Annotated in this window: 97 protein-coding genes and 1 tRNA gene (1 of these 98 cut by a window edge); 37 read left to right on the top strand and 61 right to left on the bottom strand. The window is 57.7% G+C overall.

Features of this window, described 5'->3' with window-relative positions; genetic code table 11:
• Positions 1-174: 174 nt before the first annotated feature.
• From ACP0GE_RS04540 to ACP0GE_RS04530, 3 genes are read left to right on the top strand one after another with little or no spacing between them, the layout of a single operon-like run.
• The gene (locus ACP0GE_RS04540) at positions 175-1,191 is read left to right on the top strand and encodes a C4-dicarboxylate TRAP transporter substrate-binding protein (RefSeq protein WP_424830810.1); all 1,017 of its coding nucleotides are present in this window, start codon (positions 175-177) and stop codon (positions 1,189-1,191) included.
• A 60-nt stretch (positions 1,192-1,251) separates the two neighbouring features.
• Positions 1,252-1,881 carry a TRAP transporter small permease subunit gene (locus tag ACP0GE_RS04535; protein ID WP_424830809.1) on the top strand — a complete coding sequence of 210 codons (630 nt, stop codon included), beginning with the start codon at positions 1,252-1,254 and terminating at the stop codon, positions 1,879-1,881.
• A 3-nt stretch (positions 1,882-1,884) separates the two neighbouring features.
• A complete protein-coding gene (locus ACP0GE_RS04530; protein WP_424830808.1) occupies positions 1,885-3,288 on the top strand; it encodes a TRAP transporter large permease in 1,404 nt (467 codons plus the stop codon).
• A 258-nt stretch (positions 3,289-3,546) separates the two neighbouring features.
• On the opposite strand, the gene ACP0GE_RS04525 is transcribed toward ACP0GE_RS04530, so the two are convergent.
• Positions 3,547-4,590, bottom strand: coding sequence for an ornithine cyclodeaminase (locus ACP0GE_RS04525; protein WP_424830807.1), 1,044 nt, complete (start codon positions 4,588-4,590; stop codon positions 3,547-3,549).
• Complete coding sequence (gene rocF, locus ACP0GE_RS04520; protein ID WP_424830806.1) at positions 4,590-5,510, bottom strand: arginase; 921 nt, start codon at positions 5,508-5,510, stop codon at positions 4,590-4,592. The genes ACP0GE_RS04525 and rocF overlap by 1 nt, the downstream gene beginning before the upstream one ends.
• A gap of 86 nt (positions 5,511-5,596) precedes the next feature.
• On the opposite strand from rocF, the gene ACP0GE_RS04515 reads away from it, so the two are divergent.
• Both ACP0GE_RS04515 and mprF read left to right on the top strand, forming a co-directional pair.
• A complete protein-coding gene (locus ACP0GE_RS04515; protein ID WP_424830805.1) occupies positions 5,597-6,025 on the top strand; it encodes an Lrp/AsnC family transcriptional regulator in 429 nt (142 codons plus the stop codon).
• Between the two features lie 115 nt (positions 6,026-6,140).
• Positions 6,141-8,750 (top strand): bifunctional lysylphosphatidylglycerol flippase/synthetase MprF, encoded by a 2,610-nt coding sequence (gene mprF, locus ACP0GE_RS04510; RefSeq protein WP_424830804.1) that lies wholly within the window; start codon positions 6,141-6,143, stop codon positions 8,748-8,750.
• Positions 8,751-8,752: 2 nt separating this feature from the next.
• On the opposite strand, the gene ACP0GE_RS04505 is transcribed toward mprF, so the two are convergent.
• The 6 genes from ACP0GE_RS04505 to ACP0GE_RS04480 form a co-directional block, all read right to left on the bottom strand.
• Positions 8,753-10,303, bottom strand: coding sequence for an efflux transporter outer membrane subunit (locus tag ACP0GE_RS04505; RefSeq protein ID WP_424830803.1), 1,551 nt, complete (start codon positions 10,301-10,303; stop codon positions 8,753-8,755).
• 11 nt (positions 10,304-10,314) lie between these two features.
• A complete protein-coding gene (locus tag ACP0GE_RS04500; RefSeq protein ID WP_424830802.1) occupies positions 10,315-11,460 on the bottom strand; it encodes an HlyD family secretion protein in 1,146 nt (381 codons plus the stop codon).
• A gap of 21 nt (positions 11,461-11,481) precedes the next feature.
• Positions 11,482-11,838 (bottom strand): DUF3302 domain-containing protein, encoded by a 357-nt coding sequence (locus ACP0GE_RS04495; protein WP_424830801.1) that lies wholly within the window; start codon positions 11,836-11,838, stop codon positions 11,482-11,484.
• A 34-nt stretch (positions 11,839-11,872) separates the two neighbouring features.
• Positions 11,873-12,442 (bottom strand): disulfide bond formation protein B, encoded by a 570-nt coding sequence (locus tag ACP0GE_RS04490; protein ID WP_424830800.1) that lies wholly within the window; start codon positions 12,440-12,442, stop codon positions 11,873-11,875.
• Between the two features lie 10 nt (positions 12,443-12,452).
• Positions 12,453-12,608: a DUF5993 family protein gene (locus ACP0GE_RS04485; protein WP_424830799.1), complete on the bottom strand. Its 156-nt coding sequence runs from the start codon at positions 12,606-12,608 to the stop codon at positions 12,453-12,455.
• A gap of 110 nt (positions 12,609-12,718) precedes the next feature.
• On the bottom strand, positions 12,719-13,480 hold the full coding sequence (locus ACP0GE_RS04480; RefSeq protein ID WP_424830798.1) for a DeoR/GlpR family DNA-binding transcription regulator: 762 nt from the start codon (positions 13,478-13,480) through the stop codon (positions 12,719-12,721).
• Between the two features lie 187 nt (positions 13,481-13,667).
• Here ACP0GE_RS04480 and glpD point away from each other — a divergent pair, with 187 nt between their 5' ends.
• Together glpD and ACP0GE_RS04470 are read left to right on the top strand one after the other, a co-directional pair.
• A complete protein-coding gene (gene glpD / locus ACP0GE_RS04475; RefSeq protein ID WP_424830797.1) occupies positions 13,668-15,257 on the top strand; it encodes a glycerol-3-phosphate dehydrogenase in 1,590 nt (529 codons plus the stop codon).
• A 197-nt stretch (positions 15,258-15,454) separates the two neighbouring features.
• The gene (locus ACP0GE_RS04470; RefSeq protein ID WP_424830796.1) at positions 15,455-16,000 is read left to right on the top strand and encodes a DUF2087 domain-containing protein; all 546 of its coding nucleotides are present in this window, start codon (positions 15,455-15,457) and stop codon (positions 15,998-16,000) included.
• A gap of 38 nt (positions 16,001-16,038) precedes the next feature.
• On the opposite strand, the gene ACP0GE_RS04465 is transcribed toward ACP0GE_RS04470, so the two are convergent.
• The 3 genes from ACP0GE_RS04465 to metG form a co-directional block, all read right to left on the bottom strand.
• Positions 16,039-19,176 (bottom strand): efflux RND transporter permease subunit, encoded by a 3,138-nt coding sequence (locus tag ACP0GE_RS04465; protein ID WP_424830795.1) that lies wholly within the window; start codon positions 19,174-19,176, stop codon positions 16,039-16,041.
• Between the two features lie 3 nt (positions 19,177-19,179).
• Complete coding sequence (locus ACP0GE_RS04460) at positions 19,180-20,274, bottom strand: efflux RND transporter periplasmic adaptor subunit (RefSeq protein WP_424833808.1); 1,095 nt, start codon at positions 20,272-20,274, stop codon at positions 19,180-19,182.
• 362 nt (positions 20,275-20,636) lie between these two features.
• Positions 20,637-22,355 carry a methionine--tRNA ligase gene (metG, locus tag ACP0GE_RS04455; RefSeq protein ID WP_424830794.1) on the bottom strand — a complete coding sequence of 573 codons (1,719 nt, stop codon included), beginning with the start codon at positions 22,353-22,355 and terminating at the stop codon, positions 20,637-20,639.
• A 186-nt stretch (positions 22,356-22,541) separates the two neighbouring features.
• Between metG and ACP0GE_RS04450 the strand changes: the two genes are divergently transcribed.
• Positions 22,542-23,480 carry a hypothetical protein gene (locus tag ACP0GE_RS04450; RefSeq protein ID WP_424830793.1) on the top strand — a complete coding sequence of 313 codons (939 nt, stop codon included), beginning with the start codon at positions 22,542-22,544 and terminating at the stop codon, positions 23,478-23,480.
• Positions 23,481-23,523: 43 nt separating this feature from the next.
• Here ACP0GE_RS04450 and ACP0GE_RS04445 read toward each other — a convergent pair whose 3' ends face one another.
• From ACP0GE_RS04445 to ACP0GE_RS04415, 7 genes are all read right to left on the bottom strand, one after another.
• Complete coding sequence (locus ACP0GE_RS04445) at positions 23,524-24,747, bottom strand: MFS transporter (RefSeq protein ID WP_424830792.1); 1,224 nt, start codon at positions 24,745-24,747, stop codon at positions 23,524-23,526.
• A gap of 81 nt (positions 24,748-24,828) precedes the next feature.
• Positions 24,829-25,425, bottom strand: a complete 597-nt coding sequence (locus ACP0GE_RS04440) for a YceI family protein (protein ID WP_424830791.1) — start codon at positions 25,423-25,425, stop codon at positions 24,829-24,831.
• Positions 25,422-26,636, bottom strand: a complete 1,215-nt coding sequence (locus tag ACP0GE_RS04435; protein WP_424830790.1) for a CynX/NimT family MFS transporter — start codon at positions 26,634-26,636, stop codon at positions 25,422-25,424. Before ACP0GE_RS04435 ends, ACP0GE_RS04440 begins: the two co-directional genes overlap by 4 nt.
• A 63-nt stretch (positions 26,637-26,699) precedes the next feature.
• Positions 26,700-27,320 (bottom strand): ImuA family protein, encoded by a 621-nt coding sequence (locus tag ACP0GE_RS04430; protein ID WP_424830789.1) that lies wholly within the window; start codon positions 27,318-27,320, stop codon positions 26,700-26,702.
• Positions 27,321-27,379: 59 nt separating this feature from the next.
• Positions 27,380-27,961: a retropepsin-like aspartic protease family protein gene (locus ACP0GE_RS04425; RefSeq protein WP_424830788.1), complete on the bottom strand. Its 582-nt coding sequence runs from the start codon at positions 27,959-27,961 to the stop codon at positions 27,380-27,382.
• Between the two features lie 42 nt (positions 27,962-28,003).
• Positions 28,004-28,624 carry a MarC family protein gene (locus ACP0GE_RS04420; RefSeq protein WP_424830787.1) on the bottom strand — a complete coding sequence of 207 codons (621 nt, stop codon included), beginning with the start codon at positions 28,622-28,624 and terminating at the stop codon, positions 28,004-28,006.
• Positions 28,621-30,474, bottom strand: coding sequence for an ABC-F family ATP-binding cassette domain-containing protein (locus ACP0GE_RS04415; protein WP_424830786.1), 1,854 nt, complete (start codon positions 30,472-30,474; stop codon positions 28,621-28,623). Before ACP0GE_RS04415 ends, ACP0GE_RS04420 begins: the two co-directional genes overlap by 4 nt.
• Positions 30,475-30,582: 108 nt before the next feature.
• Here ACP0GE_RS04415 and ACP0GE_RS04410 point away from each other — a divergent pair, with 108 nt between their 5' ends.
• Together ACP0GE_RS04410 and ndk are read left to right on the top strand one after the other, a co-directional pair.
• Positions 30,583-31,785 carry a multidrug effflux MFS transporter gene (locus tag ACP0GE_RS04410; protein WP_424830785.1) on the top strand — a complete coding sequence of 401 codons (1,203 nt, stop codon included), beginning with the start codon at positions 30,583-30,585 and terminating at the stop codon, positions 31,783-31,785.
• A gap of 103 nt (positions 31,786-31,888) precedes the next feature.
• Entirely contained in the window at positions 31,889-32,311 is a 423-nt protein-coding gene (gene ndk, locus ACP0GE_RS04405) for a nucleoside-diphosphate kinase (RefSeq protein WP_008757405.1), read from the top strand.
• Between the two features lie 56 nt (positions 32,312-32,367).
• Here the strand turns inward: ndk and ACP0GE_RS04400 are convergent, their stop codons facing one another.
• Positions 32,368-32,715: a TfoX/Sxy family protein gene (locus ACP0GE_RS04400; RefSeq protein WP_424830784.1), complete on the bottom strand. Its 348-nt coding sequence runs from the start codon at positions 32,713-32,715 to the stop codon at positions 32,368-32,370.
• 123 nt (positions 32,716-32,838) lie between these two features.
• Here ACP0GE_RS04400 and ACP0GE_RS04395 point away from each other — a divergent pair, with 123 nt between their 5' ends.
• The 4 genes from ACP0GE_RS04395 to ACP0GE_RS04380 are packed head-to-tail and all read left to right on the top strand — an operon-like array spanning position 32,839 to position 35,764.
• Entirely contained in the window at positions 32,839-33,024 is a 186-nt protein-coding gene (locus ACP0GE_RS04395; protein WP_424830783.1) for a hypothetical protein, read from the top strand.
• Positions 33,021-34,541 carry a CHAD domain-containing protein gene (locus ACP0GE_RS04390; protein ID WP_424830782.1) on the top strand — a complete coding sequence of 507 codons (1,521 nt, stop codon included), beginning with the start codon at positions 33,021-33,023 and terminating at the stop codon, positions 34,539-34,541. The genes ACP0GE_RS04395 and ACP0GE_RS04390 overlap by 4 nt, the downstream gene beginning before the upstream one ends.
• A gap of 3 nt (positions 34,542-34,544) precedes the next feature.
• Positions 34,545-35,300 (top strand): ParA family protein, encoded by a 756-nt coding sequence (locus ACP0GE_RS04385; protein WP_424830781.1) that lies wholly within the window; start codon positions 34,545-34,547, stop codon positions 35,298-35,300.
• Positions 35,297-35,764, top strand: a complete 468-nt coding sequence (locus ACP0GE_RS04380; protein ID WP_424830780.1) for a CYTH domain-containing protein — start codon at positions 35,297-35,299, stop codon at positions 35,762-35,764. The genes ACP0GE_RS04385 and ACP0GE_RS04380 overlap by 4 nt, the downstream gene beginning before the upstream one ends.
• A gap of 2 nt (positions 35,765-35,766) precedes the next feature.
• Here ACP0GE_RS04380 and ACP0GE_RS04375 read toward each other — a convergent pair whose 3' ends face one another.
• From ACP0GE_RS04375 to ACP0GE_RS04350, 6 genes are all read right to left on the bottom strand, one after another.
• Entirely contained in the window at positions 35,767-37,131 is a 1,365-nt protein-coding gene (locus ACP0GE_RS04375; RefSeq protein ID WP_424830779.1) for a sensor histidine kinase, read from the bottom strand.
• Positions 37,124-37,804: a response regulator transcription factor gene (locus ACP0GE_RS04370; protein ID WP_424830778.1), complete on the bottom strand. Its 681-nt coding sequence runs from the start codon at positions 37,802-37,804 to the stop codon at positions 37,124-37,126. Before ACP0GE_RS04370 ends, ACP0GE_RS04375 begins: the two co-directional genes overlap by 8 nt.
• A gap of 159 nt (positions 37,805-37,963) precedes the next feature.
• On the bottom strand, positions 37,964-39,394 hold the full coding sequence (locus ACP0GE_RS04365; RefSeq protein WP_424830777.1) for a DegQ family serine endoprotease: 1,431 nt from the start codon (positions 39,392-39,394) through the stop codon (positions 37,964-37,966).
• Between the two features lie 278 nt (positions 39,395-39,672).
• On the bottom strand, positions 39,673-40,737 hold the full coding sequence (locus tag ACP0GE_RS04360) for an IS630 family transposase (RefSeq protein ID WP_424830776.1): 1,065 nt from the start codon (positions 40,735-40,737) through the stop codon (positions 39,673-39,675).
• Positions 40,738-41,350: 613 nt separating this feature from the next.
• The gene (locus tag ACP0GE_RS04355; protein WP_424833807.1) at positions 41,351-41,950 is read right to left on the bottom strand and encodes a nucleotidyltransferase family protein; all 600 of its coding nucleotides are present in this window, start codon (positions 41,948-41,950) and stop codon (positions 41,351-41,353) included.
• A 31-nt stretch (positions 41,951-41,981) separates the two neighbouring features.
• On the bottom strand, positions 41,982-44,399 hold the full coding sequence (locus ACP0GE_RS04350) for a GcvT family protein (protein ID WP_424830775.1): 2,418 nt from the start codon (positions 44,397-44,399) through the stop codon (positions 41,982-41,984).
• Positions 44,400-44,595: 196 nt separating this feature from the next.
• On the opposite strand from ACP0GE_RS04350, the gene ACP0GE_RS04345 reads away from it, so the two are divergent.
• Positions 44,596-46,164, top strand: a complete 1,569-nt coding sequence (locus tag ACP0GE_RS04345; RefSeq protein ID WP_424830774.1) for an ABC transporter substrate-binding protein — start codon at positions 44,596-44,598, stop codon at positions 46,162-46,164.
• 63 nt (positions 46,165-46,227) lie between these two features.
• On the opposite strand, the gene ACP0GE_RS04340 is transcribed toward ACP0GE_RS04345, so the two are convergent.
• The 4 genes from ACP0GE_RS04340 to ACP0GE_RS04325 form a co-directional block, all read right to left on the bottom strand.
• Positions 46,228-47,535 carry an HlyC/CorC family transporter gene (locus tag ACP0GE_RS04340; protein ID WP_424830773.1) on the bottom strand — a complete coding sequence of 436 codons (1,308 nt, stop codon included), beginning with the start codon at positions 47,533-47,535 and terminating at the stop codon, positions 46,228-46,230.
• A gap of 63 nt (positions 47,536-47,598) precedes the next feature.
• The gene (locus ACP0GE_RS04335; RefSeq protein ID WP_424830772.1) at positions 47,599-48,552 is read right to left on the bottom strand and encodes a site-specific tyrosine recombinase XerD; all 954 of its coding nucleotides are present in this window, start codon (positions 48,550-48,552) and stop codon (positions 47,599-47,601) included.
• Positions 48,553-48,555: 3 nt separating this feature from the next.
• Positions 48,556-50,082 (bottom strand): hypothetical protein, encoded by a 1,527-nt coding sequence (locus tag ACP0GE_RS04330; RefSeq protein ID WP_424830771.1) that lies wholly within the window; start codon positions 50,080-50,082, stop codon positions 48,556-48,558.
• Positions 50,072-50,221, bottom strand: a complete 150-nt coding sequence (locus tag ACP0GE_RS04325; protein WP_424830770.1) for a hypothetical protein — start codon at positions 50,219-50,221, stop codon at positions 50,072-50,074. The genes ACP0GE_RS04330 and ACP0GE_RS04325 overlap by 11 nt, the downstream gene beginning before the upstream one ends.
• A 79-nt stretch (positions 50,222-50,300) precedes the next feature.
• On the opposite strand from ACP0GE_RS04325, the gene ACP0GE_RS04320 reads away from it, so the two are divergent.
• Positions 50,301-50,888: a shikimate kinase gene (locus tag ACP0GE_RS04320; RefSeq protein ID WP_424830769.1), complete on the top strand. Its 588-nt coding sequence runs from the start codon at positions 50,301-50,303 to the stop codon at positions 50,886-50,888.
• The gene (aroB, locus tag ACP0GE_RS04315; RefSeq protein ID WP_424830768.1) at positions 50,889-52,001 is read left to right on the top strand and encodes a 3-dehydroquinate synthase; all 1,113 of its coding nucleotides are present in this window, start codon (positions 50,889-50,891) and stop codon (positions 51,999-52,001) included.
• Positions 52,002-52,008: 7 nt separating this feature from the next.
• Here aroB and ACP0GE_RS04310 read toward each other — a convergent pair whose 3' ends face one another.
• Positions 52,009-53,079: a site-2 protease family protein gene (locus ACP0GE_RS04310; RefSeq protein ID WP_424830767.1), complete on the bottom strand. Its 1,071-nt coding sequence runs from the start codon at positions 53,077-53,079 to the stop codon at positions 52,009-52,011.
• A gap of 18 nt (positions 53,080-53,097) precedes the next feature.
• Entirely contained in the window at positions 53,098-53,583 is a 486-nt protein-coding gene (gene ssb / locus ACP0GE_RS04305) for a single-stranded DNA-binding protein (protein ID WP_424830766.1), read from the bottom strand.
• A 205-nt stretch (positions 53,584-53,788) separates the two neighbouring features.
• Between ssb and ACP0GE_RS04300 the strand changes: the two genes are divergently transcribed.
• Positions 53,789-54,367, top strand: coding sequence for a lytic transglycosylase domain-containing protein (locus tag ACP0GE_RS04300; RefSeq protein WP_424830765.1), 579 nt, complete (start codon positions 53,789-53,791; stop codon positions 54,365-54,367).
• Positions 54,368-54,378: 11 nt separating this feature from the next.
• Here ACP0GE_RS04300 and ACP0GE_RS04295 read toward each other — a convergent pair whose 3' ends face one another.
• From ACP0GE_RS04295 to miaA, 6 genes are all read right to left on the bottom strand, one after another.
• Positions 54,379-55,488: an MFS transporter gene (locus ACP0GE_RS04295; protein WP_424830764.1), complete on the bottom strand. Its 1,110-nt coding sequence runs from the start codon at positions 55,486-55,488 to the stop codon at positions 54,379-54,381.
• 201 nt (positions 55,489-55,689) lie between these two features.
• Positions 55,690-57,777: a dipeptide ABC transporter ATP-binding protein gene (locus tag ACP0GE_RS04290; protein WP_424830763.1), complete on the bottom strand. Its 2,088-nt coding sequence runs from the start codon at positions 57,775-57,777 to the stop codon at positions 55,690-55,692.
• A gap of 128 nt (positions 57,778-57,905) precedes the next feature.
• Complete coding sequence (locus ACP0GE_RS04285) at positions 57,906-59,369, bottom strand: ABC transporter permease (protein ID WP_424830762.1); 1,464 nt, start codon at positions 59,367-59,369, stop codon at positions 57,906-57,908.
• Positions 59,370-59,382: 13 nt separating this feature from the next.
• Positions 59,383-60,429, bottom strand: a complete 1,047-nt coding sequence (locus ACP0GE_RS04280) for an ABC transporter permease (protein ID WP_424830761.1) — start codon at positions 60,427-60,429, stop codon at positions 59,383-59,385.
• 123 nt (positions 60,430-60,552) lie between these two features.
• The gene (locus ACP0GE_RS04275) at positions 60,553-62,223 is read right to left on the bottom strand and encodes an ABC transporter substrate-binding protein (protein ID WP_424830760.1); all 1,671 of its coding nucleotides are present in this window, start codon (positions 62,221-62,223) and stop codon (positions 60,553-60,555) included.
• A gap of 339 nt (positions 62,224-62,562) precedes the next feature.
• Positions 62,563-63,456: a tRNA (adenosine(37)-N6)-dimethylallyltransferase MiaA gene (gene miaA / locus ACP0GE_RS04270; RefSeq protein ID WP_424830759.1), complete on the bottom strand. Its 894-nt coding sequence runs from the start codon at positions 63,454-63,456 to the stop codon at positions 62,563-62,565.
• A gap of 96 nt (positions 63,457-63,552) precedes the next feature.
• On the opposite strand from miaA, the gene pyrH reads away from it, so the two are divergent.
• From pyrH to ACP0GE_RS04200, 14 genes are all read left to right on the top strand, one after another.
• Positions 63,553-64,305, top strand: coding sequence for a UMP kinase (gene pyrH / locus ACP0GE_RS04265; RefSeq protein ID WP_424830758.1), 753 nt, complete (start codon positions 63,553-63,555; stop codon positions 64,303-64,305).
• A 231-nt stretch (positions 64,306-64,536) separates the two neighbouring features.
• On the top strand, positions 64,537-65,763 hold the full coding sequence (locus ACP0GE_RS04260) for an aminotransferase class V-fold PLP-dependent enzyme (protein WP_424830757.1): 1,227 nt from the start codon (positions 64,537-64,539) through the stop codon (positions 65,761-65,763).
• A gap of 48 nt (positions 65,764-65,811) precedes the next feature.
• Entirely contained in the window at positions 65,812-67,236 is a 1,425-nt protein-coding gene (locus ACP0GE_RS04255; RefSeq protein ID WP_424830756.1) for a cryptochrome/photolyase family protein, read from the top strand.
• Between the two features lie 69 nt (positions 67,237-67,305).
• Positions 67,306-68,526, top strand: a complete 1,221-nt coding sequence (locus ACP0GE_RS04250) for a class I SAM-dependent methyltransferase (RefSeq protein ID WP_424830755.1) — start codon at positions 67,306-67,308, stop codon at positions 68,524-68,526.
• Positions 68,527-68,529: 3 nt separating this feature from the next.
• Positions 68,530-68,970 carry a TrgA family protein gene (locus ACP0GE_RS04245; RefSeq protein WP_424830754.1) on the top strand — a complete coding sequence of 147 codons (441 nt, stop codon included), beginning with the start codon at positions 68,530-68,532 and terminating at the stop codon, positions 68,968-68,970.
• A 31-nt stretch (positions 68,971-69,001) separates the two neighbouring features.
• The gene (locus ACP0GE_RS04240) at positions 69,002-70,117 is read left to right on the top strand and encodes an NUDIX domain-containing protein (RefSeq protein WP_424830753.1); all 1,116 of its coding nucleotides are present in this window, start codon (positions 69,002-69,004) and stop codon (positions 70,115-70,117) included.
• A gap of 68 nt (positions 70,118-70,185) precedes the next feature.
• On the top strand, positions 70,186-71,220 hold the full coding sequence (locus tag ACP0GE_RS04235; protein ID WP_424830752.1) for a cysteine synthase A: 1,035 nt from the start codon (positions 70,186-70,188) through the stop codon (positions 71,218-71,220).
• The gene (locus ACP0GE_RS04230; protein WP_424830751.1) at positions 71,220-73,646 is read left to right on the top strand and encodes a DUF3772 domain-containing protein; all 2,427 of its coding nucleotides are present in this window, start codon (positions 71,220-71,222) and stop codon (positions 73,644-73,646) included. The genes ACP0GE_RS04235 and ACP0GE_RS04230 overlap by 1 nt, the downstream gene beginning before the upstream one ends.
• A gap of 144 nt (positions 73,647-73,790) precedes the next feature.
• Positions 73,791-73,880 (top strand) — tRNA-Ser (locus ACP0GE_RS04225).
• A gap of 876 nt (positions 73,881-74,756) precedes the next feature.
• Positions 74,757-76,388 carry a hypothetical protein gene (locus ACP0GE_RS04220; protein ID WP_424830750.1) on the top strand — a complete coding sequence of 544 codons (1,632 nt, stop codon included), beginning with the start codon at positions 74,757-74,759 and terminating at the stop codon, positions 76,386-76,388.
• 77 nt (positions 76,389-76,465) lie between these two features.
• The gene (locus ACP0GE_RS04215) at positions 76,466-76,789 is read left to right on the top strand and encodes a hypothetical protein (protein ID WP_424830749.1); all 324 of its coding nucleotides are present in this window, start codon (positions 76,466-76,468) and stop codon (positions 76,787-76,789) included.
• Between the two features lie 11 nt (positions 76,790-76,800).
• On the top strand, positions 76,801-77,877 hold the full coding sequence (locus tag ACP0GE_RS04210) for a glycosyltransferase (protein ID WP_424830748.1): 1,077 nt from the start codon (positions 76,801-76,803) through the stop codon (positions 77,875-77,877).
• Entirely contained in the window at positions 77,874-79,937 is a 2,064-nt protein-coding gene (locus ACP0GE_RS04205) for a glycosyltransferase (RefSeq protein ID WP_424830747.1), read from the top strand. Before ACP0GE_RS04210 ends, ACP0GE_RS04205 begins: the two co-directional genes overlap by 4 nt.
• Positions 79,934-80,365, top strand: coding sequence for a hypothetical protein (locus ACP0GE_RS04200; protein ID WP_424830746.1), 432 nt, complete (start codon positions 79,934-79,936; stop codon positions 80,363-80,365). The genes ACP0GE_RS04205 and ACP0GE_RS04200 overlap by 4 nt, the downstream gene beginning before the upstream one ends.
• 30 nt (positions 80,366-80,395) lie before the next feature.
• Here ACP0GE_RS04200 and ACP0GE_RS04195 read toward each other — a convergent pair whose 3' ends face one another.
• From ACP0GE_RS04195 to ACP0GE_RS04100, 20 genes are all read right to left on the bottom strand, one after another.
• Positions 80,396-81,298, bottom strand: a complete 903-nt coding sequence (locus ACP0GE_RS04195) for an FAD:protein FMN transferase (RefSeq protein WP_424830745.1) — start codon at positions 81,296-81,298, stop codon at positions 80,396-80,398.
• Entirely contained in the window at positions 81,295-81,810 is a 516-nt protein-coding gene (locus tag ACP0GE_RS04190; RefSeq protein WP_424830744.1) for a nitrous oxide reductase accessory protein NosL, read from the bottom strand. Before ACP0GE_RS04190 ends, ACP0GE_RS04195 begins: the two co-directional genes overlap by 4 nt.
• Positions 81,807-82,628 carry an ABC transporter permease gene (locus tag ACP0GE_RS04185; RefSeq protein WP_424830743.1) on the bottom strand — a complete coding sequence of 274 codons (822 nt, stop codon included), beginning with the start codon at positions 82,626-82,628 and terminating at the stop codon, positions 81,807-81,809. The genes ACP0GE_RS04190 and ACP0GE_RS04185 overlap by 4 nt, the downstream gene beginning before the upstream one ends.
• The gene (locus ACP0GE_RS04180) at positions 82,625-83,518 is read right to left on the bottom strand and encodes an ABC transporter ATP-binding protein (RefSeq protein WP_424830742.1); all 894 of its coding nucleotides are present in this window, start codon (positions 83,516-83,518) and stop codon (positions 82,625-82,627) included. Before ACP0GE_RS04180 ends, ACP0GE_RS04185 begins: the two co-directional genes overlap by 4 nt.
• Positions 83,508-84,764, bottom strand: a complete 1,257-nt coding sequence (locus ACP0GE_RS04175) for a nitrous oxide reductase family maturation protein NosD (protein ID WP_424830741.1) — start codon at positions 84,762-84,764, stop codon at positions 83,508-83,510. The genes ACP0GE_RS04180 and ACP0GE_RS04175 overlap by 11 nt, the downstream gene beginning before the upstream one ends.
• Before the next feature lies 1 nt (position 84,765).
• A complete protein-coding gene (gene nosZ, locus ACP0GE_RS04170) occupies positions 84,766-86,673 on the bottom strand; it encodes a TAT-dependent nitrous-oxide reductase (RefSeq protein ID WP_424830740.1) in 1,908 nt (635 codons plus the stop codon).
• A 14-nt stretch (positions 86,674-86,687) separates the two neighbouring features.
• Positions 86,688-88,811, bottom strand: coding sequence for a 4Fe-4S binding protein (locus tag ACP0GE_RS04165; RefSeq protein ID WP_424833806.1), 2,124 nt, complete (start codon positions 88,809-88,811; stop codon positions 86,688-86,690).
• Between the two features lie 44 nt (positions 88,812-88,855).
• The gene (locus ACP0GE_RS04160) at positions 88,856-89,320 is read right to left on the bottom strand and encodes a DUF2946 family protein (protein ID WP_424830739.1); all 465 of its coding nucleotides are present in this window, start codon (positions 89,318-89,320) and stop codon (positions 88,856-88,858) included.
• Between the two features lie 89 nt (positions 89,321-89,409).
• On the bottom strand, positions 89,410-89,673 hold the full coding sequence (locus tag ACP0GE_RS04155; RefSeq protein WP_424830738.1) for a hypothetical protein: 264 nt from the start codon (positions 89,671-89,673) through the stop codon (positions 89,410-89,412).
• Positions 89,630-91,153: a cytochrome D1 domain-containing protein gene (locus tag ACP0GE_RS04150; RefSeq protein ID WP_424833805.1), complete on the bottom strand. Its 1,524-nt coding sequence runs from the start codon at positions 91,151-91,153 to the stop codon at positions 89,630-89,632. The genes ACP0GE_RS04155 and ACP0GE_RS04150 overlap by 44 nt, the downstream gene beginning before the upstream one ends.
• Before the next feature lie 76 nt (positions 91,154-91,229).
• Positions 91,230-92,444, bottom strand: a complete 1,215-nt coding sequence (gene nirJ / locus ACP0GE_RS04145; protein WP_424830737.1) for a heme d1 biosynthesis radical SAM protein NirJ — start codon at positions 92,442-92,444, stop codon at positions 91,230-91,232.
• Between the two features lie 4 nt (positions 92,445-92,448).
• Positions 92,449-92,931, bottom strand: a complete 483-nt coding sequence (locus ACP0GE_RS04140) for an Lrp/AsnC family transcriptional regulator (protein WP_424830736.1) — start codon at positions 92,929-92,931, stop codon at positions 92,449-92,451.
• On the bottom strand, positions 92,928-93,377 hold the full coding sequence (locus ACP0GE_RS04135) for an Lrp/AsnC family transcriptional regulator (protein ID WP_424830735.1): 450 nt from the start codon (positions 93,375-93,377) through the stop codon (positions 92,928-92,930). The genes ACP0GE_RS04140 and ACP0GE_RS04135 overlap by 4 nt, the downstream gene beginning before the upstream one ends.
• Complete coding sequence (locus ACP0GE_RS04130; protein ID WP_424830734.1) at positions 93,374-94,363, bottom strand: AsnC family transcriptional regulator; 990 nt, start codon at positions 94,361-94,363, stop codon at positions 93,374-93,376. The genes ACP0GE_RS04135 and ACP0GE_RS04130 overlap by 4 nt, the downstream gene beginning before the upstream one ends.
• Before the next feature lie 3 nt (positions 94,364-94,366).
• Positions 94,367-95,512 (bottom strand): cytochrome D1 domain-containing protein, encoded by a 1,146-nt coding sequence (locus tag ACP0GE_RS04125; RefSeq protein WP_424830733.1) that lies wholly within the window; start codon positions 95,510-95,512, stop codon positions 94,367-94,369.
• The gene (locus ACP0GE_RS04120) at positions 95,509-95,895 is read right to left on the bottom strand and encodes a c-type cytochrome (protein WP_424830732.1); all 387 of its coding nucleotides are present in this window, start codon (positions 95,893-95,895) and stop codon (positions 95,509-95,511) included. Before ACP0GE_RS04120 ends, ACP0GE_RS04125 begins: the two co-directional genes overlap by 4 nt.
• The gene (cobA, locus tag ACP0GE_RS04115; RefSeq protein WP_424830731.1) at positions 95,888-96,649 is read right to left on the bottom strand and encodes a uroporphyrinogen-III C-methyltransferase; all 762 of its coding nucleotides are present in this window, start codon (positions 96,647-96,649) and stop codon (positions 95,888-95,890) included. Before cobA ends, ACP0GE_RS04120 begins: the two co-directional genes overlap by 8 nt.
• 199 nt (positions 96,650-96,848) lie before the next feature.
• On the bottom strand, positions 96,849-97,250 hold the full coding sequence (locus ACP0GE_RS04110) for a cupredoxin domain-containing protein (RefSeq protein ID WP_424830730.1): 402 nt from the start codon (positions 97,248-97,250) through the stop codon (positions 96,849-96,851).
• A 55-nt stretch (positions 97,251-97,305) separates the two neighbouring features.
• The gene (locus ACP0GE_RS04105; protein ID WP_424830729.1) at positions 97,306-99,090 is read right to left on the bottom strand and encodes a NapC/NirT family cytochrome c; all 1,785 of its coding nucleotides are present in this window, start codon (positions 99,088-99,090) and stop codon (positions 97,306-97,308) included.
• A gap of 122 nt (positions 99,091-99,212) precedes the next feature.
• Positions 99,213-100,889 carry a cytochrome D1 domain-containing protein gene (locus ACP0GE_RS04100; RefSeq protein ID WP_424830728.1) on the bottom strand — a complete coding sequence of 559 codons (1,677 nt, stop codon included), beginning with the start codon at positions 100,887-100,889 and terminating at the stop codon, positions 99,213-99,215.
• 243 nt (positions 100,890-101,132) lie between these two features.
• On the opposite strand from ACP0GE_RS04100, the gene ACP0GE_RS04095 reads away from it, so the two are divergent.
• Positions 101,133-102,326, top strand: coding sequence for an NnrS family protein (locus tag ACP0GE_RS04095; protein WP_424830727.1), 1,194 nt, complete (start codon positions 101,133-101,135; stop codon positions 102,324-102,326).
• Between the two features lie 8 nt (positions 102,327-102,334).
• Here the strand turns inward: ACP0GE_RS04095 and ACP0GE_RS04090 are convergent, their stop codons facing one another.
• A complete protein-coding gene (locus ACP0GE_RS04090; RefSeq protein WP_424830726.1) occupies positions 102,335-102,787 on the bottom strand; it encodes a Hint domain-containing protein in 453 nt (150 codons plus the stop codon).
• Positions 102,788-102,855: 68 nt separating this feature from the next.
• Here ACP0GE_RS04090 and ACP0GE_RS04085 point away from each other — a divergent pair, with 68 nt between their 5' ends.
• Positions 102,856-103,956 carry a tyrosine-type recombinase/integrase gene (locus ACP0GE_RS04085; RefSeq protein WP_424830725.1) on the top strand — a complete coding sequence of 367 codons (1,101 nt, stop codon included), beginning with the start codon at positions 102,856-102,858 and terminating at the stop codon, positions 103,954-103,956.
• A complete protein-coding gene (locus tag ACP0GE_RS04080) occupies positions 103,953-105,068 on the top strand; it encodes a tyrosine-type recombinase/integrase (protein ID WP_424830724.1) in 1,116 nt (371 codons plus the stop codon). The genes ACP0GE_RS04085 and ACP0GE_RS04080 overlap by 4 nt, the downstream gene beginning before the upstream one ends.
• A gap of 244 nt (positions 105,069-105,312) precedes the next feature.
• On the opposite strand, the gene ACP0GE_RS04075 is transcribed toward ACP0GE_RS04080, so the two are convergent.
• Together ACP0GE_RS04075 and ACP0GE_RS04070 are read right to left on the bottom strand one after the other, a co-directional pair.
• Positions 105,313-109,125 carry an SIR2 family protein gene (locus ACP0GE_RS04075; RefSeq protein WP_424830723.1) on the bottom strand — a complete coding sequence of 1,271 codons (3,813 nt, stop codon included), beginning with the start codon at positions 109,123-109,125 and terminating at the stop codon, positions 105,313-105,315.
• Positions 109,126-109,218: 93 nt separating this feature from the next.
• Positions 109,219-110,366, bottom strand: a protein-coding gene (locus ACP0GE_RS04070) for an IS630 family transposase (RefSeq protein ID WP_424830722.1) whose coding sequence is annotated in 2 segments (ribosomal slippage) — positions 109,219-109,919 and positions 109,919-110,366 — 1,149 coding nt in all. Because the reading frame shifts where the segments join, the coding sequence is not laid out codon by codon here.
• Positions 110,367-110,712: 346 nt separating this feature from the next.
• Here ACP0GE_RS04070 and ACP0GE_RS04065 point away from each other — a divergent pair.
• Entirely contained in the window at positions 110,713-112,659 is a 1,947-nt protein-coding gene (locus ACP0GE_RS04065) for an ATP-binding protein (protein ID WP_424830721.1), read from the top strand.
• Between the two features lie 41 nt (positions 112,660-112,700).
• Entirely contained in the window at positions 112,701-114,962 is a 2,262-nt protein-coding gene (locus tag ACP0GE_RS04060; RefSeq protein WP_424830720.1) for a restriction endonuclease, read from the top strand.
• 139 nt (positions 114,963-115,101) lie between these two features.
• On the opposite strand, the gene ACP0GE_RS04055 is transcribed toward ACP0GE_RS04060, so the two are convergent.
• Positions 115,102-115,343, bottom strand: partial view of a DEAD/DEAH box helicase family protein gene (locus ACP0GE_RS04055; RefSeq protein ID WP_424830719.1) — the final stretch only. The gene runs 2,296 nt beyond the window's last position; the window shows 242 of its 2,538 coding nt (coding positions 2,297-2,538); its start codon lies off the right edge, out of view — the gene reads right to left on this strand; its stop codon occupies positions 115,102-115,104.

The raw sequence follows: 115,343 nt of genomic DNA, 5'->3' as shown, positions 1-115,343 counted from the left end.
TTCTTTTTCGGTAAAGGCAGGGAAGGGGTCTGCAGTTTGGGCAAATCCGTCAATTCCGCCTCGAAGTCTTGCGCTTTTCCCGGATTGGTTTGCGGGGGTTGGCACACCCTATGGTTGGCGCTAGCTTTACTGCCAAGCGCCCTAGCAAGGGGCGCATCAAAGGGAGAAATCATAATGAACAAGATGTTGAGCGGTGCTGCTGTCACCGTCCTGAGCCTGGCGTTCGTCACCGAGGCTGCCGCGACCGAGTGGAATGCTTCGGTCTGGGGCAAGCGCCGCGCCTTCACCGAACATGTAGAAAAACTGGCCGAGCTGGTGAGCGAGAAAACCAACGGCGAATTCACGATCAATGTCAGCTATGGCGGCCTGTCGAAACCGCGCGAAAACCTGGATGGGATTGAGATCGGCGCTTTTGAGATGGCGCAGTTCTGCGCGGGCTATCACCGGGACAAGAACCGTGCGATCACCGTTCTGGAACTGCCCTTTTTGGGCGTGAATACGCTGGACGAGGAGGTTGCGGTCAGCCACGCGGTTTATGATCATCCCGCAGTGAAGGATGAGATGGCGCAATGGAACGCGCGGATCATCATGACCTCACCCATGCCACAATACAACCTAGTCGGCACCGGTGATCCAAGGGATAAACTGGCCGATTTCGATGGAATGCGCGTGCGCGCCACTGGCGGTCTGGGCCAGGCGTTCGAGGCCGTAGGGGGTGTGCCGACCTCGGTTCCCGCCACCGAAGCCTTTAACGCGATGGAATCCGGTGTAGTGGATACTGTGGCCTTCGCCCAGCACGCGCATCTGTCCTTTGGCACGATCAATGAGGCCGACTGGTGGACGGCCAACCTGAACCCCGGCACTGTGAACTGCCCGGTGGTCGTGAATATCGACGCCTATGAGGCCCTGACGCCAGAGCACCGCGAAGCCCTCAATAGCTCGATTGACGAAGCTATCGATCACTATCTTGCCAACTATGGTGGCTTGCTAGAGCAATGGGACGGCGTTCTTGAGGAGAAAGGCGTCCAGAAAGTCATGATCGAAGATGCTGTAATCGAAGAGTTTCGCGCCAAGGCGGCTGACCCGATCCGCGAAAAATGGATCGAGGACATGACCGCGCAGGGCCTACCTGCGCAGGATCTTTACGATCTGGTTCAGGCAACGCTGCAACAACAACGCGGCGGAAACTGATAGCTCTGACCGGGCGTTCTCGGGCGCCCGGTTTATACTCACGGACAGGGGAACACCGGAATGGCAGGACACGCCACGGTGCTGGAGGACGGCAGCCTGATCAGCCGTCTGGACCGCCGCCTTTTGCAACTTGAGCAGTTTCTGGCCTTGATCAGCGGGTTCGCGGTGTTCGGGTTGATGGTGCTTGCCGTCGTCTCGGTCAGCGGGCGCAACGCGTTGAATGCACCTTTGCCGGGCTATGTGGACTGGATCGAGCAAGCGATGCCTCTGATCGCCTTTCTTGGTGTTTCATTCGTTCAGCGCAGCGGTGGCCACATCCGGATGGATATCGTCATCTCGCGTCTCAAAGGGCGGGCATTGTGGTTGTTCGAGTTTCTGTCCATCATTCTGATCCTCATCCTGATGCTGGCGCTGGTTTGGGGCAGTTGGGCGCATTTCGACCGGTCCTTTGATTTTGGAGCGCCGCTGTGGAGCCGTGACAGCTCGATCGATATCGGGATCCCAATTTGGCCTGCCAAGCTCTTGGCTCCGGTTGCCTTTTCAGTGCTGTGTGCACGACTGGTTTTGCAGGCCTGGGGGTATGGTCGCGCCTTTGTACTGGGTCTTGAGACTCCGCCAGCAGTTCCTCTGATTCAAGATGCCGCCGCTCAGGCTGCGGCCGAGGCCGAACAGTACGAAGGGCGCTCGTAACTCATGGATACGATTGATATCGGACTCTGGGTCACGGGCGGCCTGTTGGTCATGGTCGTGGCCGGAATGCGGGTGGCCTTTGCAGCTGGGCTTGCTGGCCTGATCGGGCTGGTTTGGATTTTCTGGGCAAAATTCGGCTATGACCCCGACCGGTTTGGGAAGGCCATCACGGTCGCGGTCAAAACCGCGGGGCAAGTGCCGCATTCCAAAGTCGCCTCACACACGCTGAGCCTGATTCCGACATTTATCCTTATTGGTTACCTCGCCTACTATGCGGGTCTGACCCGAGCCTTGTTCGAGGCCGCCAAGCGTTGGGTGGCGTGGGTGCCGGGCGGGTTGGCCGTCTCGACCGTGTTTGCCACTGCGGGGTTTGCGGCGGTGTCCGGTGCGTCGGTTGCCACATCGGCGGTCTTTGCCCGTATCGCCATCCCCGAGATGCTGGCCGTGGGCTACAATAAGCGCTTCGCCGCAGGCGTGGTGGCGGCGGGCGGAACGCTGGCTTCGCTGATCCCGCCCTCGGCGATCCTGGTGATCTACGCAATTATCGTCGAGCAGGATGTTGGCAAACTGCTGCTGGCGGGTTTCATCCCCGGTGCGTTTTCGGCAGTGGTCTATGGCCTGCTGATCGTCGGTATTGCCGTCGTGTTCAAATCTGTCGGCCCCCCGGTTACCGGCTTCACCTGGAAAGAGCGCATGATCGCGCTGCCGGGTGCTGTACCCATCCTTGCCGTCATTCTGATCATCATCTGTTTCGTCTATAACCCTTTCGGCGAAAAGGCGTGGGGCACCCCGACAGAAGGGGGCGCGATCGGAGCCTTTATCGTTTTCTGCTTCGCCTTGTTCCATGGCATGCGCTGGCCCGAGTTCAAGTCGGCTCTGTTGGAAACCGCCAAGTTGACGGCCATGATATTCGCAATCATTTGGGGCGTGCTCATCTATGTGCGTTTCCTTGGTTTTGCTGATCTGCCCGGCGTGTTCTCCGACTGGATAACTTCGCTAGAGATGTCGCCCATGCTGATCCTGATCTGTATCCTGCTGGCCTATGCGGTTCTTGGCATGTTCATGGATGCAATCGGTATGCTGCTGCTGACTTTGCCGGTCGTCTACCCGGCCGTCATGGCCTTGAATGGCGGTGAAACAGTGTCTGCGGCGGAAAGCACTTTTGGAATGTCCGGCCCGATGTGCGCAATTTGGTTTGGCATCCTGGTGGTCAAAATGGCCGAATTCTGCCTGATCACACCGCCGATTGGTTTGAACTGTTTTGTTGTCGCAGGGGTTCGCCCGGATCTGAGCGTTCAGGACGTTTTCAAAGGCGTGACACCGTTTTTTGTCGCCGACGCCCTGACCATCGCGCTGCTTGTGGCCTTCCCCGGAATCGTGTTGTACCTGCCGTCACTCGCTGGCTGACCAGGGTATTTTGCGAGGCTCTGCCTCGCGCTCCGGGATATTTTTGGCCAGATGAAGTAATGGATCCTTAACCAATCTGAGGCGATATTGCTTGGGCGGTACAGGCAGGGATGCCGATGACCGCGCCAGGTGAAGCTCTCCGGTTGTGGTCGGAGAGTGGATCCCTCGTTCATCTGGCCAGAAATATCCCGGGGGAGTCGCCCACAGGGCGGCGGGGGCAGAGCCCCCTAACATTCTGGGTTTATCGAATTCGCCTCGTTAGTTGGCGCGCATCAACATTCCGAACAGGTCCCGCGGGTTGTCCGGATCAGCCAGCATATCCAAAGGTTCAAAGAAATCGGTGCCTTCGATTGCGTTCTTGATAAAGCGAAGCGCCGAGAAATCTTCGATGGCGAAGCCGACGCTGTCAAACAGCGTAATTTGGCGATCATCCCTGCGCCCTTGCGCCTGACCTGTCATCACACGCCACATCTCGGTGACCGGGTGGTCAGCATCCAAAGCCTGAATTTCACCTTCTATACGGGTCTGTTCGGGATATTCCACGAAGATGTCCGAGCGAAGGAGGATATCTTTGTGCAATTCTGTTTTTCCTGGGCAATCCCCGCCAATCGCATTGATGTGTACACCGGGGCCGACCATGTTGTCCGTCAGGATCGTCGCGTATTTCTTGTCGGCCGTGCATGTGGTGATGATCTGCGCACCTTCGATCGCGTCTTCCGGCGTTGTGCAGGAAACGACCTTCAGGCCTTTGCCGTTCAGGTTCACCGCGCATTTGGCCGTTGCGTTGGCGTCGATGTCATAAAGGCGAACCGTATCGATCCCACACATCGCCTTGAACGCCAGGCACTGGAACTCGGACTGAGCACCGTTGCCGATCATGGCCATTGTTGTTGCGGATTTGGGTGCCAGGTAGCTGCCCACCAGCGCCGAGGTCGCGGCTGTTCGCAGCGCGGTCAGCATCGTCATTTCGGTCAGCAGCGTTGGATAGCCTGTGTAAACGTCTGCCAGAAGACCAAAAGCGGTCACCGTTTGCAGCCCCTCAGACGTGTTTTTGGGGTGGCCGTTGACGTATTTGAAGCCATAGGCCTCACCATCCGAAGTTGGCATCAGCTCGATCACGCCATGCGGTGAATGGGCCGGGATGCGGGGTGTTTTGTCGAAACTCTCCCACCGCTTGAAATCGGCCTCAATCTGGGCGGCGATCTGAGTGATCATCTGCTCCACCCCGATATGGTGGATCAGCCGCATCATGTTGTCGACGGATACGAAAGGCACCAGCGCCTTGTCAGAAGGTTGGGTCATCAGAAGCTCCGGGTCGGGCGGTCAAAGATACGGCGCCCCATCAGCGAGGCCGTCAGGTCGACCATCAGTTTGGCGGTACGACCGCGTTCGTCGAGGAATGGATTCAGCTCAACCAGATCCAGCGAGCTGACAAGGCCGCTTTCGTGCAGCAGTTCCATGGCCAAATGCGCCTCTCGTTCAGTCGCGCCGCCGGGTACAGTCGTGCCAACGGCGGGTGCGATGGCGGGATCCAGAAAATCGACATCCAGCGATACGTGCAGCAGGCCGTTTGCCGCGCGCACCTTTTCCAGGAACGCAATCAGGGGCGCTTTGATCCCGTGTTCGTCGATGCTGCGCATGTCGGCCAGCATGGCGTGGTCTTTTTCAAGGGCGGCGCGTTCAGCCGGATCGACTGAGCGCAGGCCAATCATGCCAACCCGGTTGGTGGGGACAACTTTGGTCAGCGCCGGAAAGGCGTCAAAGCCCGGCTGGCCGGTAAAATAGGCAACGGGCGTGCCGTGAAGGTTGCCGCTGCCGGTGCTGTCTGGCGTGTGAAAGTCACTGTGTGCGTCCAGCCACAGCACGAATAAAGGCCGTCCCATTTGATCCGCATGTGCAGCCATACCGGCCACAGTACCCAGTGATAGCGCATGATCGCCGCCCATGAAGATCGGAACCCCTTGGTGCGCGATCTCTTGTGCTGTGCGCTCCAGCGCGCGGGTCCATCCGATACATTCGGGCAAGGCAAACAAATGCGGATGCTCGGGCAGGTCCACCGGATCCGGTTGAATATCGCCGATATCGGTGACGGTGTGGCCCAGATCGCGCAGGGCTTGCTCCAGACCGGCCACACGGTAGGCATCCGGGCCCATCCGGCAACCTTGCCGCTGTTTTCCGGCATCCATTGGGACGCCTGTCAGAAGAAGAGTTTTATTGTCCATGTGCTTATCTAGCGAAGCAAGGTGGGTTGCGAAAAGGGGGCAAAATGTTCAAAATGAAAGTTAGAAACCCGAAATGAGAAGCCGATTTGGACGATTTGGATAACAGACTGCTGAATGCCCTGCATCGGGACGCCCGGGCCTCGCTGTCCGAACTGGCCGAGGCTTTGGGGGTCACGCGAACAACGGTGCGCAGCCGCCTACAGCGTCTCAAGCAATCCGGCGAGATTGTTGGCTTCACCGTCCTGACCCGTCAGGGCGTGGCCGAAAGCCCGGTGCGCGGTTTGATGATGCTTGAGATCGAGGGGCGCGGCACCGAACGGACCATGGCACGGATCGCGGCCATGCGGCAGGTCAGGGCGGTGCATTCGACCAATGGCAGCTGGGATCTGATCGCCGAGATCGGCACGGAAACCCTGGCGGAACTGGACGAAGTTCTGTTTCAGATCAGGCGCATGGAAGGCGTGACCCGGTCCGAGACGAACTTGCTGCTGTCTACCCGTAAGGGGCGGTATTGATTGCGTTTCATCACGCTTTGACCCGCGCCGAAACTGTGCCAAGGTCTCAGCGGGGCCCATTCTGACCGAGACAGGATGTGGGTCTTAACAAGCTTTAAGAGCAGGGGCGACCACAATGAGCACTCAGGAGACGGGCGAAGAACCGCGGGCCGTACGCTGGGCTGAAAACATCACCGGGTTGTTGGAAAAAACCTGGGTTCGGATCGCTGTCCCAATTGTGGTCACTCTGATCGCGCTGACGGTTCTGCATGATCTGTCTACTCATGTAAAATGGTCTGATGTACAGGCCGACATAGCCGCCACGCCGTGGAAGATCATGTTTTTTGCAGTGTGTTGGACGGCGTTCAGCTTTTTGTCCCTGTCGTTGTACGATGTCTTCGCAGTGCAGAGCGTGGCCGACGGTAAAGTGCCGTTACCCGTGGCTGGTATGGCCGGGGCCAGCGGCTATGCGGTGTCCAACTGCCTTGGTTTTTCCTACATCACCGGGACGGCGATCCGATACCGGATATATGCGTCTTTGGGGCTGGATTTGGGGCGGGTGGCCGGTGTCATTGCCACGTCATGGGTCGCGTTCTGGATGGGGTTGGTACTGATCCTTGGCATCCTTCTGACCTTCCACCCTGACGGCGTGGCAAAAGTGCTGCCTATCAGCGAAACGGTTGAAACGGCAATAGGCCTGTGTCTGCTGGCCGGGCTGGTCATCCTGTTTGTCTGGTTGTCCAGTGGCGGGCGGCGGCTTTCGGTTGCAGGCTTCGGCTTTAACTTGCCCGGCGGCAAGCTGGCCAGCCTGTTGACGCTTGCAGCGCTTGGCGACCTGTTCGGCGCATCGATGACGCTGTATGTGCTGATGCCCGACGATCTTGGTGTGGGTTTTCCTTATTTCTTCACGGTCTATGTGGCGGCCATCGCGGTTGGTATTCTCAGCCATGCCCCCGGTGGGATCGGCGTGTTCGAGGCGACTTTGATCGCCGGTCTCGGGGCCTCGGGTCGGTCAGATGTTATTGCGGCGCTGCTGCTCTACCGTGTGGTGTACACGTTCCTGCCATTTGGAATTGCCAGCCTGTCTATCGCAATCGCGTCGGCCCTGACGCAAAGGCATCGGATCGGAGGAGCCGCGACATGGGTCTATCGCGCCATCCGACCAATCGTTCCAATTGTTGCGGCCGGGGTGGCTGCGGTTGCAGGGGTTATCCTGTTGGTTTCGGGGGCGTTGCCCGCCAGCACTCAGAATCTGGGCGTGCTAAGAGAGGTTCTGCCCCTGTCATTTGTCGAGGCTTCGCATCTGGCTGGCAGCGCTGTTGGTGTGCTGCTGTTGTTAGTGTCGCGCGGGCTGTTCCGCAAACTGTACCGCGCCTGGGTCGTGGCCACGCTGTTGATGGTTGCGGGTTTCTTTGCGTCTCTGGCCAAGGGCCTGGACACGCATGAGGCCCTGTCCATGCTGGCGACGATCGGGATGCTGGCAATGTTTCGGGGGGCGTTTTACCGGGTGAGCGGTGCATCGATCTTTCGCCTTAATATCCCATGGTTGGTCAGCGTCATCGTATTGCTTGCGGTGATCTTTTGGGTCGGTTTGTTTGCCTACTCGCATGTTGAATACCAAAACGCCTTGTGGTGGGATTTCGCTTGGAATGCAGACGCCTCACGCTTTTTGCGATCCAGCGTCGTGGTTGCCGTGATCGTGGGTATTGTGGCCGTGAATTCTCTGTTCGGGCGCGAAATCCCGGCACCGAAACGCACCGAAATCCCCGAGGTGGTCGAACGTCTGGTGATGGAGAGTGAGGATACCGAATCCCAGATATCACTGACCGGGGACAAGCGGTTCCTGATATCCCCGGATGAAACAGCCTTTATCGCCTATGCTGACACGGGCAATGCGGTGATTTCCAAAGGCGAACCGGTCGGAGATGAAAAGGCAGGTCAGCAGCTGATCTGGCAGCTTCGTGAAATGGCGGACCGTGAGGGCAAGCTATGCGCCTTCTACAGTGTTTCGACCAAGTATCTGCCGACGTTTCTGGATCTCGGCCTGTCAATCCTGAAGATCGGCGAGGTCGCCCGGGTGCCGCTCAAGGATTTCTCGCTGGACGGCAAGTCGCGCAAACGGTTCCGGCAGGCCAAGAACCGGGCCGAGCGGGAAGGTTATGTATTCGAGATCATCCCGAAAGAGGAACTGGCCCCGGTCCTGCCTGAGTTGCGTAAGATTTCGGATGACTGGCTAGAGCGCAAAGCGGGGGAAGAGAAGGGATTTGCCCTGGGTGGGTTTGACGACCAATACCTGTCATATTTCGATCATGCGGTGTTGCGGGATGGAAAGACCGGCAAGATCATGGCCTTCGCCAACCTGTTTCAGGGCGGCCACAAGTCCGAGCTGTCGCTGGATCTGATGCGCTATGAACCTGACAGCCCCAGCTTTGTCATGGATGCGCTGTTCGCCGAGATGATGGTCTGGGGTTCGGAACAGGGGTTCCACTGGTTCTCGCTGGGCGCCGCGCCGTTTTCGGGGATCGAGAACCGGCAACTGGCCTCGCTCTGGAACCGTATCGGCGGGTTCGTCTATGAGCATGGTGAACAGTTCTATCACTTCGAAGGCCTGCGCGCCTTCAAGCAGAAGTTCGAACCGGAATGGAGCCCCAACTATCTGGCCAGCCCCGGTGGATTGGCGGCGCCGCGTATCCTGTACGAGGTCAATATCCTGATTTCGGGCGGCTTGCGGGGCCTTACGAAATAGCGTCAGTTCAGGCTGGCACCGGTCGGGTCCTGCTGTAGCAGGTCGCCCCAATCGGTGCGATAGGCCATCTCGGCCAGAACGGTATCCGGCAGGAATTCCTGATTTTGACGGATTTGCCAGCCGCCGCCCAGACCTTTGTAGACCGCCACCAGATTGCTTGAGACCTGCTGGCGCGCCTCGATCAGATTGGCCTGCGACTGCAACAGCGCCGTTTGCGTGTTCAGAATGCGTGAATAATCGGCGATGCCATCGCGATATTGATCAACCGCGATCTCGGCGGCCTTGCGCGAGGCATCGACGCTTTGCTGATAGAATGTGACCTGCTTGCGGGCCTGCGCATAGGCTACCATCGCGCTTTCGACTTCGGAATAGGCGGTCAGTACGGTGTTCTGGTAATTGGCGATCAGCGCCTGATAGGCCGCGTCCTGCGCACGTACGTTGTTCTGGATGCGCCCATAGTTCAGCACATTCCAGACCACGCCCGCGCTGGCCAGATTGGTGGCGCTGTTCGAGCTGAACAGATCACGCCCGCCCGATGCTTGCAGACCGATCGAGCCCGACAGGATGAACTGCGGATACAGGTCGGCCATTGCAATACCCACCTGCGCCGACTGCGTCGCAGCCGCCAGTTCGGCTGCGCGCACGTCTGGGCGGCGGCGCAGCAGTTCGGCCGGAACTCCTACAGCCACATTGGAACGGGCCGTCGGGATGCGCCCGGAATTACCCAACAGGTTGGTCATACGCGAAGGTGTTGCGCCCAGCAGCACAGCCAGAGTGTTCTTGGCCTGTTGCAGGTCGCTTTCCAACTCGGGCACCAGTGCTTTGGTGTTGTTCAACAGGGCGGTGGATTCCTGCACGTCCAACTCGGTCGTGACGCCATTGTTGAAGCGCAGTTGTGTTAGGTCGTTCGAGACCTGTTGAATCCGAATATTCTCCCTCGCGACGACCAGCGCCTCTTGCAGGGACCGGATATTGATATACAGCGCGGCCACATCCCCTGTCAGGGTAACTAGCGCGTCATCGTAATTCGCCACCTGCAGCGCCAGATTGGATCGCGCGGCTTGCACCCCGCGTCGTTGTGCACCCCAAAGGTCCAGTTCCCACTGGGCGTCGAACCCGACTTGCGACGTTGAGAATTCTGTGTCCAGCGGAACGATCCGGCGGATGTCCGAAATTGGCCCCAGATTATCGCTGATCTGGCGGCGTTGCAGCGATCCACCGATGGCTTGTGACTGCGGATAAAGCTCGCCAAAAGCGATCCCCAGTTGGGCACGGGCCTGCAAGACGCGTGCACCCGCAACCTGCAACGACAGGTTCTGCGCATAAGCCTCGGCGATCAGCTTGTTAAGGGTGGGGTCGTTGAACGTCTCCCACCACTTGACCACCGGCGCGCTGCGCGAGGTCAGGCCGCTTTGCCCGGCGCTGGGGCTGTTGACCTCGATCCATTCCTTCACGACCGGAGAATTGGGGCGCACGAAATCCGGCCCAACCGGCGCGCATGCGGCCAGCGTTCCCGCGCAAAGGGCCGTTCCCAGTAACCGGCGGAGTGTCATGGTGCGCATCCTCAGATATCCAGCGGACGGATGAAGTTGGCGAAAGAGTAGAGACGGATGTTGATACGTCTCAGGAATTCAAAGCTCTGACCCATGCCGGTATAGATGGCCACTGCGGCATGCCCACCAGCCGGGAAGGTATGGCCTTCGGGCACATCAACGGTGATTTGCACAGCAATCCGACCGGGCAGTTTCGGAAGCTCAAAACGGGGCAGGCGGCCCGACGGAATGTACTGGCCTTGCCGGGTGGCCCACCAGATCGCCTCGACCTTACCCTTGAGAATCTCACCGGGGTAAAGATCCAGCGCGACCTCGACCTCTTGCCCCGGTTCAACGAACTTCAGGTTCTGCTGGCGGAAAGTAGCAAGGATATAAGGGTTTTCCTCGGTTACGAAGCTGGCGATGGCGCCAAGGCGGATGTCGCCGACAACCAGACCGGGGCGCGCCTGTTGCGAGACGATCATGCCGTTCTCGGGCGCGTAGATCGTCGTGTTTTCAAGGAAATACTCGGCCTCGGCAAGCTGGGCCTGCGCCTGTAAAATGCCGGTGTTTACCCCGTCGATCTGCGAGGCCTGTGCCAGGTTGGCCTTTTCCAGATTGGCCTCGGCCTGTTTGACCTGCGCCTGATCCTCGGCCACTTGTTCGTTCCAGCGATCCAGTTCGTCCTGTCGTGCACCCCCGGCGGGAACCAGATTTTCGTACCGTGCCTGCTCGGTCAGGGCATAAGCCAACTGCGCATTGGCGCGTTCGACCGCCTCAGTCTTGGCAATAACATCCTGCTCCAGAATCTTGGCGTTCTGCTCGGCTGCGACCAACTGAGCCTGCGCGTTGTCCACCGCCAGTGCAAACACCGTGTCATCAAAACGGTAGAGAGGGTCGCCCTTGGTGACTTGCGTATTTGGCTCGACCAGAACCTCGGTCAGGATGGTGGGCTGGGTCAGCTTGGGTACGATCTGAATGGTCGACCGAATAACGTGGCTGTCGACCGAGAAGGGTTGAAAGAACCGCAGGGCGACCAGAAAGATCAGCAGCAAGTGTGCGCCAACCCAGAAGGTAACAATCCCCCAGGCGACGTTGAACTTCAGCCACTCCATCTTGAAGAAGACGAACCAGACGAAGATGATGTAGAAAAGCGTGATGCCAAGGGCGACGAACATAGTGCTTTGTTTCCTTCGGCCTTAGCCTTGCTGCGTCTTGTCGGACGCGTCTTGGTATTCTTCTTTCACAGTACCACCCAGGCGCTCAATCTCATCGCGGATGGCTTTTTTCTCTTCATCGGGGCCGCGGCGCATATCGACCGTTACACCGTCATGGAAGGCCCAGATGAAAGCATGAACCCATGGGACAATAGCCAAAAACCCCATCCACCCCATGATCTTGACGGCCTCGGCATGTGGGTGATTGCGTTTGATCGCGATCCGTCCGGGTAATCCCATGATGAACAGAAACAGGCCCATGACCGCCGCCAGCAGCAAGATCAGTGCCACGAATGTCAGATAATCATAATAGCCCAGTGGTTGGCCCAGTAGTCCCATGCTCGTGCCTCCGGTAGGGAAGGTCGCCCCATCCTCAGTTGTTGGTGCCCATCTCGTCAATCAGTTTGTAGCTGGTCGGAGGGTCGGCGCAAATACCCGGGCCACATTCTACAAGCGTTGTCCCGGCATTCAGTACAGCAAGACCCAGCATGAGGAAAAAGGCAAACTTGGCCAGCGCGCTGTCACCAAAGCGGGGGGACCGGCGCGAGCGGTCCTCGTACTGGCGGTCAAACAGCAGCATAAAGGCGGTGCCCAGCAGGATCAGGAAAAAGCAGATCGCTGCCCAGGTGTAATAATGCAGCCCCAGTACCGGCGAGCCATAGTGCCCTGTGCCAGGTACGATATGCAGCAGGATCTGGCGGACTGCGACACTGCCACCAAACAGGGCTGCCATCAGCATCAGCGCATAATGCTGCGGTCGCGCGCCATAAAGAAGGTTAAGGCCAAGGCCCACACCCACGGCCACAAATCCAACCCGCTGGAGCAGGCACAGGGGGCAGGGCAGTTCGTACAGCATCAACTGATACACATAGGCCAATGTCAGCACCACGCTGACCGCCAGCATTCCAAGCGCGTTCAGTGTTCTGGACAGTTCCGGTGTCATTTCACGCTCCTTACAGCTGTATGGTCAGTTGGCTGGTTGCGTGGAACTTCAGCCAGTAGACACTCATCGCCAGCGTGACGAAGAACAGAGCGTTTGCCGCTTTGGTCATGTTAAAGTAGTTCAAACCCATCGTTGCCGTAAGTAATGCAAATAAAAGCGCAATCATGGCCCGGTTCTCCCCTCCCGTGCTCAAGTTTCAATGGTTTGGATAGTGTCAGCCCTGTGCACGTCTGGCAAGCAGCGAGGTGTCTCAATCGCGTAAAAAGAGATTTGCAGCTAGTCGCATTGAACGACGCGCGTCTGCCAGTTCTGACACAGGCGTGGCAGATCGTCGGGCAGGGGTGCATCGGTATAGATTGTATCGATTTCTGACATTGAGGTGATGCGGCCGGGGGCGATGCGTTGAAATTTGGACTGGTCGGCCACGAGACAGGTATGACGTGCCTGAGCGATGATAGCCTGGCTTGCCTGTACCTCTTGCAGATCGAAATCCAAAAGGTCCCCGTCCAGATCCAGGGCCGAACAGCCGATGATTGCCCGGTCGAACTTGAACTGGCGGATCGTGGACGCGGTCAGATTGCCGACAAGCCCGCCATCCGTGCGGCGCAGAGCGCCTCCGGCGACCACAATCTCGCAGTCGGGGTTTTCGACCAGAATGTTGGCGACGTTCAGGTTGTTGGTGACGACCATCAGGTTTTTGTGGCCCAGTAGCTGTCGCGCGACGGCCTCGGTCGTGGTGCCGATATTCAGAAAGATGGAGCTGCCATCGGGGATATCTTCGGCGCACCGCATTGCAATGCGTATCTTGGCCTCGGCGTTCAGCGCCCGGCGGTCTTCGTACCCGATATTCGAGACACCGGATCGCAAGACCGCGCCCCCGTGCACACGGTCAAGTTTGCCCGCGTCGGACAGCTCGGACAAATCGCGCCGAATGGTCTGAACTGTCACGCCGAACCGTTCAGCCAGATCGTCGACGGCCACGCGCCCTTCGGTGCCAGCGATTTCAAGGATGTCGGATTGGCGAAAGGATAAAGACATGCTGGAGTCCTGCGCAATTGCTGTTTTCGTTTTTGTTCTTTTTGAAAAAAATGGCAAGGGAAAACACGGTAATCATGAAAAATCACTTATATTGTCAAAAAGCGAAAATAAACGAAGAATTGCATTGATCTTTAGAAAGTCATTCCGATAAATGCTCGTGACCATGCTCAGCAGGGAATCACCGTACATGCAGGCCCAACAGGATCAGATCACGGACCTTTTTATCATTGGGGGCGGTATCAATGGCTGCGGCATCGCACGGGATGCTGCGGGTCGGGGATTGACAGTGGTTTTGGCCGAAATGAACGACCTTGCTTCGGCAACGTCTTCCGCTTCGACCAAGCTGTTTCACGGCGGCCTTAGGTATCTTGAGTATTTTGAGTTCCGGCTGGTCCGTGAGGCGTTGATAGAACGGGAAACCTTGTTGCAGGCGATGCCACATATCAGTTGGCCCATGCGTTTTGTATTGCCGTATCACGCGGACATGCGGTTTGACGCGGAAACGCCGACCTCGCGGTTGCTAAGTACGGTGATGCCCTGGATGCGGGGGCGCCGCCCGGCCTGGCTGATCCGGCTGGGCCTGTTTCTGTACGACAACCTTGGGGGTCGCAAGATATTGCCCGGCACCGCCTCTCTGTCCCTGCGCGATGTACCCGAAGGCGCCCCGTTACAGAACAAGTTTGAAACCGCATACGAGTATTCCGACTGCTGGGTCGAAGACTCGCGGCTTGTTGTCCTGAACGCCCGCGATGCCGAGGCGCGCGGAGCAAGGATTATGGTCCAGACCGAGGTGCTCTCGGCCGAGCGTGACGGGGACCTGTGGCGCGTGACGACACGGGATCGATCCAGCGGCGAAACGCGTGTGATCAAAGCGAAAATGTTGGTCAACGCGGGCGGTCCTTGGGTTGGGGACATCATTCACACCAAAATCCGTTCGAACTCGCGCGAAGGGGTTCGGCTTGTGCGCGGCAGCCATATTGTCACGCGGAAACTGTTCGATCACGACAAGTGCTACTTCTTTCAGGGTGAAGATGGGCGGATCATTTTCGCCATTCCATACGAGCAGGATTTCACCCTGATCGGCACCACTGATCAGGATCATCCCGACCCGGATCAGCGACCGGAATGCACTGAAGCAGAGCAAGAGTATCTGTGTGCGTTTGCGTCAAGGTACTTTGAACGCCCTGTGACCCGCGAAGATATCGTCTGGACCTATTCCGGTGTGCGTCCGTTGTATGATGACGGTGCCAGCAGCGCGACGGCGGCAACGCGGGACTACACGCTGAAAGTTGACGCGGATGGCGGGGCGCCGGTGTTGAATGTCTTTGGTGGCAAGATCACGACCTATCGCCGCCTTGCCGAAAGTGCACTGGATAAGATAGCCAAGCATTTCCCGGATGTGCCGGGACCCTGGACCGCCGGTGTGGCATTACCCGGAGGAGATTTCCCTGTGGACGGTGTACAGGATCTTATCGACCGGTTGGTATCGGATTACGGGTTTTTGGATGCCGCTTGGGCCGGCCGTCTGGTTCGCGCCTACGGGACCGAGGCGCGCAACATTCTGGTCGATGCCAAAGAAACAGGCGATCTGGGCGAAGATTTTGGCGCGACACTGACCGAGGCCGAACTGACGTGGTTGGCGGACAAGGAATTCGCTCGCACGGCCCAAGACGTGATCTGGCGGCGCAACAAACTCGGGTTGCGATTAAATGAAGATCAGGTCGCTCGCATTGACCGTTGGATGGCGGATCATGCGCAACCGGAAAAGGTTGCCTGAGCGAATTTCATTTATCCGCTTGGCCGAAAGTCCTGACCGTGTTAGCCATCTCGCACGGTCGGCAGACACCGAGGCGTCGCTGCTCTTATCCAGAGTGCTAAACCTGCCATAGACACGAATGACATCGCAAACCACAGGGCGTTGTTTCGTCAAGCCAGCGACCAACGATCGAGCAATACGCCCGATATGGATATGTGATGACTAAAACGGCCCTTCCGCTGCATGCAGACGACCTGACCGGGTTTGTGCGTGCGTTGTCGCGACAACTTGGTGAAACCAGCCCGTCGCATCTGAAACTTATGAACATGGTTGCCCGCGCCGCAGGCTTTCAGAACGTGCAGCATATGCGCTCGGCTACTGCGGCCCTTCGACGGATCGAAGCCCGAACGGATCAAGCTGCGCCGGACATGCGCTCGGTCGAGCGCGCGCTACGCCTGTTCGATGCGCAGGGCAGGCTAGAGCAATGGCATTCAAAACGTGCCGTCCAGACGATATCGCTGTGGGTGCTTTGGTCTGCGCTGCCTGCCGGAGAAGTGTTGCAGGAACCAGAGCTGAACGCATTGTTGATCGCAGAGCATTGTTTCGACGATCCCGCGATTCTGCGCCGGACCATGATCTCTTGCGGGTTACTCACCCGGCAGCGGGACGGAACGGATTATCAACGGGTTGAGCGTGAACCGCCGCCCGAAGCCAAGTCGGCCATCCGCGTCATCGCGTCCAGACGGCGGGCACGTCTGATGTAACGAAAAAGCCCCGCGTCTTGCGGGGCCTTTTTTACTGGTCAGGCCGCCTTTTCGGATGGGTCGGGATCGCTCTTGGTGCCTTTGATCCATTCCCTAAGCCCCTGCATCAGGGCGTACAGAACCGGCACCACGATCACGCCAACCAGCGTTGCCGCCAGCATGCCGCCAAACACGGCCACACCGATGGCTTTCTGGCTGGCCGCGCCAGCCCCGTTGGCCGCAAGCAACGGAACAACACCCAGCAGGAAGGACAGGGCGGTCATCATTACAGCACGGAAACGCTGATGGGCGGCTTCGGCCGCAGCGTCCCGGATGGACAGCCCTTTGGCGCGTTGCTCCATCGCGAATTCAACGATTAGGATGCCGTTCTTCGAGGCCAGCCCCACAAGCATGATCATCCCGATCTGCGTATACAGGTTGATGTCACTGCCCACGATCGCCACAGCAGCCACCGCGCCGAACAGCGCCACGACCACCGACAGCAGGATCGAGACCGGCATCGACCAGCTTTCATATTGCCCCACAAGGAACAGATAGCCGAACAGGATCGCCAACCCCAGAATGATGATCACCAGACTGCCCGATGCCAGCTGTTGCTGCGCTGTCCCGGTCCATTCAAACGCATATCCGGGGGGTAGGGCGTTGGCTGATTCCTCGGTCATCACATTGATCGCGTCACCTGTGGACAGGCCCGGCGCGGGCACCGCCGTCACCGTGGCCGACCGGAACAGGTTGTGCCGTTTCAGCAGCACCGGTCCCAGCACGTTTTCGACATCGATCAGCGTACCTAGCGGCACCATCTCACCCTTTTCGGACCGCACATATAGGTTCGAGATATCTTCGACATTGTCGCGATACGTCCCATCCGCCTGAATCATCACGCGATACACACGTCCGAACAGGTTGAAGTCGTTAACGTAATATGACCCCAATTGCGCCTGCATGGTCTGGAAAATCTCGGCAACCGAGACCTGTAGTGTCTTGGCCTTTTCGCGGTCCAGATCGACAAAGAGCTGGGGAACATTGGCGCGGAAAGTCGTATAGGCCTGACCAATCTCAGGCCTCTGGTTTGCGGCATAGACAAACGATCCTACAGCCGAAGCCAGATCCTGCGGTGTGCCGCCGCCTGTCTGCTGCACCTCCATCTCAACCCCGGCAGACATGCCAAGGCCCTGAATGGGGGGCGGGTTGAAGGCCACGATCGAGGCGGCGGATTCACCATTCGCGATAGCCAGAACTTTCTTCAGGATTGCATCCGCGCTCAGATCATCGTCCTGCCGTTCTTCCCAGTTGATCAGATTGACAAAGATCGCCGCCCCGTTGGTTGTGGTGCCGTTCAACAGCGAGAAGCCGTTGACCAGAACGGTGTTGGCCACGCCCGGTATCTGGCGAATCTGATCGTCCACGCGAGCGCTGACGGTTTCTGTCCGCTCCAACGTTGCCGCATCCGGTAGCTGGATATCCACGAACAGATACCCGTTATCCTCAAGCGGGATGAACCCGGCCGATGTATTCGACATGATCGTACCGGTGCCCATGGCCAGCACAACAATGATACCAAGGGCCGTAACCGGCAGGATCAGCAGCTTGCGCACGATGGCCACATAGCCGCTGCGGACCGTTCCGATGAACCGCTCGAACATCGCCAGAATACCTTTCGGCGGCCCGGACCGTGCGCGCAGCACCAGCCCGCAGAGGGCAGGCGACAGCGTCAGCGCGTTGATCGACGAGATCACCACAGCGGTCGAGATCGTCACCGCGAACTGCGAGTAGAGCCGTCCTGAGATACCGGGCATGAAGGTGACTGGAACGAACACGGCCAGCAGAACCAGCGTCGTGGCAATCACCGGGCCGGTGATCTGACCCATCGCCTTGCGCGTCGCCTCGGCCGGCGGCAGCCCTTCTTCTGCGATGATGCGCTCGACATTTTCGACCACAACGATGGCGTCATCCACCACGATCCCGATGGCCAGCACCAGCGCGAACAGAGAGATCGTGTTTAGTGACATGCCAAAGGCCAGCAAAAAGGCAAAGGTCCCGATCAACGACACCGGAATGGCCACCGCCGGTATGATCGTCGCGCGCCAACTACCAAGGAACAGGAACACGACCGAGATCACCAGGATGAAGGTCAGGATCAGGGTCGAGACCACGTCGTTCAATGATTGCTCGACGAAATCCGTGGTGTTGAAAGGGACAGCGTATTCCACATCGGTGGGGAAGGATCGCGACAACCGGTCCAACTCGGCTTGCACCCGTTCCGAGACCGCCAAAGCGTTCGCTCCGGGGGCTTGGTAGATACCGATCACAGTGGCCGGTACCGCCTGGAAATAACCCGAGGCGGAATAGAACTGCGCACCCAGTTCGACCCGCGCGATGTCCTTGACCCGAACAATGGCACCGGCGTCCCCGGTGCGGATCACAATATCGCCGAATTCCGCAGCCGAGGTCAGGCGGCCCTTGGTCTTGATCGTGTACTGAAAGGTCTGCCCCTCTGGCACCGGGGGTGAGCCGATCGAGCCCGCGGACACCTCGATATTCTGTTCCCGGATGGCGTTGATCACGTCGCCGGGCGTGATCGAAAGCGCCGCCATTTTGTCCGGATCCATCCAGATCCGCATGGCGTATTCCAGATTGGTCAGAACATCCGCCTTACCCACGCCCTGAACACGCGCCAGAGCGTCTTTCAGGTTGATCGAGGCATAGTTGGACAGAAACACACTGTCATAAGTTCCGTTGGGCGAGGTCAGTGTGACCAGCAACAGCATGTTGGTCGATGCTTTCTGAGTCACCACACCCGACGATGTCACCTCGGTCGGCAGCGACGACATGGCCTGTGCCACGCGGTTTTGCACGTTTACCGAGGCAATATCCGGGTCGGTTCCGACTTCGAAGGTGATGTTCAGCGAATAAGACCCGTTATCCGACGAGGTTGACGTCATGTAGATCATGTCGTCCACGCCGTTGACCTGCGCCTCGATCGGGGCGGCGACAGTGTTTTCAACGGTTTCTGCGTTTGCGCCAGTATAGGTCGCGGTCACGCTGACCACGGGCGGCGTGATGTCCGGGAACTGGGCCACCGGCAGAACCATATATCCGATGCCACCAAGAATGGTCAGCACCAGCGAGATGACAAGCGCCAGCTTGGGCCGGCTGATGAACAGGGCTGAGAACATCAGTTACTCTCCCGGCTGTTCAGAGGCCACGACCGCATCCACGGCCACGCCGGGGCGAACCCTTTGCAAGCCCTCGACAATCACGCTTTCGCCCTCGCGCAGACCGTCCGACACGATGATCGCTGTGCCAACCGTGTCGCCAGTGGTGATGTAACGCTGTTCGACCATCTGCTTGTCATTCACCACCAGAACAAACTCGCCACGCTGATCGCGTTGCAAGGCGGCTTGCGGGATCAGAACCTGTAGCGTCGGCTCCAGCGCTTCGATTTGTACATTCACAAATGCACCATCGACGATCAGGCGGTCCGTGTTGTCAAACTGCGCCCTGACGGTGATCGCCCCTGTCAGTGGATCAATGCGGTTGTCGACAAAAACGATCTCGCCGGTTTCATCCAGTTCGGCCCCGTTGGGCAAGGTAACGTGCACGTTGGGGCTTTGGTTGCTTTCGGCTAAAGAGGCCGGGTTTTCACCAAACTGCTGCAGGACCGAGGTGAACATCTTTTCATTCAACGAAAAGTTGACGTAAATCGGTGCTTCGCTAACCAGATTGACCAACGGCGGGTTGTTCGGCCCGACAACATCGCCGACGCTGGTCGTGATCCGACCGATGCGCCCGTCAAATGGGGCAGGGATTTTCGTGTAACTCAGGTCCAGATCGGCCTGCTGGATGGCGGCATTGGCCGCTTTGACCTCGGCCTCGGCCACCAGTTCGTTGGCGCGGGCAATGTCACGTTCGGATTCCGGCGTAGCGTCGCGTTTATACAGCTCTTCCTTGCGGGCCAAATCCACCTTGGCCAGTTCCAGATTGGCTTCGGCCCGGTCCAGATCAGCCTTGCGGGCCTGAAGCGTGGCCTCATAAAGATCGGGCTCGATGGTGAACAGCAGGTCGCCTTCTTTGACCTGTGCCCCGTCTTCGACTTCTCGACTATCGAGGAAACCGCTGACGCGGGCTACGATATCGACCTTGTTGATCGCCTCGGCACGCCCGATGAACACCGCTTCGTCGGTAATTTCCTGAGTATAGGCAGCCGCGATGGAAACCTTTGGTGGCGGCGCTTCACTTTGGTCCTGAGCGGTTGCCGTGTGTACCGCACCCATCAGTGTCAGAGCCGTGAACCACAGCCCAACTTTCCTGAGTTGCCCGTAATTTGTAAGGTTGAAATTAAGGAAAGCTGGGGACATGGCGTATGCCTCGTTCAAACTATGGATTATGCGCCGGGGCGCAATCAGGCCGCAGCGAGTCGTAGGAATTCCCTCGCAGGATGGCCGTTTTGGCGGCATATCTCAAGCTTCTTGAATACGTGGCGGGCAGTTTGGGTTTGGGGATTTTCCCTAATTATTGGCTGACTTACGTGTCAGACCTGAATGCAAATCCCCGGATTCAAACGGCGCACGCCATGAAAAGTTGGAAAACGAGGGCCAATCCGACCCTCGCGTGTTGCGCCACGCTGATGGCGACTTCAGTCGCGTGTTCCGGCGAACCGTGTCTGCCAGTCTTCACGCTGTTCGTCGGTGATTTTGGCGAACAAAACGTCCGGTACAGTGAACTGATGGCCCGCGGGCAGGGCGGTCAGCGCGGTGGCCACATCTTCGGGCCAACTTGTGTCGAGCGTGTTCATCGCACTCAGCATCCGGGCCGAGGTGTCCGGGATAAACGGCGCGCTAAGCACAGCGTAGAGGCGGATCAGGTTCAGGCCAAGACGCACCTGAGCGGCAGCTTGCTCGGGGTCTTCCTTGAAAGTCGACCAAGGTGCTGCAGCTTGCAGATATTCGTTGCCGGCGACCCAGATCGCCCGCAGCTCCTGGGCGGATTTACGGACATCCATCGCTTCCATATGGGTTTCATAGGCCCGTACACGGTCGTTTAGTTCTTTAATCAGCGCCTGCTCGCGATTGCCATGGGTGCCCCCCTCGGGCACAACCTCACCAAATTTCGAACGGCAGAATTTAGTGATGCGGCTGACAAAGTTGCCCAGTACATCCGCAAGGTCCTTGTTCACCGATTGCTGGAAGTTCTCCCAGGTGAACTCGCTATCGCTGCTTTCGGGCGCATGGCTCAGCAACCACCAGCGCCAATAATCGGCGGGCAGAATCTCCAGCGCCTGATCCATGAACACGCCTCGGCCCTGGCTGGTCGAGAACTGGCCGCCATCATAGTTCAAATAGTTGAACGATTTCAGGTGGTCGACCATCTTCCATGGCTCGCCCGAACCCAGAATGGTGGCCGGGAAGCTGAGCGTGTGGAAGGGGACGTTATCCTTGCCCATGAACTGAACGTAACGCACGTCATCCGCGCCTTTGTCAGTCCGCCACCAGCGTTCCCAATCGGCATCGGTCTTACCGTTGGCCTCGGCCCATTCGCCCGCGCAGGCGATGTATTCAATCGGCGCGTCGAACCAGACATAGAAGACTTTGCCCTCCATCCCCGGCCAGTCCTGATCGCCTTTCTTGACCGGGACACCCCAGTCCAGATCGCGCGTGATGCCACGGTCTTGCAGCCCGTCACCGTCATGCAGCCATTTCTTGGCAATCGATGTGGTCAGGATCGGCCAATCCGTTTTGCTGTCGATCCAAGCATCGAGCTGACCCTTCATCGCCGACTGGCGCAGATACAGGTGCTTGGTCTCGCGCACCTCAAGGTCGGTCGAACCTGAAATGGCCGAGCGTGGTTCGATCAGATCGGTCGGGTCCAACTGTTTGGTGCAGTTCTCGCACTGGTCTCCACGCGCACGGTCATAGCCGCAATTGGGGCAGGTGCCTTCAATATAGCGATCCGGCAAAAACCGGCCATCGGCGTTGGAATATACCTGTTTCTCGGTGACTTCGCGGATCAACCCGGCCTCGTCCAGCTTGCCCGCAAAATGCTGAGTCAGTTTCTTGTTCTGCTCGCTGGATGAGCGGCCAAAGTGATCAAAGCTCAGGCCAAAGCGCTTGGCGATATCGGCCTGAATACTGTACATCTCGGCACAATATTCTGCCACCGGTTTGCCTGCCTTTGCAGCTGCTAGCTCGGCCGGGGTGCCGTGTTCATCCGTGGCGCACAGGAACATCACTTCATTCCCCCGGGCGCGCTGATAACGTGCATACAGATCGGCAGGCAATTGCGAGCCGATCAGGTTGCCGAGGTGCTTGATCCCGTTGATGTATGGGATCGCCGAGGTGATGAGAATCCGGGCCATTTTGCGTTTCCACGTAACTAACTGCGCGCCCGTCTACAGTATGTGGCGGCTTAGCAAAAGCCCGGTTTCGTGCGCTTGGGGTTTCCGGGGCTCAATAATCGGCGTCAAAGCGAAATCGTCCGATCATTCGCGCAATGGGCGAGGGTGCTGTATGATGCTTTCGGGGATCGTTCAGGAGGGGGCATTATGCGATTACCGTTGAGTTGGATCAGTCTGGTCGCAGTCTTGGCTATGTTTGTGGGCGCAGATCACGCAGCCGCCGAACAAAAGGATGCTGGCGACGTTATCAAAGACTTCGATCACGCTATGCTGTCGATTTTTCACAAAGGGCAGGACGCGCTGACGGCTGAAACCCGCCCGGTGATGGTTATCGCGCGTGATGTGACGGTGGTTTCAAAAGACGGAGAGGCCACATATTCCAGAAACGCGCCGCAGTATCAGCTATTCAAATCAACGTCGCATGTTCTTTTGGGGATAATCGGGGCCGTTACGCCATGGCCCGAAGGAACAGCAGAAGACGCGCGTTGGCGAAAGGACTTTTCGACGATTGAGGCTGAAATCGACAAGTTTCTTGCGGCGATTGACGAGCTTGGGTTGTCCGGCGACACGGTGGTCAGCCAGAAAGAAATGTTGGAAACGGCCCGCAGCTTTGTCCAAAAATCTCTAAGCGAGGGCGAATTGACACGTCAGGATGTCTCTGACGCTATCAACACCATGCGACCGATATGGGCTGCCAACATGCGTGCGTCTGCGCGGGCCGAGTTGACAGCGCTGCACTCGGCGGTGTCCCAGGCCCGTGCCGCTATGAATGACGACGACTGGGCCCGGATGTATGTCGTGCATCACGGTGGGTCCAGCGTGGAAGACGTGAATGTGGTGCTGTTGTATCTGCAACGTGTGATGCCCGAGAAAGTGACCGCCGGTCAGGTGCTGTTCGCAGAAAACGCGCACGGCAATGATGCGTTGGTGAAATACGCTGGCTACGTCCGGATGCAGCGGCTGGTTGGTGCCTGGGCGTTTGGAGATCCGGCACGTATGGAAGTTGATCTGCTGGGCTATGAGGCAGGAACGGTTTTGGACGAAATGATACCTGCGCCGCCGCCATCTGCCGATATTACCGACTGACAAAGCCCATGCCGGATTCCGTTCGGGTCAGAGCCGCTTTGTCTCAGGGGTTTTCTCTGGATCGTTTCAATAGACTCCCGATTGTGAAGGATGTCCGGGGTGCATAGACATAATTCGTGCGATCCTCGGGTGTTGGGCGGGACCGCATTCGGGCCAACCCGAAAACAATCAGGAATACATGACCCATTGCCACAAAAGCGAACAGAGCGCCGGGGCCGAATTGTTGGATCAATGTGGACGAGACGTAGGGCGACGCAATAGCGCCCAGCGCGTACCAGAACATCAGCGCAGCGGACAATTCCACCCGCTGCTCGGTTGTTGCAAAGTCATTTGCGTGTGCCGACGAGACCGAGAAGATGGGAAAGGTCGTAAAGCCAAATATGCCTGCGGCCAGCATAACACCCAAGGTGCCTGCACCACTGGCAGCCATTGTGATCCCGCAGCTTAGAACAGCGGCGCCTGATAGGCAGATGAGTACCCAGCGTCTGTCATATTTGTCAGCCAGCCACCCCATCGGGTATTGGGCCAGCGCGCCACCCAGCACGAAAGATGCCAGGAAGAAGGCGATTTGATCTACGCCAAGTCCGACTTCCTGCCCATAAACCGGACCAACCATGCGGAACGAAGCCGAACCGAGGGCCGAGACGATCACGCCCGCAACAGCCAGTGGCGAGCTGCGCCATGCAAGTTTAGGCCGAAGGCGCGGGGCGTCAGGTGTCTGTGGTTGGCTGGCCCGGGTTAGGGTCAGCGGCAAAAGCGACGCGCAGCAGAGGATGGCCAGAAGGTTGTACGAGACATATGAGGCAGGTGGCAGAACGGCGATAATCAACTGCGCGCCCAAAGAGGCACTCATGTCCGCAATGCGATAGGTGCCCATGGCGCGGCCCCGGGTCTCGTTCGTGACTTTGGCGTTCAGCCAGGCCTCGATCACGGTGTAACACCCCGCAACGCAAGTGCCCGACGCAATCCGAAGCGCGGCCCAGATGTAAGGATTGTCGGTCAAGGTATGCCCGATCAGACCCATCGCGCCCAGGGCAGTGCAAACTGCAAATGCGCGTGAGTGGCCAATGGTGCCCATCAGGCGGGGCGCCCACCAACACCCAATGAAAAACCCAAGGAAATGAGCGGATCCGAGCAAACCGATCTGCTCGGTCGAAAAGTCCAGCGTCAGGCCCGAGATTGCATCCAGCGGCCCAACGCCCCCGGTCGAGAGTTGCAAAAGAATGACGGAAAGAAACAGGGCGGCAAATGAAATGATCGTGCGCATGATGGGCCTACCATGACGGCCCGCTGAAACCATGCGCGCGCCTATTCGACCTTTGCGCGTCGTTTTTTTGCTTTTCTGGTGTCAGCGCTTGCGCAGAATCTCGGCCCGTATGTTCAACCCGACCTCATCCTGCACCAAATCGGGAAAACCGGATGCGCCAAAGTTGTGACGATTGAGCGCGCCGGTCAGGCGAATGGACAGGCGGTCTAACGCATCCGAAGAACTGCCGGGTGGGCGATAAAGCCCCGCTTCCAGCGTAATAGGGCGGGTAACGCCGCGTAGGGTTAGGTCGCCGGTGATGAAAGCGCCTTCCGAGATGCGACCGGCCGGGCCAAGCTGAATTCTGGTCGAGGTGAAGCGGATCGTCGGAAACCGGTCGGCGTCCAGTACGCTGGGGCTCAGCATCGGGCCGCGGGCGAAGGGCAGCTTGGTTCTGGCGCGGGCGACATTCAAAATGACGTCGACCCGGCTGTTTTGCAGGCGTTGCGTGTCGACCTGAACGTCAGCAGCCTGGATTGGCATTGTCCCGGTCTGGGCGACGCCCGAAAGCTGGAACGTAAAACCGACCGACGTTTCGTCGGGTGCCAATACATAAGGGATCAATGCGGCCTGCGCCGGGCGTAACGACGGCAGCGCAGCAAGACCGGCCAGCACAGTGCGGCGGGTGATCCCGGTCATGCCAGTGCCTCAACCTTGCGTGGTCGGGAGCGGCCGAGCAGAACCAGCAGGATCACGATGTTCAGCCCGTTCCACAAGATGCCGTTTACAAACGCCAACTGGTAACTGCCTGAAATATCGTAGACCCAACCGGTCATCCAGCCGCCAAGCGCCATTCCCATGATGGTCATCATCAGCACAAAACCAACTCGCGCACCTGCTTCTTGCGGGGGCATGTATTCGCGGACGACCAGCGCGTAACTGGGAACGATACCGCCCTGTGACAGGCCGAACAGCAAACTGATGACGTATAGGGAGACCATGCCGTCATAGGGCAGGAACAAAAACAGGGCCACACATTGAAGAACTGCGCCGATCAGCAGGGTGTACAGCCCGCCCAGCCGGTCTGCGACAAGGCCAGAAACAATGCGACTGACCACGCCGCCCAGCAACATCAACGACAGCATTTCGGCACCCACAGCAGGGCCATAGCCCAGACCCACGCAATAGGACACGATGTGAACCTGCGGCATCGACATCGCCACGCAGCACGCAATCCCGGCGATACCCAGGATATATTGCAGAGTGCGAGGGGACAGGCCGACACTGTTGGCCCGCAGCCGCGCGGCGGTTGCAGCAGTGTTATGAGCTTCAGCCGGAACCTGGCGACGCAACAGCAGGGACAAAGGGATGACGGTGGCCAAGGTCAGCAACGCGAGGGTCAGATAGACCTGTTGCCATCCCTCACGCTCCAGAATGCCGGACAGAAGCGTCGGCCATATCGCGCCCGACAGATAGTTGCCGCTGGCAACCAGGGCCACGGCAATCCCGCGCCGACGTAGAAACCAATGCGAGATATCGGCCATGAGCGGACCAAACCCAACCGACGTGCCAAGCCCCAGCAGAAGATGTGCCAATGATAACAAGACCATGTTCGGGGCGATGGTTGCCAGCAGATAACTGGCTGCGCTGACCACCGACGCGCCTATAAGGGCTTGGGTGACACCGAGGCGATCCACCAGTTGCCCAAGCCACATATTGCCCAGGGCAAAACCGATCATGGTAAGCGTATAGGGCATGGATGCTTCGGCGCGGCTTGCTCCGAATTGCGACTCGATGGCAGGCATGACGACGATTACAGCCCACATTCCAACGGTGACCACCGTGGCGATGACCAAAGTGATCAGCAGCCGCAGCCAGGAATAACGGGTGTCGTGGATTGCGTGCGTCATGCCGGAACGCTAGGGCGTGCCCCGGGGTTTGACCAGTCACAAGTTGCGTGATCGGTGATGTGGTCAGACCGGGATGTCTTCTGTTTTCATTCGCTGCAATTGCAGACCGGCCCGGGCAGCGGTCATTGTCGCACGCCAACTGACCGGGGGCAGGGCGCGGGCGCGGCGGCGGGTCAGGGTCCAGCGTCTTGCCTCATCCTGATGTTGTGCGGCCATGTGCCAGCGCGTCTCAACCCCCTGCGCGCCACCGTCGCCGGGTGTCAGCAGCAGCCCGAGCGGAGCTTGCCCCATGGTGCCACCTTGTTCTGCGGCCAGATGCATTCGCCGTATTGGCGTCAGCCCCGGCGCGCCGGGCAGGTCACCGATGATCAACGGGATGGCACCACTGCGCAGCGCCTCTTCTATGCACCACAACAAGTCCTCAGCCCGGGTGGGGTGGACAAATATGAACCGGGCGGGATCGGCAAAGGGCATCATGCCATCGGGGTTCAGTTGGCCGGGCTCCCAAGCGGGGGAAATCCACAGAACCGGCCCTTGTGCCTGACCGGCCAGCCACATGGCAAAGCTGCGCCGGGCAGGGCCGCAGGCCTCGTGTACGCGGCCCAGTTGCAGGGTGATTTGCGGATGAAGGTTTATCCCCGGCGCCTCGCGCGCGGGTTTGCGGCCCAGAAGCTGTGTAGACATGGGCCAAACCTAGCATGTTCCGCATTTGTTCTCAATCGAAAATCACCGCCGCCAATGGGTTACCGCGACAGAATCAGGCGGCCATCGGAAAATTGAACGTTCGAGAATCGCTGCAGATATTCCATGCCCAGCAAAGGCTGATCCAGATCGCCTTCGGTAACCGAGGCCCCGATGTTGCGATCCGTGATCGGCCCAAGCTCAAGGCTGTCCAAGCGCACCGGGGCCGTGCGCACGACGCCATTGGCGGTCGAGGCCCGACCGATGTAATTTAGCTGGCCCGGATCGATGCCGATCCGTCTGGCATCATCTGCGTTAAGTACAATCTGACTGGCACCGGTATCGACCATGAATGTAATCGGTTCGCCGTTCACCCGCATCGGCAGATAATAATGTCCGTCCACAGAGCGGGGCACCTCGATCTGATGGTCGGATACCGTCATCTGAGGCGCGGGGTTGACCGTTGAACGTATATCGTCCCAAAGGCCGATCACCGCGATAACGCCGATAAAGATAAACACCCAGGCCGCGGCCATCTGCACGGTCTTGCCCAAGGATAAACGGTTCTGAGTCACAAACCACATCACAATGGCCGCGCCCAGCAGGGCCAGATAACTCAATTGCGCGATTTGATCGCCATTCATGTGCTCACCCGAATAATGCTTTCATCTTCCCAATATGGGAATTCAGGCTGCGAATCCAAAGGCCTTGAGGCCATCAAGGATGAACTGAACCGACAAAGCAGCCAGCAGCATGCCTAGCAGACGCGTCAACACATTCAGCCCGGTTTTGCCAAGAAGGCGCGCAATACCGCCCGAGGACAGGTATACCACATACACCATGGCCAGCACGACCAGCATCATGCCAACAACCAGACCCAGACCCTGAAGGCCGGGTTGCTGGCCTGCCAGCAGGATCATCGTCGCAATCGAGCCTGGGCCCGCAATCAAAGGGATTGCCAGAGGAAAGATCGAAGGGTCCGGATGTTCCTCTTCTTCGGCACTGTTTGCCCGCCGCTTGGTGCGGCGCTCAAACAGCATGTCCAGAGCGGTCAGGAACAGCAGAACGCCACCCGCGACCCGGAACGCGGCCATCGAGATACCGATGAACCCCAGAAGGGCTTCGCCAAAAGCGGCGAACAAGGTCAGGATGCAGCCTGCGGTCAGACAGGCCCGGATCGCAATAGACCGGCGCGTGTGCGCGTCCATGCCTTGGGTCAACGCTACGAAAATCGGCGCCTGAGCCGGCGGGTCGAGGACCACGAAAAGAGTTGTGAATGCGGTAATCAGGAAAGCGGTGTCAATCATGCTGCTGTCTCTGCCTGCTCAAGCCGTTCGGCGGCGGCAACCCAAAGGGATTCGGCTTTTTGCATGGCTTCGGTCACTTCGGCGAATTTTCGGTTCCAGGTTTCAAGATCGTTAATCTTGTCGTCTTCATACAATGCGGGATCGGCCAGTTTGGCCGATAGCTTTTCATGCATATCCGTCAGCTTTTCAATCCGATCCTCGCATTTACGCAAATCAGAGCGCAGGGCCAGCATTGCTTCGCGCGAGGGGCGCTTGGGCTTTGCCGTCTGCAGCTTTGCCTTCACCGGCTTGTCGCGGGCAAGCAGCAAGGCGCGATAGGCTTCCAGATCATCCTCAAAAGGTTTCACCGTGCCATCGGAAACAAGCCACAAGCGATCCGCGACCAGAGACAACAGGTGCATATCGTGGCTGACCAGCACAACCGCGCCGGAATAGGCGGTCAGAGCCTCGACCAGAGCCTCGCGGCTTTCGATATCCAAATGGTTGGTCGGCTCGTCGAGGATCAGCATATGCGGCGCGTCGATGGTGGCGATCAGAAGCGACAGGCGCGCTTTCTGGCCACCCGACAGCCGCCCGACCTCGGTTTCCGCCTGGTCTGCGTTCAGGCCAAACCCAGCCAGACGTGAACGCCACTTGCCCGGAGCCTCATCAGGGCGCAGGCGGCGCAGGTGGTCCAGAGGGGTTTCGTCTACATACAGTTCATCGACTTGATGCTGCGCGAAGTAACCGATGCGTAGCTTGTTGCTGCGGGTCATCTTGCCTGCCATCAGGGGCAGGCGATCCGACAGCAGCTTGGACAGGGTCGATTTGCCCTGACCGTTCTTGCCCAGCAGGGCGATCCGGTCGTCCTGATCGATACGCAGGTTCAGGCGGCGCAGCACTTCAGTTTCGCCATATCCGGTGATTCCGCCTTCGATCTGGATGATCGGGGGCGACAGTTCCTCGGGTTCAGGAAACGAAAACGCGCGCAACGCGGCCTCTTGCGGGGTCGAGACCAGTTGGATGCGTTCGATCATTTTCAGACGCGACTGAGCCTGCACGGCCTTGGAGGCTTTGTAGCGGAAGCGGTCTACGAAGCTTTGCAAATGGGCGATGCGGGCCTTGGCCTTGGCGTTCTCGGATTCGGCCTGCGCCAGACGTTCCGCACGGCGCTCGGCGAACTTGTCGTAAGGCACCGCGTAATAGGTAAGTTTGCGGTCCTCCAGATGCAGGATCGATCCCACGGCACGGTTCAACAGCCCGCGGTCGTGGCTGATGATAATGACCGTGTGCGGATACTTCGCCAGATAGCTTTCCAGCCACAGCGCGCCTTCGAGGTCCAGATAGTTGGTCGGTTCATCCAGCAGCAGCAGATCGGGCTGAGAAAACAGCACCGCCGCTAGAGCCACGCGCATCCGCCAGCCGCCCGAGAAATCGGCGCACGGCTTCAACTGGTCCTCATCGTCGAACCCCAGCCCTTTGAGGATCGAGGCCGCACGCGCTTCAGCCGACCAGGCGTCGATGTCGGCCAGACGGGTCTGGATGTCGGCAATCCGCGCGGGATCTTCGGCATTTTCAGCCTCGGCCATCAACGCGCTGCGTTCCGTATCGGCGGCCAGCACGGTGTTGATCAGCGACACATCGGACGAGGGAACCTCTTGCGCCACCCCACCAATCCGGGCGCGCTTGGGGACCGAGATGTTGCCCGATTCCAGCGCCAGTTCGCCCCGGATCAGGCGGAAGAGGGTGGTCTTGCCGGTGCCATTCCGACCCACAAGGCCGACCTTGTGGCCATCGGGAATCGTCGCACTGGCCCCCTCGAACAGGGGGCGGCCTTCAACGGCATAAGTGATGTCTTCGATCCGTAACATGGACCGCTCTTAGCAGAGCCGAGATGCAGCCGCCAGCGGCTTGGCATGTTCAAGCGCCGGGCAATGTGTTAGCGCTGTGTCGTTTGCTTTTCTGAACCGGATTTCACCATGCGCGCGGCCCAAACGCCTCCATCTTTGATCACACTGATCTTTGCTACTGCGCTGTCGGTACTGTCGCTGAACATGTTCCTGCCGTCCCTGACACGTATGAGCGTGGATTTTCAGGTGGATTATGGCCTCGTGAATCTGTCGGTTGCCGGGTATCTGGCTGTCTCGGCAGTTTTGCAACTGATCATGGGGCCGCTGTCGGATCGGTTTGGGCGTCGACCGATCCTGTTGATCTGCATGGCAATATTCGTGGCCGCCTCGATCGGTTGCGTGCTGGCCGAGACGATCTGGGTTTTCCTGGGATTTCGAATGATACAAGCGGCGGTTGTTGCGGGGCCTGTGCTGTCCAGTGCCTCGATCCGTGATCAGTATCCACCCAACGAAGCGGCCAGCAAACTGGGATATGTCGCAATGGCCATGGCGCTGGCACCTATGCTGGGGCCGATGCTGGGCGGCGCGCTGGATATGCTGTTTGGCTGGCGTGCCGGATTTGTACTGTACTCGGTGCTTGGGGCAGGGCTGCTGATACTGCTCTGGGCTGACATGGGTGAGACCAATACCAACCGATCTTCGACCTTCGCGGCTCAACTTCGGGAATACCCGCATCTGTTCCGGTCCCGCCGTTTCTGGGGCTATGCCCTGTGCGCGGCCTTTTCCATCGGAGGGTTCTTCAGCTTTATAACAGGCGCACCCCTTGTAGCCGCTGCGTGGTTTGACCTGAGCCCGGCGATGTTAGGGCTGGGTATTGGCATCATCACCGGAGGCTTTATGGTCGGTAACTTCATTACCGGGCGCATCGCGGCGCATACGCGGCTGACGACGATGATCCTGATTGGCCGCATTATCGCGTCGACCGGGCCATTTCTTGGCTTGATACTGTTTATCGCCGGTCTGGGTTCGGTTTGGGTGTTCTTTGGTTCGGCCATCTGCGTCGGGTTTGGAAATGGGCTGACCAACGCCAATGCCTCCGCAGGCGTCATGTCGGTCCGCCCCAAGCTGGCAGGCAGCGCGGCAGGGTTGTCCGGGGCAATGATCGTTGCGCTGGGCGCGATACTGACCTCGATGACCGGTGCGTTTGTCAGCCCCGAGAACGGCCCCTTTCTGGTGCTCAGCATGATGTGCGGCAGCAGTTTCATTGGCCTGCTTGCTGTGCTTTACGTTCGCCGGGTGGATCGGCAAGAGCCACTGCCAGACACGATCTGAACGCTTAGGCATCATTCCACTTTTCTTGAAGCAAATACCATGTTAGGCGGCGCGCGATGGATTTCGGCGCGCATCTCGCGCCACATTGTAAGGAGAGGCCGACATGGCACTGGAACGCACATTCTCGATCATCAAACCCGATGCAACCCGCCGCAACCTGACTGGCAAAATCAACGCCAAGTTCGAAGAAGCTGGCCTGCGCATCGTGGCACAAAAGCGCATTCACATGACCAAAGCTCAGGCAGGCAAGTTCTATGACGTCCATGCCGAGCGTCCGTTCTATGACGAACTGTGCGAATTCATGTCGTCGGCACCGGTTGTTGTTCAGGTTCTGGAAGGCGAAGGCGCCATTGCCAAGAACCGTGAAGTCATGGGCGCAACCAACCCTGCAGACGCAGCCCCCGGCACCATCCGCGCCGAGTTTGCTGAATCGGTTGGCGAAAACTCGGTCCATGGTTCGGACGCACCCGAGACTGCCGCTGTCGAGATTGCCTACTTCTTCTCGGGCATCGAGCTGGTCGGCTAATTTGCCGTCCGTGAAGTGACTTAGGGCCGCTCCGGTTTCAGGGCGGCCTTTTTTGTTCAAAGCTGCTTCAAATCATCCTGTGTAACACGAACGCCCACGGCGTCCAGATCTGAGATCATCTGGGATTGCGGCGTCGCCCGCACCTGCGCTTTGAGAGTATCAAAGCGCTGACGCAAGGCCTTTTTCTCTTCGCCTTTGCAGTCATTCCAGGGGCGCCCCTGTAATCCCATGACCAGCACGTAATACCCGATGAAATGAGGTTTTGTCCCGGCTTGCAACAGCCGGGCGTAAGCTGCATCAGGCCCAAGATCGCGCAACTGTTGCGCCGAATGAATGCCCGCGCGGGTACAGGCCTGTTCGAAGGCTGGGCCAAGATTTCGGATGGATGAGACCGGATCGGACATGCTTTTGTCTTAACGCCGTTACCTTTCACTGTCACCTTCGGTTTCCGTTGGGTCAGCTTCCAAAGGGCTTGATATCGCAGCCAAAGCGCAATTTCATGACGTCATGCTGTCATGGAGGTGGGGATGTCCAAGGACAGGGAAGGTGGTGGCAAACCTGGCAAAGGCAAGACAAACACGTCTTTGCGTCTGGAAGGAAAAACCCTCAAAGCGTTGAAAATTCGTGCGATCGAAGAAGGGACCAGCGTCCAAAAGATTGTCGAAAGACTGGTGAATGAGTATCTGGGCGCGCCTCGAAAGGGCAAGTCATGACGCGCAAATTAAACGGTTTTCTTGTGCTCAACGGGGCTATCGATGCGCTTGATATCTCGCGCTTGCCCAAGGGGTTGACCGGGCAAGTTGAAGTGGAACGTACGTCAAAGGCTTTCCGAATTCTTGATTGCCACGATCAGTCTTTAAGCTCCTGTGGGCGCATATTGATCGAAAGTGGCGGCATGCTGCGTCTGTTTCAGGAGGACGGACAGGTTTGCGTGCAGCGCGCCGCGGGAAAAGGGCGCTTTGTGCAGGAATTGCCCGACGGTCCGGTTCGTGCGGCCCTTAGCGATTTTCCAAGATTGCGGGCGCTTATTGAAGTTGGCGCAGGTGTGTTTGAACAAAACGCGATTGTCATTCTGGATGATCTTCAGAAAACCGTGGTGCGGGGTGTGGCGATAACACTGACCTCTGATGCGAGGCAGGTGACACTGGTGCAGTTGGAACGTCTGCGGGGGTACGGCGGTGAATTTGAAAAATCCTGTGCTGCACTGAGCCTGAACTGCGTTAAGAATGCCGATTTAGGCGCTGTATTTACTTTACTCTTTCCTGACCAGAAAGTGTATCAGGCAAAGCCGAGCGTCCAACTGGGAAAGAACGAACCCGCCATTCAGGCCGCAACCGATATCATTCGCACCTTCCTTGATGTTGCACGTCAGAACGAAGCCGGAGTGGTCGCTGACATAGATACCGAGTTTCTGCACGACTACAGGATCTCGCTGCGTCGGGTTCGATCGGTCCTAAGCCTGTTCAAGGGTGTGTATTCCGATGACCTGACTGCGCGCCTTAAACGGATATTTTCAGACCATATGGCACCAACGGGACGCCTGCGTGATCTGGATGTCCACCTTCTTGAGAAAGATAATTATTTCAGCCTTGTACCGCAATCTCTTCATGCTGGTTTGGAGGAGATGTTTAGCCGCTTCGAAACGGAACGCCGCAAAGAACGGGCGAAACTGTCGCGCCGGTTTCGCAGCGCTTCCTACAAGCACGCTATGCAGGCTCTGAGCGAGGAGTTTCAGGATCATCGAAACCTTGAGGCGGGTCCGACTGCTGAAACAGGTGCCTATGACTATGCCCGGGCGCTGATCTGGAAACGGTATCGCAAGGTCTGCAAACTGGCCCGTAGTATTTCTCGGGAAACGCCGGATGATGTGGTGCACGAACTGCGCATCCATTGCAAGAAACTGCGCTATTTGATGGAATTCTTCGCGCCGTTGTTTGATAAAGCCGCTTTCAAAATCATCATCAAGCCATTGAAAAAGCTTCAGGATAACCTGGGCAATTTCAACGACTGCTCGGTCCAGCAAGAGGCGCTGCTGGACCTGATCAATCAGACAACCACCCGAGCAGGACAGACGAACGGACAGCTTGCCATGGCGGCCGGTGGACTGATCGCTGTGCTGAGCCAACGACAACAGGCAGAGCGTGACCGGGTTGTTGCGAATTTCGAGCATTTTGACAGCCCCAAAATCCGCCGCCTGTTCCAAAGCTTGTTTCACGCGTCGGAGGACTGAGGAATGAAGGTCATTGCCTGTTACAGCAACAAGGGCGGCGTCGGAAAAACGTCAACCTCGGTGAATTTGGCGCATGCCTACGCACTGGCGGGTAAACGGGTTTTGCTGTGTGATCTGGACCCTCAAGGTGCGTCTGGGTTTTACCTGCGAATAAAGCCATCAAAGAGACTGACCGAGGGCCGATTTTTTGAGGACGTCAAACGCTTCACCAAATCCATCCGCGCCAGTGATTTTGACGGCCTTGATGTTTTGCCCGCGAACCTGACCTACCGGGATTTCGACGTGTTCCTGTCCCGCATGCGTAACAAACGGTCGCGCTTGAAAAAGGCGTTGGCGTCGGTTGGCAGCGACTATGACGTGATCCTTCTGGACTGCCCGCCCAATTTTTCCACCCTGTCCGAAAACATCTTCAAGGCGGCGGATGTGATTGTAGTGCCCGTTATTCCCAGCACCTTGTCGGAACGGACGTTTGAACAGCTGGTTACTTTCTTCGATGACAGGAAGCTGCCCAAGAAAAAGCTGCGGGCTTTCTTTTCGATGGTGCAGAGGCGCAAAACATTGCATCGCGAGACGATGCGGACCATGCGCGAACAGTATCGCAAGCGCTTTCTGACGACGTTGATCCCCTTTGCTGCTGATATCGAGCGGATGGGTCTGCATCGTGCGCCGGTGCAGGTTTATGCCAAGAACAGCGCTGCAGGTGCCGCCTATAAGGCACTTTTCAATGAGTTGGAGAACAGAGTGGCCCCGACCAAATGACTACGGAAATCGAACGCAAATTCCTTGTAGCAGCTTTGCCGGATTTGACAGGCGCGGATCGGGCCGTTGTCCGACAGGGCTATCTGACCGCCCCGGATGATTCGACTGAACTGCGTCTGCGTCAGAAAAACGATACTTATTTCCTAACGCTAAAAGGCGGCGGCTCGCTGGTGCGGGTGGAGCGAGAGGCTGAGATCTCGGCTAAGCAGTTTGAAACCTTCTGGCCCGAGACTGAGGGGCGTAGGGTAGAGAAGGAAAGGTTCACCGGCAAGCTGGCCGACGGCCGGGTTTTTGAATTGGATGTGTTTCAGGGCGATCTGGCGCCGCTGCGCCTGGTCGAGGTCGAGTTTTCCTCTGAGAACGAAGCGCAGCAGTTCACGCCGCCGCCTTGGTTCGGTTCCGATGTGACCGAAGATAAACGTTATAAAAACAAGAATATGGCAATCAATGGTATTCCCGACTAGGGCTATTGGGCCAGTTGCAGTGTTGTTTCTAGCCCGGGCTGGCAATTGCGGGCCTTGAACGTGCCTCCGTGCATGTGCGAGATCGCGGCGACCAATGCCAGCCCAAGGCCTGCATTGCGCTGGGTGCGCGCCGGGTCCAGCGTAACGAAGGGCAACTCGAGGCGGGGAAGATCGGCTTCGGGCACTCCGGGCCCGCGATCCCGCACGCTGAGTAGGGCAAATGGCCCGTCCTCGGCAATGGCGATCGTGATTGTTGTGCCCGCAGGGGCGTAGCGCATGGCGTTTTCCAACAAGTTGGACAGGGCCTGCGACAAAAGCGGACGATGACCCTGAATAGGTTGGGCCGTGCCCGTCACCTCAAGCCGAATTCCCTGATCGGCGGCAACGGGTTCATATAGTTCGACCACATCGGCAACCAATTGCAGCAGGTTCACGGGTTCGAACTGTTCGCGGCCCAATCCTGCTTCGGCTCGTGAGATTTCGGTCAACTGGCTGAGGACGCGCAGCAGATGGTCGATCTCAACCGTTGCGCGGGCGGTATCGACTTCGCGCTCCTGATCGGTTTTCCCCGGCTCGGCCAGAGCCTCGATCCGCTGCCGCAGGCGCGATAAGGGAGAGCGCAGATCATGCGCGATGGAATTCGAGGTGGTGCGAAGGTTACTGATCAGCTCTTCTATCCGGTCCAGCATGTTGTTGAGCGTGCCGGCAACCTGATCGAACTCGTCACCGGTTCCCCTTATCGGCATCCGGTGGGACAGGTCGCCCGATACAATGTCGTCTGCAGTATCCGCGATGTCCCTAAGGCGTGAAAACACCAGACGCGTCAGCAGCCATCCGGTCAGAAGGCTTAAAGCAAAGGCGGCGATCAGGGCCAAACCGACCGATCGCAGAAGCACCCGATCGAATTGCAATCGGGCCAAAGCATCGCGTCCGACCAGCAGGCGTTCGCCGCCGGGCAAACGAACTGAGGCTGCGGAAATGGGCACCAGATCATCCGTGTCGACCTTTCGCAAACTCAGCTCGACCCATCCACTGCCAGCAGTAATTCCCTCGGGCCACCCGATCAGATTGCCAGCCAACCGATTGCCCAAGCGATCCGTCAGCAGATAGACAGCGTCCCGCTCGGGCGCGCTTGGCAGGCGCCGCTCGATTGCGGTCATCAATCCGATCAGGCCGCGCCGTTCGTATTCATCGGCCAACCCGGTCAGCTCCGCCGACACGACCGAGCGGGTTTCGCCCGAAATTGTCCGGTTCGCCGTAACATAAACCATGGCCAGCACGGTTGCCGTCAGCAATGTGCTGAGGACCATGCTGGCCAATACCAGCCGCGTGCGCGCGTTTCGAAGCGACAGGCGCAGTTTACCCATCCGAGACCATGTATCCTGCCCCTCGGACCGTCTCGATCAACGGTGCGGCTCCGTCTTCGTCCAACTGCCTGCGCAGTTTGGATATATGAACATCGACCACGTTGGTATTGGGGTCGAAATGATAATCCCACACGCCTTCCAGCAGCATGGTCCGCGAGATGACGCGGTTTTTGCGGCGCAGGAAGAATTCCAGAATCTGAAACTCGCGCGGGGTCAGGGTGATTTCCCGACCGCCGCGTGTGACTTTGCGGGTCAGCAGATCCATTTCCAGATCACGGCAGGTGAGGGTGGGGGTTTCCTCGGATTCCTGCGGGCGTCGCAGCAAGGCCTCGATCCGCGCATGCAGTTCCTGAAAGGAAAACGGCTTGACCAGATAATCATCCGCGCCCCCGCGCAGGCCTTTGACCCGTTCATCCACCGCGCTCATCGCGGTCAGCATCAAAACCGGTGTCTTCAGCCCGGCGGCCCGCATGGACTTTATCAGAGAAAGCCCGTCCAGCCCCGGCAACATCCGATCCAGCACGATAGCATCAAACCCACCGTCGGTCGCGTGGTACAATCCCTCACGCCCATCGGCGGCGGCTTCGACCACATAACCTTCCTCACTAAAGCCTTTGGCGATGAAGTCGCGGGTGTCGGCGTCATCCTCAACGATCAGCAGACGTCTACTCATGCACGGATTTCCTTTCATTGGGGATTTAACCACAGATGGTCGTTAAAAAAAACATGCCGGGTGCGATGCCGCACCCGGCCGTCCCGGCGGCATGTGGACAAACCATGCCAACCGGAAGGCACGTACCTTGTTTCCCCATCTAAGGTACGCGCTGGGGGTTTAGGCGAGCTCGACCGCGACGAAGATCTGGTTACCGCCGCGGTTGATCAGCACCAGCGCCGGGTCAGATTCGACACTGTCCAACGCGGACTGCAGGGCGTCAGGTGTTTCGACGTCCTGATTGCCCAGTCGGACGATCACGTCACCACGTTGCAGGCCCGCCTTTGCTGCGGGGCTTTCAGGCTGCAATTCGGTCACGACCACACCGTTCACGGTGTCATTCACGCCCATTTCTGCGCGCGCGGCCTCGGTCAAGGGTGCAACCGTGACACCCAGCGCGCTGTCGGCGAATTTATCCTCGACCACTGTGTCGGCCTCAGCAGCGGCAGATTGATGCTGACCAACGGTCAGTTCGATCTGCTGTTCTTTCCCGTCGCGCAGGATGGTCAGGGTGCTGTCGGTCCCGGCCTTGGTTGTTCCGACCAGAATGGGCAGATCGCCGCTAGACTCGACCGCTTCGTTATTGAACGAGAGGATCACGTCGCCCTGTTTCAGTACGCCATCAGCCGGGCTGTCGGCGATCACGTCCGAGACCAGCGCACCAGTTGCTGCGTCGATCCCCATGGCCGCAGCCAGTTGCGGGCTGACGGTCTGGATCGAAACGCCCAGCCAGCCGCGGCTGACCTGACCGTCATCGCGCAGATCGGCAGCGATATGTTCGACAATGTTCGACGTCACGGCAAAGCCAAGTCCAACAGACCCGCCGCTGGGAGAATAGATCGCCGAGTTCACGCCAATCACTTCGCCCTCCATATTGAACAGCGGGCCGCCCGAGTTGCCCTTGTTGATGGCCGCATCGGTTTGGATGAATTCAGCGTAGGGCCCCTCCGAGATATTGCGCCCCTTGGCAGAGACGATCCCGGTGGTCACGGTCGAGCTGAGGCCGAACGGGTTGCCGATGGCCACAACATCCTCACCCACGCGGATGACATCGCTGTCGCCCATATCGACCGCTTGCAGGTTTTCGCCCGCATCAATCTTGAGAACGGCGATATCCGTCAGCGGATCGGTTCCCACGATTTCCGCGTCAAAGGTGCGGTCGTCGCTCAGGCGGACGGTGACGGTGCTGGCGTTGTCGACCACGTGATGGTTGGTGACGATGTATCCGGCCTCATCAAGAACGAAGCCCGATCCCAGCCCCTGGCTCGGGCCACGCTGCGGCATGTTAAAACCTTCAGGACCACCAAAACGTTTGAAGAATTCTCCGAACGGGTGGCCTTCAAAATCGAACTCCTGTCCCTGGACGGGGGTCGCTGTCTGCTCGGCGATGATGGTGACAACCGACGGCGATACGGTTTCGACCAGATCGGCCAATGCTTCGTCCGCCATCGAGGGTAGGGCGGTGGTGGCCAGCATGGCGGCGCCCAAGGCTCCGACGCCGATCCAGTTCGACGTACGCGGGAAAAGCAAAGAGGATTTGCGGATGCTCATAATGACTCCTGTCTGTGTTTGGCGGTTTCACCCGCGCTTGTGCACAGGAGATGCCGCAACAGTCTTTGGAGTTTCTGAGGCGCGGATTAAGAAACCTTAATTTTGCCACTTTCTGTTCATGCAACTTCGCGGAAACAGGGCCGAATGCACAGAATCACGCTGATCTGCGTCACTCGAATCGGTGGATTGTTGCCGAGAATGCCTAAGATTTTGGAAAAGTGTTGAATTGAATCATTTTTGTTATACTCCCGCGACCGAATTGACCTGAATGTTGTTGCTCAGATCACCTTGTAGTTTTGGGTCGCTACGACGCGGAAATTGTCGGTAACGGTGTCTCGGAATTTGGTCCAGTTTTCGGGCAGCGTTTTTCGGAAGAACTCGAATATGGCGACGGTGAACGCGGCAAAGCTGGGGTAATGCTGATTGTGCGTGACCCATTTGTGCATGATGCCCCAAAGTCGTTCGATCGCGTTGAGATGTGGGGCGTATGAGGGCAAGAAGTGCAATTTCACGCGCCGCTCCGGGCTTTCCAGCCATGGTGTGAGTATCTTTGCATGATGGTAGCGCGCATTGTCGAGGATAACGTGAATTGCGGTCTTCGTGGGGTAGCTTTGTTCGATCTTTTCCAGCATTTGCCGGGTCGTTTCGGCATTGATCTTCTCGCCCTCCACGAAGGTGAACTGGAAGGTTTCAAGATTGAGCGCCCCCTGAATGTTGAGCCGCTTGCGACCTGATGTGGTTTTCACAGCGGTCTTTTGCCCTTTGGGAAACCAGCCATGCGCGGGGCGGCTCTGATATTCGGGGTGTACGGCGTCCGAAAACACAACCGCCTCATCCGGCGACAGGGCGGTCATCAGCGCCTCGTACCAGTCGATAAATGCCTGCTGCTGGTCTGGATCGGCTTGCGCGGAAAGCGCGAGAGGCTTTTTGTACTCGAATCCCAAACGTCGCATCAGCTTTGAGGCACCAGAACGACAGTAGCTCTGACCAAACTCGGCCAGAATATAAGCGCGGATTTCATCGACACAGCGGGCCGGATGCTCGCTGAAATGTTCTTTCACCGCCTCTTCCTGAGGGAATGACAGGTGCCCCTCGCGCGGGCTGTAATCCTTCAGGCCAAAGAATGCGAGACCGTCAGCTTTATAGGCAAAACGCCATTCCATCAGAACTGAAGGCCCGATGTCCAATATCTCGCAAACAATCTTGGGGTCATAACCTGCATCCAGCAGTATAAAAGCCCGCGCACGCTTCCAGACCAAGGCTTCAACCTTGCGACGACGACAGAGCATTTCAAGCGCGGCGCGCTCGTCATCTGTCAACGAAACGGTTGCGAAGTTTGACATGCACAGAGACAGACAGATCAAAACCCATCCGGCCATGTGACAATTTGAATCGCCCACTCAAAAACACTCAGGGCAATTCAGTCAAAGCAGTATAACAAAGAAATTGCCCCGTGCGCGATTGGAAATCTAATCATCTTTAGGTGGTGTGGATGTTTTTTCCCTTTGCGCGGAATTTCGCTTAGACCCTTTGGAACTCATGTTTTTAGGGAATTTCGATAAAAAAGCGGACATTTTACGGCTCTCTCAGTGCATGAGGTGCGCAACCATGAGTAGAGTATCAGAGTGATCGATGTTGCGAAAAAACAAGGCCGCCGTCGCTAAAATTAACCGTTTCTTCCAATTTTACATTGTTTGGACGCATCTAATGGGGGACGATGATCTTGCCCAATCGAGGGGGGCCCGAGACACTAGGGGGTGTCGGAGGCATATTTTGATTACCGACGCGTTGAGCTGCTTGTTAACGAGGGGGTCTTGTTTAGGTTCGGCGGTGAAATTTGGATAACCGATAAGGTGGTCTGACAGCGCGCTCGGGATTGGTGAAAGTGGTAGTCTTGATTTAGGGCACGCGGCCCGGTCTTAACCGACCGGGCCGCGTTCTTTTGGGCCGGTCCTGCTATTCGCTCTGCGCGGCCCTCCAACGTGCCCAATCGTCTGGCGTATCCAGATCAAGCAGGGCGTGTTGATTTGGAAGGCGTTCGAGATGCAGCCTATCCCGGTGCGCTCTGACGACGGACTGTGCCCCCCCATCGCCTGTCAGCTCTGACAGATGTGGAAACAGTGACCGGTCAAAGACAACCGGATGACCCGGCTTGCCGTCGCTTGTGGCACCACGCCAAATCAACTTGTCAGGATTGTCGTAAACTGACTGCCGCACGGTTATCAGATCACCTGCTGAAAGTTCCGGCAGATCCGCCAGCAAGACCATGGCGGCGCGCGCATCTGACGGCACGCAAAGCAATCCACACCGCAGGCTGGCATTCATGCCTTCATCGGCGTCTGGGACTTCTACAGCTTGGACATCCAAACCATCCAACGCAACGAACCGTGGATGAGGTGCCGGGGGCAGGGCGACAACAACCGGCCCGACGTCCATTGCACGCAAAGCCGAACGCCGCAGCAACGGAATGCCGTCGACGGATTCCATAAGCTTGTCGCGCCCTTCCATTCGGCGCGATTGGCCAGCGGCCAGAAGAATAACGGCAATACCTGACATGCCGTCACCATGCCGTGTTGGGGTGGTCAAGTCATCCCCGCATGCGCGCGCCATCCGCGTCAAACAATGGGGCCGATATCACGCGGGCAGGGCGCATCTGACCGAGGATTTCGATCTCGACCTGCAATCCGTCTGCCACCTTGTTTGCGGGCAGAAAGCCCATTGCGACGGATTTCCGCGCATGGTGCGAGTATCCGCCCGAAGTGCAGAAACCAACGACCTTGCCGTCCAGCCAAATGGGTTCATAGGCGTTGACGTCCGCATCATCGGCGTCAACCTCGAACGCGACCAGAGTGCGAGTTGCACCAGAGGCGCGCTCGGCCTCGGCTGCCGCCCGTCCAATGAAGTCAGCATTCTTGGAGAAGGAGATAAACCGGTCCAGTCCGGTTTCTGCAGCCGTGTAGTCGGGTGAAAATTCCCGCATCCACGAGCCAAAAAACTTATCAAGCCGCAGACTCATCATCGCGCGCATGCCAAAGGGTACCATTCCATGCGGTTGCCCGGCCTCCCATAAGGTCCACCATAGCTGCCGCTGGGCCATCGGATCGCAATAGATCTCATAGCCCAAATCGCCTGTATAGCTAACGCGCTGGACGATGCAGTCGGTCAGGCCAACGGTCATTCGGCGGACATCCAGGAATTTTAGGTCCGAGATATCGTCGCGAGTACAGGCCATGAGAACCTGCGCCGCCTTTGGACCGGCAATCTGGAACCCGTTCAAACGGTCACTGCTGTTTTCAACGCTTACACCGTCTTCGGTATTCTGTTGGAACCAGCGCATGTGAAAGGCTTGACTGCCGTACGAGGCGGTCAGCTGGAACTCGTCCTCACCCAGACAAGAGACCGTGAAGTCCCCGATCAGCTTGCCCTTGGGCGAGAGCATCGGGGTCAGGGACAAGCGACCCGGTTTCGGGATGCGACCGGCCATGATCCGATCCAACCAAGCCCGCGCGCTCGGGCCGGTGATGCGATACTTACCGAAATTGTGCACCTCATTGATGCCCACACTTTCGCGCACGGCACGCACCTCGCGCCCGGTAGCGTCGAACGCGTCCGAGCGGCGGAAGGACGGTGTCTCATAGCCCGGCTCATCACCCTGTGCGAAATAGTTCGGAACCTCCAACCCATATTGCTGCCCCCAAACCGCGCCGAGATCGGTGAAGATGTCGTACATCGGCGTCGTGCGGTTTGGGCGGGCGGCGGGCAGTTCCTCGTTCGGGTAGGCAACGCTGAACCGTTTTTGATAATTCTCGACCACCTTGGGGCGGGTGTAACCGGGGCTGATCCAGTCGCCGAATCGGGCCAGGTCCATGGCGAACACGTCGCGCTCGGGCTCGCCCTCGATCATCCATTGCGCCAAGGTCAGACCAACGCCGCCGCCCTGACTGAACCCGGCCATCACACCGCAGGCCGACCAATAGTTGCGCATCCCCGGCACCGGCCCGACCAGAGGGTTCCCATCTGGTGCAAAGGTAAACGGGCCATGGATCACGGATTTCACCCCGGCTTCGGCCAGAACCGGAAAGCGCTTGTAGGCAAATTCGATGCTGTCCGTGATTTTGTCATAGTCATCCGGCAGCAACTCGTGACCGAACTCCCACGGGGTGCCGTCCACTGCCCACGGTTTGCAGGGCTGCTCGTAGAACCCGATGCACAGGCCGCGCCCTTCCTGCCGCAGATAGCTTTCGCCCGCCGGGTCCATCACATGCGGGTGTTCACCACCAGCGTCGATGATCGCCTCGATCTGCGGGATCGAGTCCGTCACAAGATACTGATGCTCCATCGGATGCAGAGGGAAATAGACTCCGGCCATCGCACCGACCTCGCGCGCCCAGAGGCCACCGGCGTTGACAACATGCTCTGCGTGGATCGTGCCTTTGTCGGTGACCACGTCCCACGTCCCGTCGGGGCGCTGGTTGGTCTCGCGCACCATGCAATGGGTTTCAATTGTCGCGCCACCCATCCGCGCGGCCTTGGCATAGGCATGCGTTGTTCCTGAAGGGTCCAAATGCCCGTCCAGTGGATCATAGAGCGCGCCGATAATGCCATCGGTGTTGGTGATCGGCGCAATCTTCTTGATCTCATCCGGGCCAACGATCTCGGTCTCTAGCCCCATGAAACGGTGCTTGGCGCGTTCGGCCAGCAGCATATCAAACCGATCCTGATTGTCAGCCAGAGTCACCCCGCCGACATGGTGCAACCCGCAGGACATGCCGGTGATCTCTTCCAGCTCTTTATACAGCCGGATCGTATAGCCCTGCAGCGCCGCCATGTTGGTGTCGCCGTTCAGTGTGTGAAACCCGCCCGCCGCGTGCCAGGTCGAGCCGCTGGTCAGTTCGGACCGCTCCAGCAGCATCACATCCGGCCAGCCCAGCTTGGTCAGGTGATAGAGGACGGAGCAGCCGACAACACCTCCGCCAATGACGGCCACGCGGGTCTCAAGCTTCATGGAAATCTCCCTTGGGTGCTTTTTACCAGTCTGGTCAGGGGTACCCGTTATGCAACGCCAAATGCGACAAAGTATGTCGTAATGAAAAAACCTCAGTATCCGTCAAACTCGGGCAAAAACGGTCACACACTTGTTACAGAATCGAACTAACAGCCGCGGGAATTCGACCCGACAAACCACTTTGCAAGGAAGCAACATGAGCAAGTTTGACCTGACACCCAAGTCGCTGAGCCGCCGTGAATTCATGGCCAAGGCCGGTGCGCTGGGTTTGAGCGCCGCAGCGGCCAACCTGATCTGGGCGGAATCCGGCCTGGCGGATACTCCGAAGAAAGGTGGCCACTTCATTCTGGGCCTGAAAGGTGGCGAAAGCACAAATACGCTGGATCCAGCCCTGTCTGCGTCGCATGTTACCGCCAAAGCGCTGCGGGCCTTCGGCAATACCCTGACCGTTGTCACCGCAGATGGTGGTCTTGCGCCGAGCATTGCCGAAAGCTGGGAAGCGTCGGCAGATGGTAAAATCTGGCACTTCCGTATCCGTAAAGGTGTGGAATTCCACAACGGTAAAACCCTGACCCCCGAGGATGTGCAGCTAACACTGGCGCGCCACTCGAACGAAGAGTCGCAGTCCGGTGCCCTTGGCATCATGCGCGGGATCGAGGATGTGCGCGTAGACGGGGACGATGTTGTCGTCACGCTGGTCACTCCGAACGCTGACCTGCCGTATCTGCTGTCGGACTACCACCTGATCATGCAGCCAGGGGGCGGTATGGATAACCCCGCTGAGGGTATTTCAACCGGTGCTTACAAGGTTGTCGCGGACGAGCCCGGTATACGCTACGGGTTCGAGAAGTTTGCCAATCACTGGGATGACAGTGTTGGCCATTTCGACAGCCATGAGATTCTAGTGCTGAACGACGATACCGCACGTTCTGCCGCACTGCAGGCCGGTCAGGTGCACGCTATCAACATCGTTCCGCCACGCACCGCCAAACTGTTTAGCCGTGCACCGGGTGTCACTGTCAACGCAACTTCGGGCCGGGGGCATTACATCTTTGTCATGCATTGCGACACGGCGCCGTTCGACAACAAAGACCTGCGACTGGCTCTGAAATACGCGATCAACCGCGAAGAACTAGTGGACAAGGTGTTGCGCGGTTATGGCTCGGTCGGAAATGACATTCCGATCAACGAAGCCTATCCGCTGTTCGATGATACAATGGAGCAACGCCAGTTCGATCTGGCCAAAGCGGCCGAGCATTACAAGGCATCGGGACATGACGGATCGCCCATCGTTCTGCACGTCTCGGACGGTGCCTTTGCCGGGGCGGTCGATGCAGCGCAGCTGTTTCAGCTTTCGGCGCAAGAGGCTGACATTCCACTGGAAATTCAGCGCGAGCCCGCGGACGGCTACTGGTCGGAAGTATGGAATAATAAGCCGTTCTGCGCGTCCTACTGGGGCGGTCGCCCGGTACAGGATCAGATGTGGTCGGTTGGCTACCTGTCCACCGCGGACTGGAACGACACCCGCTTCAAGAATGAAGAGTTCGACGCCCTGCTGCTGAAAGCCCGGGCCGAACTGGACGAAACCAGGCGGAAAGAGATTTACGGCCAGATGGCCCGTATCGTTTGGGAAGAGGGCGGTCTGATCAATCCGATGTTCAACCAGTTCATCGACGGGTATTCGGACAAGGTGACTGGCTGGAGCGCACATGCGAACGGTGACCTGATGGATGGCTACGTTGCCAGCCACACCTGGTTTGCATAATCCCTGAAAACGGAACCGGCGCCCCATTTTGGGGGCGCCTTTTCCTTTGACTTGAAGGGCCAGTTACAAGGGGCGGATTTTAAGACCCGTAATCCTATTGCCTTCGCGCGATGTTACTTCAAATCGGAAGCCGTGGAACGAAAACACCTGACCCACGACCGGGATCATCTGAGCCTCGTGTATCACCAGCCCGGCCAGCGTGTTGGCCTCTTCATCAGGCAACGACCAGTCCATGGCGCGGTTCACGTCGCGAATGGTCATGGCCCCTTCGACCAGATACTGGCCGTCTTCCGTGCGCGTCACCGGGACTTCTTCCTCGATGTCGAATTCGTCGGCAATCTCGCCCACGATTTCCTCAAGAATATCCTCGAGCGTGATCAACCCGCGCAACGAGCCGTATTCGTCCACCACCAGCGCAAAGTGGCTGTGCATCCGTAGAAACTCGCGCATCTGGTCATCCAGAGTGGTAGTTTCCGGAACAAAATACGGATCGTTGGCCACCCTGGAGATGTCAAAGTTCTTCAGCCTTTCCGTATCTCCATCGCTGCTACCGACTTTTGCGTACATGGCGCGGAACAGGTCTTTGGCATGGACGACGCCCACAATGTTCTCCTGTTCATCCCGAAAAACGGGCAGGCGGGTATGGGGGCTTTCCAGACATTGTTTCAAAATCGCCTCGGGTGCCGCATCGGCATCGATCATTTCGATGTTCGAGCGGTGGAGCATGATCTCTTCCACCGCACGGTCACCCAGATCAAGCGCTCCCAGAATACGGTCCCGGTCTTCCTTTTCGACCACGCCTTCGGAATGCCCCAGTTGAAGCGCCCCGGCGATTTCTTCACGCACGGCAAGGATGTTGCTGTCCGGGTCGATCCTCACGCCAAAGATGCGCAACACGCCCCGCACCAGCAGGCGAACCGCAGCGACGATTGGCGAGAATACTGTCACAACCACACCGATCACCGGCGCGACGGCCGAGGCCGCTTTTTCAGCGTTGGTAATGGCGTAGGTCTTGGGCAAAACCTCGGCAAAGATCAGAACCAGCAGGGTCATCACCAGCGTCGCCAGCGCAACACCGCTTTCACCGAACAGGCGCGTGAACAGCGCGGTCGCCAACGATGCGGCCAGAATGTTGACCAGGTTATTGCCCAGCAGAACCGAGCCGATCAGACGTTCATTGTCATCGGTGATATCCAGCGCCTTTTGCGCCCCGCGGGACCCTTTGTCCGCCTGCGCCCGCAACTTCCCGCGAGAGGAGGCCGTCAACGCCGTTTCAGAACCCGAGAAAAAGCCCGACAGGACGAGCAATAGCAAAATGGCGCCTGTGGTAATCCAGAATGCGCCGTCGATCAGAGAAGGTGAGGGTTCCATCGGTCCTTAGTTGTTGGTGTAACTGCATTCGTTATGGGGGTGCGGCCCCGCCGGATCAAGGGGTTAGCCCTTTTCGACAGGGTCTTTCGCCAGCGGGTGATGCTCTAGCACCAGTTCTGACAGTCTTTCGTTCAGAACATGCGTGTAGATTTCCGTGGTCGCCACGTCGGCATGACCAAGCAACGTCTGGATCGACCGCAAATCGGCCCCATTGGCCAGAAGATGCGTTGCAAAGGCATGGCGCAGCGTGTGCGGTGTTACCTTTTCAGGTGAAACCCCACCTTGAACCGCAAGTTCCTTGATCAGGTGAAAAAACATGTGCCGCGTTAGGTGGCCGGATTTTCCCCGAGACGGGAACAGAAAGCGCGACCGCTGCCCGCCATTGGTGACATGCTGTTCCTCGGCCTCGTCCCTGAGGCTAAGCCAGGCGGCCAAGGCTTCACGAGCAGGCGGCGACAGCGGCACCATCCGTTCTTTGCCGCCTTTGCCAAGAACCAGCAACATGCGCGGATCACCCCGCGCTGATGAAACCGGCAGCGACACAAGCTCGGTCACACGCATGCCTGTGGCGTAAAGCAGTTCCATCAGGCAGGTGTTTCGCACCTTCTCCGTCGTATTACGCCCGGTTTGGCGCGCAGCGTTCAGCAGCCGGTCGACCTCGGGCACATCCAGAGTTTTGGGCAGGCGCTTTTGCCGACCCGGGCCCTTAATCTGAATGGCAGGATTGGTGTCGCGCCAACCCTCTTCGAACGCAAAACGATAAATTTGCTTGATCGCCGATAAACGCCGTGCGCGGGTGGACCGGGCCAACCCTTCGGCGTCGCAATCGATCAGGTAGCCTTCGATCTGATCCCGTTCGGCAGTGGCGAAAGAAGATTTGTGCCGATCCAGCCAACCTGAGAAATCTTTCAGATCGCGCCCGTAGGCCAGCAAAGTGTTGGTCGCCGCACCAAGCTCGGCCGCCTGTGCTTCGAGGAAGGTGGAAATCCATAGATCCTGCGTTGCGGGCGCCGACACGGGTCAGGTTCCGTTCAGGATCATCAATTGCAGCGATGCGCGCCGCGCCGTGTCCTCAAGCCCGACGCGACGGAACGCAGCAATGGCCGCAGTCAGATCAACCAGATTGCCGCGTGCGCCATGGGCAAACAGCGTCATCGCCTCCAGAACCGCTTCACCCAACTGCTCGTTTTGCAGCAACGCATCGATATCCGGGGGAACAGGCGCGGCCCAGGCGAACCCTTCGGCAATCGCGTCAGCCAATGGGGAAGGAGAACGCGCACGGCCCGGATCACCTTGCGCAAGAGCGGCAAGGAAGTGATTGTTATCGGACCCTTTCGGAGCGTCCAACGCCGCATCTTCGTACAACTCCGACAGCATCAGAATCCGCCAGCGCAGATTTTCCGCTTCGGGGTCGGCCAGAGGGACCGCCGATAGCCGCTGCGCGAATAGCTCGGCAAAGGGTACTTCCAGCCCAACGCTGCGCATCTGCTTCCACGCCTTGGGCAAGGTCTTCGCAACACCTTCGGGATTGTCAGGTTGCAGTGCCCCGTCAAAGCGTTGAATAGCTGCCACTCGATCCCACACAGCGCCGGACGCCGCGGGTTTGCGCTCGGTATATAGCCCTAGCAGTTGGTTCGGTGTCAGGGCTCCGATCCGGGTCAGGCGCTCGGCGGCTTCGATCTGAGCTTTCCACCCGGCCACATCGCGCAGGTCTGCATTCGCATAAGCGCGGGGCAGAGAGGCAGTGGGTAGGCGCTCGCCAATTGCTTCGAACAGCCGGAACGTCAAAGGGCTGGGATCGTCAGGTTGCGGCAGGTAAGCTGCGTCTTCAAACAGCTCAGGGCTCAGAAAACGGTCCAGCACATCCAGTTCTTCTTGCGGCAGGACCTGCAGTGCATGCGCGGCCTCAAGGGTCAGCGCGGCTGATGTCCAATCGCCGCGCCGTGCCTTGCAGAAAATCTGCGCGGCGTAATCCCGCGACAAATGCGGTTGTGCGATCAGGGCCGTACAGCTGCGGTCTTCATCCCCGGTCAGAAGGGTTGCATCGAACCAGCGTTTGAACCGGTCTTGAGTGTCCGTTGGGCCAGCCAGTTGTACCAGAGACTGAACCGGGTCAGCCGCACCCAATTGCATCAACCGATCCAGCCGCGCCATCAAAAGCGCATCCGGTTCATCGGGGTCTGCGGGCCGGCGCGCTTCAGACAGCAGCAGGGTAAACAACAGCCGCTGCATGGCCGGGCTGTCTTTGACCCGCACCCGCTTGATCAACTCGGCCAGCCGCGACGGCTCGCTCCGCCGCCAAAGATCTACCGGCAGGCCTGTTACTGATGAAGAAACCAGCCCCAGCGGCGGCGACAATGCTTCCAGCGGTGTGACCGATACATCCGGCTGCAGCCCGGTTTGCGTTACCGGTGGTTCCAACAGGACAGTGCTCGGCAAGTTCTCGGGCGGGGAAGACAGCCAATCGATTACTGACAGCGGTTCCGAGGACTGCGCCTGCGCTCCGCCTGCCAGTACGATCGCCAAAAGGGCGGTTCTAATCGGCATTCAGGATGACCGGTTCACGGATTTCACTTTGCGGGGCCGAAAAATCCACTCCGAAGAACGGCCCCAGATAGGCATATCCCACCAACCCGATAAAGCACAGGCAGATGACATATAGCAGGAACTTTAACAGACGGCCCATGGCTCAACGCTGCCTCAATTTTTGATTTTGACCAAGTTATAACTGGCATTTTTCTCAAGATCACGTCATTCACGATGAAATGAGCGAAATTAAGCATAATACCCCTCAGGCCGACGCAGCGCAGCGGTATGATCTGCACAAAACCGTCGTTCTGGTTGGCATGATGGGCGCAGGAAAAACCGCCGTGGGCCGCGCATTGGCCGCACGGCTGGGGGTTCCCTTTCTCGACAGCGATGCTGAGATCGAATCGGCCGCCAATATGACCATCCCCGAGATTTTTGCCCGCGATGGTGAGCCGTTCTTTCGTGACAAGGAAAGCCAGGTCATCCGGCGCCTTCTGGACGAGGAAAAGGGTATTCTGTCCACTGGCGGTGGCGCATTTCTGGCCGAAGCGAACCGCCACATGATCTCGGATCGGGGCGTGTCGATCTGGTTGCGCGCCGATCTTGACGTGCTGTGGAACCGGGTCCGGCACAAAGACACGCGCCCACTGCTGCGCACGGCAGACCCTCATGCGACTTTGCGTGCGCTGTATGAGGAACGCGTTCCGATTTATGAGCAGGCCGATCTGGTCGCGGACTCGGATGGTGAGACCGCGATTGAAGATATGGTGAACAGAGTGTTGGCAGCATTGGCCGCACGCCCGGACGTATTGGAACTGAAATAAATGCACCAGACGGTACATGTGGAATTGGGTGAACGATCCTATGATGTTGAGATCGGCCCGGACCTATTGGCACAATCCGGCGCGCGTATCGCGCCTTTGTTACCGCGCCCCAGGGTTGCCGTCCTGACGGACGAAACCGTCGCCGGGCTGCATTTGGGCGCACTGCGCGACGGTCTTGGCGCGGCTGGGGTTGAGATGACGTCGCTGGCTTTGCCTGCTGGTGAGGCAACCAAAAGCTGGCCTCATTTCGAACGCGCCGTTGAATGGTTGCTGGCGGAAAAGATCGAGCGTCGTGACGTGATCGTTGCCTTTGGTGGTGGCGTGATCGGCGATCTGGCGGGGTTTGCCGCCGCAGTTTTGCGCCGCGGTGTTCGGTTCGTCCAGATACCAACCTCTCTGCTGGCGCAAGTCGACAGTTCGGTGGGTGGCAAGACCGGAATCAACGCGCCGCAGGGCAAGAACCTGATCGGGGCCTTTCACCAGCCCTCGCTCGTGTTCGCCGATACTTCGGTTTTGGGCACCCTGACTGCCCGAGATTTTCTGGCCGGTTACGGCGAGGTCGTAAAATATGGCCTGCTGGGCGATGCAGAGTTCTTTGAGTGGCTGGAGGTCAATGGACCGGCTCTGTCCGCCGGGGATATGGCCACCCGCGTTCAGGCCGTGACCCGCTCGGTGCAGATGAAAGCAGAGATTGTGGCGCGGGACGAAACCGAACAGGGTGACCGCGCCCTGCTGAATCTGGGCCATACGTTCTGCCACGCGCTTGAGGCGGCGACGGGCTATTCGGATCGGCTGCTACATGGCGAAGGTGTCGCCATCGGGTGTGCGCTGGCGTTCGAGCTGTCTGCGCGTCTGGGCTTGTGTTCTCAGGAAGATCCCAGCCGCGTGCGCGCACATTTACGCGCCATGGGAATGAAAACCGATCTGGCCGACATTCCCGGCGATCTGCCAGGGGCCGAAGCACTGGTTGGTCTGATGGCGCAGGACAAAAAGGTGATCGACGGTCAGCTGCGGTTCATTTTGGCCCGGGGGATTGGGCAGGCCTTTGTCACATCAGATGTCCCGCGCGAGGCTGTTCTGTCGGTACTCCAAGACGCACTGGATGTGTGTTGAGCCCAGTTCAGCGCCCCTGAATCACCATCAGCTCGCCTATATTCTCACGGGTGATATAGCCGACCATATGCCCTGCATCGGAACAGACTGCGACGGCCGGTGCGCCTTTGTGCAATCCGTCGAGTACCGCGTTTAATCCACTGGTCAGCTTTACCTGCGGGATGTTGGTCTCCATAACCGATGTGGCCGGATCCGAACGGGGGTGCTCTTCGGCCAGTGCTGCAAACAAGTGATTTCGGGTGACAAAACCAAGCAACGTGCCGTCCTCATCGATCACCGGAAACTCATGTTGCGTTGTGTGGATGACGGCCTGTGCTGCAGTATTCAGCGTGTCTGAAGGGGACAAAGCGTGGAATTCTGTGATCATCGCGTCTCGGGCCAGAACCCGTCGTGCGACCGAACGCATGGCAACGTCCTGACTTTCGGCGTTTGCGGCAACAAAGACAAAAACAGCGATCAGCACCAGAATCGGATTTGCCGTGGTCAGGCCAAGAAAACCAAGCCCAACCGCCACAATCTGTCCGCCGATAGCAGCAATTCGAGTCGCTTTGACACGGTCCATTTTCAGGCAAAGCAAAGCACGGAACACCCGACCGCCATCCATTGGAAAGGCCGGGATCATGTTGAACACGGCCAGCAGCAGGTTCACATAGGCCAGCCTGTTCAAAAGGCCCGGTCCCGGCGTGTCGATCCGGGTCAGCGTTTCCCAAGGCACCCCGGCGCCGAATATCACAAGGATGACCCAGATCGCGATATTGACCGCAGGCCCGGCCAAGGCGACCCAAACCTCTTGCATCGGATGTTCCGGCATACGTTCCAGCCGCGCCAATCCACCGATGGGCAGCAGGGTGATGTCCGGTGTCTTGATCCCATAGCGACGCGCCATCAGCGCATGGCCAAATTCATGGGCCACAACGCATGCAAACAAGGCCAGAACAAACAGGATATTGTCGATGGCCGCTGGCCACCCGCCGCTTGAATAGGCGGCAAACCCGACCCAGGCCAGCAACAGAAAAAAGGTGACATGGACCCTCAGTTCCGAGCCGAGCAACCGGCCGAGTGAGAAGGACCATGCCATGATATGTCTCCGTTTTGGTTAGAACGGAATCTCGTCGTCGTCGATTCCGCCGGATGCCGGGGCAGGGGCGCTGGATTGGCCGCCATATGGGTCGCCATAACCGCCGCCGGCCTGTCCACCGCCATATCCGCCCGATTGGCCGCCGCCTTCGCCGCGCGCATCCAGCATCACCAGGGTCGAGCCAAAGCCCTGCAGCACGACCTCGGTCGAATAGCGATCCTGACCAGACTGGTCCTGCCATTTGCGGGTCTGCAACTGGCCTTCAACGTAGATTTTCGAGCCTTTGCGCAGATATTGCTCGGCCACGCGCACCAGACCTTCGTTGAAAATCGCAACCGAGTGCCACTCCGTCCGCTCGCGCCGTTCGCCGGTATTGCGGTCTTTCCAGGTCTCCGAGGTTGCAATACGCAGGTTGCAAACCTTGCCGCCGTTCTGAAAGGTCCGCACCTCGGGGTCGCGCCCCAGATTTCCGACCAGAATGACCTTGTTGACTGAACCCGCCATCTATTCCCTCGTTCTTTACTGTTCCGGGCGCCCGAATCTGACGCCATGTTCCGTTGCTGACCCTATACGGCCTAGGTCATGGTTAAAACACGGTTGATGATGCAACTGTGACCGGGAAATTGTTAGGCTGCGGTTAACCAAGCTTTCATTTCTATCCGCAATACCTATAATCCGTCGAGTTGTTGAGTGAGCGGGACAGGTATTCATGCGCATTCTGGTTGGTGGAATTGCTGCGGTTATTTTGGCTGCGACGTCCGGTGTGGTTTCGGCCGACACCTTGTCGTCGAAAAGCCGCAAAGCGATTTTCCTCAAGCAGGCCAAAGTGTTGGATGGGCGTGCCGCCAATCAGTACCGCGATTCCGAGCGTTTGAAACCCAAAACCGAACGCGGTGGATTTTCCAAGCGTTACACCGGAAGCTACAAGGGCCAGTATCTGGACCATGCGCGCAAGGCGGCGCGTCAGCACAATGTACCAGAGGAGTTGTTCCTGCGACTTGTGCAGCAGGAAAGCGGCTGGAACCCGCATGCGGAATCACACAAAGGAGCGTTAGGTTTGGCGCAACTGATGCCTCAGACCGCCCAATTGCTGGGCGTGAACCCGCGTGACCCGATCCAGAACCTGGAAGGCGGCGCGCGCTATCTGTCCTGGCAATACAAGAAGTTCAAGTCCTGGCGCCTGGCGCTGGCGGCCTACAACGCTGGCCCAGAGGCGGTGGAACGCCATGGCGGCATCCCGCCTTACAAGGAAACTCAGAACTACGTGAAGGTTATCTGGGGCGGTTGACGCAACGTACTTCAGGTCGAGCGCAGATCGTTCCGACGCCGAAATCGCGCTGTGAACAACAATACGCCCAACGCGCCAAGCATCGGCAGGCAAGCTGCCAGAATCGCCATCTGAAAACCGCTGAACTGTGCGATCATTCCGACGGAAGGTCCGGCAAACAGCGCCCCGATGAACAGGCTATTTACGTATAGCGCATTGGCTCGCGCCATCCGCCCGTTCGCAAAACTCTGAACATAGGTCAGGCTGACACCGGCAAATAACCCGTAATACGCGCCTTCCAAAGCCGCCCCGGCCACCATCGTTCCAACGTCCTTGACCTGAGCGAGAACCAGAAAAGCGACAAGTCCAAGCACACCGGATAGGATCAAACCGGCCACCGCGGAAAACCGGCGCAGCAAAAGAGGCGTGGTCAGGATGATAACGATCTCGGTCGCGGTCTTGATGGAAAAGGAAAGACCCGGAGCATACTCGGGCAACCCGGCCTCGCGTACGTAAAACAGGGGTAGGGCACTGCTGCACAACACATGTGCCGTGGAAAAGAACAGGCATGCCGTGACGGCCAGCCAAAGCAGGCGATCCGTGTCTCCGCCCGCGATCTGGGGCCTTTCTAAAACGTCTGACCGTGCTTCGCGGGGCATGGTGTGCCACCACAGCAAAGCCCAGATTGTGGCAGCGCACAGGGCCGTCGCAAACACCCGTTCTGCTCCCCATTGCCCGGCGATAAAAAAGGCGAGCGCTGGTCCCATCATCCAGCCCAGAGAGGTCATCGCACGGAGCCACGCATTGAACGGCGCAATCTCGAACTTGTAGCGCGCGGCGCTATAGCGTCCGAAACTGTACATCGTGGACAAAGAGCTGCTGCTGAGGCTGAACCCGAGCACGCAAACGCTGATTAAGGTCCAATAGGATGGCCAAATCAGGACGGATATCAGCGCTGTCACATAACCGGAAATGGACAACCCTACCAAAGGCGCAAACCGTTGCCCGCTGTCCAGTCGAGTCGCAAAGAACCGGTTAAATGATACTGTCAGCAGAATACCCAACGCGCTGTAGATACTGATCTGCCAGGGTGGGTGGCCCAGTTCCTGAACAATGTAGAAGGGAATGAATGGCGCCATCATGCTTGCGCAAAATGCTCCGGACAGGTGCAGAGCCAAAACAGCCCGCGCACGAGGGTCGCCAAGAAAAGCCATTAGATACCTATAATTGAACCAATGCCATCAATTGCGGATGGTTGGCGCCATATTATGCAATTGACGGCAATAGAAAAGGGCGCCGCGTGGATGTCGGCGCCCTTTTCAGGAAGTGCTGTCTGCTTGTGCCTATTCAGCCGCGATTTTGATAACAGGCTCCATCCGGGCCAGAATGTCCTCGGCCAGATGGCATTTCACCTGATGCCCCTCGGCCAGTGTTTTCACTGGTGGGACATGGGTTTCACACCGGCCATCGGGCACTTCCGACTTCCAACGGCATCGCGTCTGGAACGGACACCCCGGAGGCGGGTTCATGGCCGAAGGGATATCGCCCTCAAGAACGATATGCTGTTTCTCGATCGAAGTATCCGCAATCGGAACCGCGCTCAGCAGGGCTTCGGTATAGGGATGGTAGGGGGGCGCAAACACCTGATCGGTGGTCCCCAGTTCGACCACATGGCCCAGATACATCACCATGACCCGGTCGCTGAGATAGCGCACAATGGACAGGTCGTGGCTGATGAACAGCAGTGTGGTCTTGTGCTCGCGCTGGATCTCCATCAACAGATCGGTCACCGCCGCCTGCACCGACACATCCAGGGCCGAGACCGGCTCGTCGGCCACAACGATACGCGCATCGCCGGCAAACGCACGGGCGATACCCACCCGCTGTTTCTGCCCGCCGGACAGCTGGCGCGGCATTCGATCCGCAAAGGCGCGCGGCAGTTTCACCAGATCCAGCAATTCCAGCATCCGCTGCTTGCGCTCGGCCTCAGATTTGCCGACACCAAAGATTTCCAGCGCCCGGATGATCTGTCGGCCTACCGTCATCGACGGGTTCAGCGTGTCGAACGGGTTCTGGAACACCATCTGTACTTCACCCACCGTCTTGGCATCGCGTTCCTCAATGGGCACGTCTTCAATATTGCGGTTGTCCAGCAGGATCTGTCCGTCGGTCGCAGTCTCAAGTCCCATCAGAACCTTGGCAAAGGTCGACTTGCCGCAGCCGGACTCGCCCACGATGGCCAAAGTCTCGGATTCGTGGGCCTCAAAACTCAGGGTCTCATTGGCCTTCACAACCTTGGTCTCGCCGCCGCCGAACAGGGCATTCGCCGCAACCTCATAGTATTTCTTGAGGTTGTCCATCTTCAGAACGGTGCGGCCAATCTCGGCCTTCTCTTTCTGTTCACCAACGGTGATCGGCGCGTTCCAATCGATTTCCTGGAATTTCAGACAGCGCGTGTGGTGGCGATCATTGCCAGGCACGGCCTGCATCAGGATGTCCTGTGCATCACAGCGGCCTTCCTCGAAATAGTCGCAACGTGGACCAAAGTTACAACCCGGAGGCCGTTCATGCGGCAAAGGGAAATTGCCCGGAATGGCCACCAGCGGGCGCGAGTTCTTGTCGGCACCCGGAAGCGGGATCGAACGGAACAGCGCCTGCGTGTAGGGGTGCTGCATCTCGTCGAATACATCTTTGATCGAGCCACGTTCCACAGCTTCACCCGAATACATCACGCAAAGCCTGTCACAGGTTTCCAGAACCAGCCCCAGATTGTGCGAGATAAACAGCATCGAGGTACCGTATTTCTTGCCTAAATCCTTGACCAGCTCGACCACGGCGGCCTCAACGGTCACGTCCAAAGCGGTCGTCGGTTCATCCAGGATCAGCAACGCCGGCTTCGACATCAGCGCCATCGCGATCACGATGCGCTGCTGCTGACCGCCCGACAATTGGTGCGGGAACGAATTCAGCATCCGCTCGGGGTCCGGCAGGCGCACATCCGTAACCACCTCTAAGGCTCGCGCATATGCCTCTTCAGTTCCGACGCCTTCGTGGATCATCGGCACTTCCATCAACTGCTTGCCGATTTTCATGGCTGGGTTCAGCGACGCCATCGGTTCCTGATAGATCATCGCGATCTCGTTGCCGCGAATATCGCGCAGTTCCTCGGTCGTCATTTCCGCCAGGTCGCGGCCCTTGAACTTGATCGTGCCACCCACGATGCGTCCGTTCTTGCCGAGGTCTTGCATGACGCCCAACGCCACAGTGGACTTGCCGCAACCGGACTCGCCCACAAGACCCACAGCCTCACCGGGCTGCACACTGACCGAGAAATCCATAACGGCCGGGATTTCCCGCAGCCGGGTAAAGAAGGATATCGACAGCTTGTCGATCTCCAGAATTGGCCCGTCATATTCCGCCAGTTTGTTCATGTTGTTTACTCCTCGCGAGAGTCCGGGGGGTCCCCTTCATCTGGCTAAAAATATCCTGGGGGTTGCCATTGTTGCGCCATAGGTTCGAGAAACAATGGCGACGGGCAAAGCCCCGGGTCGCTTTCACATTAGTCCTTCAGACTTTCTTCGCGCAGACCATCCGCCAGCAGGTTCAGGCCAAGAACCAGCGACAGCAGCGCCAGAGCAGGCGGCAGGGCAGGGTGCAGGTAGACCGACAGAAGCTTGCGCCCCTCGTTGATCGTCGAACCCCAGTCCGGGCTTTCCGGCGGCAGACCCAACCCGAAGAAACCCAAAGTTCCCAGAAGGATGGTGGTATAGCCGATACGCAGACAGAAATCGACGATCAGTGGACCACGCGCGTTGGGCAGAATTTCCCATAGCATGATGTACCATGGACCCTCACCCCGTGTCTGGGCGGCCGCCACATAGTCTCGGGTTTTGATATCCAACGCCAGACCGCGCACAATGCGGAACACCGTGGGCGAGTTCACAAAGACCACCGAGACAAACACCACCAGAATACCGGCGGGAATGTCGAACAGATCCAGGTAAGTTGGCAGACCCCATATCCGATAGCTGTCGGTGTCGATGATGTAGCCACCAGTCGAGATCAGCGACAGATAGAACCAAAGCGCTACGCCCAATACCCCGATCAACAGCGGCGTGCGGAAACTCGGGCGCGTATAGAAGCGCGAGTTCAGCAGGACGCCAAGAAACAGTATCGGGAAGATAAACAGCACGGTGGCCATGTAGTTCGGTACACCGGTTGCAACGATCTCGGGCGTTACCAGCAGGTAGAACAGCAGGATCACAGGGAAGGCCAGGATCAGGTTGGCCAGAAACGAGATGAACGTATCCAGGCGACCACCATAATATCCCGCGGGCAAGCCCAGCGTGATGCCAACCATAAAGGCGAACAATGTGGCAAGCGGGGCAATTTGCACCACGATCCACGCGCCTTTGACCATCCTGCTAAAGACGTCTCGCGCCAGATTGTCACCACCCAGCAGGTACCAGGAATACGCGCCTTCCTCAGAAGACGGCAGAGGTGTGCCCGGAACCTTGTTCTTCATGCCCGAAATCTGATCCAGAGGATCATGGGTCACGATCAGGTCGAGCGCGCCGAAGATGCCGGTGAAGACCCAGAACATGACAAGGCCAAAACCGATCATACCGATTGGGCTATCGAACAGTTTGCCGTAAAGTCCCAGCTTGCGTTTGAACGCGATCGACATGGCATAGACAATGATCAGCGACAGCCATACCGGCAGAAACTGCTGCGAGATCGCGCCGATGATCCCGGCGCTGGTGCCCAATAGAATGCCAAGAACGATATAGGCGACCGAAATCGCGACACTGGCAAAGAAACTGTATCGCAGCGCGTTTTGGATAAAGGTCTGCACGCCGGACCCGGAACTCAGTGTTCCGTCCGGGTTTACGACCGAGGGTGTTTCGGGCAGCACGATGCTGGCCAGCATCCACACCATGATTGACAGAGCCATAGCGCCCAGAGCAATCAGCAGCAGCGGGTTCAGAAAGGCGATAGAGCCGGTCCAGGTAAGAGGTTCCATGATCTATCCCTCCTTACGAAATACGGATGCGCGGGTTGAGGTAGACATAGCCGATATCCGAGATCAGCTGCGTCACCAGCACCACAAAGACTGACACGACAGAAATCGCCAGCAGCAGCTGGATGTCGTTGTTGCCCGCCGCCTGTACCAGCGCCCAGCCGAAACCTTTGTAGTTGAACAGGGTCTCGACGATCACGACACCATTCAGCAACCATGGGAACTGCAGCATGATGACAGTGAAGGGCGCGATCAGCGCGTTCCGCAGCGCGTGTTTCATGACGATGTTCGGGAACGAGACACCCTTCAGGCGCGCGGTCCGGATGTACTGCGCCGTCATGACTTCGGTCATCGAAGCGCGGGTCATCCGGGCGATGTAACCCATCCCGTATAGGGCGATGGTCAGCACAGGCAGGAAGAAGTTCTCGAAGGTCGGGTTCTCCATGGCCTGCGTTGCTGTGCCTTTGAACCATTTCAACCCCACAGCGGAAGAGGTGAAGATGGCAATGAAGATAACGCCCGATACATATTCTGGTGTCGCCGTGGTGGTGATTGCAAAGGTCGACAATGTCCGGTCAGTGGCCGAGCCCTCTTTCATGCCTGCCAGGACACCCAGTATCAGCGCCGAGGGGACCATCAGCAGCATGACCCAAAGCATAAGACGCCCGGTCAGGTGCAGTCGGGTTCCGACTACGCTTGAAACCTCGTCCTTGAAGACCGTGGAATAGCCCCAGTACCCCTGAAGAATTCCGCAGAAATTCGGCGACTCTTCCGCCGTGGCACCCGGCAAAATGCATCTGCCCTGAACAGTTCCGTCCTCGTTGGTGTGGCGGTAAGACGGAAGAACCCCAAGCCATTCGCCATATTTAATGGGCGTCGGTTGCAGGTACCCGTTCTTTTCCAGATAGCTTTCGACCTGTTCATCCGACATCCGAAAGTTGCCCTGCGTTTTCGCAAGCTTTTCGAGGTTGGGGTAAAGGTTCGTGAGGAAGAAGACCAGAAAAGTCAGACATAGTGCCGTCACAAGCATAATGCCGACACGTCTTAGAATAAATAGTCCCATGTTAGCCCCTGTAGGTAGGCTAGCGTGAATGACTTATGAGTCCACGCGTCGCTGTTTTTATGGTTGCTGTCTTCAGGACGAAATGGCCGCGCCCGATAGGCGCGGCCAATGTGCATATTCAGCTCAGGAAAGAACGCCGAATTTATAGAGTTGCGGCAGATCCGCGATGTGTCTTTCAACGCCCACCAGATTGTCGCGGTGATGGCGCATGGCTGTCCGCCAATATGGCTGAATGACCACACCCTCTTCGATCATGATACGCTGCAGCTTGCCCATGACTTCCCGGCGCCGGTCAACATCAGAAATGGAGTTTGCCTCGGTCAGAAGCGTATCAAACTCCTCATTGGCAAAACCGGATTCGTTCCACGGAACGCCTGATTTGTAAGCCAGCGCAAGAATTTGCGTGCCAAGCGGCCGGTGGTTCCAGTTGGTCGATGAGTACGGGTACTTTGTCCAGTCGTTCCAGAATGTCGACCCCGGAAGTACGGTGTGCTTCGCCTGAATGCCAGCATCGTTCAGCTGAGCAACAACCGCGGCGGTTGTGTTCCGGCGCCAGTCATCATCAATTGACTGAACTTCGTGCACATAGTCACCCATGCCCGCTTCGTCCATCAAGGCCTTTGCGCCCGCCGGATCATACGGAATTCGAGCGACAGTCGGGTCATATTCCGGATGCATCGGTCCGACGTGGCTGTTGTCGGCGGTCAGGCCAAAGCCGGACATACCCAGTTCCAGACAGACGTCGTTGTCGACGGCCATTGCAAGCGCCTGACGTACGCGCTTGTCGCTGTAGATTTTGTTGCCGTCAGCGTCTTCTGCCAATTGGTTGGGGCGGATAACGATGGTGAAACCGGACGGAATCTCGGATCGGGTTAGTCCGAGGCTGTCGAAGATCTCAACGAACTCGCCAACCGATTCCCAGTTCATGTCGATCTCTTCCGCCTCATAGGCGGCCAGGAAGGCTGCGGGATCGGTGCCATAATCAATGAACTCGATCCGGTCCACATAGCCACCCTTACCGGCTTCATAGCCCCACCAGTCGAAGTCTTCGTTGCGGACCAGAACGGCCTTCACGCCAACTTCATGGCTTTCCGGCAGCATGAAACCCGTGCCAATCGGATTCGAGAGCATGTCATTTGGATCATGGCTGCTGTGTACAATTTGCGCAGGGTAGTCCGACATGCCTGGGATGATTGTGATGTCCGGTGTGCTGCACTTCAGCTTCACCGTATGATCGTCAACCACGGTGATTGCACCATCGGCGGCTTTCTGTGTGCTTTCGTCCACCAAAGAAGCCATGCGGGACGCCATCGAGTTGCCCTCGACCGCCATGTCGCACCAAAGCTCGATATTGCGTGCCACATCCTGAGCGGTAAAGTCGTCACCGTTGTTCCATTTCACACCCTTGCGAACATTAAGAGTGTATTCTGTTGCGTCGTCGTTTGCTTCCCAGCTTTCCAGCAACATCGGCTTGAACGAGCCATCGCTGTTGTACTCGACCAGAAACTCAAGCCAACCTGCGGTAAAGGTCGCAATCTGAGTCCAGTCAAAGGTGCGCGGGTCTTTCAGCGCGCGCACTTCCATCTGGTAGCGGATGGTGCCGCCACGCGGAGGCTCTTGCGCTGCTGCCGGAGCCGACAGTCCGATCATGCCATAGGCTGCGGGTGCGGCAACGCCCAGTGCGGTCGCACGTGCCATGAATTCACGACGGCTGAGCTTGCCTTCACGATATTCCTGAGCATGCATCTTGGCAGCCCAGTGAATACCGTCTCCTGTGGTGCTGTGATTGGTCATTGATGTCTCCCTGTGACACTAGTCTTCTGTTGGAAAAGTTTTGCTCTACTCACGCCGGTCAGTACCAGGAGGTAGGGCCTTGGGTGTTTGTTTTTGGATTCTGTGCATCCCCATGCCGACATTCGGCACCAGTTTTGGGTCGAGGTCAATGTAGGAATTCGACATATAAGGTCAAAAAACGACATTTGGTCGGAAAGTGCGAGGCGCGCGCTTTCCGGTTTTCAGGGCGGCCCAGATCGCAGTATCGTTTCAGAGATGCCGGCAATCACGGACCATCGGATGAGCCTTTATTCCGCTCATACACTCGGTTTCTTGGGGAAAACGGTATCCTGAACGGCGTCAACCCAAGGGGTCTACGTGAATCCAGCGCTTCATCCGGGCGCGAAACCATGTACGTTGCCGTTTTGCGAATTGCCGTGTCGCAATTGTTGCACGCTCGCGGGCATGTTCCAGGGTCATCTGACCGGACAGATAGGACATCAATTCTGGAACACCGATGGCTTTGCAGGCGGGCAGAGCAGGGTCATACCTGTCTTGCATCGCAGCAACCTCATCAAGCGCGCCAAGCGAGAGCATTTGGTCAAAGCGGCGGTTGATGCGCTCCTCCAGCCAGACTTTATCCACATCAAAGACGATTGGAGTGGTCCTCGAAAGGTCCAGAATCGGGGGCGGGGTATCGGCCTGCCAGTCCATCAGGGGGCGGCCTGTGGCCTTCTGTACTTCCCACGCGCGTTGAACGCGGGCGCGATTGTTCAGGTCCAGGGCCTGTCTGGTACGCGCGTCCAGCCCATCTATCAGGGTCTGCAAATTCAGTTGATCTGCCTCTTGCCGTACATTGGGCGGGGTGGGCGGAATATCGGCCATACCCTCGGTTAGCGCCGTAAAATACAGCCCGGTTCCGCCAACAATGATGGGGCGCGGACCGGCCGTCAGCAGGGGCGTGACGTCGCGCAGCCAGTGGCCGGTGGAATAGCTTTGGTCATAGGTGATATGGCCATACAGCTTGTGTTGCGCACGGGCTTCGTCTTCGGCGGATGGTCGGGCCGAGATAATCCGCCAACAGTCATAAACCTGACTGGCATCGGCGTTCACGATGATGCCCCCAAGGCGTTCTGCAATTTGCAAGGCAAGCTCGGATTTTCCCGACGCGGTCGGGCCCGCGATGAGGACGGGGGCGGTGTCCGGAATGTCGGGCAGGCGGTCCCAAAGCCGGTTCATACGGGCATCGGCCATATCGGTCGCTTTATTCCTTACCATCCGCATTGAACCTGCGGGACTTTTGCTTCATTTTGCGCCGCAAAATAACCCCGTGCCAGCCCGGAGCGCAATATGAGCCTTTCCCCAACACCCGAAGCCGCTGAAACCCCTAAAACCAAGTATAAACGGGTGATGTTGAAGATCTCAGGTGAGGCGCTGATGGGGGATCAGGGATTCGGCCTGCACCCGCCGACCGTTCAGCGCATCGCGCAAGAGGTCAAATCGGTCCACGATCTGGGGGTCGAAATCTGCATGGTCATCGGCGGCGGCAACATTTTCCGCGGCCTGAGCGGCTCGGCGCAGGGAATGGAGCGGACGACCGCCGACTATATGGGTATGCTGGCAACGGTCATGAACGCGTTGGGCATGCAATCGGCGCTGGAAGAGATTGGGGTCTTTACCCGCGTCATCTCGGCCATTCGTATGGATGAGGTCTGCGAACCCTATATCCGCCGTCGCGCCGTGCGCCACCTTGAGAAGAAGCGGGTTTGCATTTTTGCAGCCGGTACGGGCAACCCATACTTCACCACCGACACTGCCGCGACCCTGCGCGCCAATGAGATGGCGTGCGAGGCCATCTTCATGGGTAAGAACGGTGTGGATGGTGTTTATGACAAGGACCCGAAACAGCACCCTGACGCGGTCCGCTACAAAACCGTCAGCTATGACGACGTTCTGGCCAAGCGCCTGAAGGTCATGGACGCGTCGGCCATTGCCCTGGCGCGCGACAACAATCTGCCATTGATTGTTTTTGGTCTGGATGAACCCGGCGGTTTCCGCGGAATACTGGCGGGTGAGGGCACTTATACCAAAGTACAGGGCTGACGCTTGACTGTATGAGCGCGGGCTCGGGCCCCTGTGTTTCCATGACAGCGGAGTGTGCTTGACGAGCACGCGGCCTGTGGGCAATTTGTCGGCGTTCCCGCATCGTGTGTGGGGGCTGCGGACAGTTGACGGTGTCTGCTGGGCTGGAAGACCTGCCGTGATTTTCGTGTTGTCCGAAATCATGCGCGGGCAACGCATCGGAAAAGCAGCATGACAAAGGAGCAATGTGCCATGAGCACTCTTGATATCGATTTTGTACGGGCACAGTTTCCGGCCTTTTCCGAACCCAGTCTGAAGGAGCAGGCCTTCTTTGAAAACGCTGGTGGGTCTTACACCTGTAAACCGGTTATCGACCGACTGACCCGGTTCTACACACAGCGCAAGGTGCAACCTTACGGCCCCTATGAAGCCAGCCGATTGGGTGGGGCCGAAATGGACGAAGCCCGCGAGCGGATGGCCGCCTTGCTTGGGGTAGACAGTGATGAGCTGAGCTTTGGCCCGTCGACCACGCAGAATACCTACGTTCTGGCCCAAGCTTTTCGGCAGTGGATGAAACCGGGCGACGCGATTGTGGTGACCAATCAGGACCATGAGGCGAATTCCGGTCCATGGCGTCGTCTGGCAGATGACGGCGTTGAAATCCGCGAATGGCAGATTGATCCCGAAACCGGTAGCCTGAACCCGCAGGACCTTGAAGACCTATTGGACGAACGGGTGCGACTGGTCTGCTTTCCCCATTGTTCGAACGTGGTGGGAGAGATCAACCCGGTAACCCAGATCACCGCCATCGCCCACGCGGCAGGGGCTTTTGTCTGTGTCGACGGTGTATCTTATGCCGGGCACGGATTCCCCAATGTGGGCGATCTGGGTCCCGATATTTATCTCTTCTCTGCCTACAAAACCTATGGCCCGCATCAGGGATGCATGGTCATCCGCCGCGCCTTGGGTGAGATGCTGCCGAACCAGGCGCATTATTTCAATGGGGGCGATCTTTATCGGCGCTTTACGCCAGCCGGGCCGGATCATGCGCAGGTCGGTGCCAGCGCGGGGATGGCGGATTATGTCGATCTTTTGTGCGATCACCATGGCGGACCCAAGGAAGGTGCCGCCCAGCGTGGGGCGTTCGTGCATGACCTGATGCGTGGTCATGAGGTTGAGCTGCTTCAACCTCTTCTGGATGCAGTAAAGGATCGCAACGCGGTGCGCCTGATTGGACCGGCAGTTGCCCAAAAACGCGCGCCGACCGTTGCGCTGCAACTGAATGGCCCCGCCGAGCCGGTGGCCGCCCAACTGGCAGAGCATGGGATCATGGCCGGAGGCGGTGATTTCTATGCGGTCCGGCCCTTGCAAGCCATGGGTGTCGATCTTGAGCAGGGTGTATTGCGCCTCAGCTTTACGCATTACACGTCGCGTCAGGAAATCGATCAATTGTTAGAGGCGCTTGACCACGTTCTTTGATCCGGATCCCGCTTTGCCACGTAAGGCATGGAAAAAGGCGGGGCAAAAATGACGACCGATCAGTCTCCGGTCATTATGTGGTTCAGGCGCGATCTGCGGCTGTTGGATCACCCGGCGCTGGACGCCGCTGTACAATCAGGCCGTCCGGTGCTGCCGGTGTTCATTCTGGATGATCAGGCGCGGGCCCTTGGGGCCGCGCCAAAATGGCGATTGGGCTTGGGGTTAGACGCGCTGACGTCTTCTTTGAAGGCTTGCGGCAGCCGTCTGGTCCTGCGTCAAGGTCCGGCATTGGCGGTCTTGCGCGAGCTTATCGCGGAAACCGGAGCCAGCGCTGTCTATTGGTCCCGCGCTTACGACCCAGTGGCGATTGAAAGAGATACGCATGTCAAGGCAACCCTGACTGCGCAGGGCCTGCAAGCGAAGTCTTTCCCGGGCCATCTGTTGTTTGAGCCATGGGAAGTGACCACCAAGAACGGTCAGCCGTTTCGCGTTTTCACTCCGATGTGGCGCGCTGTTCAGCATCGGCACGTTGCTCCGCCCCTATCCAAACCTGAAAACCTGCGCCCCTTGAAAGCCTGGCCCCGGTCGGATTTGTCGCGCTCTTGGGCGTTGGGCAGCGGCATGCAGCGGGGTGAGGCCATCGTTCGCCCGTTTGTCAGGCCGGGAGAGGCTGCAGCGTTGGATCAGCTCGACCTGTTCCTGGGGCGGCTGGATACCTATTCCGATCGCAGGGACCTGTTGGCCGAGGACGGCACGTCCGACCTGTCCGAGTATCTATCTCTGGGCGAGATAAGCCCGCGTACGATCTGGCACCGGGTGCAGAATGCCAGCGCCTTGGGTGTGGGCGGGACCTTGGCTTATCTGCGGCAACTCGTCTGGCGGGAGTTTGCCTATCACCTTATGTATAACTGGCCTCATATTCTGACCGATAATTGGCGGCAGGACTGGGACAGCTTTCCCTGGCAATCCGCCCCTGACAGGCCAGAAGTCACCGCATGGCGACAGGCCCGCACAGGCGTGCCGCTGGTCGATGCCGGAATGCGCGAACTGTATGTGACCGGGCGTATGCATAACCGCGCGCGGATGATTGTTGCCAGCTACCTGACCAAGCACCTGATGGCACATTGGCGGATCGGGATGGACTGGTTCGCCGAATGTTTGGTCGATTGGGATCCGGCCTCGAATGCGATGGGGTGGCAATGGGTGGCCGGGTCCGGCCCCGACGCCGCGCCTTTTTTTCGGATATTCAACCCGGAAACGCAGCGCAAACGCTTTGATCCTCACTCCGACTACCTTAACCGTTGGATCGCTGAAGGGCAGCAAAACCCACCGGACACCGCGTTGGCCTATTTCAATGCGATCCCGCGATCCTGGGGAATGGATCCAAGCGATCCGTATCCCGACGCAGTTGTCGATTTGCAGGCTGGCCGCGAACGTGCCCTGCGCCTTTATGAAACCATGAAAAACCAGTAAGGAACTGAAAACTTGCCAGAAACAAAATCCCGTCATAGCCTGACGAAGGAGCCGCAGAGGGGAGAGCGGATGGTTCTGACGACCACGGAGGGGCAGGAAAACCTGCCGAGGTATTTCGCACAAGTTTTCAAAATGCTGACCCGAATGGACGCGGGGCAATTGGATATTGCTTTGCCGGATGGTCGCGTTTTTAGGATCGAAACCGGCGCTCCGGGGCCGGTTGCGCGTGTGGATGTTCACGATCCCGAAGTTTTTGCCAGACTTGTGCGCGAAGGTGAGCTGGGGTTTTCGGACGCCTATCTTGAGGGGGAGTGGAGCACGCCGGACCTGCGCACGTTCATGGATCTGGTTCATCGCGGCACGGATGCGGTTTATGACGATTTTGCTGGCCGGTTTCTGGTCCGCGCCTATGAGAGGCTTCGGTTCTGGCTACATCGCAACAGCCGGTCGCAGGCAAAAAAGAACATCTCTTACCATTATGACCTTGGTAACGAGTTCTATGGGCTGTGGCTGGATGACACCATGACCTATTCCAGCGCGATATTCGATACCGGTCAGGAAAGTCTGGAGAACGCGCAAACAGCGAAATACGCCAGTCTGGTCGACGAAATGGGGGCCAAGCCGGGTGACCATATTCTGGAAATTGGCTGTGGCTGGGGTGGATTTGCGGAATACGCGGCCAAGGAACGTGGCTTGCGTGTTACAGGGCTGACCATCAGTAAAGAACAGTTGAAGTACGCAAAGGAACGTATTGAAAAAGCTGGATTATCCGAGAGTGTGAATTTTAAGTTGCAAGACTATCGCGACGAACAGGGCCAATATGACGGCATTGCTTCGATCGAGATGTTCGAAGCGGTTGGGCAGAAATACTGGCCGACATATTTCGACACCGTGCGGGACCGTCTGAAACCGGGGGCGAACGCTACGCTCCAGATCATCACCGTTGCGGACCGCCGCTGGGACGTTTACAAGAACGGCGTTGATTTCATTCAGAAATATATCTTTCCGGGCGGTATGCTCCCGGCGCCAACGGTGCTGAAAGAACATATCGCTCAGGCCGGTTTGAACGTTGTACGGTCGAAGGAATTCGGCAAAAGTTACGACCTAACGCTCAGCCGCTGGTATGAGACCTTCAACGACAAGTGGGACCAAATCGCCGAGTTGGGCTTTGATGAGCGTTTTCGCCGCATGTGGAATTATTATTTGACCGCCTGCGGCGCAGCCTTTGACACGGGCAATTGCGATGTGACACAGATCACAATAGCAAAACCGAGTTCAATACGGATCTGACGCATGCCCACCGCCACACGACTTGTCGCCGCCGTTTGTCTTTTAGTGGTTGGCTTTCTCGTGTCCGGTATGGTCATTGACAATGGTGAGCCTGAAAAGAACTACGGGTATTTCACCTTGGTGAATATGTTTCTTGGGGCCGCCTGCGGCTGGGCCATTATGGGGACGCGCGCGGGCCGGGGCTGGATGGCGGCCATCAACAACGGGCTGACCGGGATCGTGGCATTGGTGTTCTGGGGCCTGTTTGTTCAGGGCACGTACGAGATGTTTCGTCAGGCAATGCGCCACCGTTTTGATGGCCCGTTCGAGGCGTTGATAGCCATCTTCAAACTTGGCGTTGAATTCAGCTATCAGTTGCTGGTGCCTGAGATATTGTGGACTCTGGCCATTGGTGCTCTGGTTGCCGGGCTGTTGACAGAAGAAGCATCGCGCCGCTGGAGATAATTTCACGCTCCCTCATACGAAAGTCATAGCTTTGCCAGATTTGTTTTTCTACGGAACGTTGCGCCATGTTCCATTGTTGGAACGTGTGCTTGGGCGTAGCGCCGATACGGTATCATTGTCCGAAGCCATTCTGCCAGACCATTCCGTTTTTGCGGTTCAGGATCAGATTTTTCCAATGATCCGGCCAGAGCCCGGCGGCATGGCCGAGGGTATTTTCGTACCGGGTATTTCAGCAGTCGAATTGGATCGTCTGGCCTATTACGAAGGCGGCTTCGACTATGGGTTGCTCGATCGGGCTGTCAGATTGTCGAACGGTACGACCGCGCAGGCACAGGTTTTCTTTCCGGAAACCGGAAAATGGCAAGCTGATGGGCCTTGGTCTCTGACCGATTGGGTCGATCGGTGGGGTGACATCAATGCTTTGGCCGCTGAAGAGGAAATGGCCTATTTTGGTCGCATTGATCCACACACCATGACCCGCAGCACGCGTGCAATTCAGACCCGCGCCTGGGCAAAGCTATTGGCGCGGCAACGCCAAACCGATGATCCGCGGGATATCAGCAGGGATGTGGTGGTCCACCGCCACACGCGGGCCTACGTCAATTATTTCGGACTGGAAGAAATTGACCTCCAGCATCGGCGAAATGACGGAACGATGGGGCCGGTTCTTAACCGTGGAAGCCTTATGCAAGGTGCCGCCATTGTCGTTCTGCCCTACGATCCCGTGCGGGATACGGTTCTGATTGTCGAGCAGTTCAGACCTCCGGTCTTTCTGATTGATGATCCTGAACCCTGGATGTGGGAGGCCATCGCCGGGATGGTCGACCCGGGCGAAGCCCCTGAACAGGCTGTTCATCGCGAAGTGATGGAAGAGGCCGGCGTCACCCTGAGCGCGCTGGAACATGTTGGTGGGGCCTATAGCTCCGGCGGGTCTTCCACGGGTTACGTCTATCTCTATGTTGGTCTGGGCGACCTGACCGAGACCACCTCGGCTGGCGGTTTGGAGAGCGAAGGCGAAGATATCCGCAGCCAAATCCTGCCCTTTGACGAATTTATGGATTTGGTGGATCGCCATGTTTTCAAGGATTTACCCATGCTGACGCTGGCATATTGGTTGGATCGGCACCGTGATCGCCTGCGGGGCTGACTATCCCGCTTGTGGTCGCGCAATCGCGGCTGTAAATCTTCCATGATACCAAACGACAAGAGGGCGCCATGCGCATTGCACGAGACCTGGCCGACGCAGTTGGCAAAACACCCCTGATCCGACTGCGCCGCATCAGCGAAGAAACCGGGTGCGAGATCCTCGGTAAGGCCGAGTTCATGAACCCCGGCCAGTCCGTCAAAGACCGCGCGGCCCTTTACATCATCAATGACGCCATCGCGCGTGGTGAGTTGAAGCCCGGCGGAACGATTGTCGAAGGGACGGCAGGTAACACCGGCATCGGATTGGCACTTGTTGGCGCTTCGATGGGTTTCAAGACAGTGATCGTGATCCCTGAAACCCAGTCGGAAGAAAAGAAAGACATGTTGCGGCTGGCGGGCGCGCAATTGGTACAGGTTCCTGCCGCGCCTTATCGCAACCCCAACAACTTCGTCCATTATTCGCGCCGTTTGGCCGAGCAATTGGCGCAGACCGAGCCCAACGGGGCAATCTGGGCGAACCAGTTCGACAATGTGGCCAACCGTCAGGCGCATGTGGAAACCACCGGCCCCGAGATTTGGGAACAGACCGGCGGCAAGGTCGATGGGTTCGTCAGCGCAGTTGGCTCGGGCGGTACGTTGGCTGGTGTGGCTGATGCGTTGCAGCCCAAAGGCGTCAAGATCGCGCTGGTCGATCCGATGGGGGCGGGGCTCTATTCCTATTACACTACCGGCGAAATCGCGATGGAAGGCAGTTCCATCGCCGAAGGTATCGGCCAGGTAAGGATTACCAGGAACCTTGAAGGTTTCACCCCCGATTTCTCGTATCAGATGACCGACAATGAAGCCCTGCCTTACATTTTCGACCTGCTGCGCGAAGAGGGGCTGGTCATGGGCGGCTCGACCGCGATCAACATGGCGGGCGCGGTGCGGCTGGCCAAGGATCTTGGGCCGGGGCACACAATCGTGACGATCCTGTGTGACTACGGCACCCGTTACCAATCCAAGTTGTTCAACCCTGAATTTCTGCGGGAGAAAGAGTTGCCGGTCCCCGATTGGATGACCGAGGCTCCCCGCAGCATACCTGGCGTGTTCGAGGACGTGTGATGCTGCAACAGGTCCGCCTGTTTCTAGTCCTGCTGGCATTTTCCCTGTTCGGGCTAGGCGGTGTCGCATCCGCGCAGCTGACTGACCGGCAGAGCGAGTATTATCAGGGTTGGATCAGCACAGCGGACCGCGCCGAAGATGTGATCGAAGCCAACAGGGCTTCGAACGCCTCTTTGGAGAATTTGCGTTCAGAAATAAATACTTATCGCGCTGACTTCAACAAGGCGCGTGGCGCGAACACAGAACGCATTCAGACCCTGGAAAACCAGATTAAGGCGCTCGGTCCAAAGCCCGAGGATGGCAGCAGTGAGCCCGAAGATATTTCGAGGTTACGCGAGCATCTGGAAAACCAGCTCAATAGTCTGCGGGTGCCTCGGATCATCTCGGAGGAGGCTTATACCCGCGCGAACGGTCTGATCAGCGAAATTGATCAGATTATCCGCGAGCGTCAGACGAAAGAACTTCTGGAACGCGGGCCGTCCCCGCTCAACCCTGTTTACTGGGGTCCGGCGTGGCTGGACATCACCGAAGCCGCGCGCAGTCTGTTTAATGAGGTGACCCGGAATCTGCGCACGGATGTCGTGCACGAGCAGATGCGGGGTCGAAGCCTTCAAATCATACTCCTGATGATTGCGGGCGCAGTGTTGCTGCTTTATGGCCGCAGATGGTCAGAACAGGCAGGGGAATACCTGCGACAGCTCGGCGCGCGCGGCAGCGGTGTCTGGACCTTTGTCGTCTCGCTGTTTCGCATCATTCTGCCCTGGATCGGGGTTTATGCTTTGGTACAGGCGGTTGTTTTGACAGGCGTCTTGGGTCTGCGCGGGACGTTGCTGTTTCAGAACATCCCATACTGGGCCGCAATAGTTCTCTATTTCGACTGGATTGGCCGCCAGATTTATCTGATTGGCGCCTCTCAGAACTTCGAGCGGTTTTCGGCGAAACGAATTACCGAGCTGCGCGTCTATATCGACCTGCTGGCCGTTATGCTGATCCTGCACGAAATGGCGGTTCTGTTTGAGCAGATCGAGAACATCTCGGACGCGACCCGCGCGGTTGTGAGCTTTCCGGTTGTTCTTGTCACCGCCTTGCTTTTGTTGCGTGTGCGTCAGATACGGCAGGCACCGGCGGACGCTGAGAGTTCTCCAGCGCGACTTGCGGGTTTCACTCAGCTGGTCGAATTCATCCGACGCGCTTTGTTCCTTTTGGGGATTGTCACGCCATTTCTGGCAGCATTTGGCTACATCAATGCTGCCGAAGCGGTTGTATTCCCGGCGGTCAAAACGCTTGTCCTGATAGCGGCTCTGGTCATTCTACAGCGGTTTTTCAGTCTGGTTTATGGCTGGATCACGGGGCAGGGCGAGTCCGCCAAGGATTCGCTGTTTTCGGTCCTTGTGGGCTTTGTGCTGGCTATAGGCTCGCTGCCCATCCTTGCAATCTATTGGGGCGCGCGTGAAACGGACCTGATGGAAGCCTGGTCGCGACTTTTGCTGGGCTTCGATATCGGTGGCGTCAGGATATCCCCCAGCAATTTCCTGACTTTTGTTGCCGTCTTTGCCATTGGATACACGTTGACGCGGTTGTTGCAGGGCGGGCTGCGCAATTCTTTGCTGCCCAAAACCAGCATTGATCCCGGTGGCCAGAACGCAATCGTCGCCGGTACCGGGTATGTGGGGATTTTCCTGGCGGCGCTGGCTGCAATCATCGTCGCCGGTTTCGACCTGTCCTCGCTGGCCATTGTTGCGGGCGCGCTGTCCGTTGGTATCGGGTTTGGGCTTCAGACCATCGTTTCGAATTTTGTTTCGGGCATCATCCTGCTTGTCGAACGCCCGATTTCGAAAGGGGATTGGATCGATGTAAACGGGATGATGGGCTATGTCCGCGATATCTCGGTGCGGTCCACACGGATTGAGACCTTTGACCGGACCGATGTCATCGTACCGAACTCGGACCTGATCAGCGGTGTGGTCACGAACTATACACGTGGTAATACGATCGGTCGTGTGATCGTGCCCGTTGGCGTGGCCTATGGAACCGATACGCGGGTGGTCGAGACCATATTGGGAGAAATCGCAAACGCGCATCCCATGGTTCTGGCCAATCCCGCGCCCAGCGTCGTGTTTCAAGGGTTTGGGGCCGACTCGCTGGACTTTGAAATCCGGGCCATTCTGCGCGACGTGAACTGGGTGCTGAGCGTGAAATCCGACATGAACCACGAGATTAACCGGCGGTTCGTGGAAGAAGGCATCGAGATTCCATTTGCTCAACGGGATGTCTGGTTACGCAATGCCGAAGTGTTGAAGGAAGCGGGCGAGGTTATTTCGCCCAAGGCACCCTCCAAGCCCGAAGCGGCAAATCAAGGTAAATCGCCCAAGCCAATTGATCTGACCGAAGGGGATCTGGATTCAGGTGATGGCGACGAGCTTTGACCTTGCCGTTGAGGAGAAACGATCCCCCTGTCCTGCGCTTTGGTAGTGGTTTTATGCAGCCTGAATAGTGGATTTGATTTTCGCTGATCCCGTTACATTCGGGCCTTGCAAATCCATCGTCAATGGTCCAAACATCGCCGGCACGGAGAGGTGGCCGAGTGGTCGAAGGCGCACGCCTGGAAAGTGTGTAGGCGGGAAACCGTCTCCAGGGTTCGAATCCCTGTCTCTCCGCCATTTTCCTTAGTTTCGGAATGAGGGGCTCAACAGAGCCTTCGTCCCATCAAAGATCCTGATGATAACGTTGTGCAAGTCGGCTGATCGATGGATGTCGATGCCACCGCTGTTTGTGACCCAATAGCCGTCGATTGTGAACAATGATTTTGTAATGGGCGACATTGTTGCGAATATCGATTTGGCTTTGAATATCTAGGCATTGCCAGAGGTTTCGCCCAAATCTCAGCGCATAGTCGATAGGGCAGACCGTTTCACATGCCAACGCCTTATAGGGCACAGTGCGATCCGCGTGTCGCCACGTCAGAACCAAAAGTCAGTCAGCGGGTGTGATGGGGCGGCGAAAGGTGGCCGAATGCACCCCTGGCTTACTTGTGTTCGGTGGGCCAAGTTTTTATAATTATAAGTTGATATTTGTGAGTTTTTTCGGCGCATAAAACTGTCTTCGGTTCAGCCGTGTTGCAACGGCAATGTGCATAGATTTGGTGACCAGTTCGGGGGGAATTCATGACAAAGGCTAGCGGCGCTAAAACGCTACCTGAAGTTGCCAAAAAATCCGGCGACGAGTCGTCGGAAGTCAGTGATCTTTTGCAGTCTTCTGACTGGCAGGAGATGCTTGAAAACGCTCGGAGACAGCGAAGCAAAAACATAGCTGCGCGTGAAGAGAAAAGCGTTGAAAACTCCGCGCGCGAACCCGGTATCCAAAAGGAACATCAATCAACCACAGGACGGCGTGTTTCGGCACCTAAAAAGTGGCAGGACCGAGTTGAGGAGGCGCGGAAGCAAAGAGAAGCGGTTCTCGCGCGCCGGGCGAAAGAGGCGGAAAGTTCCTCATCTGATACGGCTGATTCCCCTGAAAACGATAAACGTAGAAAACGGATGACCGATCCCGGAACCGTTCTTGCTGGGTTTCAGAAGCCGAAAGTCAAAGCGGCCGAAACGGATCAGAAAAGCGGCGCGATACCCAAGGCCGACCTAAACCCGACCGTGGTAAAAAAAGACAAGGACCATAAGAGCGTTGCCGCCAAATCTGGTGTCCTTGTGTTGGATAAGAAAAGTTCGGTCTCTGACCCAAAGCAAGTTAGTGATGCGTCCCCCCGAAAGTTACGTAGAAAGCTTCTTCGCAGTTGGGGGCGGCAGCAGGAGGTGTCTGGCGTCAGGTATGGCTCTCTGGCATTGGGCTGTGCCGTTGGCGCAATAGCGACGGCCACAGCATATTTTGCCGTGACTGAATGGGACGCGTTGGATCGTCTTGAAAAACTTGATCTGGGCGGCATGCTGACCGGGCTCACCCAATCGGTTTCATCCCCGAGCGGCGCGGCCGTCCAACCGCTGCAGTCGGAATCCGATATACCGTCTGTTGCGGAAAACGGGGCGCTTTTCGCGCCTGATCCTTCTGACGTAGCCCAGGAACCAGCCGGGCCCGAGCCAGGCCCGGTGGCAACAGGAGATGCGAATGGTTTCGCTTCGTTGAAACCGTCGGCGTCAAACTCATCTGAAAACACCGCTATCTTCAAAACTGGATTGCAACGTTCCGCGCCAAACATCGTGCCTGTTACGCTGACGCTCGATCCGCCTTCGGCACCGGTTGACAGCCTCATCCTCGAGCTTCGGCCTGAGGCAGATGCCACCCCTGTCGTCTACAGAATTGTGCCCACATCGCCCAGTGCCACTGATCTTGCCGCTGACTCCCCAATTCAGCTTGATTTTGGTGATCTTCTTGAAGCTACGCGCATTCCGGCGGCTCCACCCAGTATAAGCCTTCAACCCGCTGCGCTTCGGGATCACGAAAGGTGGGAGCAGCAGTCTTTGGGCGAGGCGCCAAAGGTACCGGGCTCGGAAGAGGTTCTTATCCTCCGCGGAGTCCCAGGCTCCGCGCAAAAGGCGCTGCCTCCGGTTGTGGATCAACCGGAACGGCCTTTCGCCATCGACACCATCACAAATGTTCTGAGAACCGCTTCGTCTGACCCGGCAGTGCAAATTCAGGATCTGGCGTTGGGCTCGGACGTGGCGGAGCCACGCTTTTTGAGACCAGAGCCAAGGGTTCAGGTTCCACAGGATAGCTTGGACTTGCCCGAGGCCAGTGTTGAACCGCCGGTGGCGGTCGCCCGTGGTGATGGCGCGGAGTTCAGACTGTTTGCACCAAGAGGCGTGTCGGAGGGCGTCGTAGACTCGATCGTGTCGACACTTCGCGCAACAGGGCACAGAGCCGCTGATATAGATCGTGTCGGTTTTGGGATCAGTCAATCCAACGTTCGATTTTACCATCGGCAAGATGCCGAGAAGGCAAGGGCGCTTGCCGAGGCATCCGGAGCTGTGCTGCGAGACTTTACCGGGTCAGGCATCGCGGCACCGCTGGGTGTGATCGAGCTGTGGTTGGCCGGAGAAAGCTCTGGCCGGGTGGCTGCCGCATCGCCGAGCAGGTCAAGCAACCGTAGTGTGCCGGTTAACACACAGGTCGAACAACTGAGAAGTCAGGTTCTGAACAAACTCAAAACTGCGAACCAATAAGGCTCTTGTAGTCATTGAAGGCAAAAGGATGATCAGGCTGTGAAAGGGTTGGCGTTTGAATACGAGGATTTTGTAAGATGACCGATAGGAAGCTCATTGGCATAGTAACGGCCTTACTTTTTTTGACGTCTCCGCAAGGTGCGCGGGCCGAAGTCACGCTTGAACACCTGCTCGCTATCGACCGGTTATTGTCCGACAATGACATGCAGGCCCTTTATTCGTATCTGCAGCGCAACCCGGAACTTCTAACGGGCGACGATGAATTGTCGAATGAGCTGCGCAGCTTTCACAGTTCGGCCTCATCCGGGGACCTGGATTTCAACTACGCTTCTGATCCACCGCCCCCTTCGGAAGACATACCGGTAGAAAGCACTGCGCTCGCCAATTCGTTGCAGCACTGAAACTCGTGTCCATGCCTCAAGCCGTCCGAACTGCAGACAGCCCGAAGATTGCCTATGTCATCGAGCCACGCTTTTCAGGCGGAACATCTGCGGCGGTGGCGGCAGAATTGCGGGTGGCTGCCGGGCTTGGGCAAATAGCAGTGCACGCAGTGACGTCAAAGGCGTTTGGTAAGACCCAACATGTCTCCCCGGTGCTGCGGCAGGTTTTTGATGAGTTGCGGATTCCACTGATCTGGGACGCTCCGCGAATTGATGCGGATTTTGTCATCCTGCACAATCCGGCGTTTCTGAAATTTCAGGACACGTGGCACACGCAGATATTCACTCGCGATCTAATCGTGGTCACGCACGAGAATTTTCTTCGGCCCGGCGGAGAAGAAGGGTTTGATATTGCGACCTGTCTAAGGCTGATTGACGCCTCGACACTGGCGTTAAGGAAATCGCTTGCTCCGATTTCGCCTTACAACCGGAAAACAGTGGTAAATTGGGTGGCTCAATCTCGTTCGGCACGCCATTGGAGGGTTCTGGGTGCCGATTGGTTCAATATCTGCCACGCTGAAATAAGTGATCCATGTGAGATACCCAAGGACCGGCGCGGCAGACATTCGCGACCGGGATACGAGAAATTTCCACCCGTTACCGACATGGACAAGTGTTTTCCAAAACACGCCGACAACAATATTGTCCTCGGGGCTGACGCCTTGATTGAGGCCGGTCTTCAGCGCCCGCATTGGACGTTACTGCGATTTGATGCCATAACTGTCGGTGAGTTTTTTGATATGATTGACTTTTTTGTCTATTTTACGGCGCCGACCTGGCAAGAGAGTTTCGGGCGAGTGATTGCCGAAGCTTTGGAGGCCGGGAAGGTCGTATTGACGGATCCCGACACCGGGCGGACGTTTGGCGATGCTGTGATCTCGTGCCGCCCTTCGGACGCAGACAGTATCATTTCTGACATGGTTTCTGACCCTCAGAAGTATCACGCCCAAGTGGGGCAGGCGCAGTTGGCGCTCGAACGCTACTCTGCCCAGAATTTCAGGACAGTTATGGGTGATGTTCTGGCCGATGGTCGGGGAGGCACAGGATGATCTTTGTCGAAGCTGGCACCCGTTCCCTACGGTCATTTGATGCGCAACTGATCTTTGCTGGGCAGCTCGCCGCGCGCGGCCATACCGCCTGTATCGGGGCGGAGTATCTGCGCGAGGATGCCGGGCGAGGCCGGATTTACGAGGCGTCCAAGTTCCTGGTCGATCCTGATGAGCAACAGGCAGAAACAGTTTTTGTCCTTGGCGCAGAAGCCATCGATGATGAACTGCTGGCGTCCTTGCGGAAAAAACAGTTGAGCCCGGATGTTCCCGTGGTTGCAACCGGTCGGTTCGAGTCACAGCAAAGCTATGTCAGTGCCAAGGCCCGCCTTGCTTATGCGCTTGGACGCGAAGCATCGGTCATTGACCTTTCCGATTTCCAACCACGGCCCATTTTGTCTGCTGCCATCGCCCCCCTTGTGGCGGACATCCGACCGAATTCCAGACCGTTGCCTGAGAAGGCCAATGTGACTGTTGTCCTCGGCTCGATGGAATTGGACAATCCCGAGACGCTGTCTTGTTTTTCAAGGATGAGCAACCAGGGGGTCTACAATCTGAAGCTCATCGTAAGTGGCGCGCAGAAAGAAGCCATTAAGGCCTCTCACTTCACCGACTTGCCGACCCTTCTTTACACCGATCTGCCACCGCATGCCTTGGCACGTTCTACGGACGTCCTTGCCATATTTGGCCATGGGGTCGCTGGAATTCGTGTCGCCACACTTGCCGTTGAGGTCATTGCAGCGGGCAGGGTAGCGATTGATTGCACCGAGGACGAAGTGCTCATGTCGTCGGGCGCACCAGCCTTGCTTGGCCCTAAAACACCATTTGCCTTGGATGGCTATCTTACCGGAAAGATCTTGGGCAATATTCCGCAAATTGCCGAACAGGCGTCGAAGTCCCAGTGGCTGCACACGGTGGACATCTCGCGCCTCGAAACAGCAGCCGGGCTCAGGATAAAAAAGCGTCCGCGAAAGCGGTCGACGCCAAGAACTTTGTTTCTGCCTACAAATGGGGTGGGGCTGGGGCATGCGCAGCGATGCGCCGTAATTGCAAAATCGTTGCCGGGCGACGTGCGGCCCATGTTTGCGGCTTTCCCCAGCTGCGTCCCACTGGTCCGACGTGAGGGCATAGATTGCATTCCTCTGGTCGCGCGCAACGATGCGCATGACAGCAGCAACGATAATGACATTCTGACCTACCGCCGCCTTTCCGCGGCGCTGAAGGGCGGCGATAGTCTGGTGTTTGACGGCGGTTACGTCTTTGATTCCGTCTATCGCGTGATTCAAGAACGTGATTTGTCGGCGGTCTGGATAAGGCGCGGCTTATGGCCGGAAGGGCGATCAAGGCAAATCATGCTGCGCCGCGAAAGAGTATTTGACCGGGTCATCGTCCCGTCGGAAGCTTTTGATGAGCTTAATGACGCCTACAGCTATGGCGATCACGTGCACTATGTTGGGCCGGTATTTCGCGAGGTTTCCCAATCGAAAAACGAACGAAAACGCCTCAGGGCTGGGCTTGCAGAACGGTTTGGGCGGGACTTTAAAACGCTGGCCGTAAGCGTACTGGGCGGGGGTGTTGCGTCGGATCGGACTGCTCAGTTGCAAGCCATATCCGGTATGCTGGAAGAGCGGCCCGATTGCCTGCATCTGATTGTGACATGGCCTGGAAGCACGATTCATCCGGCGACATTCGGGTGGAAGAATACCAAAGTGGTCCGCACGCTTGAGGCAACATCCTTGTGTCTGGCCGCCGATCTGGTCCTTTCGGCAGCGGGGTATAACTCGGTTCTTGAAATCCTTTATCACAGGATACCCGCGATCCTGATCCCTCAGTCCGCCCCGTATTTGGACGATCAGGAACGCCGGGCCAAAGCCTTGGCGGATCGTGATCTGTGCGCGATGGTCACCGAACGGGAAATTTTGAAGCTTGAGGCGATGGTGACAGGGTTTCTGGACCGTGGCGAAGCCGATGTTTACCGAACTGCATTAAACAAGGTTGAGCTACCCGACCCGGGTGCGCCAAGTGCCGCCAAACTGATAGCGGAGGTCAGGCAATGCAAATGACGGATACAACCTGGTTTGACATTCTCAGCAGAACTTCATCCGGGCAACCGGTTTATTTGGATGATCTAATCCTGAAAAAGCGCAAGCTGCCCAAAAAGGGAAAGGTTGTTTTTCCGCGTATCGACCTGCCGCCGTCGGTCGCATTGTGGGAGCGTGGCGCAGAGGGACATACATATATCGGTGTTCGTATCTTTGAGCGTGTGGAGCGTGCGCACATTGTCGCCAGACATCTTGCCGCTATCGCTATCGAGCGCAGCGTATCCCCCATAGTTCTAAGTCGCGTTGATTTCTGTGGCCTCGAACAATTCGGTTTTCGCGTTGAGCGCGTGCCTGACGGGCCAAACGCCCAGATCGCTGAGGAGGAGCTTAGGAAGCTCTGGGATTTTGCAATCATCATAGATGGCAATGAAATTGGGGCCTTGCGTTAACGAACCCCACTCGTTTCAAGATGCATTGTTTCACAGGCGGGCTTCGATCCTCGCCTGTGGAAATTGGCGCAGCGCTGTTTGATGGCGCGCGGCGGGCAAGGCGCAAAGGGCCGTTGACAGGCCGTCTGCCAGTGCAGCGGATTGTGCGGATACGGACAAAAGGCGGTTTTGCAGAGCCAGGCCTTTTGGATGCAGAATATGCCCGTGTCGATCCGTTAACATCAGGTTTTGTGCGTCTGACGTTGCGATTGCCCGGTCCTGCAAGGTGATACGTTTCAGAACAGAACCGTCAGGTCCGGCCACTCCGACGCACCAGCGCTCCCCATCGGTGCGTTGGCCATTGGCAACGACCTCACCCATGTCGATCAGAACATTGCGCAAGCTGTGCGATTTCAGCAGGGCCGCGATGCGATCCGTTATCACCCCTTGGGCAATCCCATTCAGCGTCAGCGCGGAAAATCCGGGCTCGGGCAGGCGGATGATGTCAGTTCGAACCGTGACCTTTTCCCAGCCGATGCTGTTTCGCGCTGAGTGGATCGCTTTCTCATCTGCGCCGATCGCGAGCGCGCTCCAAAGGGGCTGTACACTCGGGTCAAAAGCGCCCTCGGTTGCGTGGTGTAGGGTCGAACAGAGGCCGAGCACGCTCAGAAGTTCCGGCGCTGGCGCATTAAGGCTGCCGTTTTTGTTTAAACGACTCAGCTCGGATGCGGGGCGATAGAGGTTGAAGATGTTTTCCAAACGGTTGAGTTCGGCCTCGACGGCCGCAAAAACTGGTGCGGCTTCCTGGTCGGTCAATCCTTCCAACCTTAAACGGGCTTCAGCCCCCAGCGCGACGCCCCGCCAATGGGCAGTTGGGGCCGCTATGCCTAGGCTAGGAAGCACCGAACAAGCGGCTGAGATCGTCAGGAAACGACGGCGGGACAGCTTGGTCATGCAGGTGTCTCCAGCAGTAGGTCCAGATCGACAGGGCCAAGGACCTCGGTGTCGGGGATGTCATTCAGGGGCAGGGGCGACCCGCCATATTGGTTGATGAAGGCGTTGGCATCTGCCGGGTCGGCAAACGGCACGACTTCACGCGCGCCCATGCCGCCTGCCACGTTTGCGCCAACGACAAATGTCGCGCTGTCTGCGGCAATCCAGTTCGATATCCCGGGTTGCCGCCAGTTGGGCGCAACGCCCATGTCGCTGACATAGATGGCGGTGATCTTGGCATCCCGTTCCGGGCTTTTCAGATAGGCCACCATGTCGCGCACCTGCGCGAAGAACAGCGGTGCCGGGTAGCCCTCCAGATGGATTTGCCCCTTGGGACCGCCATGTTCGGCAATGTTCATCTGGCAGAAATAGCTCAGCGCATCGGGCGTCAGATCGACAGGGGCAGGGGCTTCGGCGGCTTCTTCCTTGCAGGCCGCCAGTGCAACGAGGGTAATCAGGGCGAGGTGTTTCATGGTTCGACCCTCCGGAATGCAAGCCGGGCGAGGGCGAAGGCGATTACCGGCCAAAGCAACAAAGACACGGGCGCGGCCCAGACTGGCAGGGCCTGCGCGGCCCCTGTCATGCCGGATGCCATGGCAACGCCCTCGGTCGCGGCGATGTTCCACAAACGGAATGCGTCGGCCGGGTTGGCCACCATCACCCAGGGAAAGACGGATTGGGTGAAGGTACCGCCCTTGTCCATGACGACGGCCCCCAACAGGCCCAGATCATAGAGGACGACAAAAACCAGCCAGAGCCCGGCCGACAGACCTGCCGCCGCCGTGGCCCCCTTTGCCAGGGCAGACAGCAGGTAACCCAGCGCCAGAAACACGGCGCCCAGCAGGATGGATGTGAGGATGAGGCGGGCCAGAGCCATCAGGCTTTCAGAGCTTGCACCGCCAAAGAAGGCGGCCACTGCGCCTGCGGTACCGAAACCGACCGTCATAGCAAAGGCCAGAGCGGCCAGATGGGCGGTGAACTTGCCCAACAGGATCTCTCCGCGTCCCGTAGGGTAGGACAACAGCAGCGACAGGCTGCCCCGGTCCACGTCGCCCGCGATGGCGTCAAAGGCAATCATCAGCGCCAGCAGCGGCGCGAGATAGACCGACAGCGTGGTCATCGAAGCGACCGAAACGGTCAGCATATCAACGCCCAGTGTTCCGGTGGGCGCGCTGCCCGCGAAGGTCAGTGCCAGTGCGAACAGCACCATGATCAAAGTGGCAACCAGCAACCAGCGGTTGCGGCGCAGGATGAGCATTTCGGTGCGGGTGATGGCGAGGAAGCGGGTCATTGCATCTCCTCCTGTGCGTAGTGACGATAGAGGTCTTCCAGTTTGGGTGGGGTCATTTCCACATCCGCCACGGCATCGCCCAGTCCGGCGATCCGGCGCAGGGCCTCCATCTTGTCTTCGGGTGTGCAGAGCAATTCAACGGATGCCCCGTTGATCCGGTTGCCGCCCAGTTCTGCGGCCAGCGCATCGGCGTTGGCGCTGGCGCGTACTTTCAAGCGGATCGGTAGACCGGCCAGCGCCGACAGATTGTTCAGCGTGTCATCGGCCACCATCCGGCCCTTGCGCATGATGGCGATCCGGTCGGTGCGTGCCTCGACCTCGGTCAGCGCGTGTGAGGCAATCAGAACGGCTGTGCCTTGGGCAGCCAGTTCGTCGATGATGGCATAAAGATCTTGCCGAGAGATCGGGTCCAGCCCGCTTGTCGGCTCATCCAGCAAGGCCACTTTCGGTTGGCCCAACAGCACCTGCGCCAAACCCAGACGTTGCCGCATGCCTTTGGAGTAGGTTCCGATCCGACGGTCCAAAGCGTCGCTGAGACCAACGCGCTCCAACAGGCCGGGCACATCGGCTTTTGCGCCCGAAAGCTGCGCAAACAGGGTCAACTGCTCACGCCCAGTCAATGCAGGATGAAACGACACCGCCTCGGGCAGATAGGCCGTCTCGCGCCGCGCCTGGGCGCTGCCGGGGGTGGCGTCTCCGATCCGAATGGCTCCGCCTTGGATCGGTGTCAGGCCAAGGATGGATTTGATCAGCGTCGATTTGCCCGCGCCGTTGTGGCCCAGTAGCGCCACGCGCTGACCGGGGGCAAGGGACAGGGTGATGTCGTCAAGAACCCGGGTCTTGCCACGGTCCTTGCAGGCTTGGTCAATCGTCAGGGCCTTATCCGTCATGAGGCACCTTTTTCATTGCTGGGGGTTCAGGGGCTTGCATCAATGGGTTGCTGTCCATCACGCCACCCGGCAACAAAGCCGGGAAGGCTGATTGCGACCAGCGCACCAGCTGCACGGCGGGTGAGCCGAGCAGCAATTTGGCTGCGGGTTGGGTCCACAGCACATGATCCATCGAGTCGTTGGGGCGATAGGGGGCATCGGCAATGCCATTGCCATCCACATCAAAGGCGGCGAAATCGGACCAGTAATTGCCGCGCCCGTCTTCTGACCACTCGACCCATTTGGTCGAGACATATTTCACCTGCGTCCGGTTGCCGACAAAGGCGTTGCCGACGATCCGGTTGCGCTCGGAACCGGCGGTGAAGTGAATGCCGATCCCGCATCCCTGGAACCAGTTGTCGGTGAATTCGTTCTTGTTCGAGTTATAGAGGAAAGTGCATTTTTCCTTGGCACCTTTCACCACATTGCCGGTGATGGTGCTTTTGTTGGCGTAGTTCAGCATTACGCCATGTTCACGGTCGCCGATCGAGACATTGTTGGCCACGGTCACATTGGTCGTAAACATCACCGCATAGCCCAGATCGTTGCCGATTGAGACATTGTCGCTGACGACCGAGTTGTCGGCATACATGTAATGCACCGCAAAACGCAGGTCGCGAAACAGGTTGCCGGTGAAGGTGTTTTTCTTGGACGAGTTCACAAAGATCCCGTCGCGGCCATAGCGAATATCATTCGATTCAACCCGCGCACCCGGCGCGTTCCAGACATAGACACCATTGCCGCGCGCGTTCATGTGGCGGTCCTGCCGCCCCTCGATCCGGTTGCGGCGGACAATGCTGTCTTTCGCACCATGGATGTCGATGCCGTAGAGATTGCCCTGCAGCACATTGTCCTCGACCACCGGCGCATGGGCCGTCTTGGTCAGTTGGATACCGCTGTCGATCCCGTCATGGTCCGAGCCCGAGCCAATCACCGTCAGCCCGCGCACGGTCACGCCCGGCCCGGTTACGGTGATGACGCTGCCTTCGCCTTGTCCGTCAATGGTGGCCTGTCCCAGCCCATCAATCGTGATGGGCCGGTCCAGAACCAATGTTTCAGTGTAAACACCGGGGCGCAGGCGGAGGGTGTCCCCGTCCGCCGCCTGCGCCAGTATCTCGTTGATGGCCCCCGCCCGGTTGGGCACATCCCAATCCGCCGCCCAAAGGGGCGAGCCGAGCAGGAGCGGTATGAGCAGGGACCAACGCATTTTATGCACTCCGGGGTTCAACAAACATCCGGCCGCGCATTTCCATGTGCAGCGCGTGGCAGAACCACTGGCAATAATACCAGTGCACGCCCGGACGGTCGGCGATGAACGTAACCGAGGCGGTGGCCTGCGGCCCGATCTCCATCGCGATGCCAAAGTTCGACAGGCACAGCCCGTGGGTCACGTCGTCCACATCATCCAGATTGGTGACATAGATCGTAACCTCGTCGCCCTGCTTGACGGTGAACTTCTCCATGCTGAACACGGGCGCGACCGAAGTCATGTAGACGCGGACCTTGTTGCCGTCCCGGATCGGCTCTTCCGCGCCGTAATCCAGATCGACACCATCGGCCTCGGCCTGTTTGCGCGCATCTTCCCACATCGGGTCGTTGCGATCCCAGACATTGACCGGGTTCACCTTGGACCGGTGCACAAGGATCGAGTCATGCGGTTCTGCAAAGGTCGGGCCGTCATGGACCACCTTCATCTTGTCGCCCGAGATGTCGATCAGCTGCTCGTTTTCAGGCTTCAGCGGACCCACGTTCAGGAAGCGGTCTTTCGAGAATTTGTTCATCGAAATCAGCCACTTGCCATCGGCCTCAGCGGTCTCACCCATTGAGGTCGAGTTGTGGCCCGGTTGATACTGCACATCCACCTTGTCGAGGATCGGATCCACGTCCGCGCCACCATAGGCTTCGATGGCTTTGGCGATGTCCCATTTCACCACCTGACTGTCGAGGAACAGGGTGGTAAAGGCGTGGCCCTTGCCGTCGAACGCGGTGTGAAGCGGGCCGAGACCCAATTGCGGTTCCGCCACGATGGCCGAGCGCGGATCGGCATTGTCCGAGAACAGCGCGTCGACCTTCTCAACATCAATCACCGAAACGGTCGGCGACAGCTTGCCGTTGATCATGATGTGTTTCTTGTCAGGTGCGGCGTTCACACCGTGCGGCGAGTTCGGGATCGGGATATAGCGGGTCAGGTTGCCGCCGGCTTCCTTGCGGCCATCCACAACTTTGACGCCGTTCAGTTCCTGATAGTTCCCGGCAGCAACCGCCTCTTCGATGGCTTTCAGGTTGAACACGACCACGTGGTCCAGCTCATTCTCGGTCATCTCGGCCAGGTTCATGCCCATTTCCGAGTTGTACGAGGTCGAGAACGCGTATTTGCCCTGGTAGTCGCAGTCTGTGTTGTCGAGGTTGCCCGACACCATCACCTGCCACGCGATCTCCATCGTGTCGCCGTCGATGGCGGTGAAGATGTTCACGTATTGTGACGGATCGTCGAGGATCTGGCCGTCATTGACCAGCGGCGCTTCGTGCTCGCCATTGGCAAAGATATAGCCGGTGCGTGGGTATTTCTGCGGACGCAGACCGTGGATATCATGTGCGTTCGGGATCTCGATGATCTTGTCGCATTTCATCACGTCACAGCGTACACGGGCGACACGGGTGTTGGCCTTGTCGTTCATGAACAGATAGCGGCCGTCATAGGTGCCATCGGTGAAGGACATATGCGGGTGGTGCAGGTCGCCATTTTCATAGGTGACCTTGCCGTTGGCGGCCAGGTATTCCTTGGTCTCCGGCAGCAGGCCCTCGGTCAGGATTTTCAGCGACTCGTTGGTCTGACCCCAACCGGTGGCCGAGCAGCGGTTGAACACCGGAACGCGCATCAGCTCGCGCATCGAGGGCACGCCCAGGATACGCAGCTCACCGGTCTGGCCCGAGGACCAGAAGCCGTAATATTCGTCCAGCTCACCCGGTTCCAGATGCGCATTCGCAGCAGCGCTGGCCTCGCGCGCGGTCATCAGGGTTGAACCCAGACCGGTCCCGGCAATCACCGCGCCGGTGGCGGTTGCCCCCAGCATCCCGCGGCGTGTGATATTCAGTTTCTTATCGTGTTCCGACATGATCGTTCCTCCTTTTAGGAAACGGATTGCGGTTTGGCGTTCGGATGGTTCGCCGGTGGTTGTCCGAGGGGGGTCTTGAGGTTGACCGACCCTGTCTTGGCCCGCCGTTTCAGTTGGCGGATAACGACGGGACATTTGTCCTCGGACTGGTAGAGCACCTGACAATGCAGGCAGGTGACGCACTCGTTCGGATTGATCTCACCGGTGGGGTGGATCGCCTGAACGGGGCATTCATTGGCGCAGGTCTGACAGGGGGTGCCGCAATCCTTGTAGCGGCGCAGCCAGTCGAACATGCGGATACGGGCTGGGATCGCCAGCGCTCCGCCCAGCGGGCAGAGGTAGCGGCAGTAGAACCGTTCGATGAACAGCCCAACCCCAAGCAGGGCCAGCGCAAAGACCACGAAGGGCCAGTCGCGCATGAATTTCAGGATGATCGCGGTCTTGAACGGCTCGATCTCGGCGTATTTCTCGGCCAGCGGGATCGAAACGAAGCTGAGGCCGAAGAGACCAAGGAAGATCATGTATTTCGCAGGCCAGAGCCGTTCGTTCAGGCCCCAGGGCAGGGTCCATTGCGGGACTTTCAGTGCGCGCGCGATCTTGTTGGTCAGTTCCTGCAGGGCGCCGAACGGGCACAGCCAGCCGCAATAGGCCCCACGGCCCCAGAACAGCAGGGCGGCAGCTACGGCGAACCATTGGATGAAGACCAGCGGATCGAGCAGGAAGGCGTCCCAGCTGAACCCGGTGCGTAGACTGCCTGCCAGAGCCATCAGGTTCACCACGCTCAGCTGCGCATTGGCGTACCAGCCGATGAAGAACAGCGTCATGGTCAGGAAGCCGATGCGGAACCAGTAGAAAACACGCGCGTTCATGGTGGCGTGGAACTGGAAGAAGAACGTGGCCGTCAGCACCAGCAGCATGACGCCAAGGATCACGATCTCGACCACACGGTCTTTCCAGATGCGCTGCCATAGGGCGGCCTTGGCGGCGGCTTCGCTGGTGGCGTCATCCACGACCGTAGGGGCCGTAACGGGCAACAAGTAATGTTCCGGCAGTTTGTAACCCAGATCGAAGGTCAGAAAGGTTTTCTCAACCGCACCCACGGCGCGCTGCACCAACAGTTGCAGGCGGAACGGCTCTGCCGGATCGAACTCAGCATCGGCGGGGATTTTGAAGATATCCAGCTCGGTGAAACTCGGTGCATCCGGGGCCGCGACCTCACCCAGACGGCGTTGCTGACGGTCGAAAAAGCGGACCGAACTGTCGCCCTGGATCAGTTGGATGCGGTCGAAAATACCACCGCGCACATAGCCTGAGCCTTTGAAGCTGTAAGCCCCACGCCCCAGCACCAGAATGGCTTGCTCGCCTTCGTCCAACCAGTCCACAAGGTTCTGATACTCGGCCTCGCCCAGCAGCGATTTGCCGATCGACGGCACCGAGACCAGTGCCATATGCATGTCAATGAAGGTGTCGTCGGGTTCGCCCGGTTCAGGACGTTTGATGGCCCGCTGATCACCGGTGGCCTCGAAGGCTGCGTTGACTTGCCCGATATCCAGCGTCAGCCGCCGGACTGAGCCGTCGCCCGACAGGGTCGTCCAGTCGTAAACGGCATCCTGAGCCATATCGACTTCGCGCTTCGGCCCATCGGCCTGCACCGGAGACAATCCACCCAGACCCAGTGCGCGCGCCACCTTGATCCCGCCGCGCACAAGACTGTCGTCGATCACCATGATCGTGACCGTTGCACCGGAGATGATGTCGAGGTCATGCCCCTCACCACCGGTTTCGGCCTCAACCTTGAGGTCCAACCCTGCATAGCCTTCGGTCAGTTCGACCATGCGCGAATTGGGAATGCCAATCAGCACGATGGGTTCCGAATGTTTGACCAGTTGCACGCCGGTCAGAACCGCATTGTCATCAATGGCGGCAACCACATGGATGGGTTTGCCGGAATAGCCGGTTGTTCCCACGAAATCGGATGTCAGAAAAGCCCAGGCAATAGTCTCACCACCCTTCAGAACGGGTGCAACAGGTACGTCATCGCGGACCGGGCCAAAGGCGTCGGCACCGGGGGCCAGTTCGGCGGGCTCAATCTCGGGCAGGAAGCTGGCAAGGCTGTCCGCATGGGCGCCGAGCGCCATCAGGCAGGATAAGGCAAAGGCCAGCAGAATTTGGATTGCGCGACTTACGACCACGGCGCACCTCCGGTAGTTTGGATGGACGCCACGGACGCGCGCAGGGCGCGTTCAGTGAATTCTCGGGTTGCGTGCGGGGGGCCGCGGGTTTCCGGCCACAGCCGTTTCGAACTGTACTGAATGCACAAATCTCCGCGTTCAGAGGGTACATTTCGTACCTTTCCGACTTGAGCCAGCAACGGCACGTCGTGCAGTGGAGCCACGGTCGTCACCGCGCAAAGCGCACAGTCGGCGCAATTCGGGCAGGGCGCGGTTGGGTCTTTGGCCTCCTCCTCAGGATCCACCTCGACCCAGACCGCCCCCGCCTCCGAGCAGATCTCGATCCAAATACTGTCCCCGGAGCTCGCCAGCGCCGGGCCAAGCATTTGCAACAGCAATAGAAAGATGCCCGCCAATCCACACACCGCGCGGGACACGCGATCAAACAGCTTTTGCGCAGGGTGGAAGGCAGGCATTGAGAATCCAACTCGGCAGTCTTTCCCGAACGGTATTGGATTCTCTGAGACAGATACTTGACTTAGGTTAGGTGCCGGGAACTTTGCGCCTATCCATCGGCCTCATCCATCAATCCGCGCACCCAGCGCCCGACCATCCACGACGCAGGGATACCCAGCGGAATCGACCACAGGATCGCGGGAACCGGCTCAATCGCGCCGAACCCGGCGCTGTGCAGGATCAGACCCAACAAAAACAGGTTAATGGCCACGGCCAACATTGTGGCGGGGTAGAACAAAATGGCCAGTTTCCAAACCGGCCATTTGCCTTCAGTGGCTGGTGCCTTCCGAGAAGGTGATTTTGTTCCAGACATTGTACTTCCCAGACGGTTTGCGCATCGGCAGGCGGCGGACCTCTTCCAGCGTCTGCGCGTCATAGACGATCACCGCGCCGTCATCTTCCCAGATCGACACCAGCGCGTGACTTCCGTCCTTTGTGAACTCCACATGAGCCACGGTCTTACCCGGCGCAGGGCGCAAAGTCTTCACGATTTCAAGGCTTTGCTTGTCGATCACATGCATGGCGTCCTTGTTCGGCCCAAAGAACACATCGGCCCAGACATAGGGCGAATTCTCATGACTGCGCATGAAAAACCCGGGCCCTTCGGTCTTGATCCGCTTGACGGTTTCCCAGCTTTCCATGTCGATTACCGACACGGTGCCATCGGTCAGATGCGGCGTCGCCATCACGGTGGTATCGCCGTGCTGCCACGTGATACCCGAACCCAGATGCGGCATCCCCGGCAGGTCCAGATCGGCGACTTTGTGACCGATCACCAGATCGATCACCTGACCCCCCTTACCATCGCGGGACGCGCCCATGACGTATTCATAGCTTTGATCGAAAAAGAAATCGTCCAGATAGTCGGGCGTTGTGATCTTGCGCACCGGGAACGGATCGGGGTTCTTGAATTGGCCTTCAATGCGGAAATCATGACCCAACCCAGATTGCGGTGGGTTGGCCCCATAGAAGACCTCCCAGATCTCGGGCACATCTTTCAGCGCCAGAACAAAGCTTTCGCGCGGCGGGGCCTGATAGACGGCCGAAACGCGGCTGGGAACGCCCTTTTTGCTTTTGACCTCAATGACTTTCGCCACCGACAGGTCCTGGGTCGAAAGCAGGGTCAGCGAGTTCGGCAGGTAGTTCGCAACTGCGACCCACTTGCCATCGCCCGACATCGCGATGTTGCGGCTGTTCAGGCCTGCGCGCACGCGACCCACCTGCTTCAGAGCCCAGATGTCGTATTTCTGGACCCAACCATCGCGGGACATGATGAAAACATAGCGCCCGTCGGGGCTGAATTTCGGCCCTCCATGTACGGCAAAAGGCGTCTCGAACCGGTCCAGCACGTCGAACGTGTCGCCGTCCAGAACGCTGACATGATGATCGCCGGTTTCAACCGCCAGCGTGATGTTCATCGGGTCGCTGTCCCAGATGGGCGCATCCACCGGCACATAGTCTTCGTCCAGAGTACGGCTGGCCATGATATCGGCCTCACCCCATTCTGGATCGGCTTCCAGCGGAGATTTCAGCCAGCCCGCCAGCTCCTCGATCCGCAACGCGTCGAGCTCGTGCGAAAACGCGGGCATCTGCGTGGCGGCGCGACCCTCTGCGATCACCGCTGCAACGCGCGGGCCGCGCATCCGCTTCAATGTCTCGGGGATCAACGCTGGACCGGCCCCGCCCAAACGGTTCTCGCCATGGCACGAGGCGCAATGCTCGGCGTAATCAGACGGGGCATCGGCCCATGCGGCACCCACGCTCAGGATCGAGCACAAGGCCCCAATCTTCATCTTTTCCCAAATACTCCCGCCGGAGGCTCCCCGATTTTCCACCTTCACAACGGATGTATCAGGCAGGTTCGGGATCTCAAAAGAACTGATGCGCCGGATCATGGCTTTTCCCCCGGAACGGTGTCACCTGCAGCCGCTCACCTGCGTCCTGCACGCCGATTTCGTCGTTTGACAGATAGCAGGCCGGGTCTTCGGCCCACGGGTCTCCGGTGAGTTGCAGCGCGCGGATGCGGGTGTTGCCGCCACAAACGTCCTTTAACTGGCACGCATCGCACCGGCCCTTCAACGGGCGCGGACGGGTGCGTAGCATGGCAAGCATCTGGTCATCACCGGTCCAAAGCTCTGAGAACGGTTTGGTTTTCACATTGCCGACTGTGTAGTCGGACCAGTAAGTGTCAGGGTGCACCCGGCCAAGATTATCGATATTGGCCACGCCCAGGCCGCTGGAGTTGCCGCCCCACGCGGCCAGATGCTCGCGGACATGAGCGGCCTTGTCTTCGTCGAAATGCGCGCGGACCCAGTTCAGGAAATATCCTGCGTCGGCATCATTGTTCCCGGTCACGATGTCCAGCGGACGACCACCCGAGGCCGCCTCCCACGCGCGCTCCAGCAGCAGGTCCAGACCTTTGCGGGTACGCAAGTGCTCGGCATCCTCGCCCCGGTTTTTGTCGCCGCGCCCGGCATAGACGAGGTGGGACAGGTAGAACTTGTCGACGCCCTCATCATCGCACAGTTGCAACAGGTCGGGCAGATGGTGCTGGGTGCCTTCGGTCAGGCAGAACCGCAGACCAACCTTGATGCCGCGTTTCTTGCACTCGCGCACGCCGCGCAGGGCGTCGGCAAAGGCACCTTCGACGCCTCGGAACCAGTCATTTGTGGCGCCAATCCCGTCCAGAGAGATGCCGACATAGCTAAAACCCACATCCGCGATCATGTCGGCGCTTTCGTCGTAGATCCGCGTGCCATTGGTCGACAGCGCCAGCATCGGCACCAGATCGCGGGCACGTTTGGCGATGTCGAAGAAATCAAACCGGTCCAGCGGCTCCCCACCCGAGAGAATCAGGGCCGGGACGCGAAACTGGCCCAGATCCTCAAGGGTTACAATGGCTTGCTCATGGCTGAGCTCACCCGGGAACGCCACATCCGCCGAGACGGTATAGCAATGGCGGCATTTCAGATTGCAACGCCGCGTCAGGTTCCAGATCACCACAGGTTTCACCGGTCCGGGGCGGCGTTTGCGTACCGGGGTCGGTGTGACCAGTTGGTGCATGTATTCGGTCAGGCGGAACATTGTCTCAACCTTTCGCTTTCAGGCGCAGCCCGGTCTTTTTCAGGATGCGCGTGGAATAGAGGATATCTCTGGCCCGGCAGGCCGCGCCCAGTATCGCGGAGATCTCGGCACGCTTCTCCTCGACTTCGTCCCGGTCAGCGCCATGAACCATGGCGAACAGATTGTAAGGCCAGTCGGGCAAGGCGCGCGGGCGTTCGTAGCAATGGGTGACGAAGGGCAGGGCGCCAATCTGGCTTCCCAGTTCGGCAACGCGGCCATCTTCAACATCCCAGACGGTCATACCGTTTGAGGTCATGCCCAGCTTGTAGTGATTGGGCGCCGCCGCGATGCGCCGAATGACACCGCGCGACTTCATGTCGGCGAGGCGGAACATCAGGGTGTCTTCATCCAGACCCAGAATCTGGGCAACCTGCGCATACGGGGCGGGCACAAGCGGCAGGCCACCTTGAAGCACCTCGATAATCTCTCTGTCTTTCGCGTCGATCATGCCGCCACCCGGAAGCCGATGAAGAATTCCTGAAGTTTTGGGAATTGCAGGACCGTGATCCCGGTTTCCCGTTCGATCGCCTCAGCTGTGTTTGCGATCCCTTCCGGTGTTTCGGTGGCCAGAACGAACCACATATTCAGCCGATGCGTGCGTTCATAATTGTGGGCGACCTCTGGGTGTGCATTGACTTTGGTCAGGACGGCTTCGAAATCCTCGGGCGGGACGGCCATGGCGCACAGGCAAAAGGCCCCGCCCATGGCGGCGGCGTCGAAGAAGGGGCCGAAACGAGTAATCACGCGCGCGTCTTTCATGCGGGTCAGACGGTCCAGCAGATCGGCTTCTGCGATCTCCAATTCCTCGGCAATCACCGCATAGGGATGCGACGTCAACGGCAGGTCATCCTGCATCCGGTTCAGGATCGCACGGTCGGTGTCGTCAAGCGTCATGCGGCGGCCTCCTTTGGTTGGATCAGCGCACCGGTCTGTTTGAAGCAACGGGTCGAGAACAGCACTTTGTTTCGGGCACCCTCCAGTTCAGGGATCGCTTCGGCTTTGGTCAAAACTTCCATCGCTTCCGAGCGCGAACGCGCATGGATCATGGAATAAAGGCGATAGGGCCAAACATCTTCGACCGGATTGCGCTCATAGCAAAGCGTCACGCCGGGGTGGGCCGCAAGCGCGGGACCAGCGGCGCCGATCTGATGGGCAGGCATGTCCCAAACCACCATCGCATTCGCTGACCAACCCAATGCACGGTGGCGCACGATGACACCAAGGCGAGAGATGATCCCGGCCTGGTGTAAGGCTCTAATGCGCTCCATAAGGTCATCCGGGTCGCGGTTCAGGGATTGGGCAAGCTCAGCATAGGGTTCAGCGACCAGCGACAGTCCGGAACTGAGAGCCTGCAACAGGGGTCGATCACCTTCCCGCATGGCCGACCGATCCACCTTACGCGGTCCGGGAACGCTGCGGGCCGTTCCCGACATACGAAAACCCAGATCGATATTGAACGGGCGCACCAACCGTAGATCCAGAACCCGCAACCCCGTGCGATAGCTGATCCGCGCAAGGGTGTCGTTCACATGTTCGCGGTCCGGGCCGGTGGCCACGAACCACAGGTTCCAGTCATCCTCGCGCTGGTAATTGTGGTTCACGCCGGGTTCTGCATCGATCAGGGCCGCCACGTCTTCCAACTGTTCCGCGGGAGCGGCGACGGCGGCCAATGTGCTGGCTGTAACCGCGCCGGGTGTGATGGTCGCACCAACCCTAGTAATGCGCCCGGTTTTACGCATCCGCGCCAGACGGTCCAGCACTTCTGCCTCGTCCAGACCAAGGGCAGCGGCCAGAACCTGAAACGGGCGCTCGGTGATGGGAAAGTCGCGTTGGAAATCGTCCAGCAGACGGCGGTCAATCGGGTCGGTGATATGCTGCATTGCTTACAGGCCCGTTCTGTGTGCACGCGCCGTGAAAAAGATGCCCGAAGGGCTGTCTGCTTCAATCTCGCGCAATTTTTCAAAGGAGTGTGTGTCGTAGACCATGACCTTGTTCGCGTCGCGGACACTAAGCCAGACCTCGTGCCCACGCGGCGTGAATTCCATATGCAGCACGGCCGGGCCGGGTTTGAATTCGTGAATGATCTCTTTGCTGACAGAGTCGATCACTTGGATCGTGTCGTTTAACGGGTGGGCGAAGTTCACCCAGACCTGCCGCCCATCGGGCCGTGCCATGGCAAAGACCGGCTGGCCGTGCGTCTTGGTGCGCCCGGTTTCGGTCAGAGTGTCGGCATCGATCCACAACACTTCGTGATGGCCAACGGCGGGCAGAACAAATTCGCGTCCGGTCAACGCCCAGCCTTCGAGGTGGGGCATCTTGTAGACCGGCATCTCTTCCTGTCCGCGCCCATAATTGGGCAGCACGCGGATGGGTTCAGGTGTCTCGGCCCAGAGATCCAGTGCGGTCAGGCCGTCTTCGCCGAACAGGCCGGTGATATAGATGCGGCCATTTGCGGTGATCAGGGCGTCATAGGGGTTCTTGCCCATATCGGGGATTTTGGTGATCGCGGGCTCACCTTCGGAGAAATCGGCAATCCAGGTCTCGCCCGTATCCCACATGGTAAAGACAAATCGGCGGCCCGGCGCATCGACCAGACCGATGGTTTTGCTGTTGGTGGGGATGTCGGCCACCATCTCGAGCGTATCCGCATCAAAGACGCGCACGCCTCCGGGCTCATAGTTCGACACGGCCACCAGTTCACCGTCATCCGAGATCGCGCCACCAATGGCGTTGCCTGCCTGCACGACACGGTTCACGATCTCACGCGTGACGATGTCAACCTTGGTCAAACCGCCGTCACGTCCGAAGACATAGGCGAAACGTTCGTCGGGCGAATAGACAAGTGAGGCATGGGACAGATCGCCCAGCCCCTGGATCCGGGCCAAAGCGGCGCGGTCGGATTGGTCCACCAGCAGCACCGAGCCCTTGGTCCGCTCGATCACAAGACCCAGGTCTCCGGTCGCGGTGGGTTCGGCCTGCGCAGTGGTCATCATCAATGTGGCCGCAAGGCCAAGGATGAACTGTTTCATTGTTCCTCCTGCTCTAACAGGTAACGGGCAATCCATTCGGCCTCTTCTTCACTGATCAGGGGGCGCCACGGGGGCATCGCGGTGTCGGGGATGCCATCGAGGATGACCCCGGTCAGGATTTCAGCGTCATAGTGTTCCAGCGTCTCAGAGCGTAGATCAGGGCCAAGACCGCCTTTCAGCGAAAGGCCGTGGCACGAGCCGCAGTCTTGATGCACAAGGCGCTTTAACGCGTTGGGGTCGAGCGTGTCGGCAGCGAAGGCGGTTGTGGCCACAAGCACGGCAGAGGTGAGAAGAACTGAGGGCAGCGACCTGCCGCGGGGGGTGGTACGGCGCGGCCCGGCGGTGCCACCGGGCGCAATACAACGATGTCCAAGCTTAGCCATGGGCTTGCTCCAACAATTCGGCCACAGGCTGTTCCGCATAAAGCGAAACCACTTTGCCGATGATGAACAGCGTCGGTGCTTTCAGGTCAGCCTCGCGTACATCCGCCGCCAACCGTTCCAGCCGGGACACCAAACGGCGCTCGTCTGGTGTGGTGGCCTTGCCAACGGCCAGAACAGGGGTTGATCCGGAAAGCTTTTCGGTCATCAACCCCATGGCGATCTGGCCGATATTAGCGACGCCCATATAGACTACCAGTGTCGATTCAGGATCGGCCAACCGCTTCCAGTCCAGGTCCAGAACCTTGTCCGCTTGCCGATGGCCGGTGACGTATTGGACCGAGGTCGCCAGCCCGCGATGGGTCAACGGGACACCGGTCGAACAGGATGCGCCTTGCGCCGCTGTAATACCCGGTGCGTATTCAACGGTGACGCCGTGGGCCATCAGATAGGCAGCCTCTTCCGAGCCGCGTCCGAAAATCATCGGGTCGCCGCCTTTCAGCCGCGCCACGGTGTGGCCAGCGCGCGCCTCCTCCAACAGGATTTCGTTGATCCGGTCCTGAGGTACGGTATGGCATTTGGGGGCCTTACCCACTGGGATCAGCCGCGCGCCTTCGGCATGCATCGCCAGTATTTCGGCTGACACGAGACGGTCGTAAACCACCACATCCGCCTGTTGCAGCAGACGCAGGGCGCGCAGGGTCATCAGCTCTGGGTCGCCCGGACCGGCACCGATCAGAAAAACCTTACCGCTCATGTGCAAACTCGCTTGTTCTGAAAGTCTTCGGAACCCGGCGTTGCCTGTGCGAATCCGGTGAAAATACGGGACGTTGCTAGGTGGGCCGGGCGTGTCATGGGCAAAGGATCGCGCAATGCCCGCGCGATTGCCTTGACTAAAGTTAAGGAGCGCAGGAATTGCGCCCGCGCTCCTTTTCACACCTGTAATTTGCCCGGTCTCAGGGTTCGACGTTGATCATTCCGATCATGTTCTGCGTCTCCCAGTGCGGTCCGCACAGGTAGTCTTGCGGGCCGGGGGTGAGGAATGTCAGCTCGAATGTTTCCTCGGGGAAAAGCCGGTCGCTCTCGGGTTCGCTTCCGTCTTTCAACAACACGCTATGGCTGGTGCGTTTGTCCACATTCACCCAGCGCACGGTCGTGCCCGGTTTTACGGTCAGTTCAAATGGGCAGAAGTTATATTTGTACATCAGCACGACTTTGGCGTCTTCAACAGCGGAAGAGGGCTGGCCGAACAGCTCAACATAACGTTCTTCGGCCTCGGCGCAGATTTCGGTGGCTTCATCTGCCCACACCGGGGCAGCCAGAAACAGCAGCGCAGGAAGAAGGCGTTGGGGTTTCATCGTCCAGGTCTCCTTTCCGAAAGGGGCAGGGGCCGGTTACTCCGGCCCCCATCCGTTATTGTTTGACCACATTGATATTGGCGCCGTCATCATCCAGCGCGAGGCTGGTATTCAGCGTCACATGGTGGAACCGTGCGGCGGCGTAGTCGTCATGGATCGCGAAGCCGACCGTGTATGTCTGACCCGGCTCCAAAGGAATATCTCCCGGGGCGCCGGAATTCAGCGGCCTTGAGAATACCACGGTCCACATACCGCCAGCCAGGTTGGCCGAGGCGGCAATTTCACCTTCATTCACAACACGTTGCTCCAACAAGTAGCCATTGGTGGCACTGCCGTCAGCGTAGACACGCATCAAGTCCAGATAGGTGCCATCGGCAAGGTATTGCTCGATCTGTTCGGCGGCCTGCAGCTTGTCCCAACCACCCAGAGCTTTGCCGCGGCGACCCCTGACCTCAATTTCCGTGCGGCTTTCGCTGATATATTTGGTCACTGTGTCTTGGATGTTCATACGGCCGGTGAAATCACCATTGGCGGCAATCGCGTCCGCACCCGGGTCAAAAGGCATATAGCTGTTGTCCGCGTGGCACGACGCCCAGCAGCCCACCTGATCGCCCAGTTCAATCCCGGTGCCAGTGATCATCACGGCGACCTTGATCTGGTTGTCCGGGTCCATTTTGCCACCGTCGACAAACGGGGCAGGGTTGTGACCCGCATCCGGCCATTGCAGGCGCACGTACAGATTTTCATCGTCATGTGCCGCCTGAACGGTTGCGTCGATCACACCGCGTTTGCCGGGGATCGGGGTTGGTTCGAGATCCCCACCGGCGACAATCTTGTTGCCGATTGCATCCAGTTCCGCCGCGTGACAGGTGGTGCACTGATCGCCCCCTTTGGTCAAAGGACGAGCACCGCCATGAGATTTGCCGTTCTGCACCCATTCAAATGATGCCTGACCGGGGTAGAACAGCTTGAGGTCGGCGCTGGCGACAGCGTTCCAGTCGATATTTCCACCAACGTCACTTCCACCACCAGCCGGGGCTGCGGCCTCGTCACCGGCGGCATTGGCGCGTTCTTCGGCCAGAGCTGCGTCAACTGCTGCTGCGATTTGGGCCTGCACGGCCTCTTGTTGCGCTTTCTTGGCGGCTTTTTCGGCTTCGGCGACGGCGGCCTCTTCGGCTTCGATCCGTTCGAGGCTGGCCAGATACTCCGCCGGGATTTCCCGGATGAACGCGGGGTTCGGGGCTTCCAGCTGTTCCAGATACTCTTCATCCGCCCGGTCGCGGGCATCCGAGTGCGCAATCCCCTTATGACAGTCGATGCAGGTTTGCCCCACTGTCATCGCGTTCAGGTGTTGCTGACGGGCGCGGGGTTTCTGAAACTCGGGCATCATCGATTCAAAATCGTGGCAGTTGCGGCACTCGCGCGAGTCAGTGGCCTTCATCCGTTCCCATTCGTTCATGGCCAGATGCACACGCTTGGCTTCGAACTTCTCGCGTGTGTTGATCGAGCCAACCATCTTGCCATACAGCTCTCTGGACGCCTTGATCTTGCGGATCATTTTGTGGGTCCAGTCCTTGGGCACGTGGCAATCGGAACAGACGGCACCTACGCCCGACCGGTTCACGTCGTGGATCGTACCGGTGTATTCTTCGTAGACGAAATCGCGCATCTCGTGGCACGAGACGCAGAATTCCTTGGTGTTTGTCGCTTCCATTGCGGTGTTGAATCCGCCCCAGAAGATAATGCCGGCGGCAAAGGCCGCGGCAATGCCGGCCAGGGGCATCCCCCACAGGAAATACCGGCGCCAGATCGGTGGCTTTTTGTCAGGTTCGGAGGTCATATCCGGGCTCCGTTATGGCTTTCTTGACTGGCCCGGCGTGTCAGACCGGTGCGTTTGGCTGAGGGGAAAACGAGGAAAGGGCGGGCGAGGGGCCCGCCCTTTCCGATGTTGGTTGCGAGCCGTCAGGTGACGTGGTTCGACCGGTTGTAGACGTTGAACTTGCCGGTCGGGGCAAACAGACCCTTCACGCGGCCGATCTCTTCCAGCGTCTTGGCGTCGAAGATCACGATCTCACCGTTAGGCTCTTTCGAGGTCGAGCGGTTCCATTTGGAAACCCAAACCTCGGAACCATCCTGGTTGAACTCGAAGTGGACGGCGACGTTACCTTCCTCTTCGGTGATCTGGATCGTTTTCACGATCTCACCGGTTGCCTTGTCGATAACCTGCACCGATTGCTGGATCTCAGGTTCGGGGTGCTTGGTCTGGTCGGCCCAGATGTAGTCGGACGTCGGGTGGGTCCTGATGAACAGGCCGGGGCCGTCGGTTTCCACCTCATAGCAGACTTTCCAGGCGTCATCCGGGCGCGCATCAGGATCGTTGCCCCAGACAGTCACAACGCCTTCACCCAAGTGGGTTGTACCGGCGACAGGACCGCAATTCGGGTCATCCCAGTTTGCGCCCGGACCGGGGTGCGGCAGCGGCGCTGTGTCGATCAAAGCCTCCAGCTTGTGGGTTTCGGTATCAACGACGACCATCTTGTTCGACGCGTTCGCGGCAATCTGGAAAAAGCGACCGGTTGGATCAAAGAACCCGTCATGCAGGAACTTGGCGCTGTCGATCTTGTCGATCCGCAGGTTCTCGAGGTCGGTGTAGTCCACCTGCCAGAGCTGACCGAGCTCCTTCACGGCGACGATCCATGTGGGTTCGTTCGGGGTGGTGTAGATGGCGGCCACGCGGGCCTCTTCAACATAGTCCCCGTCCACATTGTAGCCGCGGGTCGAGACGACCTTTTTCGGCTCCATCGTGTGGGCATCAACGATGGCGAAATGCGGCGGCCAATAGGCGCCACCGATCACGTATTTACCATCACCCGATACGGCCACGTCGCGGGCGTCATAGCCAATGGTAACCTCGGCTACCAGCATGTTCTCGGGGTTCTGCCACAGATCGATCTTGGTCATCTTGCCGTCGCGGCCCATCGTGTACCAGAAGCGACCCGGGTTTTCCGGCTCTTCCAGTTTGTGGTGCTCGGACGCTTTCAGCACGTGCACCGCGTAACCGGTCGGAATATGGGCCAGCACTTCCTTGGTGTCGCCGTCGATCACGGCAACCTTGCCCACGTCACGTTCGATGACCACAAAGAAGTTTTCCCAGTTGCGGCCATGCAGCGGCTCGGTCGGGTAATCTTCAGGTTCGACATAGACCTTGCGGGTCGCCATCATTTGCTCAAGCGACATTTCCGGCGGCTTAGGCGGCTCCATCTGGATATAGGTCGCCATATCGCGGATCTCGTCCTCGGTCATGACGTCCGAGAAGTTGTTCATCCCGCCTTCGGTGCCCCATGCGATGATCTTTTCAAGCCGGTCCTGTCCCAGTTTCAGGGTACCGGACTCGGTTACAGTGCCATCGGCGTTCTTTGTTTCGACCAACGGCTCAAGGCTTCTGCCGGTGGCCCCTTTACGCAGCACGCCGTGGCAGCCTGCGCAACGTTCAAAGTAAAGTTGTTTGGACGATTCAAACGCCTCTTTGCTGAGGGTTGGCTCATCGGCGAGGGCTGGTGCAGCGACACTGCCAAGCAACATCGCCAAACCGACCCCAAAGGCGCGGCCAGTTTTGTTGTAGCTGATTCCAAGTGACATGATCACTCTCCGTTTGCGTGGTGAGGCAGGTCCAAGGGTGAGACATTGCGCGGGGCTACTCCTTGACGAAAGTCAACGGAGGGGGCGCAAAACGGCAGACAAATCCGGAATTCAAGGAAAAAGGCGGTCCTAAAAACCTGTGTTTTCCGGTCATATTTTGCAGGTCTTGATATTTGTTAAGAGGGTCGAGACCTGTCGCCACTAGGTTTTGAGACAACAACACCATGGCCAAGGAGAGCAGGCATGTCGGCAGCGATCGCGCGTGTTTTGGGCGAGGGGTTTCGTGTGTTTTTCCTGTCGGCGGGTCTTTATGGATTGTTTGCTGGCAGTGCCTGGGGCGTGTGGTTGATGACCCAGACCGGGGCGATTCCATATGAAGATCCTACATATTCCATGACGCCTCCCATGTGGCACGCGCATGAGATGATCTTTGGCTATGCAACCGCGGCCTTGGGCGGGTTCTTTCTGACGGCCGTTCCCAACTGGACCGGCGCACCAGAGGCGCGCGCGCGTTTTATCACTCTGGCCGCAGCGCTATGGCTGGCGGGACGCTTGGCCATGTGGTTCTCGGCATCAATGCCTCCGATGCTGGTGGCTGCCATTGATTTGGCCTTTGTGCCCGTTCTGGCGGTCAAGATCGCGTCTCAATTGATCCGCCGACCTAAACCGCAAAACATGGTATTCTTGCTGCTGCTGAGCTGCATCTGGATCGCGAACCTGATGACACATCTGCAATGGATGGGGATGACGGGCGAGACGTTACAAACCGGCTTGCGCGCCGGGTTGCTGACCCTTTGCGCGATGATTGCCATTCTTGGCGGGCGGATTACCCCCGCGTTTACCCGCAACGCGATGAAACGTGCTGGTGAGCCGGAAGCTGCGTGGCCGGTTTCTGTACCGGTTCTGGACAAAGCCGGGATGGTCATTGCTCTGACGCTGCCTGTGGCAGTTCTCGCACTGGGCGGCGGGGCGGTGGCAGGTGTTCTGGCTTTGATTCTGGGTGCCCTGCAAATCCTGCGCATGGCCCGGTGGCGATCCGGCTGGGCGCTCAGGCAGCCGATCCTGATTGCGCTGCACCTTGGTTTAGGAATGCTGGCTTTTGGATTGATCTTATGGGGTTTTGCGGCGTTCGGCGTCGGCGATGAGGTGGCTGCGTTGCACGTGTTGGGCATCGGCTGTGTCGGCGGGATGACCCTTGCCGTGATGAGCCGCGCGGCGCTTGGGCATTCCGGTCGAGCTTTGATCGCGCCGCCTGCAATGGTAGTGGCTTACGGATTGATGGCCGCCGCCGCTGTTCTGCGGTGGCTGGGCACCGGACTAAGCACCGAGTATCTGACCGCCATGCTGGTCGCGGACGGCCTGTGGGTGTGCGCCATTGCCCTGTACCTGATCGCCATGTGGCCAGCGTTGACCGGCCCACGCCCGTCGCACGCTTGACGGCTGGATCAGGCGCTTTCGATCAGCGCCCGGCTGTTCTTGACATGCCGCTGTACCATATTGCGCATCTGCCGCCCCTTTGCGGGGATCGGACGTGCGGGTGGTGGCAGATATCCGGGCATTTCCAGCTCGGGGAACAGTTCCAGAATCTCTGCGCGCGCAGCCGCCGGTACACTTTTGAGCGCCTCGGTTCCGGTAAAGAGGCTTTCCGAGGGTGCGCCTTCGGCAAAGACGATTTCGTGTTGCTCGAATAGCATGTGATAATACTCGACCGCTGTGACGGTCTCATCGATCGAGATCCCGGGGGTGCCCGTCAGAACATGGGCTGGAACCAGAATCTCATCCGTGTCGAACATGCGTACTGCAATCGAGGACCGGATCAGCATCCGGTGTTGCCGTGACACCAGCAGCCGCACCTTCGGTGCTAAGTCTCTGAAACAGGGTTTCTTTTTTCCTCTCAAAGTCAAGGTTTCGGATGGAAAGCTACGCGTTTCTGTCCGGCACCGCAACCGGACGGAGGAAAAAACTCATGCCACGACTCACCGATGCGCGGGTGCGCGACCTGCGCGCGAAGAAAACCACACGGAACATTCGGGACACCGCCCTCGCGGGGTTCGGCGTCAGGGTTCTTCCCAGTGGCCGGAAGCGGTTCTTCCTGCACAGCCAGCACGATGGGCAACGCATATGGAAGATCGTAGGCGACCCCGCCGACATGACAGTGGCCGAGGCCCGAGATCGGGCACGGGACCTGTTGGCATCCATTCGGTCGGGACAGCCCGATGGGGAGACGCTGTTCGAGACCGTCGCGGAAGAAGCATTCCGCCGCCATGGCCGCCAGTGGAAGCAAAGCACGCTGTCAAGGAACCGGAACTACCTCGACAAGCACATCCTGCCCCGGTTCGCGGGACAGCCTATTACCGACATTACGGCGCAGGATGTGAGAGACTGGTTTGCAGAGATGCACGCAACGCCCGTGTCGGCAGACCGTTCGATGCCCGTCCTGTCGGTCATCATGACAGTGGCCGAAGCAGAGGGCCTGCGCCCGGAAGGGTCCAACCCATGCAAGGGGATCAAGAGATACAGGCGGCAGAACCGGGAGCGGTTTCTGTCCGATGCCGAGTTTAGCCGTTTGGGTCAGGCGCTGAGCAGCGCGGCTCCCTCAGTGGTCGTGTCGCTCATCCGGCTTCTTGCGCTGACAGGATGCCGGTCCAGCGAGATCAGAACCCTTCGCTGGGCGGACTATCGTGACGGGCATATCTTCCTGCGCGACAGCAAGACGGGTCCGCGCACGGTTTGGATGTCAGAGGCGGCACGGGAAGTACTCGACGCGCTTCCCCGCACCTCGCCTTGGGTCTTTCCCGGACGCAAAGGATCGGTGACAGAAACGATGCTCACCCGCACTTGGGCCAATATCCGCAGGGAAGCTGGTTTGAACGACGTCCGGTTGCACGATCTTCGGCATTCCTATGCGAGTGTCGCCATCACGAGCGGGGAAACTGTTCTCGCGGTGGGCCGGCTTCTGGGGCATCGCGACCCGGAAACCACCCTCAAATATGCGCACCACACGGAGGCCGACACGGAAAGAGCCGCGACCGCGATGGGTACGGTTCTCGGGGGGACACGGACATGAGGGTGGTTCGATTGACGGATACGCGTGCGAAGCGGTTCAAGCCGTCCGCGCGAGAATACTCGGTTCAGGACAAGACTGTCCCGTCCCTCAGCCTACGGGTCTATCCCACGGGCACAAAAGCATGGACCTGTAAAGTGGACGGGCGCAAGGTGTCGCTGGGCCGAGGCGATTTAATGTCCGTCGAGAATGCGCGCCGCGCATGCCTCCGGTTGCAGGTTGACGGGATCGCACCGCGCAGGGACTTGCCGACCTACTGGGTTTTCGTGGAGGATGTCTGGCGCGAAACATGGTCCACGCGATGCAAGCCAAATACCGTCAGGGAGTGGGATCATATTCTGACGCGGCAACTGCTGCCCGCCTTCGGGTCGTTGCGGCTTGACCGGATTACCCGAAAGGCCATCGAGGACTGGTTTGATGCCTACAGCGCCTCCGCGCCAGGCGGCGCGAACCATGCGCTCAAGCTTCTGCGACAGAGTCTGAACTTTGCCGTTGAGCGCGGCCTCATCGACAGCAACCCGGCGGGGTCCGTGCTTCTGAACCGGCGACCGAAGCTGACACGGTTCCTGTCGCGGGATGAGATAGCGCGGTTGAACGCGGCGCTGGACCAGCACGCAGACGGGCGCTTTAGCGTTCAAGCCGACATCATCCGTCTACTTCTGCTTACAGGTTGCCGGAGAAACGAGATTGTCCGCCTGAAACGGTGCGAGGTTGATGGAAGCCGTCTCAGGCTTGTAGACAGCAAGACGGGTCCGAGAACTGTGTATCTCAGCCCAGAGGCCCGCGCGATCATCGAACGGCGCATGATGATAGCGCCCGGCGCGTATCTGTTTCCGTCGCCACTGAACCCCGAGCATCCGATCTCGGATGATTTGGCGCTCTGGTACAGGATTCGGCGGGAGATCGGGATAGAGGATGTGCGCCTGCATGATCTGAGACACAGCTATGCAAGCCAGTGCGTGATGGCGGGCGTTCCCCTGCCGGTGGTCTCGAAACTGTTGGGACACAGCCAGTGCGCGATGACCCTGCGATACACCCACGCTGCTGACAGGGATGTCGAGGTGGCGGCGGAGCGGGTCGGGACGCAGATCGCGGGGTTGTTGCAGTTCGGGTGATGTGCGACGGGGCAAGTTTTTCGGGGTATTCCATAAGGCCGCACGTGGATTGCATTCGAGTATCCAACTTAGGCAATTGCAGTCGGCCATTTTCGGTAGCAATCCTTCATTTGGCTGATTGTGCTTAGGTTTGGGATGTCCAGAAAGAGAACCTTGCAAAGTTGCGTCACTGCCCTCAGCCAACCTTCATCAATTTGTAGTGATGCTGCGTGTGCAACAGACTAAGCCGACATTCTGCGGGCAATCACCTTGAGTTCCAGCGCCTGTTCAACTCGACTAATCTAGGGTCTACTAGAAGCGATGGATTTGCTTTGGCAATACGCTTCAAAGTTGCGTCTGTCTCGTAGGGCCAACTGTTTGCGTTTTCGGGAAGTGCCAAGTACAGGATTTCAAGCACGCGTTCCGGGTATTTATCTACAATATTTCCTTCTCCACGACGGATAGAAGGCAACATAATGTGGTCACGTTCAATTGGGCTAAGAAGCGGAAGGATTGCTTCCGAAATGGCCAAGAAGTTTTCTTCGTTTGAGAATGCAAGCTCAATCAAGCGGGCTGAGTTTTGCGGCGTGCGGGCGGCCTTTTGTACTGGCCATACGTTGCGCAGGAACCGTTGTTGGAGCGTCGGCCAGTGTTCGCCACCACCTCCTTCCAAAATCCACAGCGTGTGCGCCCTGAAGCCATCACCCGCATCTAGTAAGAGTTGGCGCAATTCACTGTCTGTGACGCGCTCTGCCCCAGTTTCGGAGTCGGGATAGGCCCAGCTTGAAAGCACCAACTTAGCTAGGCGGGCACGATTGTTTCTTTCGCTCTTTGTTTGGCTTGCTGCTTTAGCCAACAAATATGGTTTCAACTTTTTAAATAGGTCCATCGGTGGAGGCGTCTTCACTCCCCACAGGTAGCCCGTCCACCAAGCTTCGAGCGTGTCTTCATCGTCGGACTCCAACACGGACAAGAGGTTGTCGCTAGTCCATGCAGGATCGACGTAGTGGAACCAGTTCGACAAGCGGCTAACAAAGACCAAAGCGAAGCGGCCATTGTCACCGGGCAGGGAAAGCGCGCTTTCGACAAGTGTTTTCCATTCTTCTGGCAGTCCTTGGTTTTTCTCAAGGTCGTTGCGACGTGGATCGCGATACAACGCTTGCGCGATTTTCCCCGCAGGCGAATTCAGCGCTTCTGTCGCCCAATCCGGGTCGCGGCTCCCACGCACGATGCCGGAGCCACCAGCAGCGGGGTTTTCATTCAAGAACCCCACAAGCCGCAAGATAAGGCGTTCGAAAGTTGGAACGCATTCATTTACCAAATCGTCAGTCGTGGACAAAAGCCACTCGGATACGGGGTAGATTATGCCCCCCAACGCTTCATCGCTTGCGGCAATAATGAGTTCGGCGATGTAGTTCTTAAGGCGTCCACTGTCCTTTTGTCGTTGGTCTGAGTTCAAGTAGCGCTGCCAAGCCCATTCCGGGTATTCGCCACGCGCGGCTTCTAACCGTAGGGCAGAAATTGCCATAACCGGGTGGCTGGCGGACAAGCCCTTGAACGGATCATGCTCCACAAGCGCCAGCCCGGTTAGCCCTCCAAGTTCTTGGGCTTTCGCCAACACGTTCGAAAGTGGCTCCGATAATAGGCCACTATGCTCGGTATCGGTGCGAACCAACCCACCCAGGCTTTCCCGAGATCGGTCCGCATTCTCGGCATGTTCTGGCGACCAATCGGGGGCCGCGTTTTTCAGTCGGTTTATTTCCTCGTCGTAGTTGACGTTTAGGTTGCACCCTTTGGAATGGAGCCAATGAAGGCGTTCGGCAATATCCCACGCGCGAAGCTTTACAAAGTCATCCTCTGCTTCGTTCTTCCGGCGTTCACGGCCTTCAAGGATGCGTTCTTCAATTCGTCTGGTTGTAGGCATTGGGAGGCTTGCCCAGCGCTTTTGCAGCGTCAACAACAGGTCACGCTGGTGATGGACTTTCCAGAACGCATCACGACTAACCTTTTCGAAGAACTCGTTGAATTCCCCATTAGGAACAAGCGTTTCGAACCGGCCTGCCCATATTCTTAACCTAGCAAAAACGTTGTCGTCGCCTGTGGGCCAAGTCGCGGCCTCCTGACGCGCTTTCTCAACGTCCAGACCCAGAATCCGTTCGAATAGCGCGGCATAGGACAATACCGCACCAGCAAGACCCCTGTTGCGACCGTAAGTGCTTATATCTGGGTCGTCCGAAGGAATGATCGGGGGTATATCCATCCAACTGTAATGGCCGCGCTCAGTCTCAAGCTGAATGCCTATGTCCAAATTGCGTTTCAAAGCCGAAACAACATCGGCTAGCCATTCATCTGGTATTGAAATGTCACGACCGTCTTTATTGTAAGCCAGTTCGAGCCTTATCAAATCTTGAAGTCTGGTTTCTTGATCAACCCGTGGCGGAACTGCATTTCGGAAGTAGTTGTCGCGAGCAGTTAGACGCGGGCGCGAGAGTTTTTCATATTTTCGTATTGTTGTTTTGTTCCAGCCTACGGCCTTGACTTCATCGCGAAAACGGTACCAATCAAGGCGGTCCTCATCTATTTTGGCGCGCCAGTGTTCAAAGAGATAGTGCCACGCTTGAACAATATGGGCGGCACAGTTAGCTTCGCTTCTTTCCAAGTTCCAGCGAATGCTCTTCTGAATAACCGCATGAAGGCCGACCTGCCTTGCGCCCCACCAAACAGCAGCATTTTGATTGGCTACCTTACCAATCCACAACCCAAGATGCCCAATCCTATCCGGCAATTGGCCCGCACAGAGAGATTGACCGCCACGCATCGGTGTTATGTGAATGTCTCGCAACTCTAACCTGTCCCGGCGGTTGAGCGAAAATGCGTCCCACGCCGTCGATGGCGTTTCGCGTTTAGCATAGTGATCGTCGGGGGAAATGGGCGCAGGCACTATGTCACTTGCCAGCCCGTAGAGCGCAAAGGGGTTTACCTCATTTCCGTTTTCGTCTTGCCCCGGCTTAGAGTAACGAATTGAAGGGTCAAATACACATAGCCAAGTCGCTGGCGCGGGCGGGTCGCTGTCAAGGAATCTGCGTGCGCCTTCCTTGGTAGATACCAAATGCGTGACTTGTTCGCGTTCGAAGGGCGATAAGGATTCGGGGCCGCGCCGGGCCATTGCGATAGTTTTTGCCTGCCAGCTTTCTGGGTCGTTTGCGCGGTCGGCCCATTCCTTGAGGGTTGCCCACAGCGCTGCGTGACCGTCGTCGCTATCGTAAGGGATTGCCGTTACGCCCTTGTGCGCCCAGCGTGAAGTCGCATAGTCAGCGTCACCGGATTGAAACGCGTAGACCTCATCCAGCCGACCGTTCGACTTGTTCAGTGCTTCGAGCAAGTATTGCACCGGCGGATCGTCCGCATTGTAGCCGACAAACACCACGGAATAGCGTTCGATCACGCCTTTGAAAAAACGGGTTGCCCAACCTTCGGCAAGGTAGGCCCGCCCAAATTCAGCGCTCGACAAGACAAACCCGTCGCCCTCAGACCCATCGTAGCTTTCTGTCGCACGACCATGCAGATAGACAATTCCATTCAAATCGCCCGGCCTTGCCGGAACGGGTAGCCTTGGGGGTTGCCACGCCTCCAATCCTCGCCCGCAATCGTCAAACAATCGGTCAAAGTTGGTCGTGACCAGCTTCGTGATGCCTTCCTTGGTGGTAGCGAGGTCCAATAGGAGTTCATGTGCCCAAAGGCTAGCGCCCTTCTTTGGAGCAAGCGCTTGCGCAACCGCCCGCTCAATGTCGCGTTCGAGAAAGTCACGCTCAAGGAGGCCAAAAACACGATCAACTGAAATCAGACCTGGAACGCCAGTTCGAGCCTCTATCTCTAGGGCCTCGTGCAGAATCTTGACGGCTGGGGAGTCGTTAGGAACCCCGAGTTTTGTCAGGACTTGGCCTGCCAGACCGAAGAAATCCGGTAAACGCGCTTTCGCGCGAGAGACACCAGCACCGCAGAAAAATACCACACGCCCTTCATCCAAAGCCCAAAGCAATTCATTTGGGATGTCAGGACCGCTGCCAATGAACTGCAAAAAACTGCCCTCATCATTCGTTACGAAGTTGCGTAACAGTACTCCGTTAATTTTGCAACGACGAGATGCCTGAAAAGGCCCTAGTCCTCTGATTCATTCGATTTGCGGGTATAGTTGTGTGAGTTTGTTTCTGGCATCCTGTGTTGTGAAGTGCCAGTTGGTTTTCGAGCGCGCGGTGTTGCGGGGATTTGTCCAAGCCACGACCTCAGCTTCCAAGGTGGCTTGATCCGGGATGCGCCGATCCAGACATTGGCGGGCAAGTACACTGAGTTCGCATTCAGCGATGTTGAGCCACGATCCGTGTTTCGGAGTGTAGTGCCACTCAAACCGTTCTAAGATGCGCCGGGCCTCGGCGGGCGGGAAGGCCTTGTACAACGACGCTGTGTGGTGAGTGTTGAGGTTGTCCTGCACGAGAGCGATTTTTTCAGAATTTGGGAAGTGGATGTCGGCCAGATCGCGCAGGACATGGGCATAATCGATGGCAGTGCGCCGGGCGCGGACTGCAACATGGCGCCACCCCTCAAGTGGTGCGAACAACATAAACAAGCTGGCTACGCCTGCGCGTTCATATTCGTAGTCAAAGCGCGCCGCGCGGCCCGGACGGGCGGAGATGGCTGTACGGGTCTCGCGGGTCAGTTGCTTGAATGTCTCATCCAGGCAAACCAACGGGCGCGTCGGGTCATGCGGACGGGTGTAGACCTCCAGCACATCTTCCATTGCGGCCACGAAAGCGGCATTAGCCTTGGGTGGGATCACCCAATAGCGGTTTTGGTGCGGTTTGAGTTGGTTTTTTTGAGCACCCTATGGATCGTAGTATCGCTGGTGGCCTCGACAATACCAAGTTCCACAACCTGCTTTTCCAGAAGTCGAAGCGACCAGCGGGCATGGCCCGCGGGCGGCTCGGAACAGGCCAGCGCGATCAGCTTTGCTTCTGCTTCACCGTCGAATATCCGGGGCCGTGGTGTCGCTGGTTTCTTGCGGCTAAGTGCGGCTTCGAGCCCTTGTTCAACAAGCTGGTGGCGGGTGCGCAACACTGTCGAGGGACTGGTCTCCAAAGCGTCTGCAATCTGCGCGTCATCCCAGCCCGGGCCATCCGGGGACACGTCTGCTTTAAGCAATATCCGCGCTTTCAATAGCCGATATGCAGCAGCACAGCCTGTACGGATCATGTCCTCCAATTGAGTGCCTTCCTCCGGTGTCAGCCGAACCACAAACTTCGGCGCAGGACCTCGCTTGGCCATCTTCCATTCCTCCCAGTTTTGGCCGACAGTGATTCAGACAAAACAATCCTTGTCAAATGTGGGGAAACGAAGGACTAGACTTGCGACGACTTTCGCTATTACGTTTCTACTAGGTTCATTGTGGCGACTTGGCGAAAGTCAACTTTCCACCTTCATCTTTCAAGCCGACCGTGCTCTGAGTTGATGGAAATCATGGCGAACATGAAGGTCACGACTGCCAACGCATCTGGATAATCATTGCGGACCCCACCGATATGACGGTGAACGAAACCCGTGAGTGGACACGCATTGCAGTTAACCCGAAACTTAATATGATGCATGAAACTGCTGCATAGGAGGAGCTTTAGTGAAAATCAAAGCGCTGAAATTGGAAAATTTTCGTCGATATCGACGACCGACAACTATCGAGTTCGAAGATCTGACAGCGCTGACTGGATGCAATGATATTGGAAAATCCACTGTTTTAGAGTCGCTGGATATCTTTTTTGAAGGTGGCTCGACCAAAATCGATCAAGGCGATGCGTGCGTGTCTGGTGATCGCAGCAATGTTCGTATAAGCGTGACGTTTTGCGATCTGCCTGATCAACTCGACATGGACGCGGGTGCAGCCACAACACTTCAAGCCGAGCACCTCCTAAATGCAGATGAACACCTTGAGATCGTCAAAGTGTTTGATTGCACAAAAGCCAGTAGCCCGGTTAGAGTGTTTGCGTCAGCTTTGCACCCATCGTCTAATGCCGTTAGCGGATTGCTCTCGAAAAAGGTCACGGACCTACGTAAGCTGGTTAAAGTTGCTGGTGTGGAAGCCAATTGCCAGCAGAACAACAAACCATCCATGCGGCAAGCGCTCTACAACCATGCTGAAAACTTAGAACTGGCATTACAGGACGTGCCACTAAAAGACGAAGATGCAAAGCATGTATGGGAAGCAATCAAACGATCTCTTCCAGTTTTTGCACTGTTTCGATCTGACCGCAAAAGCACCGATCAAGATGACGAGGTTCAAGACCCAATGAAACTCGCGATCAAGTCGGCTTTGGCGCAACTGCATGATGACTTAGCTGACGTCACGCAGAAAGTGGAGCAGTTCGCGACCGAAACAGCCAATCGAACTATTGAGCAGCTCAAAACATCGTTTCCAGATTTGGATACAGCTTCGGTGCTTAAACCACAATTTCGTCCGCCAAGATGGGATTCTGTGTTCAAGCTTGATCTGGAAAGCGATGAACACATACCGCTTAACAAGCGAGGATCAGGCGTCCGGCGACTGGTGCTTCTGAGCTTTTTTCAGGCTGAAGCCGCTAGAAAGAGGACAGAGAAACTGGCGGGTCTCGCAAATGCGGCTGTACCCGTGATTTATGCTATTGAAGAGCCAGAAACTTCTCAGCACCCAGACAGTCAGGAGCGCATTGTCAGAGCGCTTCAGGAGCTTTCAACTTCGGGCGATCAAGTTATCCTAACGACCCATGTCCCGGCTCTTGCAGGCATGCTTCCAATTGAGAGCTTACGTTTCATCAATACCGATGCGGAAACTTCTGAAATCTGCGTGCAGCACGGGACTGAGGATGTTTATAAGGTCATTGCCGAAACACTCGGTGTGCTACCAGATGCATCAAATGGGGCTAACGCGAAAGTCGCAGTTGCAGTCGAAGGTCCGACCGACATTGATGCATTGATCTCATTCGGTCTGGTATTGGGAGAAGCCGGGTATGTCGAAGGTTTCGAACCCGATCAAGTCTTCTGGACGATTGGCGGTGGCGAAACTCTGAAAGACTGGGTTGAGCGACGTTACCTTGACCGCATTGGAATGCCCCAGGTGTTTCTATTCGATTCAGATCGCACTGCCGCCAATCTGCCACCGTCGCCTGCAAAACAGGCACGCATTGATGCGGTTAATGCCAGAGACGATTGCTGTGCGTTCCTGTCGAGAAAGAGAAGCATCGAAAATTATGCTCACCCCGACGCCATTGTACGACTGTCCAGCAACCAAATCACTATCGAAGACGCATTTGACTGGGATTTCGGGCACGCGGCACAAGCCTTCAAAACGGCTTTTGAACAGGCAAAACAGCAACAAGGAAAGGCACTTGCGTTTGATCCTGTTGATCTAAATGATCAACGGCTCGGCATGGGTACAAGCGAAACAAAATGCAAAAAAATCATCACCTCCTATGTCATGCGCAACATGAGCGCCGATGAAGTGTTACAACGAGGCGCTTACAAAGATGATAATGGCCACGATCAAAATGAGATTGTCGAATGGCTGACTGAAATCGCAAACCATTGTCAGTAGGCGGTCGAAACGCGCGCTGTTAGCACTTGATCGGGTAATATATGTCGTATGATTTTACACAGCTATCACATTCAGATTTTGAAGATTTGTGCCGCGATCTGATTGGTGCTGAGCTTGGTATCAGCTTTGAAGCCTTTGGTCCGGGTCCTGATGGCGGGGTAGATGGGCGGCACTCTAAAAGCGATAGACTAACGGTCTTGCAGGCAAAGCACTATGCGAAATCGTCTTTCAGCACTTTGCTATCGGCGATGAAGCGTGAAAAAACCAAAATCGATGTGTTAGCCCCACAACGATACGTGTTGGCCACGTCTCGTGCGCTAACCCCAAAGAAAAAAAAGAAAATCATTGACGTGATGGGTGACCACCTCTCCGAAGCTTCGGACGTTCTAGGCTGCGAACAGTTGAATGCTCTTTTGCGAAAGCACACAAGTATCGAGCGTACTCATTTTAAGTTATGGCTATCCAGCACCGCTGTACTGCAAAAAATCATGCATGCCGGGCGCGAAATGCTTTCAGAAACGACCCAGCAAGACATCACCCACAAGCTCAAAGTCTATGTTCAAAACCCCAGCTTGTCTCACGCCCAATCCATTCTTGATAATCGGCATGTACTGATCGTTTCCGGGCCACCCGGTGTGGGTAAGACTACGTTGGCCGAGATGCTGGCCTATCTTTATATCAGCGAAGATTGGCGACTTGTGGCCATCCAAACCCTAGATGAAGGTTTCTCCCATATCGACGATTGCCAGCCCACCGTGTTCTTCTTCGACGATTTTCTTGGAAAGACAGAACTGGATAGGCAGGCTTTGATCCAGAAAGAGTCCACACTTGCCCGATTTATTGATCGCGTCAGACGTTCACCAAACGCGCGATTCATTCTGACCAGCCGAGCGCACATCCTCGAGCAGGCACGCACTGTTTCCGAGGAGATCGATAGTGATCGTGTTCAGATCAGCAAGTTCATCCTTGATGTGGGCGGTTACACGCGACGGGTAAAATCGCACATTCTTTTTAATCACTTATCCATCTCTGACCTAACGGATCAACATTTCGCTGCGCTGAGCCAAAGTGATCTACTTCCGCAGATCATTGACCATCAGAATTACAATCCCCGTCTGATTGCCGCGACATCTAGCGAGAGCATTGAGATAGATGTGCGCCCAGAGGATTATCCTAAGCACATCATAGAAATCCTAAATCAACCAAAGCGTCTCTGGGAGAAGCCATTCCGCAATTTGCAGAGGAGTTGTCAACACTTACTCATCACTCTTTTCTTTTTTTCTGAAAATGGAGTTTCAATAGACAAGCTTCAGGCTCAGTTTGATGCTCTACATAAATCACTGTCTGAGGAGTATTTTCTTTCGACCGATCCCAAAGACTTTGAAGATTCCCTTAAAGTCCTTGAGTCCGGTTTCGTGAAGATTTCGGGCCGTCGCGTAAATTTTGTAAATCCCGGCCTGCGCGACTTTATGGGGCGGTATCTCAACGATCTGCGGTTGTTGCGTAGTCTGCCGAAAAGCGCAGCAACCGTCGGATGGGCAAGATCTATTTGGATATATGCTCGAGACCGGATTTCGATGGATGGGCCGAGGCTTGCGAAATTTGCACAGCACTTTTCGCCAATTGCGCAGGTCCTTCATCAATTACCAATCCGAAGTCGTGCTTTCGATGAAATGGCGCAACTTCGGTCTCCCGATGTATCTTGCAGTGAACGCATTGATCTGGCGCTTGAGTGGTGGGCTGTTTCTAAAGAAGTAGTATTCGCTGATGCCATAAATGCGCTCTGTCGCCAAACAAATCTGGAACTTATCGCATGGTATGATGGTGCCTCGTTACCTCGCACTATAAGTTGGTTACACGTACGTGAATTCCCTCAAGCACGTCAATTGGCTGATTGCTTGGCCACCAAAATTGAACAAATGTTGGTACAAAGTGTCTGCATAGACGTTTTGCACGACGTATATAAGTCGGTTTCCTCAGAACTGCCCTTCGAAGATTATCAAGCGCTTTATGATACTCTCGACTATGCAGTTCTGAAGGAAGCCAGTAATTTCTGCCATATCTTAACCGATTTCACTTCGACTAGCGAACTAGAAGACTATGGCGAAAAACTGGAGCGTCTGAGTGCATTTTCCGGATGCAATGTGAATGACAAACTTAAAGCGATTCAAGAACGGATAGACGAGATTGAAAAAACTGCTATCAACCATCCCCCCCCACAGGCTGTCGAACCCAAATCAAAAGCAACAGACAAGTTTACCGATAGCGATATATTTAGCTTGTTTGCTAATCTTCACCGGTAATTGCACCAGACCTCTGGATCAAATGCCCCGCTTTACTTTAGCTGGTCCATAATTTCTTTGTTTAAACCCCTATCTGGGAAACTTGATCACAAAGCTACCACGCCAATGCGCAAAGTTCTGCGTTTGTCGGTACCCGCAGCTAAGTCCGCTCCACCACCGTATCATACAGCCCATGCCGGGTCAGTTCGGGGTGACTGTCAATCCCGCTGTATGACAGTGACGCATCCTCATACCTGCGAAACGCAAAAACAGCCCCGTTCATATGCTCGGTGTTGAAGACCTTCAGTCTTACAAGCAGATGAAAGTCGGCAACGGTTAAACCCGTCACGGTCAGGAACAAATCAGGCTCCAGTTTTGTGATTACATCCTGAAGCGTGTTTT

The sequence above is a fragment of the Ruegeria sp. genome, from assembly GCF_965243365.1.
GTDB lineage: Bacteria > Pseudomonadota > Alphaproteobacteria > Rhodobacterales > Rhodobacteraceae > Ruegeria.
This window is presented reverse-complemented; position numbering and strand designations above follow the sequence as displayed.

Coding starts and splice junctions, on each gene's coding strand:
- ACP0GE_RS04540 (WP_424830810.1), top strand. CDS start 175: ATGAACAAGATGTTGAGCGGTGCTGCTGTCACCGTCCTGAGCCTGGCG.
- ACP0GE_RS04535 (WP_424830809.1), top strand. CDS start 1,252: ATGGCAGGACACGCCACGGTGCTGGAGGACGGCAGCCTGATCAGCCGT.
- ACP0GE_RS04530 (WP_424830808.1), top strand. CDS start 1,885: ATGGATACGATTGATATCGGACTCTGGGTCACGGGCGGCCTGTTGGTC.
- ACP0GE_RS04525 (WP_424830807.1), bottom strand. CDS start 4,590: ATGACCCAACCTTCTGACAAGGCGCTGGTGCCTTTCGTATCCGTCGAC.
- rocF (WP_424830806.1), bottom strand. CDS start 5,510: ATGGACAATAAAACTCTTCTTCTGACAGGCGTCCCAATGGATGCCGGA.
- mprF (WP_424830804.1), top strand. CDS start 6,141: ATGAGCACTCAGGAGACGGGCGAAGAACCGCGGGCCGTACGCTGGGCT.
- ACP0GE_RS04505 (WP_424830803.1), bottom strand. CDS start 10,303: ATGACACTCCGCCGGTTACTGGGAACGGCCCTTTGCGCGGGAACGCTG.
- ACP0GE_RS04500 (WP_424830802.1), bottom strand. CDS start 11,460: ATGTTCGTCGCCCTTGGCATCACGCTTTTCTACATCATCTTCGTCTGG.
- ACP0GE_RS04495 (WP_424830801.1), bottom strand. CDS start 11,838: ATGGGACTACTGGGCCAACCACTGGGCTATTATGATTATCTGACATTC.
- ACP0GE_RS04490 (WP_424830800.1), bottom strand. CDS start 12,442: ATGACACCGGAACTGTCCAGAACACTGAACGCGCTTGGAATGCTGGCG.
- ACP0GE_RS04485 (WP_424830799.1), bottom strand. CDS start 12,608: ATGATTGCGCTTTTATTTGCATTACTTACGGCAACGATGGGTTTGAAC.
- ACP0GE_RS04480 (WP_424830798.1), bottom strand. CDS start 13,480: ATGTCTTTATCCTTTCGCCAATCCGACATCCTTGAAATCGCTGGCACC.
- glpD (WP_424830797.1), top strand. CDS start 13,668: ATGCAGGCCCAACAGGATCAGATCACGGACCTTTTTATCATTGGGGGC.
- ACP0GE_RS04470 (WP_424830796.1), top strand. CDS start 15,455: ATGACTAAAACGGCCCTTCCGCTGCATGCAGACGACCTGACCGGGTTT.
- ACP0GE_RS04465 (WP_424830795.1), bottom strand. CDS start 19,176: ATGTTCTCAGCCCTGTTCATCAGCCGGCCCAAGCTGGCGCTTGTCATC.
- ACP0GE_RS04460 (WP_424833808.1), bottom strand. CDS start 20,274: ATGGGTGCGGTACACACGGCAACCGCTCAGGACCAAAGTGAAGCGCCG.
- metG (WP_424830794.1), bottom strand. CDS start 22,355: ATGGCCCGGATTCTCATCACCTCGGCGATCCCATACATCAACGGGATC.
- ACP0GE_RS04450 (WP_424830793.1), top strand. CDS start 22,542: ATGCGATTACCGTTGAGTTGGATCAGTCTGGTCGCAGTCTTGGCTATG.
- ACP0GE_RS04445 (WP_424830792.1), bottom strand. CDS start 24,747: ATGCGCACGATCATTTCATTTGCCGCCCTGTTTCTTTCCGTCATTCTT.
- ACP0GE_RS04440 (WP_424830791.1), bottom strand. CDS start 25,425: ATGACCGGGATCACCCGCCGCACTGTGCTGGCCGGTCTTGCTGCGCTG.
- ACP0GE_RS04435 (WP_424830790.1), bottom strand. CDS start 26,636: ATGACGCACGCAATCCACGACACCCGTTATTCCTGGCTGCGGCTGCTG.
- ACP0GE_RS04430 (WP_424830789.1), bottom strand. CDS start 27,320: ATGTCTACACAGCTTCTGGGCCGCAAACCCGCGCGCGAGGCGCCGGGG.
- ACP0GE_RS04425 (WP_424830788.1), bottom strand. CDS start 27,961: ATGAATGGCGATCAAATCGCGCAATTGAGTTATCTGGCCCTGCTGGGC.
- ACP0GE_RS04420 (WP_424830787.1), bottom strand. CDS start 28,624: ATGATTGACACCGCTTTCCTGATTACCGCATTCACAACTCTTTTCGTG.
- ACP0GE_RS04415 (WP_424830786.1), bottom strand. CDS start 30,474: ATGTTACGGATCGAAGACATCACTTATGCCGTTGAAGGCCGCCCCCTG.
- ACP0GE_RS04410 (WP_424830785.1), top strand. CDS start 30,583: ATGCGCGCGGCCCAAACGCCTCCATCTTTGATCACACTGATCTTTGCT.
- ndk (WP_008757405.1), top strand. CDS start 31,889: ATGGCACTGGAACGCACATTCTCGATCATCAAACCCGATGCAACCCGC.
- ACP0GE_RS04400 (WP_424830784.1), bottom strand. CDS start 32,715: ATGTCCGATCCGGTCTCATCCATCCGAAATCTTGGCCCAGCCTTCGAA.
- ACP0GE_RS04395 (WP_424830783.1), top strand. CDS start 32,839: ATGTCCAAGGACAGGGAAGGTGGTGGCAAACCTGGCAAAGGCAAGACA.
- ACP0GE_RS04390 (WP_424830782.1), top strand. CDS start 33,021: ATGACGCGCAAATTAAACGGTTTTCTTGTGCTCAACGGGGCTATCGAT.
- ACP0GE_RS04385 (WP_424830781.1), top strand. CDS start 34,545: ATGAAGGTCATTGCCTGTTACAGCAACAAGGGCGGCGTCGGAAAAACG.
- ACP0GE_RS04380 (WP_424830780.1), top strand. CDS start 35,297: ATGACTACGGAAATCGAACGCAAATTCCTTGTAGCAGCTTTGCCGGAT.
- ACP0GE_RS04375 (WP_424830779.1), bottom strand. CDS start 37,131: ATGGGTAAACTGCGCCTGTCGCTTCGAAACGCGCGCACGCGGCTGGTA.
- ACP0GE_RS04370 (WP_424830778.1), bottom strand. CDS start 37,804: ATGAGTAGACGTCTGCTGATCGTTGAGGATGACGCCGACACCCGCGAC.
- ACP0GE_RS04365 (WP_424830777.1), bottom strand. CDS start 39,394: ATGAGCATCCGCAAATCCTCTTTGCTTTTCCCGCGTACGTCGAACTGG.
- ACP0GE_RS04360 (WP_424830776.1), bottom strand. CDS start 40,737: ATGTCAAACTTCGCAACCGTTTCGTTGACAGATGACGAGCGCGCCGCG.
- ACP0GE_RS04355 (WP_424833807.1), bottom strand. CDS start 41,950: ATGTCAGGTATTGCCGTTATTCTTCTGGCCGCTGGCCAATCGCGCCGA.
- ACP0GE_RS04350 (WP_424830775.1), bottom strand. CDS start 44,399: ATGAAGCTTGAGACCCGCGTGGCCGTCATTGGCGGAGGTGTTGTCGGC.
- ACP0GE_RS04345 (WP_424830774.1), top strand. CDS start 44,596: ATGAGCAAGTTTGACCTGACACCCAAGTCGCTGAGCCGCCGTGAATTC.
- ACP0GE_RS04340 (WP_424830773.1), bottom strand. CDS start 47,535: ATGGAACCCTCACCTTCTCTGATCGACGGCGCATTCTGGATTACCACA.
- ACP0GE_RS04330 (WP_424830771.1), bottom strand. CDS start 50,082: ATGCCGATTAGAACCGCCCTTTTGGCGATCGTACTGGCAGGCGGAGCG.
- ACP0GE_RS04325 (WP_424830770.1), bottom strand. CDS start 50,221: ATGGGCCGTCTGTTAAAGTTCCTGCTATATGTCATCTGCCTGTGCTTT.
- ACP0GE_RS04320 (WP_424830769.1), top strand. CDS start 50,301: ATGAGCGAAATTAAGCATAATACCCCTCAGGCCGACGCAGCGCAGCGG.
- aroB (WP_424830768.1), top strand. CDS start 50,889: ATGCACCAGACGGTACATGTGGAATTGGGTGAACGATCCTATGATGTT.
- ACP0GE_RS04310 (WP_424830767.1), bottom strand. CDS start 53,079: ATGGCATGGTCCTTCTCACTCGGCCGGTTGCTCGGCTCGGAACTGAGG.
- ssb (WP_424830766.1), bottom strand. CDS start 53,583: ATGGCGGGTTCAGTCAACAAGGTCATTCTGGTCGGAAATCTGGGGCGC.
- ACP0GE_RS04300 (WP_424830765.1), top strand. CDS start 53,789: ATGCGCATTCTGGTTGGTGGAATTGCTGCGGTTATTTTGGCTGCGACG.
- ACP0GE_RS04295 (WP_424830764.1), bottom strand. CDS start 55,488: ATGATGGCGCCATTCATTCCCTTCTACATTGTTCAGGAACTGGGCCAC.
- ACP0GE_RS04290 (WP_424830763.1), bottom strand. CDS start 57,777: ATGAACAAACTGGCGGAATATGACGGGCCAATTCTGGAGATCGACAAG.
- ACP0GE_RS04285 (WP_424830762.1), bottom strand. CDS start 59,369: ATGGAACCTCTTACCTGGACCGGCTCTATCGCCTTTCTGAACCCGCTG.
- ACP0GE_RS04280 (WP_424830761.1), bottom strand. CDS start 60,429: ATGGGACTATTTATTCTAAGACGTGTCGGCATTATGCTTGTGACGGCA.
- ACP0GE_RS04275 (WP_424830760.1), bottom strand. CDS start 62,223: ATGACCAATCACAGCACCACAGGAGACGGTATTCACTGGGCTGCCAAG.
- miaA (WP_424830759.1), bottom strand. CDS start 63,456: ATGGCCGATGCCCGTATGAACCGGCTTTGGGACCGCCTGCCCGACATT.
- pyrH (WP_424830758.1), top strand. CDS start 63,553: ATGAGCCTTTCCCCAACACCCGAAGCCGCTGAAACCCCTAAAACCAAG.
- ACP0GE_RS04260 (WP_424830757.1), top strand. CDS start 64,537: ATGAGCACTCTTGATATCGATTTTGTACGGGCACAGTTTCCGGCCTTT.
- ACP0GE_RS04255 (WP_424830756.1), top strand. CDS start 65,812: ATGACGACCGATCAGTCTCCGGTCATTATGTGGTTCAGGCGCGATCTG.
- ACP0GE_RS04250 (WP_424830755.1), top strand. CDS start 67,306: ATGGTTCTGACGACCACGGAGGGGCAGGAAAACCTGCCGAGGTATTTC.
- ACP0GE_RS04245 (WP_424830754.1), top strand. CDS start 68,530: ATGCCCACCGCCACACGACTTGTCGCCGCCGTTTGTCTTTTAGTGGTT.
- ACP0GE_RS04235 (WP_424830752.1), top strand. CDS start 70,186: ATGCGCATTGCACGAGACCTGGCCGACGCAGTTGGCAAAACACCCCTG.
- ACP0GE_RS04230 (WP_424830751.1), top strand. CDS start 71,220: ATGCTGCAACAGGTCCGCCTGTTTCTAGTCCTGCTGGCATTTTCCCTG.
- ACP0GE_RS04220 (WP_424830750.1), top strand. CDS start 74,757: ATGACCGATCCCGGAACCGTTCTTGCTGGGTTTCAGAAGCCGAAAGTC.
- ACP0GE_RS04215 (WP_424830749.1), top strand. CDS start 76,466: ATGACCGATAGGAAGCTCATTGGCATAGTAACGGCCTTACTTTTTTTG.
- ACP0GE_RS04210 (WP_424830748.1), top strand. CDS start 76,801: ATGCCTCAAGCCGTCCGAACTGCAGACAGCCCGAAGATTGCCTATGTC.
- ACP0GE_RS04205 (WP_424830747.1), top strand. CDS start 77,874: ATGATCTTTGTCGAAGCTGGCACCCGTTCCCTACGGTCATTTGATGCG.
- ACP0GE_RS04200 (WP_424830746.1), top strand. CDS start 79,934: ATGACGGATACAACCTGGTTTGACATTCTCAGCAGAACTTCATCCGGG.
- ACP0GE_RS04195 (WP_424830745.1), bottom strand. CDS start 81,298: ATGACCAAGCTGTCCCGCCGTCGTTTCCTGACGATCTCAGCCGCTTGT.
- ACP0GE_RS04190 (WP_424830744.1), bottom strand. CDS start 81,810: ATGAAACACCTCGCCCTGATTACCCTCGTTGCACTGGCGGCCTGCAAG.
- ACP0GE_RS04185 (WP_424830743.1), bottom strand. CDS start 82,628: ATGACCCGCTTCCTCGCCATCACCCGCACCGAAATGCTCATCCTGCGC.
- ACP0GE_RS04180 (WP_424830742.1), bottom strand. CDS start 83,518: ATGACGGATAAGGCCCTGACGATTGACCAAGCCTGCAAGGACCGTGGC.
- ACP0GE_RS04175 (WP_424830741.1), bottom strand. CDS start 84,764: ATGCGTTGGTCCCTGCTCATACCGCTCCTGCTCGGCTCGCCCCTTTGG.
- nosZ (WP_424830740.1), bottom strand. CDS start 86,673: ATGTCGGAACACGATAAGAAACTGAATATCACACGCCGCGGGATGCTG.
- ACP0GE_RS04165 (WP_424833806.1), bottom strand. CDS start 88,811: ATGGCGCTCGGCGCCCATGCGGACAGCCTTGCCAGCTTCCTGCCCGAG.
- ACP0GE_RS04160 (WP_424830739.1), bottom strand. CDS start 89,320: ATGCCTGCCTTCCACCCTGCGCAAAAGCTGTTTGATCGCGTGTCCCGC.
- ACP0GE_RS04155 (WP_424830738.1), bottom strand. CDS start 89,673: ATGTCTGGAACAAAATCACCTTCTCGGAAGGCACCAGCCACTGAAGGC.
- ACP0GE_RS04150 (WP_424833805.1), bottom strand. CDS start 91,153: ATGAAGATTGGGGCCTTGTGCTCGATCCTGAGCGTGGGTGCCGCATGG.
- nirJ (WP_424830737.1), bottom strand. CDS start 92,444: ATGTTCCGCCTGACCGAATACATGCACCAACTGGTCACACCGACCCCG.
- ACP0GE_RS04140 (WP_424830736.1), bottom strand. CDS start 92,931: ATGATCGACGCGAAAGACAGAGAGATTATCGAGGTGCTTCAAGGTGGC.
- ACP0GE_RS04135 (WP_424830735.1), bottom strand. CDS start 93,377: ATGACGCTTGACGACACCGACCGTGCGATCCTGAACCGGATGCAGGAT.
- ACP0GE_RS04130 (WP_424830734.1), bottom strand. CDS start 94,363: ATGCAGCATATCACCGACCCGATTGACCGCCGTCTGCTGGACGATTTC.
- ACP0GE_RS04125 (WP_424830733.1), bottom strand. CDS start 95,512: ATGAAACAGTTCATCCTTGGCCTTGCGGCCACATTGATGATGACCACT.
- ACP0GE_RS04120 (WP_424830732.1), bottom strand. CDS start 95,895: ATGGCTAAGCTTGGACATCGTTGTATTGCGCCCGGTGGCACCGCCGGG.
- cobA (WP_424830731.1), bottom strand. CDS start 96,649: ATGAGCGGTAAGGTTTTTCTGATCGGTGCCGGTCCGGGCGACCCAGAG.
- ACP0GE_RS04110 (WP_424830730.1), bottom strand. CDS start 97,250: ATGAAACCCCAACGCCTTCTTCCTGCGCTGCTGTTTCTGGCTGCCCCG.
- ACP0GE_RS04105 (WP_424830729.1), bottom strand. CDS start 99,090: ATGACCTCCGAACCTGACAAAAAGCCACCGATCTGGCGCCGGTATTTC.
- ACP0GE_RS04100 (WP_424830728.1), bottom strand. CDS start 100,889: ATGTCACTTGGAATCAGCTACAACAAAACTGGCCGCGCCTTTGGGGTC.
- ACP0GE_RS04095 (WP_424830727.1), top strand. CDS start 101,133: ATGTCGGCAGCGATCGCGCGTGTTTTGGGCGAGGGGTTTCGTGTGTTT.
- ACP0GE_RS04085 (WP_424830725.1), top strand. CDS start 102,856: ATGCCACGACTCACCGATGCGCGGGTGCGCGACCTGCGCGCGAAGAAA.
- ACP0GE_RS04080 (WP_424830724.1), top strand. CDS start 103,953: ATGAGGGTGGTTCGATTGACGGATACGCGTGCGAAGCGGTTCAAGCCG.
- ACP0GE_RS04060 (WP_424830720.1), top strand. CDS start 112,701: ATGTCGTATGATTTTACACAGCTATCACATTCAGATTTTGAAGATTTG.